Raw genomic sequence first — 81,176 nt, 5'->3', positions numbered from 1 at the left:
GGCTCCCAGTAGACGACTGGGTTGATAGGCCGGATATGGAAGCCCTGTGAGGGGTGGAGTTGACCGGTACTAATAGGCCGAGGGCTTGTCCTCAGACGCTCGCGTTCACTGTGTGGTTCCCGGGTAGCGAACAGCTATCGCCGGCAGGGAGTCGATTCTTTCGACTCTGCCACAAGAAGCAACACCATTTTTCAACTGAAAAGTGTGTTCGCTGAATACCCGATAGGGTTTCGGTGGTCATAGCGTGAGGGAAACGCCCGGTTACATTTCGAACCCGGAAGCTAAGCCTCACAGCGCCGATGGTACTGCAGGGGGGACCCTGTGGGAGAGTAGGACGCCGCCGAACAATTCTTCAATAGGCCGAGGCCCCAGCGATTCGCTGGGGCCTCGGCCTTTTTTGTTGGGCATCGGCCGGACACGTGGACGGCCGGTGGACGGTGGTCGGGCACCCGGACGCGGTGTTCCGCCGGATGCCGGACAATGGACAAGGCGGACGTTCCGGACCCTGGTGGGGTGCGGAGGGCGTCCGGATCTCGCGCTGGTGTCGGTGGATCGGCAGTGGCGCCTCTCGAACTCGCAGTGTGCAGACAGGAGTCACCAGCATGTCGAACCCGCCCCAGGACCGGCCCGAGCGCCGTAACGACGGCGGCCGGGGGTACGAGCCCAGGTCGCGAGGGGGCTGGTCGAACGACCGCGGCCCGCGTCGTGACGACCGTGGCGAAGGCGGTGGCTACCGGGGTCGTGACGACCGCGGTGACCGCGGCGGCGACCGTGGGGGCTTCCGCTCGCGTGACGACCGGCCTTCGTACGGCGGTGGTGGCGGCGGTGGCGGTTACCGCTCCCGTGACGACCGTCCGCAGGGCGGTGGCGCCGGCGGTGGCTTCCGCTCGCGTGACGACCGGCCTTCGTACGGCGGTGGCGGCGGCGGTGGCGGTTACCGCTCCCGCGACGACCGCCCGCAGCAGGGTGGCGGTGACCGTGGCGGCTTCCGTGGCCGGGACGACCGTCCGCAGGGCGGTGGCGCCGGCGGTGGCTACCGGGGTCGTGACGACCGTCCCCAGGGTGGTGACCGTGGCGGCTTCCGTCCGCGTGAGGACCGTCCCTCGTACGGGCGTGACCGCGATGACCGTCCGCAGCGCAGTGGCGGCTACGACCGTCCGCAGGGCGGCGGTGACCGTGGCGGCTTCCGCGGCCGTGACGACCGTCCCCAGCGCAGCGGTGGCTACGACCGTCCCCAGGGTGGCGGGTTCCGTCCGCGTGAGGAGCGTTCGTTCGACGACCGCCCGCAGCGCAGTGGCGGCTACGAGCGCCGGGACGAGCGTCCGCAGGGCGGCGGTGACCGTGGCGGCTTCCGTGGCCGCGACGACCGTCCGCAGCGCAGCGGCGGGTACGACCGTCCCCAGGGCGGCGGTGACCGTGGCGGCTTCCGTCCGCGTGAGGACCGTCCCTCGTACGGGCGTGACCGTGACGACCGTCCCCAGCGCAGCGGTGGCTACGACCGTCCGCAGGGCGGCGGGTTCCGTCCGCGTGAGGAGCGTTCGTTCAACGACCGCCCGCAGCGCAGCGGTGGCTACGAGCGCCGGGACGACCGTCCGCAGGGCGGCGGCACCGGCGGTGGCTACCGGGGTCGTGACGACCGTCCCCAGGGCGGTGGCGACCGTGGTGGGTTCCGTCCGCGTGAGGACCGTCCCTCGTACGGGCGTGACCGCGATGACCGTCCGCAGCGCAGTGGCGGCTACGACCGTCCGCAGGGCGGCGGTGACCGTGGCGGCTTCCGCGGCCGGGACGACCGTCCGCAGCGCAGCGGTGGCTACGACCGTCCGCAGGGCGGCGACCGTGGCGGCTTCCGTGGCCGCGACGACCGTCCGCAGCGCAGCGGCGGGTACGAGCGCCGGGACGACCGGGGCGGGTACCGGGGCGGGCGGGACGACCGTGGTGGGTACCGCGGCGGGCGGGACGAGCGGGGCGGGTACGACGAGCGGCGTCAGGAGCCGGTGAAGCGGCTGCCGATCCCGGACGACGTGACCGGGTACGAGATCGACGCGGACGTCAAGCAGGACCTGAAGAGCCTGCCGAAGACGTTGGCCGAGGACGTGGCGCGCAACCTGGTGATGGTGGCGCGGCTGCTCGACAGCGAGCCGGAGGAGGCCTACAACTACTCGCGGGTCGCGCTGCGGCTGGCTTCGCGGGTGGCGAGCGTGCGCGAGGCGGCCGGGTTCGCCTCGTACATGACGCAGCGGTACGCGGAGGCGCTGACCGAGTTCCGGGCGGCGAAGCGGATGACCGGGCGGGTCGACCTGTGGCCGGTGATGGCGGACTGCGAGCGCGGTCTGGGCCGGCCGGAGCGGGCGCTGGCGATGGCCGGTGAGCCCGAGGTGAAGCAGCTGGACAAGGCCGGTCAGGTCGAGATGCGGCTGGTCGCGGCGGGTGCCCGGGCGGACCTGGAGCAGTTCGACGCGGCCGTCGTGACGCTGCAGAGCCCGGAGCTGGCGTCCTCGGCGATCCACCCGTGGACGGCGCGGCTGCGCTACGGGTACGCGGACGCGCTGATCGCGGCGGGTCGGGCGGACGAGGCCCGGGAGTGGTTCGTGAAGGCCGTGGAGGCGGACACGGACGGGTCGACCAACGCGGCCGAGCGGCTGGCGGAGATCGACGGCGTGGAGTTCACCGACGCGCTGGACGAGGACGCCGAGGGCGAGGACGAGGGCGCGGAGGCCGTGGAGCCGGCGCGCCGTCAGATCGACAAGGACGACGTCGGCGACGACCGGATGATCTTCGAGGACGAGGAGGACGTCGAGGAGTTCTACGACGAGGACGACCTCGAGGTGGACGAGGACTACGACGAGGACTCGTTCGAGGAGCAGCCCAAGCAGGGCTGACCGGCGTGAGGAGAGGCCCCCGTTCCGGGTAGGAGCGGGGGCCTCTTCGCGTTCCGCGCGGAAGGGTCGGCGGCGGGTCGGCACCGGGTCGGCGGCGGATCAGCCGAGTTCGAGGGAGCGCAGGACCAGTCCGGTGGCCGGTTTGGGGCCGAAGGAGGTGGACTTGCGGGGCATGGTGACGCCCTGTTCGGCGAGGCGGCGCACGACGCGTTCCTCGACGGGGTGGAGCAGGACGGCGGTGCCGCCGGTGCGGGCGGCCTCGCGGACGGCGGCCTCGGCGGAGTGCAGGTAGCCGATGTGCTCGGGGCTGTCGGGGACGTGCCAGGTGCGGTCGAGCAGGACGGCGTGCAGGACGGTGGCGTCCAGGCGGCGCCACTCCTCGGGGCGGTCGGTGCGGACGGTGGCGGCGAGGGTGGCTTCGTCGGGGCCGGTGAGGAGCTGGAAGCGGCCGTCGCCGGCGGTGAGGACGAAGGAGTTGCCGGGGGAGCGGTGGGCCTCGGCGAGGGCGGTGAGGGCGTCGGGGAGGGCGCCGGGCAGCTCGGTGGTGCGCCAGGCGGCCGGGTCGAGGGCGGCGAGCGCGGCGTCCGGCGGGAGGCGGTGCAGGACGCGGTGGATGGCGCGGACCCGCAGCGGGTAGCGGTCGGTGTCGACGAGCAGGACCAGGCCGCGGTCCCAGGGGCTGCGCGGCAGGTGGCGGTGTTCGCGCTGGAGCCGCAGGTACATCTCCCAGCGGTGGTGGCCGTCGGCGATCAGGGCGCGGCAGCCGGCCAGGTCGCGGGTGACGGCGGCCAGTTCGGCGGGGTCGGTGACGGCCCACAGGCGGTGGTGGGTGCCGTCGCTGGTGGTGGTGGCGAGCAGCGGCTCGGTGGCGGCGGCGCGTTCGATGACGTCGGCGGCGCTGCCGTGGCCGCGGTAGGTGAGCAGCAGCGGTTCGAGGTTGGCGCGGGTGGTGCGCATCAGGCCGACCCGGTCGGCGACGGGCTTGGGCATGACGTCCTCGTGCGGCAGGACGACGCCGGCTTCGGGGCCGCTGACGGCGAGGGCGCCGATCAGGCCGCGCTGGAGGGTGCCGGAGGGGGTGCGCTGCTCGTAGACGTACAGGGCGGGGCTGGGGTCGGCGGTCAGGACGCCCTGGTGGCGCCAGTCGTTGAGCAGGCGGGCGGCGTGCCGGTAGCGGGTGTCGCGGTCGGGGCGGTCGCCGGCGTCCTCGGGTTCGGGGCGGGGCAGGATCAGGCGGACGATGTTGTGCGGGTCCGCGGTCTCCAGGTCCAGGCGCCGTCCGGGGTCGACCACGTCGTACGGCGGTGAGGTGACCGCGGCCAGGTCGCCGACCCGGTGCGGGTCGTAGCGCAGGCCGCGGAACGGGGACAGGGACAGCCCTGCGGTGGCGACGTGCCCGGGGTCTCCGGGGCCGCCCGAGGGCTCGTTGCCGGTTTCGGCACGAGGGGCGCTCATTCTGGGCATGTTAGTCGGGTAGTCCTTGTTGGGAGATCGCGATGCGGGTGGACGTCCAGGTCATCCGGGACGTGGGCGGGCGGACGGGAAGCGGGGTAGGTGCGGATGGGTCACCGGGAGCACGAGGGCGACGGCGGGGCGGCGGTTCCGGGGGCCGGCGGGAACGGGGTGCCCGGCGGCGGGGTGTACGACTGGTTCCGGCGCGGGGTGCGGCTGTTGGAGGAGCGGCACCCGGCGGCGGCGGTGCAGCTGCTGGCGCGGGCGGCGGAGGCGGAGCCGGGGTCGCGGTCGATCCGGGAGGCGCTGGCGCGGGCCCAGTTCGACGCGGGGCAGTACGCGCGGGCGCTGGAGAGTTTCCGGGCGGTGGCGGAGGCCGATCCGTCGGACGACTACGCGCAGTTCGGGTGGGGGGTGTCGGCGGCCCGGCTGGGCGACTTCGAGGTCTCGGCGGAGCACCTGGCGCTGGCGGTGGCGATGCAGCCGGGCAACCGGCACTACCAGGCGGCGCTGCGGCAGACCAGGGCGACGCTGGCGGCCCGGGCGGGGGCGTACGGGCCGCTGCTGCCGGGAGCGCCCGGGTACCTGGCGCCGCTGGAGGGCCCGGACGGCCCGGACGGCCCGGACGGTCCGGAGGGTTCGGGCGGCCCGGGGAGGCCGGAGGGCCCGGACGGTCCGGGTGAGGGCTGACCGGGGTGCGGTGGCGGGCGCGGCCTAGGCTGGCGGGTGTCCGTTCGGTTCGAGGTGACGAGGGTGGAGCAGCGATGACGGAGAACGCCGCGGCGGTGCGGAGCGTACCGGGGTCCAGTGCGGAGGCGCTGACGGAGGCGTACGACACGGCGCTGCTGGACCTGGACGGGGTGGTGTACGCGGGGCCGCACGCGGTCGTCCACGCCGTGGAGTCGCTGGAGCGGGCCCGGGCGGCCGGGATGCGGCTGGCGTACGTCACCAACAACGCGTCGCGGCCGCCGCGGGCGGTGGCGGAGCACCTGACGGAGCTGGGCGTGCCGGCCGAGCCCGCGGACGTGATCAACTCGGCGCAGGCGGCGGCCCGGCTGGTGTCGGAGAAGGTGCCGGCGGGGTCGCGGGTGCTGGTGATCGGCGGGGCGGGGCTGCTGGAGGCGCTGGAGGAGCGCGGGCTGGTGCCGGTGCGCTCGCTGGAGGACGACCCGGCGGCGGTGGTGCAGGGCTACGACCCGTCGGTCGGCTGGAAGGACCTGGCGGAGGCCGCGTACGCGGTGGGCCGGGGCCTGCCGTGGGTGGCCTCGAACACCGACCTGTCGATCCCGACGGCCCGGGGCATCGCGCCGGGCAACGGGACGCTGGTGGCGGCGGTGCAGGCGGCGACCGGCGTGGAGCCGGAGGTGGCGGGCAAGCCGCTGCCGCCGATGCACCGGGAGACGGTGCTGCGGACGGGGGCGAAGCGTCCGCTGGTGGTCGGTGACCGGCTGGACACCGACATCGAGGGCGCGTTCAACGGCGGGGTGGACTCGCTGCTGGTGTTCACCGGCATCGCCACGCCCGAGCAGGTGCTGGCCGCGCCGCCGAAGCACCGCCCGACCTACCTGGCCGAGGACCTGCGGGGCCTGCTGGAGGCGCAGCCGGAGGTGTCGGCGCTGGACGGCGGCCGGTTCGGCTGCGGCGGCTGGACGGCGGGCGCGGACGGCGGCGTGCTGGCGCTGGACGGCACGGGCGGCCGGATCGACGCGGTGCGGGCGCTGTGCGCGGCGGCCTGGACGTGGGCGGACGGGCACGACGGCGCGGCGCCGGAGTCGGCGAAGGCCCTGGCGAGGCTGCCCGCAGCGGACTGACGGGTCCGTGGCCGGGCCGGTTCGGGGTGCGGCCATCCGTTCGGGGGGACGGGTGGCCGGTGCCGGCCGGTCCGTGCCGGTCGGTCGGCGGCGCGGGGGTCAGAGCAGGGTGCGCAGGCGCAGCAGGTCGCGGAGGCTCGCGTCCAGCTTGAGGCGGCCGGTGGCCCAGGCGGTGGGGAAGGGGAGCTTGCCGGCGACCAGGGCGACCAGGTCGTCCCCGGTGGTGGTGAGCTTGATGTCGGCCTTGGTGGCGGGCGGGCCGGGGGCCTCGGTGATGCCGGTGAGCCGCCCGTCGGTGAGGCGGCCGGTGAAGGTCAGGTCGAGGTCGGTGAGGTGGCAGCTGAGGGAGCGGTCGAGGGCGGCAGCCTTGCGGATGTCGCCGCCGGCGGCGGCGAGGTTGTGGCTGAGCTGCTCCAGCGCGGTGCGGCACTCCTCGGTGGTGGCCATGTCTGCGGCTTGCTCCCGTCGGTGGTCGTTCGGCGTTCCACGCTAGCGCAGAGCCGTACGGCGGCGGCCCGGAGAGGGTAGCGTCGGTGGCGGTAGTCGGTGGCGGCGGCGAGGAGGCGGACGGATGCTGCAGGACGCGGTGCGGGGTGTGCGGGGCGTGCTGGTGGTGGCGGCGGAGCTGGCCGATGAGGCGGGCCGCCGGGTGCTGGACACGGCCGGGGAACTGCTCAAGCCCAGGGGTGAACTGCCCCCCGGGGTCGAGCAGTTGCGGGTGCTCGCCGAGGAGGCGGTGACGGCCGGACGGGCCGGGGTCGACCTGGTGGCCGGGGTGGCCCGGGGCGAGGCGGAACGGGTGTTCGAGAAGGTCGGCGACCAGGTGGTGAAGGTCGGCGTGGTGCTGAGCTTCCTGGAGTCGAAGCTGCGGGAGGTCGAGGAGGAGCCGGTCGCGGCGGAGGAGCCGCCGGACGAGGAGCCCGAGCCCGAGGAGCCGGTGGCCCCGGTGGTGCGCCCGGCCGCGCGGGCCCAGGGCCTGTTCGACGCGGGCTGGGACGCGGAGCCGGAGACCCCGGCGGAGGACGCGGCGGCGGCCGGGGACCGGAAGGCGGCGGCGCGCAAGGCGGCGGCCCGCAGGCAGGCGGCGGGTTCGGCGTCGGGCGTCAGGAAGGCCGCGGCGCGCCGGGCCCCCGGGGAGGGTGCCGGGACGGCGGACGGCGCACCGGCGGGACCGCGACGGGCTCCGGCGCGGAAGGCGGCGGCCCGCAAGGGGGCGGCCGCGAAGCAGGCGTCGGCGCAGCGCTCGGTGCCGCGCAAGGCGGCCCCGACGGCCCCGGCGGCTTCGGCGGCTTCGGTGGTCGGGACGCCCGCGGAGGTGGCGGAGAAGGCCGCGGCGAAGAAGGCGGCGGTCAAGCGGACGGTCCCGTCCGTCCCGGCGGCCGACGGCGCGTCGGCGCAGGGGGCGTTCCCGAGCGCGCCGCTGCCCGCGAAGAAGGCCCCGGCGAAGCGCGGCGCGGCGAAGAAGGCCGCCGCGGGCGGGACCGCGGTCAACGTGGGCCCGGCGGAGAAGGCCGCCGTGAAGAAGGCCGTGCCGAACGGGACCACCGTGAACGAAGGCGCGGTGGAGAGGACCGCCGCGAGCGAGCGCGCCGCGAAGAAGGCCGCCGCGAAGCGGACCCCCGCGAAGCGGACGCCCCCCGCTCCCGGGCGACGGGCCGGGACCGGAGCCGGAGCCGGGGGCGAGGGGGCCGGTGGTGAGTGAGGGGGACCGGACGGGGGAGTCCGAGGTGGACGTGGCGCTGGCCCTGCTGGCGGAGTCGGACGGGGCGGGGGCGGAGCGGTGCGTCGAGGTGTACGAAGATGTCCATGCGCGGCTCGCCGCGACCCTCGCGGCGCTGGACCGCGGGTGAGGACCGTCCGATGTGGGAGCTGACGTAGCAGTGGCAGTGGCACGACGCCGTCTGGACGCGGAGCTGGTGCGCCGCAAGCTGGCCCGTTCGCGGGAGCACGCGAGCGAGTTGATCGCGGCGGGCCGGGTGTCGGTGGGCGGCGCGGTGGCGACGAAGCCGGCGACGCAGGTGGAGACCGCGGCGGCGGTGGTGGTCGCGAAGGACGACGCGGACCCGGACTACGTCTCGCGCGGCGGGCACAAGCTGGCGGGCGCCTTCGCGGCGTTCGTGCCGCAGGGCCTGGTGGTGGCGGGCCGGCGGGCGCTGGACGCGGGCGCGTCCACGGGCGGGTTCACGGACGTGCTGCTGCGCGCGGGCGCGGCGCACGTGCTGGCGGTGGACGTCGGCTACGGGCAGCTGGCCTGGTCGTTGCAGAGCGACGGGCGGGTGACGGTGATGGACCGCACCAACGTGCGGGAGCTGACGCCGGAGCTGATCGGCGGGGAACGGGTGGACCTGGTGGTGGGCGACCTGTCGTTCATCTCGCTGGGCCTGGTGCTGCCGGCGCTGGCCCGCTGCGCGGCGCCGGACGCGGACCTGGTGCTGATGGTGAAGCCGCAGTTCGAGATCGGCAAGGAGCGGCTGGGCTCGGGCGGCGTGGTGCGTTCGCCGGAGCTGCGGGCCGAGACGATCCGGCGGGTGGCCGGGCAGGCGTGGGAGTCGGGGCTGGGCGTGCGGGCGGTGGCGGCGTCGCCGCTGCCGGGGCCGTCGGGGAACGTCGAGTACTTCCTGTGGCTGCGCCGGGACGCGGAGCCGCTGGATCCGGCGGCGGCGGACCGGGCCGTGGCCGAGGGGCCCCAGTAGGGTACTTGGCAGGCGTCCGGGCGTTGCGCAGACTGGCAGGTCGTGGCCGGGCCGCAACGGCCCGGCGGGCGTAGGGAGAGGGCAGCGGGGAATGAGCGATCGTCGTACGGTCTTCCTGATCGCGCACACCGGCCGGGAGGCGGCCCTGCGCAGCGTGGAGGGCGTGGTGGACGGCCTGCTGCGGGCGGGGATGCGGATCCGGCTGCTGGAGTCCGAGGCGCCGGACCTGGACCTGCCGGACGGGGTGGAGCTGGTGCCCGGCGGGCACGGCGCGGCGGACGGCTGCGAGCTGATCCTGGTCGCGGGCGGGGACGGCACGCTGCTGCGCGGGGCGGAGCTGGCCCGGGAGTCGGGGCTGCCGATGCTGGGCATCAACCTGGGCCGGGTGGGGTTCCTCGCCGAGGCCGAGCGCGACGACCTGGCGACCGTGGTGGAGCGGGTGGTGGCCGCCGACTACGAGGTCGAGGAGCGGATGACCATCGACGTGCTGGTGCGCACCGACGGGAACGTGCTGCACGAGGACTGGGCGCTGAACGAGGCGTCGGTGGAGAAGGCGTCCCGGGAGCGGATGCTGGAGGTGGTCACCGAGGTGGACGGCCGCCCGGTGTCGAACTTCGGCTGCGACGGGGTGGTGCTGTCCACGCCGACCGGCTCCACGGCGTACGCGTTCTCCGGCGGCGGGCCGGTGGTGTGGCCGGAGGTGGAGGCGCTGCTGATGGTGCCGATCAGCGCGCACGCGCTGTTCGCCCGGCCGCTGGTGACCTCGCCGGACTCGGTGCTGGCGGTGGAGGTGCAGCCGCGGACCCCGCACGGGGTGCTGTGGTGCGACGGCCGCCGTTCGGTCGAACTCCCGGCCGGGGCGCGGGTGGAGGTCCGCCGGGGCAAGGTCCCGGTGCGGCTGGCCCGGCTGCACCGGGCCCCGTTCACGGACCGGCTGGTCGCCAAGTTCGCGCTCCCGGTGACGGGTTGGCGCGGTCGGTCGGACAACTGACCGTCCGGGTCGGTGGGTTGACGGGACGTCGGGGGAGGGCGGGTCAGAGCGCGGCGGGGGCCGGGTCGGCGCCGGAGAGGCGCTCGGTGCGGGCCAGCGCGGCGGCCTCGGCGATCCGCCGCAGCGCGTCGGGGACGTGCGCGGCGGGCAGGGTGAGCGGCAGCCGCAGGTGCTCCTCGAACGCGCCGTCGACGCCGAACCGGGCCCCGGAGGCGATCCGGACGCCGGTCCGCTCGCCGGCCCGGGCCAGCGCGGTGGCCGGCAGCCCGGGGGTGGCGGCCCACAGGGCGAGGCCGCCGGGCGGCAGGGCGAAGCGCCAGGCGGGGAAGTGCCGGGGCAGCTCGCGGGCGAACGCCTCGGCGGTGGCCCGCAGCTGCGCGTGCCGCTCGGCCCGGATCGCCGGCAGGTGCTCGGTCAGCAGCCGGGCCGCGACCAGCTGCTCCAGCACGGGCGTGCCCAGGTCGTACAGCGCCCGGTCGGCGGCCAGCTTGCGGACCAGGGACGGCTGGGCGCGCAGCCAGCCGATCCGCAGGCCGGGCCAGAGGATCTTGCCGGCCGAGCCGACGGTGATCACCTGGGCGTCCCGGTCGAGCGCGGCCAGCGGGCGGGGCAGGTCGGAGTCGGCGACGCCCCAGCCGAGTTCGGCGCAGGTCTCGTCGGCGATCACGGCGGTGCCGGCGGCCCGGGCGTGGGCCAGCAGGGCGCGGCGCCGCTCCTCGTCGACCAGCGCGCCGGTGGGGTTCTGGAAGTCGGGGATGACGGAGGCCAGCCGGGGCGCGGCGCCGCGCAGCACCCGCTGCCACTGCGCGAGGTCCCAGTCGGCGGGCCCGGCCCCGTCGCCGGTCAGCGGGACGGGCACCAGGCGGGCCCCGGCCCGTTCCAGGGCGCGCAGCGTGTTGGCGTAGCTGGGGGCCTCGACGGCGACCCGGTCGCCGCGCGACAGCAGCGCCTGGTGGGCCAGGTGCAGGGCGCTCATCGCGCCGGTGGTGACCAGCACCTGCTCGGGGCCGGTGGGCAGGCCGCGCTCGGTGTAGCGGCGGGCGACGGCCTCGCGCAGCACCGGCAGCCCGGTCGGGTAGTTGCCGTGCCCGGCGGTGTACGCGGGCAGCCGGGCGACGGCGTGCGCGGCGGCCTCGGCGAGCTGCGGCGGGGCGGTGGGCGCGGCCAGGCCCAGGTCGAGGACGCCGCCCTGGTCGGGGGAGACGGGGTGCAGCGCGTCGGCGGGCGGCGCGGTGCCCGCCGGCAGGGCCGTCCAGGAGCCGGCGCCGCGCCGCGAGCGCAGGTAGCCGTCGGCGCGCAGCGCCTCGTACGCGGCGGCCACGGTGGTGCGGGACAGGTGCAGCTCGGCGGCGAGCTCGCGTTCGGCGGGCAGCCGGGTGCCGACCGGGAGGCGGCCGTCGGCGACCAGCCGGGAGACCTGCGCGGCCAGCGCCCGGTAGGCGGGGCGGCGGCCGTCCGGGGCGGGCAGTTGGCGGGCGAGGGCGTGCGGGGTGAGCGTGCTGTGCCACTCGGCCATCGTCGATCAGTCCACTCGGTTCGGATTGGCCCTGTCGGGTCGGGTTTTGGACTGCCCATAGTGGCGTGCAGCGCCGGAGAACGGCAAGCACCGCACCGAGAAGAGGTCCACCGATGGCGGTCTCCCTGACCCTGCCCCCGTCCCGCACCGAATCGTCGCCACCCGCCGACCCGCCCGGCACCGCCCCGACCCGCGGCCCGTCCCGCCGCCTGCCCCGCCGGCTCGCCCAGCTCGCCGTCGGCCTGGTGCTGTACGGCGTCTCGATGGGCCTGGTGCTGCGCTCCGCGCTCGGCGGCAACCCGTGGGACGTCTTCCACCAGGGCCTGGCCCGGCACGTCGGGTTGAGCGTGGGCACCTGGGTGACGGTGGTGGGCGCGCTGGTGCTGCTGCTGTGGATACCGCTGCGGCAGAGGCCCGGCATCGGCACCCTCGGCAACGTCGCCGTCCTCGGCGTGGCCATGGACGCCACCCTCTCCCTCGTCCCGCACCCGCAGGCCCTCGCCGTGCGCGTCCCGCTGCTGGCCGCCGGCATCGTCCTCAACGGCCTCGCCTCCGGCCTGTACATCGGCGCCCGGCTCGGCCCCGGCCCCCGCGACGGCCTGATGACCGGCCTGCACCGGCGCACCGGCCGCTCCGTCCGGCTGATCCGCACCGGCATCGAGCTGACCGTGCTGGCCGCCGGCGTCCTCCTCGGCGGCACCTTCGGCCTCGGGACCCTCGCCTACGCCCTGGCGATCGGCCCGCTGGTGCAGTTCTTCCTGCCTCGGCTGACCGTCCCCGAGCAGGGCCGGACGGCGCCCGCCGGTGCCGCCACTCAGGGGTGAACCGGGGGCGGTCGTCGCAAAGCGACGGTGGAACCTCGTAAGGTCGTCTCCGTGTTGGACGAGATGCGGATACGGGATCTGGGTGTCATCGACGACGCCGTGGTCGAACTCGCCCCCGGCTTCACCGCCGTCACGGGCGAGACCGGCGCGGGCAAGACCATGGTGGTGACCAGCCTCGGTCTGCTGCTCGGCGGCCGGGCCGATCCGGCGTTGGTGCGCAACGGCTCCGAACGGGCGGTGGTGGAGGGGCGGTTGACGCTCGACCCGGAATCGCCGGTGGTGGCCCGCGCCCTGGAGGCCGGGGCCGAGCTGGACGACGGCGAGCTGCTGGTCAGCCGCACCGTCTCCGCCGAGGGCCGCTCCCGGGCGCACGTCGGCGGCCGCTCGGTGCCCGTCGGGCTGCTCGCCGAGCTCGGCGAGGACCTGATCGCGGTGCACGGCCAGACCGACCAGCAGCGGCTGCTGCGCCCCTCCCGGCAGCGCGGCGCGCTGGACCGGTACGCGGGCGAGGCGGTCGCCGAGCCGCTGGCCCGCTACCGCGAGGTGTACCGGGAGCTGCGCCAGGTCTCCGCGACCCTGGAGGAGCTGACCACCCGGGCCCGGGAGCGCGCCCAGGAGGCCGACCTGCTGCGCTTCGGGCTGGAGGAGATCGCCGCCGCCGAACCGGTCGCCGGGGAGGACGCCGAGCTGGCCGTGGAGGCCGAGCGGCTGGGCCACGCCGACGCGCTCTCCTCCGCCGCCACGCTCGCGCACGCCGCCCTCGCGGGCGACCCGGCCGACCCGGAGGCCGTCGACGCGGGCACCCTGCTGGCCCAGGCCCGCCGCGCCGTCGACGCGGTGCGCCACCACGACGAGCGGCTGGCCGCGCTGGCCGAGCGGCTCGGCGAGTGCGGCTACCTGCTCGCCGACGTGGCCGGCGACCTCGCCGGGTACGCCGACGACCTGGACGCCGACCCGGTCCGGCTGGCCGCCGTCGAGGACCGCCGGGCCGTGCTGACCCACCTGGTGCGCAAGTACGCGGGCACCGAGGGCACCCTGGCCGAGGTGATCGCCTGGGCCGAGACCGGCTCGGTGCGGCTGCTCGAACTCGACGGCGACGACGAGCGGATCGACGAACTCGGCGCGCGGGAGACCGAGTTGCGCACCCGGCTGGCCGACCTGGCGGCCGAGGTCTCGCGGGCCCGGCACGCCGCCGCCGACAAGTTCGCCGCCGCGGTCTCCGACGAGCTCGCCGAACTCGCCATGCCGCACGCCCGGGTGACCTTCGCGATCAGCCAGCTGGACGACCTGGCCGGGATCGAGCTGGAGGGCCGCAGCGTCGCCTACGGCCCGCACGGTGTCGACGAGGTCGAGGTGCTGCTCGCCCCGCACCCCGGGGCCCAGCCCCGCCCGATCGCCAAGGGCGCCTCCGGCGGCGAGCTGTCGCGCGTCATGCTGGCCGTCGAGGTGGTCTTCGCGGGCGCCGACCCCGTCCCCACCTATCTGTTCGACGAGGTCGACGCGGGCGTCGGCGGCAAGGCCGCCGTCGAGATCGGCCGCCGGCTGGCCAAACTCGCCCGCAGCGCGCAGGTCGTGGTGGTCACCCACCTCCCGCAGGTCGCCGCGTTCGCCGACCGGCACCTGGTGGTGGAGAAGACCAACGACGGCGTCGTCACCCGCAGCGGCGTCAAGACGCTCAACGACGAGGAGCGGGTGCGCGAACTCTCCCGGATGCTGGCCGGATTGGAGGACTCCGAACTCGGCCGGGCGCACGCCGAGGAGCTGCTGGAGGCGGCCCGCACGGCCCGCGCCCGCTGACCCGGGGCCGGCCGGCACCGCCGCGGGCGACGCGCCAGCGGCGGTGCCGACTGTCCAAGAGGCGGACCGACCTGGCATGGTGGCGAGCGGACACCAGCTGACAACGAGTCGGAGCGAGACAGACGTGGACCATTCCGCCGCGCGGGCCGCCGCGGCCCCCCAGCTGCACGTGGTGCTCGTCCTCGCCGCCGCGACCGGCGGCATCGGCGCCCACGTGCGCTCCCTCACCCGGGGCCTGGTCGCCCACGGCGTCACCGTCACGGTCTGCGCGCCCGAGGGCACCGACCGGCTGTTCGGGTTCTCGGCGGCCGGCGCCCGGCCGCACACCGTCGACATCACCCCGACCTCCGGGGCCCGCAGCGACGCCACCGCGATCGGCGAACTGCGCCGCGCCTTCACCGGCGCCGACATCGTGCACGCCCACGGCCTGCGGGCCGGCCTGCTGTCCGACCTGGCGCTGCGCACCGCCGGCCGCTTCCCCGGCATCCGCCCGGAGACCCCGCTGGTGGTCACCTCGCACCACGCGCTGCTCACCACCGGACTCGACCGCCGCCTCCAGCGCCTGATGGAGCGCCGGGTGGTGCGGGCCGCCGACCTGGTCCTCGGCGCCTCCTCCGACCTGGTCGCCCGGGCCCGCGAACTCGGCGCCACCGACGCCCGGCTGGGCCCGGTCGCCGCCCCGCCGATGCCGCCCGGCACCCTGGACCGGGACGCCGCCCGCAAGGCGCTGCCCGGCGGCGACGACGGCCGCCCCGTGGTGCTGGCGATCGGCCGGCTCGTCCCGCAGAAGTGCTTCGGGCTGCTGCTCGACGCCGCCGGGCACTTCGCCGCGCCCGGCGCCCCCGCCCCGCGCGTCCTGCTGGCCGGGGACGGCCCCGAGCGGCAGGACCTGCGCGAGCGGATCGCCGCCGAGCAGCTGCCCGTCGAGCTGCTCGGCTACCGCACCGACATCCCCGACCTGCTGGCCGCCGCCGACCTGGTGGTGCTCTCCTCCCGCTGGGAGGCCCGCTCGCTGGTCGCCCAGGAGGCCATGCGGGCCGGCGTCCCGGTGGTCGCCACCGCCGTCGGCGGCGTCCCCGAACTGGTCGGCGACGCCGCCGCCCTGGTCCCGTTCGCCGACCCCCGGACCCTCGCCGCCGCCGTCCGCGACCTGCTCGCCGACCCCGGCCGCCGCGCCGCGCTCTCCGCCGCCGGCCGGGCCCAGGCCGCCACCTGGCCGGACGAGGCGGCCACCGTCGCCCAGGTGCTGTCCATCTACGACGAGCTGGCGCAGCGCCGTCCCTGACCGGCCGTCACCGGCCCGGCCGGCGGGCGGTCAGCCGTTGGACAGGTTGAGCCCGCCCGCCGCGGTCAGCCGCAGGGCGGTGTCGATCAGCGGGACGTGGCTGAACGCCTGCGGGAAGTTGCCGACCTGGCGGCGGGCCCGCGGGTCCCACTCCTCGGCGAGCAGGCCCAGGTCGTTGCGGAGCGCCAGCAGCCGTTCGAACAGCTCGCGGGCCTCGCCGACCCGGCCGATCATCGCCAGGTCGTCGGCCAGCCAGAACGAGCAGGCCAGGAACGCGCCCTCGTGCCCGGACAGCCCGTCGACGTTGTTGCCGTCGTCGTCGTGGGTCGGGTAGCGCAGCACGAAGCCGTCCTCGGTGGACAGTTCGCGCTGGATCGCCTCGATGGTGCCGATGACCCGCTTGTCGTCCGGCGGCAGGAAGCCGACCTGCGGGATCAGCAGCAGCGAGGCGTCCAGCTCCTTGCCGCCGTAGTACTGGGTGAAGGTGTTGCGCTGCGGGTCGTAGCCGCGGGCGCACACGTCGGCGTGGATCTCGGCGCGCAGGGCCGTCCAGCGCTCGGTCAGGCCGGGCGGCTGCTCGTCGGCCTGGGCCAGCAGCTTGAGGGTGCGGTCGACGGCGACCCAGGCCATCACCTTGGAGTGCACGAAGTGCCGGCGCGGGCCGCGGACCTCCCAGATGCCCTCGTCCGGGTTGCGCCAGTGGTCCTCCAGGTACTCGATCAGGCGCAGTTGCAGCTGGTGGGCGTGGTCGTGCCGGGACAGGCCGGACATGGTGGCCAGGTGCAGGGCCTCGACCACCTCGCCGTACACGTCGAGCTGGAGTTGCCCGGCGGCGCCGTTGCCGACCCGGACCGGGCGGGAGTCCTCGTAGCCGGGCAGCCAGTCGAGTTCGGACTCGGTGAGCTCGCGCTCCCCGGCGATGCCGTACATGATCTGCAGGTTCTCCGGGTCGCCGGCCACCGCCCGCAGCAGCCACTCGCGCCAGGCCCGGGCCTCCTCGCGGTAGCCGGTGCGCAGCAGCGAGGAGAGGGTGATCGCGGCGTCGCGCAGCCAGGTGTAGCGGTAGTCCCAGTTGCGCTCGCCGCCGAGGTCCTCGGGCAGCGAGGTGGTGGGGGCGGCGACGATGCCGCCGGTGGGGGCGTAGGTGAGCGCCTTGAGGGTGATCAGCGAGCGGACCACGGCCTCCCGGTAGGGGCCCTGGTAGGTGCACTGGTCGACCCAGTCGCGCCAGAACCGCTCGGTGGAGGCCAGCGCGCCCTCGGCGTCCGGCGGGGCGGGGGCCGGCTCGTGCGAGGCCTTCCAGGTCAGGCCGAAGGCGATCCGCTCGCCCGCGGTGACGGTGAAGTCTGCGTACGTGGTCAGGTCGCGCCCGTAGGTCTCGGCCCGGCCGTCCAGCCACACCGAGTCGGGCCCGGCGACGGCGACGGTGCGCTGCCCGACCTCGGGGTGCTCGACCCGGTGCACCCAGGGCACGATCCGGCCGTAGCTGAAGCGCATCCGCACCGCCGAGCGCATCCGGACGGTGCCGGCCAGGCCCTCGACGATCCGGATCATCTGCGGCACGTCGGGCGTGCCGAGCAGGTGGCGGGGCGGCATCAGGTCGATCACCCGGACGGTGCCGTCCTCGGTGTCCCACTCCTGCTCCAGGATCAGCGAGTCGCCCCGGTAGCGGCGCCGGTCGCACGGCACCGCGGGGGCGGCGGCGGTGACCGGCGGGACGCGCAGCTCACCGGAGTCCAGCAGGGCCGAGCGGGGCTCGGGCGCGGCGGGCGGCGGCTCGACCGGGGTGGCCGGGCCGATCCGCCAGAAGCCGTGCTCGTCGGTGCCCAGCAGCCCGGCGAACACCGCGGGGGAGTCGAACCGGGGCAGGCACAGCCAGTCGACCGCGCCGTCCCGGCTGACCAGCGCCGCGGTCTGCATGTCCCCGATCAGCGCGTAGTCCTCGATGCGACCGGCCATGGTTCTCCGTTCCGTGCGGGCCCCGCGGCGGACGGTGCGCACAGGGTCGGGCGAGGATGTCGACGTTTGAGCAGAATACGTGGATTCGGGTGGTTCGGCCGCCCCCACGCGCCCCCACCGCCTGCCCGCGCGCGCCGGGGCCCATGCCGGGGGACCCCGTCCGAGCTGCGCCGATGCGCCGTCCGGACGATCCGCGCCGGGCCGCCGCGCCCGGACGCGGACGACCACTCGCCGGGGCACTGATACGCTGGTATCCCGTGGAACTGGTGGGAACGAGGGCCGGGAGCCCCTCCACCGGCGTCACCCTCCGACACGCGACCCACGGGAGCCCCCTCTTGGCACAGCCCCATTCCGGCAAGTCGGCCAACGGCCGCGCCGTGACGACCAAGCACCTCTTCGTCACCGGGGGTGTCGCCTCTTCGCTCGGCAAGGGCCTCACCGCCTCGAGCCTCGGCGCCCTGCTCAAGGCCCGCGGCCTGCGGGTGACGATGCAGAAGCTCGACCCGTACCTCAACGTGGACCCGGGCACCATGAACCCGTTCCAGCACGGTGAGGTCTTCGTCACCGACGACGGCGCCGAGACCGACCTCGACATCGGCCACTACGAGCGCTTCCTCGACACCAACCTGCACGGCTCGGCGAACGTCACCACCGGCCAGGTCTACTCCACCGTGATCGCCAAGGAGCGGCGCGGCGAGTACCTCGGCGACACCGTCCAGGTCATCCCGCACATCACCAACGAGATCAAGTCCCGGATCCGCCGGATGGCGACCGAGGACGTCGACGTGGTGATCACCGAGGTCGGCGGCACCGTCGGCGACATCGAGTCGCTGCCGTTCCTGGAGGCCGTCCGCCAGGTCCGCCACGAGGTCGGCCGGGACAACGTCTTCTTCGTGCACGTCTCGCTGCTGCCGTACATCGGCCCGTCCGGCGAGCTGAAGACCAAGCCCACCCAGCACTCGGTGGCCGCGCTGCGCAACATCGGCATCCAGCCCGACGCGATCGTGCTGCGCGCCGACCGCGAGGTGCCGCAGGCCATCAAGCGCAAGATCTCGCTGATGTGCGACGTCGACGAGGAGGCCGTGGTCGCCGCGATCGACGCCAAGTCGATCTACGACATCCCCAAGGTGCTGCACGGCGAGGGCCTGGACGCGTACGTGGTGCGCCGCCTGGACCTGGCCTTCCGCGACGTGGACTGGACGGTCTGGGACGACCTGCTGCGCCGCGTCCACGAGCCGCAGCACGAGGTCAAGGTCGCGCTGGTCGGCAAGTACGTCGACCTGCCGGACGCCTACCTGTCGGTGACCGAGGCGCTGCGGGCCGGCGGCTTCGCCAACAACGCCCGGGTGCAGATCAAGTGGGTCGCCTCGGACGACTGCGAGACCCCCGAGGGCGCGCAGGAGCAGCTCGGCGACGTGGACGCGGTCTGCATCCCCGGCGGCTTCGGCGACCGCGGTGTGGACGGCAAGGTCGCCGCGATCACCTACGCCCGCGAGCACAAGGTGCCGCTGCTGGGCCTGTGCCTGGGCCTGCAGTGCGTGGTCATCGAGGCCGCCCGCAACCTGGCCGGCCTGCCGGAGGCCAACTCCACCGAGTTCGACGCCGCCGCGAAGTACCCGGTGATCTCGACCATGGCCGAGCAGCTGGCCATCGTCGACGGCAAGGGCGACCTGGGCGGCACCATGCGCCTGGGCCTGTACCCGGCGAAGCTCGCCGAGGGCTCGATCGTGCGCGAGGTGTACGGCGGCGAGCAGTACGTCGAGGAGCGCCACCGCCACCGCTACGAGGTCAACAACGCCTACCGCGCCGACCTGGAGAAGACCGGCCTGCAGTTCTCCGGCCTCTCCCCGAAGGGCGACCTGGTCGAGTACGTCGAGTACCCGCGCGAGGTGCACCCCTACCTGGTCGCCACCCAGGCCCACCCCGAGCTGAAGTCCCGTCCGACCCGCCCGCACCCGCTGTTCGCGGGGCTGGTCGCGGCGGCGATCGACCGCAAGATCGGCTGAGCGCCCCTTGGCGCGCGGAGCGCCCGTCGGGATCTTCCCGGCGGGCGCTCCGGCGTGTCGCGGGGCGGCGTCCGGTAGATTGTGTCTATCTGACGAGAAGGGGTGGTGCCCGGTGGCCGGGATTCACGACGTGGCCGAGGAGTGGGACGTCCGGGACGGGAGCACGCCCTTCCGGGGCAAGGTGACCGGCGTGCGCAGCGAGCAGGTCCGGATGCCCGACGGGACGTGGGCGCAGCGCGACTACCAGCTGCACCCCGGGTCGGTCGCGGTGCTCGCGCTCGACGGGGACGGACGGGTGCTGACCCTGCGCCAGTACCGGCACCCCGTCCGGCACCGGCTGTGGGAACTCCCGGCGGGGCTGCTCGACGTCCCCGGCGAGAACCCGCTGCACGCGGCGCAGCGGGAACTCTTCGAGGAGGCCCACACCAAGGCCGGGCACTGGCGCGTCCTGGTCGACTTCTTCACCTCGCCCGGCGGCAGCGACGAGGCGGTCCGGCTCTTCCTCGCGACCGACCTGTCGGACGCGGACGGCGAGCGCTACGAGGCGCACGGCGAGGAGCTGGAACTGGAGGCGGCCCGGGTGCCGCGGGAGGAACTCGTCCGCCTGGTCCTGGCGGGCGAACTCCACAACCCGACCCTGGTCACCGGCGTCCTGGCGCTCAGCGCGGCCCTGGCGGGCGAGGGCCTCGACGCGCTGCGGCCCGCCGACGCGGAGTGGCCGGCCCGGCCGTACTGAGCCTGAACAAACGGGGCGCGGGGAACTGCGCGACCGGCCGTGTGAACGTCGGCGGGGATCGCGGGACAGTGCGACTCGTCGTCCTGCGTCGCGATCCGGCGGTGGGTGCGCGGTGGGCCGCGCAGTTCCCCGCGCCCCTGGTTTCGCCTCGTCGCGCAGGTCTCCCCGCGCCCCCGGTTTCGTCTTCGCTTTGCTCCAGCGAGGTGATTCGGCCGTTGGTCATACCGGGGCGTCTCGGCGGGGCGGGGTGATCGAACTACGCTTCGCGGACAGGGCCCGGTGCGCGGGTCGGGTTCGCTGGGCGACGGGTCGGGAGTGGCGCGGGTGGCGAGGAAGACGGCGGCGGTGGCCGAGGCGGCCGGGATCTTCGACGCGTTGCCCGCGGGGGCCCGGCCGTTCGCCGGGCGGGGGGCGGAGCTGGCGGCGCTGACGCTCGCCGCGGGGCGGCCCGCGCAGGGGCGCGGGCGGCTGCTGGTGCTGGCGGGGCGGCCCGGTTCGGGGCGCAGCGCGCTCGCGGTGCGGTGGGCGAGGTCGGTGGCCGGCGACCACCCGGACGGGCTGCTGTACGCGCGGCTGTCCGCGCCGGACGGCAGCCGGGTGGGGGCCGGGCGGGCCGCCCGGATGCTGCTGGACCAGCTGGGCGAGCGGCCCGGCGCGGCGCTGCTGCCCGGCGCGGCCGAGGAGGACCCGGCCTGCGAGGCGCTGCGCGAGGCGCTCGGGCAGCGCCGGGCGCTGGTGCTGCTGGACGACGTCCGGGACGCCGGGCAGGTGTGGCCGCTGCTGGCGGAGAAGACCGAGTCGCTGCTGCTGGCCACCACCTCGGGGCCGCTGATGGGCATCGACGGCATCGACCCGGTGATCCTCGGCGGGCTGGACCACCGGGCCGCGGTGGACCTGCTGGGCGAGCTGGTCGGCGGGACCAGGATCTCCTGCGACCCGGTGGGCGCCGCCGACCTGGCCGAGGCGTGCGCCAACCGCCCGGCCGCGCTGCGCCTGGCGGCGGGCTGGCTGCGCACCGAGCCCCGGCTGGCGGTCACCGACGCCGCCGCCCGGCTGCGCACCGTCCCGGGGCCCGCCCCGGCGGCGGTGGAGGGGCCGCAGCGGCCCGCGGACCCGGAGCGGGAGACGGTGCCGGTGGTGGAGGGCGACCCGCTGCGCGGGGCGTTCGAGCTGGCGTACCGGCGGCTGCCCGCGGCCCGGGCCCGGCTGCTGCGGCTGTGCACGCTGGCGCCCGGCCAGCGGGTCGACCTGCGCACGGCGTCCGCGCTGGTGGGCTGCCCGGCGCCGGAGGCGGGGGCGGCGCTGGCCGAGCTGGCGCAGCTGGAGCTGCTGGAGGGCGAGCCGGACGCGGCGGACGGCACCGCGCGCTACCGGGTGCCGGGCCGGCTGTACGGGCGGCTGGTGGAGCTGCGCGGGGAGGCCGACCGCCCGTCCGAGGTGGAGCTGGCCCGGGCCCGGCTGCTGGAACGGCTGGTGCGGCTGGTGGACTCGGCCCGCCTGCTGCTGGACCCGGCGGCCGGCCCCAACCCGGACCCGCTGCCCGGCCCGCTGCGGCTGCGCACCGCCGCGCACGCCGAGGGCTGGCTGCTGGGGGAGCGCGAGCTCCTGCTGACGGCCGTCGCCGACGCGGTCGGCCAGGGCGACCTGGACGGCTCCGCGGGCCGCCTGGTCACCGCCCTGCTGCGGGCCCTGCCGCTGACCGGCGAGGCGGCCCCCGCCGACCTGCACGCCCTGCACGAGTCGGTGCTGAAGGTCGCCGAGCGGCAGGGCAACCCGCGCCGGGCCGCCGCCGCGCTGCTGAACCTGGGCGACCTGCAGGCCGCCGCCGGGCGCTGGGAGCAGGCGGGCGAGCGCTACCGCCGGGCCGTCGAGCTGGCCCGCGGGGCGGGCGACGAGGCGGGCTGCGCCCGCGCGCTGGAGGGCGTGGGCCACGGGCACCGGGCGCTCGGCGACCCGCTGCGCGCCGCCGACGCGTACGGGCGGGCCCTGGTGCTGCGGCAGGCGCTGGGCGACCAGCCGGCCGAGGCCCGGCTGCTGGTGCGCCTGGCGGAGGCGCACGCCGGGCTGCGGCGCTTCGAGGAGGCGCTGCGCGAGTACCGCTCGGCGGCCGCGGTGCTGCGCCGCACCGGCGACGCGCGGGGCGAGCGGGAGGTCGCGGCGCTGGCCGCGCGGCTCCAGCGGCACCTCGGCCAGGAGGGCCGCCACCCGCTTCCGGAGTAATGTCGTAGATGCGGGGTTCGCCCCGCAATGTGGCCCGGGAAGGCGCGCAAGCCTACGAACGTGCCAATGAGTCCGGATGATTTAGTCACTTTGGAAGGCTGACACGCCGACTGGGCTTCATTACACTCGAACTCAGTCGCGCATAGGTCCATGCACCGGCCTGTCCGTTGTGCCCTTCATGTGCGTCGCCCGCCGGGCTTCCCCGGCAGGTATCCCCCATGGCAAGAGGACGTGTTAGCCGTGAAGGTCGGCATCCCCCGCGAGGTCAAGAACCACGAGTACCGCGTGGCCATCACGCCTGCCGGTGTGCATGAGCTGGTCCGCAACGGCCACGAGGTCGTCATCGAGGACAACGCCGGCGTCGGCTCCTCGATCCCCAACGAGGAGTACGTGGCCGCCGGTGCCACGATCCTCCCCACCGCCGACGAGGTGTGGGCCGCGGCCGACATGATCCTCAAGGTGAAGGAGCCCATCGCGCAGGAGTACCACCGCCTGCGCAAGGGCCAGACCCTCTTCACCTACCTCCACCTGGCCGCCGACCGGGCCGGCACCGACGCGCTGGTCGCCTCCGGCACCACCGCGATCGCCTACGAGACGGTGCAGCTGCCCAACGGCGCGCTGCCGCTGCTCGCCCCGATGTCCGAGGTCGCGGGCCGGCTGGCCCCGCAGGTCGGCTCCTACCACCTGATGCGCCCGGCCGGCGGCCGCGGCGTGCTGCCCGGCGGCGTGCCCGGCACCCACCCGGCCAAGGCGGTCGTCATCGGCGGCGGCGTCTCCGGCTGGCACGCGGCCACCATCGCCATCGGCATGGGCTACGAGGTGACTCTGCTCGACCGCGACATCAACAAGCTGCGCGAGGCCGACAAGGTCTTCGGCACCAAGGTCAAGGCGATCGTCTCCAACTCCTTCGAGCTGGAGAAGGCCGTCGTCGAGGCCGACCTGGTGATCGGCGCCGTGCTGATCCCGGGCGCCAAGGCCCCCAAGCTGGTCACCAACGAGCTGGTCGCCAAGATGAAGCCGGGCTCCGTGCTCGTCGACATCGCCATCGACCAGGGCGGCTGCTTCGAGGACTCGCACCCCACCACGCACGCCGAGCCGACCTTCCGGGTCCACGACTCGGTCTTCTACTGCGTGGCCAACATGCCGGGCGCCGTCCCCAACACCTCCACCTACGCGCTCACCAACGCGACCCTGCCGTACGTGGTCGAGCTGGCCAACCGCGGCTGGAAGGAGGCGCTGCGCCGGGACGCCGCGCTCGCCAAGGGCCTGAACGTGCACGAGGGCCAGATCACCTTCCCGGCCGTCGCCGAGGCCTTCGGCCTGGAGTCGGTCTCCCTGGAGAGCGTGCTCGCCTGACGCCCCCTCACCCGCTGTCGCCCCCGGCCGTCCTTCCCCTTCGCGCCGGGGGCTTCGGCATGCCCGGGGAGCGGCCGGGCGGCCCGGTGGTGACCGCCGGCGGTCAATTCCGGTGCGGTTTGTCACCCGCTCTGTCGACAAGGACACCTGACGGGCCCTCACGGCCCGCCGCGGGGGCGGAAACGTTAGGCTCGTGTCTTGACACGGGGTGGGTGAACGGCCGACACACACGGCCCACTACCGTGGATTGTGTTGCTGCGAATGCCCGAAACGGCCTAGAGTCGCAAACCGTTGGCATGCTGCCACGCTGACGAATCGACATAGAGTCCTGGACGTCCAAGGAGGTAAGACGACTTGTGAATGAGTCGACATTTGCTCCCGGGGGTGGTCAGCCAGGACTGGCGGAGCTCTCCGCCGGGCAGCCGAACGAGGAAGCCCGGCAGGCCACGGTGGGCGCGCAGGAGGTCGGCTCGGTCGCGGTCCGCACCTTCGAGGCCCGCCAGAGCGCGGCGGCAGCCGCCACCGACTACGACGCCGACTTCGCCGCGTACGGCCTGGCCTACAGCGAACTCGGCTACGGGCCCTACGACGACCCGGACGCCGAGTACGAGCCCGACCCCGAGTACGCCGCCACCCTGGCCCCCGACGCGGCCCGCCAGCGCCGCGAGCGGGTCGGCCCGACCGGCCGCCCGCTGCCGTACTTCCCGATCCCCGCGCCGCTCGCCGAGCACGGCCCCGCGCAGATCATCGCGATGTGCAACCAGAAGGGCGGCGTCGGCAAGACCACCTCCACCATCAACCTGGGCGCGGCGCTCGCCGAGTACGGCCGCCGGGTCCTGCTGGTGGACTTCGACCCGCAGGGCGCGCTCTCGGTCGGCCTCGGCGTCAACCCGATGGAACTCGACGTCACCGTCTACAACCTGCTCATGGAGCGGGGCCTGACGGCCGACGAGGTCCTGCTGAAGACCGCCATCCCCGGCATGGACCTGCTGCCGTCCAACATCGACCTGTCGGCCGCCGAGGTGCAGCTGGTCAGCGAGGTGGCCCGGGAGTCGGCGCTGGCCCGCGCGCTCAAGCCGCTGCTGCCCGACTACGACTACGTCATCATCGACTGCCAGCCCTCGCTGGGCCTGCTCACCGTCAACGCCCTGACCGCCGCGCACAGCGTCATCGTCCCGCTGGAGTGCGAGTTCTTCGCGCTGCGCGGTGTCGCGCTGCTCACCGAGACCATCGAGAAGGTCTGCGAGCGGCTCAACCCCGAGCTGCGGCTGGACGGCATCCTGGCCACCATGTACGACTCGCGCACCGTGCACTCGCGCGAGGTGCTGGCCCGGGTCGTCGAGGCGTTCGGCGAGCACGTCTTCCACACCGTCATCGGGCGGACCGTGAGGTTCCCGGAGACCACCGTGGCCGGCGAGCCGATCACCACCTACGCCACCAACTCGGTCGGCGCGGCCGCCTACCGCCAGCTCGCCAGGGAGGTGCTCGACCGGTGCCGCCCCGCCGAGTGAGCCTCCCGGGGGCCGACGAACTGTTCCGGGCAACCGGCGGAATGGCCCTGTCGCCCTCGCTCGCGCGCAACAACGGCAACGGCTCCGGCCCCGCGAACGGCACCGTTCCGGTGAACGGCGCGGCCCCCGCCGGGCAGGAACCCCCCGGGAGCGGCGAGGGCGCCGCTCCCGCACCGCGCACCGCCGAGGTGCCGGCCGCCAGACCGGAGGCCGCCCCGGCGGCCCCTGCGGGGCGCGCGGAGGACCCCGCAGAGGCCCGCCGGACGGCCCCGGCCACGGTGCGCGGACGCGGGCGGGCCCGGCGGCCCTCCGGGCGGGAGCGGCACGACGAGAAGATCACGGTGTACGTGTCCGCCGAGGAACTGATGGACCTGGAGCACGCCCGCCTGGTGCTGCGCGGCGAGCACGGCCTGGCCGTGGACCGCGGCCGGGTCGTCCGCGAGGCCGTCGCGGTGGTCCTGGCGGACCTGGAGCAGCGCGGCGAGGCGTCGATCCTGGTGCGCAGGCTGCGCGGCCGCTGAGGGCCGCCGCGGGGCGCTGCGGGGGCGCCGCGCGGCCTCTGAGGGCCGCCCGGCCGGGCGCGCGGTTTCCCCGCGCCCCGGTGCCGCGTCCGCCGTCGCGCCCCGGGGCGTCTGCCAGAATGTTCCGTTATGGCGTTCCAGGTCCGATTGGAGAACTTCGAGGGGCCGTTCGACCTGCTGCTCGGACTGATCGCCAAGCACCGGCTGGACGTCACCGAGGTGGCGCTGTCGAAGGTCACCGACGAGTTCGTCGCGCACATCAGGGCGATGGGCCCGGAGTGGGACCTGGACGCGGCGACCGAGTTCCTGGTGGTCGCGGCGACCCTGCTGGACCTCAAGGCGGCCCGGCTGCTGCCCGCCGCCGAGGTCGAGGACGAGGAGGACCTGGCGCTGCTGGAGGCGCGCGACCTGCTGTTCGCGCGGCTGCTGCAGTACCGGGCGTACAAGAAGGTCGCGGCGCTGTTCGCGGAGCGCTGGGAGGGCGAGGCGCTGCGCCGGCCGCGGACGGTCGCGCTGGAGCCGCAGTACGCGCTGCTGCTGCCCGAGGTGGTGCTGTCGATCGGCCCGGAGCGCTTCGCCCGGCTGGCGGCGAAGGCGTTCGCGCCCAGGCCGCGGCCGGTGGTGTACGTCGACCACATCCACGTGCCGCCGGTGAGCGTGCGCGAGCAGGCCGCGCTGGTGGTGGAGCGGCTGCGCGCGCTCGGCACGGCCACCTTCGGGCAGCTGGCGGCCGACGCGGACGGCACCCTGGTGGTGGTGGCCCGGTTCCTGGCGCTGCTGGAGCTGTACCGGGAGAAGGCGCTGGCCTTCGAGCAGCCGCGGGCCCTGGAGGAACTGGTGGTGCGCTGGGTCGCCGCGGACGACCGGGCGGTCGAGGTCACCGACGAGTTCGACCGCCCCGCGGGCGGCGGCGAGGAAGGCGGTACGGCATGACGGAGCGGCCCGCGCGCCGGTCCCTGGGACTGCCGGGCGCGCACCGGCCCGGGGAGTGGCAGGAGTCGGCGTACCCGGACGGCGCCCGGATCGAACCGGTGGAGCGCGTCCTGGCGCTGCCGGAACCGGGAACGGGATCGGAGCCGGAACCGGGGTCGGAGCCGGCACCCGAAGCGGTGGCGGCGCCGGAGCCGGGGGGCGTCCCGCTGCGGGCGGCGCTGGAGGCGGTGCTGATGGTCGCCGACGAGCCGGTGGCGGAGGGCAGACTGGCCGCCGTACTGGACGCGCCGAAGGCCGAAGTGGCCGCTGTGCTGGGGGAGTTGGCCGCCGAGTACACGGCGCAGGGGCGCGGTTTCGAGCTGCGGCAGGTGGCCGGCGGGTGGCGGTTCTACAGCCGCGCGGAGTGCGCCGAGGCGGTCGAGCGGTTCGTGCTGGACGGGCAGCAGGCCCGGCTGACGCAGGCCGCGCTGGAGACGCTGGCGGTGGTCGCGTACCGGCAGCCGGTGTCGCGCGGGAGGGTTTCCGCGGTCCGTGGTGTGAACTGCGACGGCGTGATGCGTACCCTGGTACAGCGAGGACTGGTCGAAGAAGCCGGCACCGAGCCCGAGACCGGAGCGATCCTGTATCGGACGACGAACTACTTCCTGGAACGGATGGGGCTGCGCGGCCTGGACGAGCTGCCGGAGCTCGCGCCCTTCCTGCCCGAGGTCGACGACGTGGAAGCGGAGTCCCTGGAGGGCACGATGATCGCGCAGGCGGTCGCCGCCGCACAGGAAGGGCCGAGGCCGAACCAGGCCGACCAGACGGATATCGACGTACGGACATTTTGATGCGTAGCAGTGGCAACGGTGGCAACGGCAGGAACAGCGGCGGCCAGGGCCGGGGCGGGCAGGGCGGCCGCGGCGGCCAGCAGGGCGGGGGCCGGGGCGGATCGTCGTCCTACGGCGGCGGCAGCGGTGGCGGCCAGGGCCGCGGCGGGCAGTCCGCGCGCGGCGGTTCGGGCTCCGGCTCGTACGGCGGCGGCAGCGGCACCCGTGGCGGCTCGGGCTCGTACGGCGGCGGGCAGTCCGCGCGCGGCGGCTCGGGCGCGGGCTCGTACGGCGGCGGCGGTGCCCGTGGCGGTTCGGGCTCCGGCTCGTACGGCGCGGGCTCGCGCGGCGGCAGTGGCGGCGGGCGGGGCGAGGAGCGGCGCTACCCGGACCGCCCGCTGCGCCCGGAGGAGCGCCGGTACGACCGGCCCGAGTACGGCGGCGGGCCGAACGCGACGCCCGGGCGCGGCGCGTACGACTCCCGCAAGCCCGGGGCGGCGCCCCGGCCGCGCCGGGAGGGGCAGGGCGCGCCCGGCGACCCGCGGCGCCAGCCGCAGCGCTCCCGGGAGCTCCAGGGCCGGATCGAGGACCGGGTGCTGGCCCGGCACGAGGGCCCCGGCAAGGAGGTCGGCGAGGAGGGCGAGCGCCTGCAGAAGGTGCTGGCGCGGGCCGGCATGGGCAGCCGCCGGGCCTGCGAGGAGCTGATCTCGCAGGGCCGGGTCGAGGTCAACGGCGAGCCGGTGCTGGAGCAGGGCCGCCGGGTCGACCCGGTGAAGGACGAGATCAAGGTGGACGGCCTGACCGTCGCCACCCAGTCCTACCTGTTCTTCGCGCTCAACAAGCCGGCCGGCGTGGTCTCCACCATGGAGGACCCCGAGGGCCGGCAGTGCCTGGGCGACTACGTGACCAACCGGGAGACCCGGCTGTTCCACGTCGGCCGCCTGGACACCGAGACCGAGGGCATCATCCTGCTCACCAACCACGGCGAGCTGGCCCACCGCCTCACCCACCCCCGGTACGGCGTCACCAAGACCTACCTGGCGGCGATCCAGGGCCCGCTGCCGCGCGACCTGGGCAAGACGCTCGCCAAGGGCGTCGAGCTGGAGGACGGCTGGGCCCGCGCCGACAGCTTCAAGGTGGTCTCCAACCTCGGCAAGAACTACCTGGTCGAGGTGACCCTGCACGAGGGCCGCAAGCACATCGTGCGCCGGCTGATGGCCGAGGTCGGCTTCCCGGTCGAGAAGCTGGTGCGCACCGCGTTCGGCCCGATCTCGCTGGGCGACCAGAAGTCCGGCTGGCTGCGCCGTCTGACCAACCCCGAGGTCGGCACCCTGATGCGCGAGGTCGGCCTGTAGCCGAGACCGCCACCGGAGCCCGTCCGCCGTGCCACGGCGGACGGGCTCCGGCGCGTGCGCGGACCGGCTTTGCCGGGTCTTGACATGTGAGGCGCACCGCACGGCCTTGCCATCGTTCCGCCCGGTGGCAGAAGATTGCCACCGAAGTTCGCCCCGGCGCGTGGCGGAAGTGCGCCACCGCGTCAGGCCACCAGGGCGGCGGGGGAAGGAAGCACCACCATGCTGGACGCATTCACCGTGCTGGGCCTCGGCCTGACCGACGGCCAGGTGTACGCCGCGCTGGTCGTCGCGCCGCAGTCCACCGCCCAGGAGCTGGCGGAGCACTGCGGCCTGACCCTGGAGCAGTGCCGGGCGGCCCTGGACCGGCTCGCCGAGCAGGGCATGGCCACCCGCGCCCCGGTCGACCGGGAGCGCTACCTGTCGGTCGCCCCCGACGTCGCCATCGGCACCCTGATCGGCCACCGCGAGGCCGAGCTGCGCTCCGCCCGGGCCGAGATGCACCGGCTGATGGACGCCTTCCGGGAGGCCTCCCGGTACACCGACCCGGCGCACTCGGTGGAGGTGCTCACCGGCGGCGAGGCGATCGCCCAGCGGCTGGAGCACCTGATCGAGTCCAGCCAGTACCAGATCCGCGGCTTCGACTGCCCGCCGTACGTGCAGGACCCGACGGTCGAGCAGCCCCGGCAGCGGGCCAAGCTCAAGTCCGGGGTGCGGATCCGCACCGTCTTCGACAAGGAGGCGATCGCCTGGCCCGGGCGCCTGGAGCAGGAGATCCTCACCGGCGTCGAGGACGGCGAGGAGGCGAGGGTCCGGCCGGTGCTGCCGATGAAGATGATGATGGCCGACGACAAGATGGCGATCATCCCGATCAGCGTCGGCGACAGCGTGCTGGACGCCGCGTACGTGATCCACCCCTCCGCGCTGCTCCAGGCCCTGGACGCGCTGTTCGAGGCCGAGTGGGAGCGCGCGGTGCCGCTGCAGACCGTGCTCGGCGACGGCGAGGGCCCCGGGCCGGAGGCCGACCACCTCAAGCTGCTGGGCCTGCTCGCGGCCGGCCTCACCGACGAGTCGATCGCCCGCTCGCTGGGCTGGAGCGCCCGCACCACCCAGCGCCGCCTCCAGGGCCTGATGCGGGAGCTGGGCGCCACCACCCGCTTCCAGGCGGGCATGGCGGCCCGGGAGCGCGGCTGGCTCTGAGCGCCGGGCCCGCCGGCGGCCGGTGACGGGCCGTCAACGCCCGCCGACGGCCCCGTGCGGGCCCCGGGCGGCGCCCCGGGCCCCGGGGGTCAGCTCCAGGGCCGCAGCGCCGCCCAGCGCCCGTCCGGGCCGCGCTCCAGCTTCTCCAGGCCCAGCACCGCCGTCCGGTTCAGCCGCCCGTACACGTGCGGGAACAGCACCCCCTCGGCGGTGCCCGGAGGCGGCCCGCCGGTGGCCGCCTCCCACTTCACCATCGGCTCGACCAGCGACTCCTCGATCAGCAGCGCCATCAGCGGCTCCGGGGCGTCCCGGAAGAACGCGTTGGCCACCGCCAGCACCGTGGGCTCGTCCGGCGAGCAGTGCAGGAAGCCCTCGGTCAGCAGCGACGCGGCGGTGTACGGCCGGCCCGGGTCGCGCAGCCAGTCGTCCAGCGGGGCGAGGTGGTAGATCATGCCTCTGTTGTACCCCTCCCGGGCCGGGCCGCCGGGCCGGGGGCGCGGCTCACAGCCCCGCCACCTTCGCCGTCGCCGCGATCTCGTACACCAGCGTCACCGTGCGCCGCCCGCCCGGCGGCAGCGGCACCTCCCAGCGGACGATGCCCTCGGCGTCCAGCTCGTCCGGCGGCGGCGAGCAGTGCTCCTTGCGCAGCCGCACCTGCACCGCCGACACCTCCGAGACCGGGATGCGCTCGCGCAGCACCACCACCCGCTCGCCGTGCTCGTCCGGGCCGGAGAAGCGCGACAGGTGCAGCCGCACCGTGCGGGTCACCAGGGTGCGCTGGCCGCCCAGGCCCGCGCCCTCCCGGCGCTCGTCCGCCTCCCGGACCACCCGCAGGCCGTCCGAGGAGCCGAACGCCAGCCGCACCGGCGCGCCCGGCGCGGTGAACTCCAGCGCGCCCCGGCCGGTGTAGCCCGAGCCGCGCACCAGGTCCACCGGTCCGGCCAGCAGCGCGTGCCCCGCCGCGTTGCGGAACGACACCACCTCCGTCACCGCGTCCGACAGCTCCGGCGCCGCCGCGTACTCGCTGCGCGCCGCCGCCTCGAACACGCTCACCGGCACCCGGTGCGCCCGCCCGTCCGCGGGCACCGACACCGGGCCGTCCACCCGCAGCACCCACACCTCGCCGCCGTCGTCCACCCCCGGCAGGCCCGGCTCCAGCGGACCGGCGTCCGCGACGGCCTGCTCGCGCAGCTCCACCTCGACGGTCTTCTTCTCCTGCGCCGAGCGCTCCCGCAGCACCAGCCGGTCCTCGGCCAGCGCCGGCGGCTCGCCCGCCGACGCCGACCGCGCCGTCGACAGCGTCAGCCGCACCTCCGACCAGTCCTCGCCGGTGCGCTGCCACACCACCGCGTCGCTCTCCAGCCGCAGCTGGCCGTCCACCAGCTCCGCCCGGTACGCCGGGCGCCACAGCGCGCACGCCACCAGGTGCCCCACCCGGGCCAGGAACCGGCCCGGCGCGGCGCACTCCACCGACAGCTCCACGAACGCCAGCAGCTCGGCCGGCTCCCGCTCGGCGAGGTCCAGCGCCTCCTCGGCCCGGGCCAGCTCGGTCGCCAGCTCCACCGAGCGCAGCCGCGAGGCCCGCAGCCGCTCGCCGTACGACTCCCGCTCCGCGTCCACCCGGTCCAGCTCGCGCGACCAGCGGGCCTGCTCCAGCTCGCCGCTGCCCGCGCCCTCGCCGATCTCCCGCAGCAGGTCCGCCGCCAGCTGGCCGAGCAGCGCCAGCCGGGCCTGCAACCGCTCCTGGCGGCGCGACTCGGCCAGGTGCTCGCGCTCCAGGTCGTGCACCCGGCGGCGCAGCGCCGAGTCCTCCGGCCCCGGCGGCAGCGGCACCGGCGGCTGCCAGGACCGCACCAGCCGCACGTCCAGCACCTTCGCCCCGCCGCCGGGCGCGCCGTCCGCGTCCAGCAGCGCCGCGTGCAGCGAGCGGTCCACCGCCAGCGCCGTCACCGGGCCCAGCCGCAGCCGGTGCACGCCCGGCGACAGCTCCAGTTCCGCCGTCCGCTCCAGCTGCGCCCGGTCCTCCAGACAGGTCACGGCCGTCACCGGAAGGGCGATCGTCTCCTCGGCCACGTTCCACTCCTCCGGCACGTTCAACTCCTCCGGTTCCCGCCGACCACGGCCTTGCCGGCCGGGATGCGGACCACATAACCGCCCGTCAGCTCCACCGAACCGCCGGGCGGCACCACCACCCGGCGGATCCGCGCCGAGGCGGGCACCTCGGCGGACGGCTCGGCCGGCGGCGACCAGCCCGGCCGCTCCTCGATCCGCACCTCCGGGTCGCCCGGGACCGGGACCCGCTCGCGGACCTCCACCGACGCCTCGTGCGGCAGCCGGTTCACCAGCTCGATCCGCACCCCGTGGTCGAGCACCGTCGTCGAGTTCAGCACCCCCGACGTCGACTCCCGCACCTCGGTGTGCCGGGCCACCCGCAGCTCCTCCGCCCGGCCCAGGCCCACCTCCCGCACCCCGCCCGGCGCCAGCGTCGGCAGCGCCGCCGTCAGCAGGAAGTCGCCGTCCACCGACACCTCCACCGGACCGGCCAGCAGCGCGTGCGCCGTCGCGTTCGACAGCTCCAGCACCGCGTACACCGCCTCCTCCACCGAGGGCACCGTCACGTAGCTGGTGCGCACCCCCACCGGCAGCTCCGCCACCGCCACCGTGTGCCACACCCCGTCCGAGGGGACGTGCGCCGGGGCCTGCGCGTCGAAGCGGTGGTCGAAGGCGCCCGCCGACTCGCGCGGCGGCGCCCCGAAGCGCGGCAGCGGCAGCCGCCCCACCGCCTCCGCCTCGTGCAGCGCGCCCCCGCCCGCCCCGGGCCGCGCGGGCTCCGGGAACAGTCGGCCCCGGCGGTACGACTCCTCCTCCGGGCCCGCCAGCACCATCGCCGGGTAGTCCAGCTGGTCGGCGGACGGGCGCGGGTCGGGCGCGGCGGCCGGCGCGAAGTCCGCGAACGGCTCGGGGGCCGCCCCGCCGTAGCCCTGCGGCGCCCCGCCGAACGCTTGCGGCGCCCCGCCGTACGCCTGGCCGGGCGGCGCCGCGCCCGCCGGGGCCGGGGGCGGCGGGGGAGCGGACGCGGCCACCGGCGCCACCGGTGCCATCGGCACCGGCGGGGCCGTCGGGACGAACCCCGGCGCCCCCGCGGCGCCCGCCGGACCCCAGGCCCGGGCCGACGCCCGCCGGGCCGACGGTCGGGGCGCGGGCTTCGGCGCGGGCACCGGGCCACCGCCCGCCACCGCCACCGCCACCGGCGCCGACGCCGCGTACGGCTCCGGCTTCGCGCGCTGCGCGTCCTGCCAGCCCGCGAACAGGTCGTCCAGGCCGGCCGGCTGGGCCCGCCACCCCGAGGGCGCGGGCGCCGCCTGCCGGCGGCCGATCCGCAGCGAGGCCAGCTCCGGCAGCGCGCCCGAGCGCACCAGGCTCGCCGTCGACAGCGCCAGCCGCACCCCCGACCAGTCCTCGCCGGTGCGCTGCGCCACCGACGCCCGCAGCACCAGCCGCGCGGTGCGCTCGCCCCGGCGGTGCGCCAGCCGGTACGTCGGCACCCACACCGCGCCCGGCACCGCGTACTCCACCTCCAGCTCCACCGGGCCCGCGCCGCGCACCGTCAGCTCGGCGCACGCCCCCGCCTCCACGCCGCCCGGCCGCTCGGCGCTCGAACGGGCGTCCGCGCGCTCCTCGGCCACCAGCAGGGCGTGCTCGGCCAGCCGGACCTCCTGGGCCAGCTCCACCGCCCGCTCCTGCAGCACCTCCAGCCGGGTGTCCACGAACTCCGCCAGCGCCAGCACCGCGTCCGCCGGAGCCCGCCGGTGCCCCTCGTCCCGGCGCCGCTGCGGCGGCACCGCGCGCAGCGCCGCGACCTCGGCGATCCGCTCCTCCAGCCGCGCGCGGCGCTCCTCCACCAGCTCGACCCGGGCCCGGAGCTCCTTCAACTCCTGCTCCCAGGCGGGCCGTTCGTCATCGGAGCGGACCCGGGCCGGGTACTCCAGCCGGGCCTCGGCGACCCGCCCGTCACCCGACAGCACCCGCACCCGCAGCGACCCCGCCGCGGCCAGCCGGGGCAGCCCCGCCACCCGCACCCGGCCGTCCGCCGGCACCACCCCCGACGCCCGGCGCCGGCACACCGCGCCCGCCGCGTGCACCACCACCGACTCCAACCCGGACTCCCACACCGCCCGTTTCCCCGCCACCTGTCCCCCTTCGCCCGTCGGCCCGCACCCCGGACCCGGGCGCCCAGTCTGCACCCAACCCCCGCCACCACACCCGGATTTCCCCTGCGCGTCGGCCCACGGGCCCCGCCGGGGCGGTATGCGCGGCCACCGGGGCGTACGAGAGGATGGGGCCCGACACCCCTTGACCGCACCCGGGAGACGAGAAGCCGCCATGCGCACAGCCGCCGTCATCGGCACCGGACTGATCGGCACCTCCGCCGCGCTCGCCCTCACCCGCCGGGGGATAAGCGTCCACCTGGAGGACGCCGACCAGGACGCCGCCCGCACGGCCGCCTCGCTCGGCGCGGGCACCACCGAGCTCCCCGACGGGCCCGTCGACCTGGCCGTCATCGCCGTCCCGCCCGCCCTGGTCGGCAAGGTCCTCGCGGACTGCCAGCGGCGCGGCCTGGCCCGCTGCTACACCGACGTCGCCAGCGTCAAGGCCGGGCCGCGCGGCGAGATCGCCGCGCTCGGACTCGACACCGTCCACTACATCGGCTCGCACCCGATGGCCGGCCGCGAACGCTCCGGGCCGCTCGCCGCCACCGCCGACCTGTTCGAGGGCCGCCCCTGGGTGCTCACGCCCACCGCCGACACCGACACCGAGACGCTCAACGCCGCGCTCGAACTCGTCGCCCTCTGCGGGGCCATGCCGATCGTGATGGACGCCGCCGACCACGACCGGGCCGTCGCCCTCGTCTCGCACGCCCCGCAACTGCTCTCCTCGCTGGTCGCCGCCCGGCTCGAACACGCCGACGAGACCGCCGTCCGGCTCTCCGGCCAAGGCGTGCGCGACGTCACCCGGATCGCCGCCTCCAACCCCGCGATGTGGATCGACATCCTCTCCGCCAACGCGGGCGTGGTCGCCGACGTCCTCGACGACCTCGCCGCCGACCTCGCGGACACCGTCACCGCGCTGCGGGCCCTCCAGGCCGCCGACGAGGGCGAGCGGCGCGCGGGCGCGGCCGGCATCGAGGCCGTCATGCGCCGCGGCAACACCGGCCAGGCCCGCATCCCGGGCAAGCACGGGGCGCCGCCCACCCGCTACGAGACAGTCACCGTCGTCCTCGGCGACCAGCCCGGCGAACTCGGCCGCCTCTTCGGCGAGGTCGGCGCGCTGGGGGTGAACATCGAGGACGTGACGATCGAGCACTCGACGGGCCAGCAGGTCGGCCACGTGCAGTTGGCCGTCGCGCCGGCGATGGTGCGGGTGCTGGCGGCGGGGTTGCGCGAGCGGGGGTGGGGGGTGCGGGACTAGGGGGTCCGCTGCGCGGGGCTCTGGGGACGTGGGAGAGGGAGCCGCTGCGCGGGGCTCTGGGGGGTGGGGGAGAAGAGGACCAGCAAGGTCGGTCACGTGCGGTTGGCTGTTGCGCCGGTGATGGTGCGGGTGCCGACGGCGGGGCTGCGCGAGCGGAGGGGGTGGTCGGCCTGTGGGGGAGGGGGCTGGCGGGGGGTTTCGCCGGGCGGGTCGGGGGTGGGCGGGTGTCCATTAACCTTGAGGGTGAGTTCTTGTGTCGTGAGAGAGAGGTTCGCCCCGTGGACAGTGTCGACCGAGCGTCGAGCGGCCCGGTCGTCGTCGCCATCGACGGACCTTCGGGGTCCGGGAAGTCGACCGTGTCGCGGGCGGTGGCCGCGCGGCTGGGGCTGAGCTTCCTGGACACCGGCGCGATGTACCGGGCGATGACCTGGTGGATGCTCGCCAACGAGGTGGACGTCGAGGACGCGGAGGCGGTGGCGATCGCCTGCGGGAAGCCGGTGATCGTGTCCGGGACGGACGCCGCCGGGCCGACCATAACCGTGGACGGGCAGGACGTGTCCGGGCCGATCCGCGGCCCCGAGGTGACCGCCAAGGTGAGCGCCGTGGCGGCCGTCCCGGCGGTCCGCGCCCGGCTGGTGGAGCTGCAGCGCGGCTGCGCCTCGCACGCCGAGCGCGGGATCGTCGCCGAGGGCCGGGACATGGGCTCGGTGGTGTTCCCGGGAGCCACCGTGAAGGTGTTCCTGACCGCGTCCGAGCGGGCCCGGTCCGAGCGCCGGGCCGCGGAGCTGCGGGCGAAGGGCGTGGACGAGGCGACCATCGCCGCGATGGCCGCCGACCTGGCCCGCCGGGACGCCGCGGACTCCTCCCGGGAGACCGCCCCGCTGACCCAGGCCGCCGACGCGGTGCTGGTGGACACCAGCGAACTCACCCTCGACCAGGTGATCGACACGATCGCCGACCTGGTCGAGCAGAAGGCCGGCCTGACCGCTGCCTAGCGGCACCGGGACCGGAACAGCACCATCCCGACCGCGCGAGATCCGCGCGGTCCGCGCTGCCCGCGGGGCAGGTACGCACGGCACGCCCCTGGGAAGGGCCGGGCCGGGAAACGGAAAACGGAACATGAGCAACGACACCACCGCCCAGCACGGCGGCCTCGGTGACGCCGAGTACGCCGAGTTCATGGCGCTGGCCGCCGAGGAGGGCTTCGACGGCGAGGAGGTCGAGGCCGACCTGGACGGCACCGGCCCGCTGCCGGTGCTGGCCATCGTCGGCCGGCCGAACGTCGGCAAGTCCACCCTGGTCAACCGCATCATCGGCCGCCGCGAGGCGGTCGTCGAGGACCGCCCCGGCGTCACCCGCGACCGGGTCAGCTACGAGGCCATGTGGGCCGGGCGCCGGTTCAAGGTCCTGGACACCGGCGGCTGGGAGATCGACGTCCTCGGCCTGGACGCGATGGTCGCCGCGCAGGCCGAGCTGGGCATCGAGCAGGCCGACGCGGTGCTCTTCGTGGTGGACGCCAAGGTCGGCGCCACCGACACCGACGACGCCCTGGTCCGGCTGATCCGCCGCTCCGGCAAGCCCGTGGTGCTGTGCGCCAACAAGGTCGACGGCCCGTCCACCGAGGCCGAGGCCGCCTACCTGTGGTCGCTCGGCCTGGGCGAGCCCTACCCCGTCTCCGCGCTGCACGGCCGCGGCTCCGGCGACCTGCTGGACGCCGTCCTGGCCGTCCTCCCGGAGGCCCCGCCGCAGCTGTTCGGCGACGGGTACGCGCCCGGCGGCCCGCGCCGGGTCGCGCTGATCGGCCGGCCGAACGTCGGCAAGTCCAGCCTGCTCAACAAGGTGGCCGGCGAGGACCGGGTGGTGGTCAACGAGCTGGCCGGCACCACCCGCGACCCGGTCGACGAGCTGATCGAACTCGGCGGCAAGACCTGGAAGTTCATCGACACCGCCGGTATCCGCCGCCGGGTCCACCAGACCGCCGGCGCCGACTTCTACGCCTCGCTGCGCACCTCCGCCGCGCTGGACAAGGCCGAGGTCGCGGTCGTCCTGGTCGACGCCAGCGAGACGCTCGCCGAGCAGGACACCCGGATCATCTCGATGGCCGTCGAGGCCGGGCGCGCCGTGGTCATCGCCTACAACAAGTGGGACCAGCTGGACGAGGAGCGCCGCTTCTACCTGGAGCGCGAGATCGAGCGCGACCTGGTGCAGGTGCAGTGGGCGCCCCGGGTGAACGTCTCGGCCAAGACCGGCCGCCACATGGAGAAGCTCGTCCCGGCGATCGAGACCGCGCTGGCCGGCTGGGAGACCCGCATCCCGACCGCCAGGCTGAACGCCTTCCTCGGCGAGCTGGTCGCCGCGCACCCGCACCCGATCCGCGGCGGCAAGCAGCCGCGCATCCTGTTCGGCACCCAGGCGGGCACCCGCCCGCCGCGGTTCGTGCTGTTCGCGTCCGGTTTCCTGGAGGCGGGCTACCGCCGGTTCGTCGAGCGCCGGCTGCGCGAGGAGTTCGGCTTCGAGGGCACCCCGATCTCGATCTCGGTCCGGGTCCGGGAGAAGCGCAAGAAGAAGTAGCAGGAGCGAAGGCGCAGAAGTAGGGGCGGGAGAAGGGGAGAGGGGGGGGGGCCCCCGCCGCGGGCCCCCCCCCCCCGGGGGGGGGGGGGGCGGGCGGGGGGGGGGGGGGGGGGCCCGGCCCCGGGGGGGGCCCCCCCCCCCTGGGGGCGCCCCCCCCTTAGGCCGGGGGGGGGGGGGCGGGGCCCCGCCCCGGCCCCCGGCCCCGGGCCCCGGGCCCCGGGGGGGGGGGGGGCCGCGGGGGCCGGCCCCCCCCCCCCCCCCCCCCCCCCTCTCCCCTTCTCGTGGTGCTCTCCGGCGCGGTGCCGGGTCAGGCGTCCCGGCCCGGGGGCAGGGACAGCACCGAGCGGTGCCGCCCGCCCGGGGTGCCGCCGGGGGCGGGGGAGCCGCCCGGGGCGCCCAGGTAGCCGGAGGCCACCCAGCCCTGGCCGTTGGCCTGCGCGGCGGAGGTCTGCGCGGGCATGAACTGCGGGGCGCCCGGGGCCTGCCCGGCATACGTGTCGAACGACTGGTGCTGCTGCGCGTACGCCAGGGCGCCCGGCCGGTCGGGGGCCTCGCGCGGGTGCGCGGCGGACGGGGACGCCGGCTGGGGCTGCGGTTCGCGGACCGCGAAGCCGGTGAACCGCATCCCCTCCTCGCCGGAGCGGTCGCCGGGCAGCGCCCGGAACATCCGCCGGTACTCGGAGTACAGCGTGTCGTAGATCGGGGTGGCCGACACCGGGTGCTCGGCGTCGTACGACGGGCGCATGTTCGGGATCGCCCGGCCGGCGCCGCCGGGGCCGGACTGGGCGGAGGGACGGCCGGGGGACGCGAGGTCGTAGCTGTACACGTAGGAGCCAACGAGCGAGACCGGCTTGGGATGCGGGGGCGCCGCCCCCAGTCCTCGCCCGGTCGGGGTGCCCGTGCCCTGGTCAACGCCGCTGCGGGCGGCCGGGACCGCCGGGGCGTCGGGGCCGTCCGGGGCGGTGGCCGGGTCGTTCACGGGGTCGGTCATCGGCGCGCCCCCGCTCTCAGGTGCCGGCCAGCGGGAGCATGCCGGCGGCGAGCAGGCCGCGGGCGGCGGCCCGGTCCATGGCGATCCGCAGCAGGTCCTCGCGGGGCTGGCGGCCGATGGTGCCGGCCGGCACCGCGTACATGATCACCTCGGACTTGCGGGCCGCCGCGGCCCGCCACCCCGGGGTGACCTGGAGCGGCTGGTGGGCCTGCCACCAGGCGGCCGAGCCGCCGTTCGCCGAGGGCTGGAGGATCGCGTGCAGCTGCCCCATCGCCATCAGCACCGACCAGCCGGCCCGCGGCCGGGCCGGCGCCTGGTTGACGTCCTGGACGATCTGGAAGCCGTGCTCGGTGAGCAGCGAGAGGAACTCGTCCTCGCCGTGCACGCTGCCCGGGCGGCCCACCGGCCCGGTCGGCTCGACCACCAGCGCGGCGTGCTGGGTGTCGCCGCACAGCACGATGCCGCAGGTCACGCCGAGCACCGCGGGCTGCGGCTGGCCGGGCGGCGCGGTCGGCGGGGCGGTGATCGGCTCCGGGATGTCCACCCGGAGCGCGGGCTGCGGCGCGGCGGGCCCGGCGGGCGGGGCCACCGGGTCGACGGCGGCGCCGCCGCCCTGGCCGATCGACTCGACCGCGCCGCGCAGCTGCTGCTCGTCCACCGGCACCACCTGGGACGGGACGCAGCGGGCGTGCGCGAAGGCCAGCACCGCGGTCTCCTCGCCGACGAACAGGACGGTGCTGGTGGGCTCGTACAGCGAGTCGCCCGGTTGTCGGCAGGAGGTGCAGTCGTACGCGTCGGGGGCGTGGGCACCCGCGAGCAGGCTCTCGGCCTCGTCGTCGCCGATCTCGGCGCGTACGTCCTCGCTCACCTCAAGCATGCGCGGCACTAGCAGACTCCTCGTTCGCCCTGACGTTCCAGGTGCTCGTTCGGGTGCCCCGGGCGGGACCTCCCGGGCGCGCGGCGCGGGGAGCGCCGACCGCCATTACCAACGGGAGGTTGTGGCTGGGGTCACGGGTGGACGGCCGGGCGACGGAATTTGCGCGGCTTCTGATCGCTCCGTGTGTGCGGAGGATCACCTTCCGTCGACACTGTGCTCGACCTCACACGGGTTTCGGTGTGACCGGGGCCATATCCACATATGGTTTGATCTTGGAAAAAGCGGATGAAACGGATATTTACTTGCGATGGCCATGATCGATACCGCCGGTAACACTGCTTTGACCTGGGGTGTCCCGAAACTGTTTGGCGCCTCGGAGTCCGAATCGTAGGTTTTTGCCCGGTGCAACGAGCACCTCCCGGGTTCACCCCCGACGCACGGCCCCCCTCCGGCTCACCCCGGAACCCGGGCCCTGCGCCCACCGGCGCGACGGCAGCCAGCCGCCGCCGGGGATGCGGACAGGTGGCCGGGGCGGCAACGGCACGTCCGACACGTGACCGGTCGCCCAACGGACTTGGCGAGCGAGCACGGCCCCGCCGGGGCCTGGTTCCGCCTGCCCTATCCCGGGGTTGTTGAGAGGAATCTCATGGCTTTCCGTAACGAGACCGCCGCTGCCACCACCGCCCCCAAGCGCAACCGCGTCCGCGCGGCTGTCGTGGGCGGCGCCCTGCTCGCCGTCCCGGTGGCCGGCCTCGTCACGGCCACCTCGGCCTCCGCCGCGGACGTCTCGACCTGGGACAAGGTCGCCCAGTGCGAGTCGACCGGCAACTGGTCGATCAACACCGGCAACGGCTTCTACGGTGGCCTGCAGTTCACCTCCTCCACCTGGGCCGCCTTCGGCGGCACCGCCTACGCCCCGCAGGCCAACCAGGCCACCAAGGCGCAGCAGATCGCCGTCGCCGAGAAGGTCCTGGCCTCGCAGGGCCCGGGCGCCTGGCCCGTCTGCTCCGTGAAGGCCGGTCTGACCAAGGGCGGCGCGCCGGCCCAGGTCGACACCTCGTCCGGTAGCTCCTCCTCGTCCGCTTCGTCCTCGAAGTCGACCTCCTCCTCGAAGTCGACCTCGTCCTCCGCGAAGTCGAACAGCGCCGCCTCGGGCGACTCCGCCAAGGCCTCCCGCTCCGAGTCCCGCACCCAGGCCCCCAAGGCCGCCGCGCAGGAGACCCCGAAGCAGACCTGGAAGAACAAGCCCGCCGCGGCGACCACCGACACCAACACCGCCAAGTCCGGCAACAGCTACACCGTGAAGTCCGGCGACACCCTGTCCAAGATCGCGGACAGCCTGGGCGTCGACTGGCACACCCTGTACACCAGCAACTCCGGTGTCGTGGGCGGCAACCCGGACCTGATCTACCCGGGCCAGGTCCTCTCCGTCTGACCCACCCCCGCGGAAGCACCGCTTCCCCCGGGGCCGCCCGTCGGCCCCACCCCGTCGGCGTGAAGCCGCCACCCCGTACCCCGGGGGTGGCGGCTTCCGCCGTTCCCGGGGCGCGCGGCGGCGCAAGGGGGCGGGGGCGGGGGGCCACCCGCTCGGCGGTGTCCGGAGGGTGGTGCGGCGGGTGCGGTGCGTAGCGTCGGGGGATGCGAATACCTCTGCGGATACCCCTCTCGTCCGGCCGGGCGCTGATCGCGCTCGGCCTGCTGCTCCCCGCCGCCGCCGTCACGACGGCCGGTACGCCCGCCGCCGCCCGCCAGGCGGTGTCCGACGCGGTGTGGGACCGGCTCGCCGACTGCGAGAGCGACGGCGACTGGCAGGCCGACACCGGCAACGGCTACTACGGCGGCCTGCAGATCTGGCCGCCCACCTGGCGGGAGACGGGCGGCCTGCGCTACGCCGACCGCCCCGACCGCGCGAGCCGGCGGCAGCAGATCACGGTGGGCGAGGAGATCCTGCGCCGCCAGGGCTGGAACGCCTGGGGCTGGTGCGCGCGGAAGATCGGGGTGCTGGAGTAGGCGGGGCGGGGGTGTGCCGCCGTGGCCGGGGCACTACCAGACGCGGCCCTCGGGGAAGGCGGACAGCTCCGGGGCGGACAGGTGGGGGAGCCGGAAGAGCGTCGTCGCCGGGTCGGCCGTGGGGTCGGCGGACGGGACGTCGGCGGGTTCGTCCGAGCGGAGGACGAAGCGCAGCAGCTCCCAGCCGGACGGGTCGAGGGCCAGCACGGCGGTGTGCACGCCGGGGTCGCGGGCCAGTTCGCGCAGCTGCTCCACCTCCTGCCCGACGTGCGCGGCGAGCGCCAGCGGGTCCGGGCCGGCCGGGACGGTGGTCAGCCGGCGGGTGGCGGTGCCGGGCTCGGGGGCGGCGGTGCGGGCCGGGCCGGAGAAGTGCGCGAGGACGGTCCAGTGGCGGACGGTCGGGCGCCCGAAGTCCCGGACGATGTTCTCGAAGCCCCCGCCGCCGACCAGGAACCGGGCCGCCTCCCCGTCCGAGCGCCACACGTACAGCGGCGCGTACTGGTTGACCGGCGAGCCGTCCGTCCCGCGCTCGCGGATCAGCCACGCCTTGAAGCCGAGCCCCGGCCGGTCGTCCAGCAGCGGGGCGCCGGCCTTGATCCGGCGGCGGATGACGTCGAGGTCGTAGTCGGCGGGCAGGGTGATCTCGTACTGCTTGGCGAGCACGGCGGTGTTCCTGTCGTCGGTCGAGCGGTGGTTCGGTGGCGCGGGGCGGTGCGAAGTGGTGCGAAGTGGTTCGGTGGTGCGGCGGTGCGAGGCGCCGGGTGTCCAATATGTCGCGGTTGCGGGGTGGGGTCGCGGGAACGCGCCCGGGGCCGGGGGTGAGCGTGGGCGGCGGTCGGTTGACGGCGCGGTGCGGGGCGGCCCGGTTCAGGCGGCGGCGCTGCGCTCCCGGGCGGTCCGGACGGCCGGGCCGACGGAGGCGGGCAGCGCGGCGGACGGGTAGCGGTGCAGCAGGGCGGCCACGACGGCGTCCGCGGCGACGGGCTTGCCGAGTTCGGTGGCGAACGCGCGCAGGTAGTCGCCGGTCCAGCCGATCGGGTCGGCGGCGGGAGCGGCGGGGTCGGGGGTGGTCAGGCGGCGGTGGCCCGGGACGGTGCGCAGCGGTTCCAGCGTCGCCATCTCGTCCAGCAGGTCGATCCACGCCTCGCGCTGCGCGGCGTCCGGGGTGTCGGCCAGCCAGGGGTGCACGTTCAGCCAGAGCAGCGGACCGCCGAGCAGCGTCCGGCTCCGGTGCTCCCACAGGTAGTGGTGCTCGGGCAGCCCCAACGACGCCCCGCGCAGCTCCAGCCGGTGGTCCTCCAGTTCGACGGCGTCGCCCTCCAGCGGCTCCAACGCGACCAGGCGGGACGGGAGTTCGTCCCCCAGCCCGGCCCACGCGGCACGCACCGCGGGGTAGTCGCGCTCGATCCGGGCGCGGACCGGGTCGGGGGCGAGCATCCGCGCCTCGGGGAAGGCGTCGCGCAGCACCTCCGCCGCCAGCCAGCAGTCCGGCGCGTGGTGCGGCACCAGGACGGCGCTCAGCCGCCGCCCCGAGTCCTCGACCTCCCGGGCCAGCCGCCGCCCGTCCGAGAGCCGCAGCCCCGTACCGACCAGCACCGCCCGGTGCTGCCCGAGCACCAGCACTGCGGTCTTGTGCAGCGAGGACTCGGGAAGATCCACCACGCGGAACTCCAACGGATGCATCGCGCCACCTCCTCCGGGGGGGAAGCCCCCACACCAGGGTCCGACGGGACGGCGGCGGGCGCATGTGGGGCGGTGGGGCGGGGTGCCTGCGGCGGGTTGGGAGAGGTGTGCGGCGGGGGCGTTCGGGGGCGGGGGTGTCGGGGGCGGGTGGGAGCATGGGGGGATGCGTGGTGGTGGGGTGTTCGCCGGGGAGCTGTTCGGGCGTGGGCGGGAGGAGCCGGCGGACGGGGTGGTGCTGGTGCCGGGGTGGTTGGGGGTGGCGGAGCAGCGGGAGCTGGTGGCGGCGTGCCGGGAGTGGGCGCGGCCGCCGGCGGGGATGCGGTCGGTGGTGCTGCCCGGGGGCGGGGCGATGTCGGTGCGGACGGTGTCGCTGGGATGGCACTGGTACCCGTACGGCTACGCGCGGACGGTGGCGGACGGGGACGGGGCGCCGGTGAAGCCGTTCCCGGAGGTGCTGGGCGGGCTGGCCCGGCGGGCGGTGGCGCAGGCGTACGGGGAGCGGGTCGGGGAGGTGGCGGGGGCGGCGGGCTTCGCGCCGGACATCGCGGTGGTGAACCACTACCCGCACGGGGCGCGGATGGGACTGCACCAGGACCGGGAGGAGCGGGTGAACGCGCCGGTGGTGTCGCTGTCGCTGGGGGACGAGTGCGTGTTCCGGCTGGGGAACACCGAGACCAGGACCAGGCCGTGGACGGACCTGCGGCTGTGCGGCGGCGACCTGCTGGTGTTCGGCGGGGAGAGCCGTTTCGCGTACCACGGGGTGGTGCGGACGCTGCCGGGCACGGCCGACCCGGAGCTGGGCCTGACGGGGCGGCTGAACATCACGGTGCGGCAGTCCGGCCTGGCGTGACGGGGGTGACCGCGCCGGGAGGCGGGAATTCCCGGTGGGCGCGGAGACTTGTGCTGGACGGACGAGGCGTTCGGCGGCACACCCCTGCCCACCGGGCGTCCGGAGAGGGAGCGATACATGGGAAACCCCGTCGACCAGCTCGTCGACCTGCTGGACCTGGAGCGGATCGAGCTGAACATCTTCCGCGGCCGCAGCCCGGAGGAGTCGCTGCAACGGACCTTCGGCGGGCAGGTGGCCGGGCAGGCGCTGGTCGCGGCGGGCCGGACGGTGGACGAGGACCGGCCGGTGCACTCGCTGCACGCCTACTTCCTGCGCCCCGGCATCCCCGGCGTGCCGATCGTCTACCAGGTCGACCGGATCCGGGACGGGCGCTCGTTCACCACCCGGCGGGTGCTCGGCATCCAGGGCGGGCGGTCGATCTTCGCGCTCACCGCGGACTTCCACAAGCCCGAGCCCGGCGGCATCGAGCACCAGTTCCCGATGCCGGACGTCCCCGCGCCGGAGACGCTGCCGAGCGCGCTGGACGAGGTCGGCGCCCGGCTCGGCGAGCTCCCGCCGTTCATCAGCCGCCGCCAGCCCTTCGACATCCGGTACGTGGACCGGCTGAAGTGGACGCGCGAGGAGCTGGAGGGCGTGGAGGCCCGCAGCGGCGTGTGGCTGCGCACCAACGGCGCGCTGCCGGACGACCCGCTGATCCACGTCTGCGCGCTCACCTACGCCAGCGACATGACGCTGCTGGATGCCGTCCGCGCCCCGGTCGAACCGCTGTGGGGCGAACGGAACTTCGACATGGCCTCGCTGGACCACGCGATGTGGTTCCACCGCCCGTTCCGGGCCGACGACTGGCTGCTGTACCGGCAGGAGTCGCCGATCGCGCACGGCGCGCGCGGACTGGCCCGCGGCGACATCTACGACCGCGAGGGGCGGCTGGTGGTCTCGGTGATGCAGGAGGGGCTGTTCCGCCCGCTGACCCGGACCTGACCGCGCCCGGCCCGGGCGGGAACCGACGCCCACCGGGAGCGACCTCGGAAGTGACCTGAGGACGAAGCGACTTGAGAACGAAGCGACCTGAGAACGAAGTGACCTGAGGAACGAACCGACCCGAGAACGAAGTGGCCTGAGAACAGAGCGACTTGGGAGGCAGTCCGATGACCGACACCGCAGCCGAAGCCTGGCAGCGCTGGACGGAGGCCCGGAGCGCCGCGGCCGGCGCACCGCACGGCCCGCTGGCCCTGACCGGCACCCACTGGCTGGAGCCCGTACCCGCGGAGGTCCCCGGCCTGCCCGGCCGCTGGTGGGCCGAGGGCGGCGCGGTCTGCGCCGAGCTGCGCGCCGGGGACGGCGTCCGGGTCGAGGGCGAGGAACGCGAGTCGACCGGCCGGGTCGCGCTGCGGCCGGACACCGACCGGCACCCGCAGACCGCCGTCCTGGACGAGCTGCGGCTGGTCCCGATCGAGCGGGAGGGCGAACTCGCCCTGCGGGTCTTCGACCCCGCCGCCCCCGCCCGGGCCGGGTTCGCCGGCATCGCGATCTACCCGTACGCCCCCGACTGGGCGGTGCCCGCCGTGTTCACGCCGTTCGAGGACGGCGCGCAGGCCCTGCTGGTGGAGAACGCGGACGGCCGGGCCCGGCCGCTCACCGTCACCGGGCGGGTCGCGTTCACGCTGGCCGGGCGGCCGCACACGCTGACCGTCAGCGGCTCCGAGGGCGCGGGCGGGCGGCTCAGCGGGGTGATCGCGGACCGGACCAGCGGGCGGGAGACGTACCGGTTCCGGTTCGTCTCGCTGCCCGCGCCGGACGCGCAGGGGCGCACCGTGCTGGACTTCAACCGGGCGTTCCTGCCGCCGTGCGCGTTCGCCGACCACTTCATCTGCCCGTTCCCGCCGCCCGGCAACCGGCTGGCCGTCGCCGTCGAGGCGGGCGAGCGGCAGGTGGTCACGGTCTGAGGCGGGACGGCCGCCCGGCCGGTCGGACGGCCGCTCCGGGCCCCGCCCCGGTTTCTGAGAGCGCTCTCGGGCCGGGGTGGCGGGCGCTAGGCTGCTCGCAGCAAGAACGCGATCACGTGCGTGCGGAGGTCCGCGAGGGTGGCGGACGTGGCGGACGCTGGAGAGGAGCCCACGGTGGCGGAAGCCGACACGGGAGCGGGCGGGCGCCCCACCCTGGAATCGGTGGCCGAGCGGGCCGGCGTGTCCCGGGCCACCGCCTCCCGGGTGGTCAACGGCGGCGCGGGGGTGCGCGCCGCGCTGCGCGAGAAGGTCGAACGGGCGGTCGCCGAACTCGGCTACGTCCCCAACCTGGCCGCCCGCACCCTGGTCACCCGGCGCAACCGGGCGATCGGCGTGGTCGTCGCCGAACCCGAGGCCCGGTTCTTCTCCGACCCGTTCTTCGCCCAGCACCTGCGCGGCATCAGCCGCGAACTGGCCGCCGCCGACAACCAGATGGTGCTGCTGCTCGCCGAGGACGAACGGGACCACGAGCGGATCGGCCGCTACCTGGCCGGCGGCCACGTCGACGGCGTCCTGCTGTTCTCCCTGCACCGCACCGACCCCACCCCGGTGACCGCCCAGCGCCTCGGCCTGCCCTTCGTGATCGGCGGACGCCCCGGCTGGCCCGGCGCCGAGTCCGACCGGGACCTGGTCTACGTCGACAACGACAACCGCGGCGGCGCCCGGCTCGCCGTCCAGCACCTGCGCTCCATCGGGCGGCGGCGGATCGCCACCATCACCGGCCCGCTCGACCAGACCTCCTCCATCGACCGCCTCGACGGCTACCGCGACCTGTTCCCCGACGGCGACGAGGAGCTGATCGCGGTCGGCGACTTCACCGCGGACGGCGGCATCCGGGCGATGACCGAACTCCTCGCCCGGCGGCCGGACCTGGACGCGGTCTTCGCGGCCTCCGACGCGATGGCCTCCGGTGCGATCCGGGTCCTGCGGGCGGCCGGGCGGCGCGTCCCGGAGGACGTCGCGGTGGTCGGCTTCGACGACGTCGAGTCGATCGCGGCCTGGACCGAGCCGACGCTCACCACCGTCCGCCAGGAGATCGAGGAGATGGGGCGGCTGATGACCCGGCTGCTGCTGCGGCGGCTCAACGACCCGGCCTCGTCGGCGCCGACGTCGGTGATCATCCCGACCGCGCTGGTGGTGCGGGGGTCGGCCTGAGGCAGGGCGGGGGCGTCAGGGGGTGAGGGCGGTGGCGAGCAGGGCGGCCGTCCTGGCGATCAGCGGCTCGTCCGGGGCGGCGTCCGGGCTGGTGGGCTTGGTGGTGAGGACGGTCAGGACGATCGGGGCGCGGTGCGGGGGCCGGGCGAGGCCGGCGTCGTTGGCGGTGCCGTAGGAGCCGGTGCCGGTCTTGTCGGCCAGCGCCCAGGCGGCCGGGAGGCCGGCCCGCAGGCGGTTCGCGCCGGTGGTGTTGGCCCCCAGCCAGGCGGTGAGGCGGGCGCGGTGGGCCGGGGCGAGGGTGTCGCCCAGGGTGAGGCGGGCGTAGCTGCGGGCCAGGGCGCGGGGGCTGGTGGTGTCGGTGCCGCGGCCGGGTTCGGCGGAGTTGAGGGCGGGCTCCCAGCGGTCCAGGCGGGTGACGCGGTCGCCGATCGAGCGGCAGAACCGGGTGACTGCGGTCGGGCCGCCGAGCCGGCGCAGCAGCAGGTTGGCGGCCGTGTTGTCGCTGAACTCGATGGCGGCGGCGCAGAGTTCGGCGACGGTCAGGACGCGGGTGCGGCCGGTGACCGGGGCGTGGCCGGAGTCGGCGACGTCCTGGTCGGTGTAGTGCACGCGGGCGGAGAGGTCGTCACCGGCGTGCAGCAGGGCGGCGACGGCGAGCGGCTTGAACGTCGAGCAGAGCGGGAACAGCTCGTCCGCGCGGTGGCGGACCGTCGCGCCGCTGCCGGTGTCGTGGGCGAACACGCCGAGCCTGGCACCGTGTTCGCGTTCCAGGGCGGCCAGCGCGTCGCCGAGGTCGGGGCCGGTGGCGGTGGCGATGCCGGTGGTGGCCGGGCCGGTGGCGGTGCCGGGACCGGTGGCGGCGGCCGGGGCCGTCGTGGGCAGGGCGAGGGCCAGGGCGGCTGCGGCGGAGCCGCCGAGCAGGAGGCGGCGGCCGGGGAGCTGCCGGTCGGGGGAGTGCGGGTCGGGGAGGCGGCGGCGGTCGGGGTGGCCGGGGCGCGGTTCCATCCGGGCGTCCTCTCGTCGGGGTGCTCTTCCGACCAGCCTCCCCCGGGCCGGGGCGCGGGTCGGGGCGGCGCGCGAGGATGCGTGCGGGGCGTGCCCGAAGTCCACACGCCGGTGCCACATCAGCGGCCGTCCGCCCCGCCCCCGTCTGCGCCCCCGCCCCCGCCCTCGTCCGCCCCGTCCGCGTCCTCCAGCGCCCGCAGGCTCCGCTCCCAGCGGCGCCGGCGCTCCGGGAGGGACTGCTCCCACCAGGGGGTGCCCCGTTCGCCCAGGCCGACCTTGGCGAGCTGGACCCGGGCCCGGGCGGCCCGTTCCGCGTCCCGGTCCGCGCCGGTGCGGGCGAGGGCCCGGCGGGCCGCCATCAGGTGGTGCGTCAGCCGGGACTCGGCCTCGGCCGGGAGCTCCGGGTCGGTCGCCCGCCAGCGCCGGCCGCGGATCACGACGAAGTGCCCGTCGGGGGTGTGTTCGACCTGCTCGTCCGCCGCCATCCCGCCATGGTCGCGCACCCGGTGGCCGATCACGCGTCACCTCGCCCTTCCGGGGTATCCGCACGCCGTTCCCGGGCGGCCCAGCGTGCCGCCCGGAACCCGACACGAGGAGAAGCATGGCCACTTCGGCGGCGCGGCGGCTGCGGCAGAGCGCGCGTGAGGTCTTCGGCTGGGAGCGGTTGCGACCGGAGCAGCTGCTGGCGATGGAGGCGGTGATGGAGCGCCGCGACACCCTGGTGGTGATGCCCACCGGAGCCGGGAAGTCGGCGGTGTACCAGGTGCCCGGCCTGCTGATCCCGGGCCCGACCGTGGTGGTCTCCCCGCTGATCGCCCTCCAGCGCGACCAGGTGCAGGCCCTGCTGCGCCGGGAGGGGACGGACGCCGCGGCGGTCAACTCGACGCAGAGCGGCCGGGAGAACGCGGCGGTGTGGGACCGGATCAGCGAGGGCGACGTCGACTTCCTCTTCCTGGCCCCGGAACAGCTGGCCAAGGACGAGGTGGTCGAGCAGCTCGCCGCCGCGAAGCCGGCGCTGTTCGTCGTCGACGAGGCCCAGTGCGTCTCCTCCTGGGGGCACGACTTCCGGCCCGACTACCTGCGGCTCGGCCAGGTCGTCGACCGGATCGGCCGGCCGCCGGTGCTGGCCCTGACGGCGAGCGCCGCCGCGCCGGTGCGGGCCGACATCGTCGCCCAACTGGGCATGCGGGACGTGCGCGAGGTGGTCACCGGCTTCGACCGGCCCAACATCCACCTGGAGGTGCTGCCGTTCCGGGACGCGGCGGCGAAGCGGCGCGCCGTGGTCGAGCGGGCCGCCGGCGAGCCCAAGCCGGGCTTGGTGTACGCGGCCACCCGGCGGGAGGCGGAGGAGTACGCGGCGGAGCTCGGCCGGCTGGGCTTCGACGCGGCGGCCTACCACGCGGGGCTGCCCGCGGCGGCCCGCGGTGACGTCCACGACCGTTTCCTGAGCGGCGAGTTGGACGTGGTGGTGGCGACGTCCGCGTTCGGGATGGGCATCGACAAGCCGGACGTGCGCTTCGTGCTGCACGCCTCCGTCCCCGGCTCGCTGGACGCCTACTACCAGGAGATCGGCCGGGCCGGCCGGGACGGGGAGCCCGCCCGGGCGATCCTCGCCTACCGGCCGCAGGACCTCGGCCTGCAGCGGTTCTTCGCGGCGGGCCGCCCCGACCCGGACACCGTCACGCAGGTGGCGGGCGCGCTGGCCGAGCACGACGGGCCGGTCCGCCCCAGCGAGCTGCGGGCCGGGACCGGGCTGACGGCGAGCCGGCTGACCGCCGTCGTCAACCTGCTGGAGCAGGTCGGCGCGGTGGCCACGGACGGGGGCGGCGACCTGCTGCCGACCGGTGCCGCCGATCCGGCGGAGGCCGCCCGGCAGGCGGTGGAACTCGCGGACGCGCACCAGCAGTTGGAGCGCTCCCGGGTGGACATGATGCGTGGCTACGCGGAGACCGGCGGCTGCCGGCGGCGCTTCCTGCTCGGCTACTTCGGCCAGCCCCAGGAGGCGGCCGGGGAGGGCGGCTGCGGCTCCTGCGACCGCTGCGAGGCGGCCGCGCTCGCCGAACGGGGTCCGGCGGGCGGCCCGGCCGTGCTGGCCGGCACCGGCGGCCTGATCCCCGGCCCCGCGGCCCCGGCCGACCCGGAGGGGGAGCCGCACCCGTTCGGGCCGGGGGCGCTGGTCCGGCACCCGCAGTGGGGCGAGGGCTCGGTGATGAGCGAGGAGGAGCGCCACTTGACGGTGCTCTTCGAGTCCGTCGGCTACCGCACCCTGTCGCTGGACGTGGTGCGGGAGAACGGCCTGCTCACCGTCTGCTGACCGGCCCGCCGCCGGGCCCGGGTGCGGGTGCGGGTGCGGGACGGCGGGGGTCAGCCGGTGACGCGGTAGCTGAGGGCCGGGTACGGGAAGTCGGCCCAGTGCAGGCTGCCGAGGCCGTAGGCCAGGTCGCCGGGCTCGCCGGGCCGGCCGGGGGTGCAGCCGGGGTTGAAGTAGACCGTGAGGGCGGCGGCGGTGAAGTCGACGGCGGAGCGCGCGGCGGCCGGGAGGTCGTGGCAGCCGGTGTCGGTGGGGTCGACGGCGAACCGCGCGCCCGTCAGGCCGCTGCCGGTGGCGAAGTAGGCGACGGCGGCGTGCGGGAGTTCGACGGCGGCCGCGGGCTGGGCGAGGGCGGCGCCGAGCAGCAGGGCCGCTCCGGTGGCGGCGGCCGCGGTGAGGCGCTTCGGGCGGAGGACGGCCATGCTGGTCTCCTTGCGAGGGCAGGCGGGACCGGCGCGGGCGGTGGTGCGTCCCGTGGCGCGCGATCATGTCAGTTACATGTTCAACAATCTCCGGTGATCTGCCAAGACCCCGGTGGGAACCGGTTCGGGGCGGGGGAGGGGTCCTCCGGGACGGGCGGGCGGGGCGAGGGCCGTTCCGCGATCGGGACCGCGCCGGACCGGGGCGGGGCGGGCGGCGCTCGCCGGTCGGGCCCGCGGCCGGTCGGGGGCGGGGCCGGCCGGAGACGGGGCCTCCCGGGGCCGGTCGGGGGCGGGGCGCGCCGGAGACGGGGCCTCCCGGGGCCGGGGCGGGCCTGTCGGGCTCCGCTCCGGCCCCGGGAGGCGTCGGGGCGGACCGGTCAGTCGAAGGGGAGGCGCAGCACGGAGGCGCTGCCCTGGGACTGGGTGGCGCCGGTGCGCAGTTGGGCGGGGGCGTTGCCGAGGGCGGGCCAGACCTCGACCTTGACGGTGCCGTTGCTCAGGTTGGCGAGCGGGGCGCCGGTGGTGGCCTGGACGCCCGCGGTGGCGCCGTAGCGCTCCCAGCCGGGGACGGGGTCGGTGGCGAAGTACCGGTAGGTCTCGGTCCGGTCGACGGTGCCGTTGCCGTCGAAGTCGTAGGAGACGCGGGCCTGTTGGGCGAGCGCGACGGAGGAGCCGGCGTCGACGTACAGGTCGAAGTCGGTGCTGCCGCCGGGGCGCAGGGTGCCGGTGAGGTGGGTGAGGGTGTACGTCAGCGGCTGGTAGGGCGTGCCGTCGTGGTTGGCGCCGCCGCCGGAGGCGATGGTGCCGGCGGTCGCGCCGGTGCCGTAGGCGGTGGTGAGGGTGCCGTTCGGCTGGAGGTACAGCGTGCCCGGGCGGGTCTGCGGGCCGCTGGGGGACGTCGACGGGGACGGCGAGGACGAGGGCGACGGCGAGGACGAGGGCGACGGGGACGGACTGGCCGACGGGGAGGGGGAGTTGGCGGCGCCGCCGGTGCCGCCGTCGGGCTTGGTGCCGCGTTCGGAGGCGGTGGAGCGGGCCGGGACGGTCAGGGCGTAGCCGTCGGAGAAGCGGACGGTGCGGGCGGCGGTGGTGTAGTTGTGCGCCACGTGGGTGCGGGTGGTGCCGTTGACGAAGACCGCGGCGGTGGGGGTGTCGGCGGTGGTGGCCGGGTCCAGGGTGCCGAGCGCGGCCAGGTCGTAGATCCAGTGGTAGGTGTGGGCCCTGGACTCGCCCTCCTCCGGGGTGTAGCCGGCCTTCCCGGCGTCCCAGTCGGCCTTCGCGGCGGCCGGGTCGGTGAGTGCCTCGGCCTCCCAGAGCAGGTCGCGCCAGTCGGTGAAGGCGCCGCCGTTGCCGGCCTTCAGCTCGGCCAGGTTGGCGGCCAGGTCGTCCTTGCGGCGCGCCAGGTAGAGCGAACCGGAGGTGACGGGGAGGAAGTTGATGCCGTGGATCATGCCGGGCGCGGCCGTCCACCAGGTGGAGTAGGCGGCGCCGGAGCCCCAGACCATGCCGACGGTGGAGTGCTGGAAGCCGGCCGGGAAGACCTGGTGGTCGGCGTCGAACCAGTACTGCTGCACGGCGTTGGCCTCGGTGGTGTACAGGTAGACGCCGAGGTCGCGCAGCGCGGTGTCGCCGGTGGCGGCGCCGAACAGCAGCAGGCCGGCGCTGAAGTTCAGCGACTCGGAGGAGGACTCCTCGTTGTTGCCGGCCGCGAACCCGGCGTGGCCGGACGCCCAGCCGTGGCCCTCGTACGGGTCGAAGTTGCGCAGCCAGGGGAAGCGGGCGTCGGCGCGGTCGGTGTTGGCGGCGTCCTTGGCCAGCAGCTTGACCATGCCGCCCCACTGCGCGTCGGCGGCCCAGGCGCTGTCGTAGCGGGCGACGGTGGCGGCGGCCTGCACGAAGTAGCCGTAGTGGAAGTGGTGGTCGTTGAGTTCGGCGTCGGTGCCGTAGGAGGCCGGGTAGCCGATCAGGGTCTTCCAGGTGGAGTCGTAGGCGAAGCCGGGCGAGCCGGTGCCGGCGAACCAGGTCTGGAGCTTGCCCTTGATCAGGCCGAGCAGCTTGTCGCGGGCCGCGGTGTCGCCCAACTGGTCGGCGATCGGCACCAGTTGGGAGAGCTGTCCGAGCGCCTTGCCGACCCAGTAGGTGTCGGTGGCGCCGTTGAACGGGTCGCTCGCGTCGGAGACCTGGTGCAGGTAGCCGTCCAGCGCGGCGCGGTCGTAGGAGCCGACGTCGGGCAGCGAGGGCAGCACGCCGGTGACGCTCTGCACGGTGGAGAAGGACGAGCCCTGGCGGATCTTCATGGGGCCGCGCGGGGAGGTGTACGTCAGCGGGGTGAGCGCGTCCGGGGTGGCCTGCCACTGCTGCGGGTAGAGCGCGAGCAGGGTGCCGGTGCCGGAGCCCTCCTGGGCGGCGGTGGTGGCGGTGAAGGTGGTGGTGAGCCTGCCCGCGGCCTGGTCGTAGCTCCAGCCGACCTTGGTGTCGGTGACGAAGTTGTACGCGTAGCTGCGGAACTGCGCGAGGTCGGCGGTGGAGGGCAGCAGCGCGACCGAGTAGTAGTCCTTGCTGCCGAGGTTCGCCGTCAGGGTGGTGCCGTTGACGCTCCAGCTGCTGCCGGTGGGCGCGAACAGGCCGTAGTGGTGGCCGCCGACGGTGATGCCGAGCACGCTGCCCTGGTTGCTGAAGACGGTGGGCGCCGAGGCGGTGGTGACCTGCGCGGCGCCGCCGGTGGCGTGCGCGTACACGTAGGGCAGGCCGTGGCCGACGGTGGCGCTGAAGGTGTGCGCGCCGTCCGCCCAGTACGGGGTGACCGTCCAGTCCGACCAGCCGTCGACCTTGGTGTCGGGGGAGTTCAGCCCGGCCACGCCCAGGGTGAGGTCCCGGGTGTGGGTGTAGTCGTACTGGCGGCCGTCGGAGGTGACGGTCGGCGTGGTCGGGTAGCCGACCTCCAGGCCCGCGGCCTGCGCCTTGAAGGTCATCGGGTGGGCGTACAGGTTCTCCGAGTACGGGTTGCCCGCGTAGCGCTGGTAGATCAGCGAGGACCACCAGTCGTTGGTGGGGGCGGCCTGTCCGGCCATCCGTGCGGTGACCTTGGGGGTGACGGGCGCGCCGTCGGAGTTGCTCGGGCCGACGGTGCCGGCCGGGCGGGCGTCGGAGTAGCCGCCGAGGCCGACCCGGACGGTGGTGGCGGCGGAGGCGCTGCCGGCGCCCAGGGCCGCCGCGAGGGTGGCCGCCGCGGCCAGGGCCAGCGTGGTCAGGGCGGCCGTGGGGCCGCGCAGGGAGCGGAGCTTCATGATGGTGTCCACCTTGAGTGGGGGCGGGCGGTTCAGTATGAGAGCGCTCTCAGCCAGCGGACCGTAAAGGCGGCACTGAAGGGGTGTCAACCTGCGTGACACAGACTGTTGCGTTCAGAATCCGAAAGCGCCGGTCGGGGCCGCTCGGAGATTACGTTCAGGTTTCGGGGTCTTGACGAGCGAACTTCCGCCCCGGCAGTCTCTCGGCATCGGTTGAGAGCGCTCTCAGAGAGTTGGGCGCCTTCCGATCGGCACCAGCTTCCTCTTTTCGCACTCCACCCACGCTCCCGCCCCGCCTGGAGGCACTCGCATGGCTACCCCGAGAGTCCGCCGCTCCACCGCTGCCCTGGGCAGCACCGTCCTCGCCACCGCCCTGCTGCTCACCGCGTGCAGCTCCGGCGGCTCCGGGTCCAAGGACGCCGCCGACGGCAAGGTGACCATCACGGTGGACCTGTTCGGCACCTTCGGGTTCAAGGAGGCCGGCCTGTACGACGAGTACACGAAGCTCCACCCGAACGTCACCATCAAGCAGACCGACACCCAGGACGAGGGCCAGTACTGGCAGGCGCTGCAGACCAAGCTCGCGGGCGGCGGCGGCCTCGCCGACATCCAGGGCCTGGAGGTCGGCCGGGTGGCCAGCGTGGTGCAGAAGCAGGCCGACAAGTTCACCGACCTCAAGACGCTCGGCATCGGCGACGTCAACGACGGCCTGGTGGAGTGGAAGGGCGCCGCGATCAAGACCGCGGACGGCAAGGTCCTCGGCGCGGGCACCGACGTCGGCCCGGAGGCGATCTGCTACCGCACCGACCTGTTCCAGGCCGCCGGACTGCCCACCGACCGCACCGAGCTGGCCGCCAAGTGGTCCACCTGGCAGGGCTACCTCGACCTCGGCAAGCAGTACGCCGCCAAGGCCGAGGCGGGCAACGCCTGGACCGACAGCGCCGCGGGCATGTTCACCGCCGAGGTCGGCCAGCAGAAGGTCCGCTACTCCGACGAGTCCGGCAAGCCCGTCTACGACAGCAGCCCGGCCGTGAAGACCGCCTGGAACGACGCCACCGCGCTGGTCGCCGACGGCCTGTCCGCCAAGCTCGCCCAGTGGACGCCCGAGTGGAACAAGGCGTTCACCACCGGCAAGTTCGCCACCCTCTCCTGCCCCGCCTGGATGATCGGCTACATCAAGGGCCAGGCCGGCGACGCGGGCTCCGGCAAGTGGGACATCGCCCCCGGCCCCGGCAAGACCGGCAACTGGGGCGGCTCCTACCTGACCGTCCCGCGCACCGCCAAGCACCCCAAGGAGGCGGCCGAGCTGATCAAGTGGCTGACCGCCAAGGAGCAGCAGGCCACCCTCTTCACCAAGCAGGGCTCCTTCCCGTCCTCGACCGGCGCCCAGGACGCCATCAAGGACGTCACCGACCCGTACTTCAACAACGCCCCGATCGGCCAGATCTTCAGCGAGTCGGCCAAGGCGATGCTCGCCCAGGTGCTCGGCACCGACGACGGCGTGATCGGCAAGGCGTTCACCGACGCCCTCGGCGAGGTCGAGCGGACCGGCACCGCGCCGGACACCGCCTGGAAGCACGCCCTGGACAACGTCAAGAAGGCCAACGGCAACTGACGGACCGTCACCCCCGGTAGCCAACCCCGCCGCCCCGCCCCGCCGCTCCCGCCAGCGGCGGGCCGGGCGGCCCCCGTCGAAGGACCCCGCCCATGGCCCTCAGCTCCACCACCCGGCTGCCCGCCGCGCAGCCCGCCGCGCCCGCGAGGCGGATCGGCCGCAGACTCGCCCCGTACGGCTTCCTGGCCCCGTTCTTCGGGCTGTTCGCCGCGTTCGGCCTGTTCCCGCTGCTGTACACCGCCTACGTCTCGCTGCATCGGGTCGAGCTCCAGACCTCGGACCGGATGGACTGGCTCGGCTTCCAGAACTACACCCGGCTGCTGTCCGACCCGTTCTTCTGGAACGCGCTGCGCAACACCTTCACCATCGGCGTGCTCTCCACCGTGCCGCAGCTGCTGATGGCCCTGGGCCTGGCCCACCTGCTCAACTACCGGCTCCGCGGCCGCACCTTCTTCCGGGTCGCGATGCTGATGCCGTACGCCACCTCGGTGGCCGCCGCCACCCTGGTGTTCGCCCAACTCTTCGGCCGCGACTACGGGTTGATCAACTGGGTGCTGAGCAGCGTCGGCCTCCACCCGGTCGACTGGCAGGCGGACACCTGGGCCTCCCAGTTCGGCGTCTCGGCCATCGTCACCTGGCGCTGGACCGGCTACAACGCGCTGATCTACCTGGCCGGCATGCAGTCCATCCCCGGCGAGCTGTACGAGTCCGCGGCCGTCGACGGCGCCTCGCGCTGGCAGCAGTTCCGGCACGTCACGATCCCCGGGCTGCGCCCCACCATCGTCTTCACCGTGGTCGTCTCCACCATCGGCGCGACCCAGCTGTTCGGCGAACCGCTGCTGTACGAGGGCAACTCCGGCGGCGGCATCTCGCACCAGTACCAGACCCTCGGCCTGTACCTGTACGAGCAGGGCTGGACGTTCTTCCACCTCGGCCGGGCCGCCGCCGTCGCCTGGGTGATGTTCCTGCTGATCGTGCTGCTCGCCCTGCTCAACGCGGCGATCGCCGCCCGCCGCAACCGCACGGACCGGTGACCCGATGACCCACGTACTCGACCAGCCCGCCGCCCCCGCCCCGGCGCGCCCGCTCGTCCGCAAGTCGCGCTCGCCGCTCAAGGGCGGACCGCTCGCCTACGCGGTGCTGATCGGCGCCACCCTGCTCGCGGTGTTCCCGTTCTACTGGACGCTGGTCGCCGCCAGCCGCTCCAACTCCGAACTCAGCTCCACCACACCCGCGTTGACGCCCGGGCCGAACCTGTTCCACAACATCGGCGAGGCGCTCCAGCAGGCCGAGATCGGCAAGGCGCTGCTCAACTCGCTGATCGTCTCCGGCGTGGTCACCGCCGGCGTGGTGCTCTCCTCCACGCTCGCCGGGTTCGCCTTCGCCAAGCTGCGCTTCCGCGGCCGGGGCGCGCTGCTCGCGCTGACCGTCGGCACCATGATGATCCCGCCGCAGCTCGGCGTGATCCCGCTGTTCATGGTGATCGTCAAGCTCGACCTGCAGAACAAGCTGCCCTCGGTGATCCTGCCCTCGCTGGTCTCCGCGTTCGGGGTGTTCTTCATGCGCCAGTACCTGGTGCAGGCCCTGCCGGACGAACTGGTCGAGGCCGGCCGGATGGACGGCGCCTCGCTGCTGCGGATCTTCCGCTCCATCGTGCTGCCGGTCGCCCGCCCCGGCATGGCCGTGCTCGGCATGCTCACCTTCATGGCCACCTGGAACGACTTCTTCTGGCCGATCGTCGCACTCAGCTCCCAGAACCCCACCGTGCAGGTCGCGTTGAAGTCGCTCGGCCAGGGCTACGTCCCCGACCAGTCCGTGGTGATGGCCGGCACCCTGATCGGCACCCTGCCCGTCCTGGTGGTGTTCGCCCTGCTCGGCCGGCAGATCGTCGGCGGCATCATGCAGGGCGCCGTCAAGGGCTGACCCCGCCCGGCGCCCGATGAGCCGACACACCCTCAACTTGTTTGGATGGAACGCGACATGACCGTCGAGACTCTTCCCATGACCACTGCCTCCCCCGCCCCCGCGCCCGCCCGATTCCCGGCCGGATTCGTCTGGGGCGCCGCCACCGCCGCGTACCAGATCGAGGGCGCCGCCGACCAGGACGGCCGCACCCCGTCGATCTGGGACACCTTCGCCCGCCGCCCGGGCGCCGTCCGCAACGGCGACACCGGCGACATCGCCGCCGACCACTACCACCGCTACCGCGACGACGTCGCCCTGATGTCCGAACTCGGCCTGGGAGCCTACCGGTTCTCGCTCGCCTGGCCGCGCGTGCAGCCCGGCGGCCGGGGCCCCGCCAACGAGGCCGGACTCGACTTCTACGACCGCCTGGTCGACGAACTCCTCACCGCCGGCATCACCCCCGTCGCCACCCTCTACCACTGGGACCTGCCCCAGGAACTGGAGGACGAGGGCGGCTGGGCCCACCGCGAGACCGCCCACCGGTTCGCCGAGTACGCGGGCATCGCCGCGCGCCGCCTCGGCGACCGCATCCCCACCTGGACCACCCTCAACGAGCCCTGGTGCAGCGCCTTCCTCGGCTACGGCAACGGCGTCCACGCCCCCGGCCGCACCGACCACACCGCCGCCCTCACCGCCCACCACCACCTGCTGCTCGCCCACGGCCTCGGCACCGCCGCGCTGCGCGCCGAACTCCCCGCCACCGCGCAGGTCTCGCTCACCCTCAACCTGGCCGCCGTCCGCCCGCTCTCCACCGACCCCGCCGACCTCGACGCCGCCCGCCGGATCGACGGCCTCGCCAACCGGATCTTCCTCGACCCGGTCTTCCGCGGCAGCTACCCCGAGGACGTCCTCGCCGACACCGCGCACGTCACCGACTGGTCCTTCGTCCGCGACGGCGACCTCGCCGAGATCTCCCGCCCGATCGACTCGCTGGGCATCAACTACTACACGCCCACCGTCGTGGCCGCCGAGGACCCCGCCGAGACCGCCGCGGACGCCCCGCGCGGCGACGGCCACCAGGGCGGCAGCCCCTGGCCCGCCGACCGGGGCATCCGCTTCCTGCCCGCCCCCGGCACCCGCACCGCCATGGACTGGCCGGTCGACGCCGACGGCCTGTACGAACTCCTCACCCGGCTGCGCGACGACCTGCCCGGCGTCCCGCTGCTGGTCACCGAGAACGGCGCCGCCTACGAGGACTACAGCGACCCCAGCGGCGCCGTCCACGACCCCGAGCGGATCGACTACCTGCACGCCCACCTCGCCGCCGTCCACCGCGCGATCGCCGACGGCGCGCCCGTCCGGGGCTACTTCCTCTGGTCGCTGCTCGACAACTACGAATGGGCGTACGGCTACAGCAAGCGCTTCGGCATCGTGCACGTCGACTTCGCCAGCCAGCGGCGCACGCCCAAGGACAGCGCGTACTGGTACGCCCGGGTGATCCGGGACGGCGCCCTGCCGGAGTGAGCGCGGGCGCGCCGCCGGGCCGGGTCGGGCCGGGGCGGTCTGTGCCGGGCTGGGTCGGGCCGGGTCGGGCCGGGCTGGTCGGGCCGGGTCGCTGGAGGAGGCGGCCCGGTCCGGCGCGCGGCGTGCGCGCCCGGAAACGCGGTGGCGGCCGGGGGCGGGGCGCGCCTAGGCTCTGCTCGCCGGACGACGCCCGGGCCGATCGGCCGACGGGCGCACCGTGACGTCGAGAGGGAGGGGCAGGCCGTGCGTGGCACCGCTGCTGTCGTTCCCCCGTCGCGGTTCGAGGTGATCCTGGTGTCCTCGGCGGGCCGGTGCCCGCTGCGCGGCCGGCACCGGTAGGAACCGCGAGCCCTCGTCCGATCCCTTCCGCCGCTCCGTCCCGCCCGTTCCGCCCGTCCCGGGGGGCGGGCGCTCCGCGGGGGCCGGCGGTCGTGGACGTCCCTCGTGGTGCCGTGAATCGCGCTGCCGATTCCAGGAGCGAACCCCGAAGGGCCACCGGCCATGCGCACCGACCTCACCACCTCCACCTCCGCCCCCACCTCCGCGGCTGCCGCCGTCGCCGCCGTCGCCGCGGTCCGCAACCTCGGCATCCTCGCCCACGTGGACGCCGGGAAGACCACCGTCACCGAGCGGGTCCTGTTCCTGACCGGGGCGGTCCACAAGCGCGGCGAGGTGCACGAGGGCACCACCGTCACCGACTTCGACCCGCAGGAGCGCGACCGCGGCATCACCATCTTCGCCGCCGCCGTCAGCTGCCGGTGGGACGGCCACCTGCTCAACCTGATCGACACCCCCGGCCACGTCGACTTCGCGGACGAGGTCGAGCGCTCGCTGCGCGTGCTGGACGGCGCGGTGGCGGTGTTCGACGCGGTCGCGGGCGTCGAGCCGCAGAGCGAGTCGGTGTGGCGGCAGGCGGACCGGCACGGCGTGCCGCGGATCGCGTTCGTCAACAAGATGGACCGGCCCGGCGCCGACCTGGACGCCGCCGTCGCCTCGATCCGGGAGAAGCTCCACCCGGCGCCGCTGGCCGTGCAGTTGCCGATCGGCCGGGAGGGCGCCTTCACCGGCGTGGTCGACCTGGTCGGGATGCGCGCACTGACCTGGCCGGACGGCGCCGCACCCGGCGAAGGCTGCCAAGTCGGCGACGTACCCGAGGAGTTGGCGCAGGAGGCGGGACGGCGGCGGCAGGCCCTCGCGGAGGCGGTGGCCGAACTGCACCCGGCGGCGCTGGAGGAGTACTGCGCCACCGGCACCCTCACTCCCGGCGCGCTCACCGACGCGCTGCGCCGGCTCACCGGCAGCGGACAGGCGGTGGTGGTGCTGTGCGGCGCCGCGTACCGCGACCGAGGGGTCGAACCGCTGCTGGACGCGGTGACCGCGTACCTGCCGTCGCCGCTGGACGTCCCGCCGGTGCGCGGGGAGTTCGACGGCGCACCGCAGGAACGCGCCGCCGATCCCGAACAGCCCTTCTCCGCACTGGTGTTCAAGGTCACCGCGAGCACCACCGGACGGCTCGTCGGCCTGCGGATCTACTCCGGCACGCTCCGGAAGGGGGACACCGTGCTCGACGCGCGCACCGGACGCACCGAGCGGATCGGCCGGATCCTGCGGGTGCAGGCCGACCGGCACACCGAGACCGACACCGCGACGGCCGGCGACATCGTCGCCGTGGTCGGGCCGAAGGGCCCCCGGGCCGGCGCCACGCTGTGCGACCCGCGGGCCCCGCTGGTGCTCGAACCGGCCGTCGCCGCCGACCCGGTGGTGACCGTCGCGGTCGAGGCCCGCCGCTCGGCGGACACCGACCGGCTGGCCGCCGCGCTGGCCCGGCTCACCGAGGAGGACCCGTCCCTGGTGGCCGGCACCGATCCGGAGGGCGGGCGGCGGACGCTGTCCGGCCTGGGCGAACTGCACCTGGAGGTCGCGGTGGAGAAGCTGCGCCGCGCCGGGCTGGAGGTCGCCGTCGGCCGGCCGCGGGTCGCGTACCGGGAGACCCTCGCCGCGGCGGTCACCGGCCTCGTCCTGCGGCACGTCAAACAGGACGGCGGCTCCGGGCAGTTCGCGCACATCGTGGTCGACGTCGCCCCGCTCGGCGAACCCGGCACGGACGGCTTCGAGTTCCGCTCCACCGTCACCGGCGGCCGGGTGCCGCCGGAGTTCGTGCAGGCCGTCGAGGCGGGCTGCCGGGACGCCCTCGCGGACGGCCCGCTCGGCCACCCGGTCACCGGGGTCCGGGTCACCCTCACCGACGGGGCGACCCACGTCAAGGACTCCTCCGACCTGGCGTTCCGCACCGCCGGACGGCTCGCCCTGCGCGAGGCGCTGCGGCGCGGCGGTCCGCTGCTGCTGGAGCCCGTCGCGGAGGTCACCGCGACGGTGCCGCCGGAGAGCGTCGGCGGCGTCCTCGGCGACCTGTCCGCCCGTCGCGGCCGGGTGCACGGCTCCGCGCCGCGCGGCGGCGGCGCGGTGCTGACGGCGACCGTCCCGCTGGCTGAACTCTTCGGCTACGCGGGCGCGTTGCGCGGACGCACGCAGGGCCGGGGCACCTTCACCACCCGGCCGGCCGGGTACGCCCCGGCACCGCGGGCGCAGCAGCGGTAGCGGTCGCGCCCCGCCCTGTCCCGCCCTGTCCCGTCCCGTCCTGCCGTTGCGGTGGGGCGGGGTGGGGCGGGGCAGAGGGGCGGTGCCCGTTTCGCCGGTCTCAGCGCAGCCAGCCGCGTTCGGCGGCGCGGGCCCCGGCCTGGAAGCGGCTGCGGGCACCGAGCACCTCCAGCGCCTCGGCGGCCAGCCGCCGGACGGTCCGCTCGGAGACGCCGAGCTTCCGGGCCGCCACCATGTCGGTGTCACCCCGCTGGAGGATCCGCAGCAGCGTGTAGTGCTGCGCGGTCAGGCCGTTGCGGTCGCGGCCCCGGGGGTGGCACAGCGGCGCGGCGCCGTGCCACAGCCCGTCGAACAGCACGCCCAGCGCGGCGACCGGCCCGGGCCCGTGCAGCACGGCGGCGGTGTCCGCCCGTCCCGGATCGAGCGGCAGCACCGCGGTCTCCCGGTCCAGCACCACCATCCGCAGCGGCAGCGCGGACACCGTCCGCACCTGCCCGCCGAGCCCGACCAGCCGCCGCGCGTACGCCACGGCGGACGGATCGCCGCGCACCGCGTCCACCACCAGTACGCGCAACTCGACTCCCCGGCCCAGCAGTTCCTCGTCCCAGCGCTGCTCCGCCACCCCGGTCGGCCGCCCGCTGCCCGGACGGAACGCCAGCACCTGGGAGACGGCCCCCGCGCCGAGTTCGGCCAGCCGGCCGCGGACGGCGTCCGCTCCGACCAGCTCCTCGGCCAGCTCCCCGGCCCGTTCCTCGGCCCGTTCCTCGGCCCGTTCCTCGGCCCGTTCTCCGGCCCGTTCTCCGGCTTGGGTCGGCCGGCCGGTCGCCTCGACCGCGGCGGACATCTCAGGACGCGCCGGGGGTGCGACGGGCGCGTCCGGGACGGGCCACCGTGTGCATCGCGCTCCTCCGCTCCTCCGTCCGCCGACCGTCCGGGGTAGGTCTAGACCACTAGGGCGTCCGGTGTCAAAGGTCGCGGGCTGCGGCCGGTGGCTCCGGCCGCAGCCGACGGCGCAGGGTTCGGACACCGTCCGATCCGGGCCGTGCGTGCCGGTCAGTAGGTGAGCAGGCCGGGGTCGGAGAGGGACGGGGCGCCGGTCTCGACGTGGCCGGCGAGGCGGCGGACGAAGTCGGTGGTGAGGTTGGAGGTGATGGTGACGTCGTACCAGCGGCGGCAGGCGGAGAGGTCGAGGGTGAGGGTGGCGGTGGCGCCGCGGCGGACGGTGACGGTCCGCGGGGAGCCGGCGTAGGCGTTGGTGACGGTGAGGACGGCGTCGGCGCCGGCGGGGTTGGTGAAGGTCAGGGCGAGGTTGCCGGTGGCGGCGTCGTGGCGGGCGGTGACCTCGGGTCCGGCGGTCTTGCCGGGGTTGCGGAAGCGGCGCAGGAAGCCGTTCGGGCCGAACACGGTCAGGTCGGTGACGCCGCCGGAGTACGCGGTGTTCCAGGCGTCCGAGATCGACTTGCCGGCCTCGGTGGTGTACGTCCACGGGCCGTCGGTGCGGTTCGCCGAGGTGATCAGGAACTGGGCGCCGGCGGCCGGGCCGCCGCTGAACGCGAGGGCGTACTTGCCGGTCGAGATGTCGGCCGAACCGTCCACGTACGGCGCGTACTTGAGCGGGCGGGTCGGCTTGGACCCGGCCTCCTGCCTGGGCATGGTGCCGGTCGCGGGCGGGGTGGGCACGTAGTCGGGGTGCCGGTTGTGGTCGGCGGGCAGGTAGGCGGCGGTGGACGGCAGCGCGGGCCGGGCGGCGGTGCTCGCGGTGAAGTCGAAGGCGGAGGTCAGGTCGCCGCAGACGGCGCGCCGCCAGGGGGAGATGTGCGGCTCGGTGACGCCGAAGCGCTTCTCGATGAAGCGGATGACCGAGGTGTGGTCGAAGGTCTCCGAGCAGGTGTAGCCGCCGGTGCTCCACGGCGAGACCACCAGCATCGGCACCCGCTGCCCGAGGCCGTACGGGCCGGCCGGGTAACTCGCGTTCCCCGCGAACCAGTCGGCGCCGGTGGCGACCGTGGAGAGCCCCTGGTCGGCGGAGGCGGGCGGGAACGGCGGCACCACGTGGTCGAAGAAGCCGTCGTTCTCGTCGTAGGTGATGAACAGCGCGGTGCGGGCCCACACGTCCGGGTTCGAGGTGAGCGCGTCCAGCACCTGCGAGACGTACCAGGCGCCGTAGTTCGCGGGCCAGTTGGGGTGCTCGGTGTACGCCTCGGGCGCGACGATCCAGGAGACCTGCGGCAGCGTCCCGGCCCCGACGTCGTGGCGCAGCCGGTCGAACAGGCCGTCGCCGGCCTTGGCGTTCGTCCCGGTGCGGGCCTTCTCGTACAGCGCGTCGCCTGGCTTGGCGTTGCGGTAACTGTTGAAGTAGAGCAGCGAGTTGTCGCCGTAGGTGCCGCGGTGGGCGTCGTTGATCCAGCCCCAGGAGCCGGCCGCGTCCAGGCCGTCGCCGATGTCCTGGTAGATCCGCCAGGAGACGCCGGCCGCCTCCAGCCGCTCCGGGTAGGTGGTCCAGGAGTAGCCCGCCTCCTGGTTGCCCAGCACCGGACCGCCGCCGGTCCCGTCGTTGCCGGTGTAGCCCGTCCACAGGTAGTAGCGGTTCGGGTCGGTGGAGCCGATGAACGAGCAGTGGTACGCGTCGCACAGCGTGAACGCGTCGGCGAGCGCGTAGTGGAACGGGATGTCCTGCCGGGTCAGGTACGCCATGGTGGTGGCGGTCTTCGCGGGCACCCACTGGTCGTACTTGCCGCCGTTGAACGCCTTGTGGCCGCCCGCCCAGTCGTGGTTGAGGTCCTGGACGAACTGCATCCCGAGGTCGTTCACCTGCGGCCGGAACGGCAGGATCTCCTTCTTCGCGCTGTTCGTCTGGTACCAGACCGGCTTCCCGCTCGGCAGGGTCACCGGCCGCGGGTCGCCGAAGCCGCGCACGCCCTTCATCGCGCCGAAGTAGTGGTCGAAGGACCGGTTCTCCTGCATCAGCACCACGATGTGCTGCACGTCCTGGATGGTGCCCGTGCTGCCCTGCGGGGCGATCGCGGCGGCCCGCGCGATGCTGGGCGCCAGCGCCGGCAACGCCAGGCTCGCGCCGGCCAGTTGGAGGAAACGACGCCGATTCGGTTCAGTCATGGGGGACACGACCTCTGCGGGTGAGGGGCGGGTGGAGGGCGCCCGTCACGGTAGCGCGCCCGGGGTACCGCCCGCAGTACCGCCTGTGACCGGTCGGCGTACGTCCGGCGAACGCCTCCAGTTGTTCGGACAAGTGCACGCGGTTCGGTCCCAAGTTGTGCAGACAAGGTCAATCCACCGGCAGGGGAGGCGCGTTGGCGGTGGGAGACCGCTGGACCGGTCCGGTGCGGCCCCGGTCCGGTCCGGCCTTGTCACCAGTGGCGGGCGGCGGCCAGCAGGCGCTCCCGGACGGCGGCCAGGTGCGGGTTCGCGGCGGCCTCCGGACGGTGCACCAGGTACACGGTGTTGATCGGCGGGTCGGCCGGCCGGAGCAGCGGGACGAGCGCGCCGGACGCCAGCGCGTCCCGGCACAGGTACTCGGGCAGCACGCTCCACCCCGCCCCGGCCGCCACCGCGGCCCGCACCGCCCGCAGGTCGGGCACCGTGACGGCGGCCAGGGCGTGCAGTCGGCGGCCGAAGACGTGCCGCCAGTAGCGGCGGACGATCGGCAGGTCCTCGGCGTAGCTGACCAGCGGCAGCCGGGGGAGCGCGTCGGCGAGGTCGGTGGGGTCCGCGAGGTCCGCCGGGCCGGCCGGGTCCTTTGCGCGCGCTCGGTGCGCCGGGTGCGCGAGGGCCCGGTGGGGCGCCCAGCCGGGGGCGGCGACCAGGACGAACTCCTCGTCGGCGAGCGGTACGGCGGTCAGCGCCCGGCCGGTCGGGCGGCGGGTGGAGACCACCACGTCGTGCCGCCCGGAACGGAGTTCGGCCAGCAGCGGGTCGGTCAGCCCGGTGGACACCCGCAGCCGCACCCCGTCCGCGACCAGCGGGGCGAGCGCGGGCAGCAGCAGCGCGCCGAGCAGTTCCGCCGGACCGGCCAGGTGCACCGGCTCCGCCGACGGCCGCCGCTCCGCCGCACCGGCCAGCCGGTCCAGCGGCTCGGCGACCCGGGCGGCCAGCTCGTCCGCCGCGGGCAGTGCCGCCGCGCCGCGGGCCCGCCGCTCGAACAGCTCCCGGCCGTGACGCCGCTCCAGCGCGCGGACCTGCGCGGTCACCGTCGACTGCGACAGCCCCAGCCGGCGGGCGGCGGCGGTGAACGAACCCAGGCGGTACACCGCGAGGAAGGTGCGCAACTGGTTGAGGTCCGGCGGCCCGGCCGTGGCCGTGGCCGTGGTGGCGGTGGTGTGCGGCGCGGGTCCGGCGGCGGCACGTGACCGGGGCCCGGCACCGGCGGCGCGCGGCAGGTGGTCGTCCATCGGGTGAGCGTACTGCCGGGCGGTGGCCGACGACGGCCGACGACGGCCGACCGAGCCATCGGAGAACCGATGGCTGCCATCGGCGCGCTCATTGGATACCGATCGCCCGGCCGGTCTACGGTCGGAGCACAACCGCGAAGCAGCCCGCCCCTCGGAGGAACGCGACATGTCGAAGATCCTGTTCGTGATGACCGGCGCCGACCACTGGACCCTCAACGACGGCACCGAACACCCCACCGGCTACTGGGCCGAGGAGGCCGCCACCCCCTACCGCGCCCTGCGCGAGGCCGGCCACGAGATCACCGTCGCCACCCCCGGCGGCACCGTCCCGCCCGTCGACCGGGCCAGCCTCGGGCCCGACGCCAACGGCGGCGCCGAGCAGGCCCGCGAACTCGCCGACACCCTGGCCGCGATGACCGAACTCGACCACCCGCTGGCCATCGCCGACGTCGACCTCGACGACTACGACGCCGTCTTCTACCCCGGCGGCCACGGCCCGATGGAGGACCTCGCCCGGGACGCCGACTCCGGCCGCCTGCTCGTCCGGGCCCTCGCCTCCGGCAAGCCCCTCGCCGTGGTCTGCCACGGCCCCGCCGCGCTGCTCGCCGCCACCGACCCCGCCACCGGCCGCAACGCCTTCGCCGGCCGCCGGGTCGCCGCCTTCACCGACGCCGAGGAGACCCTGGCCGGCCTCGCCGACCGCGCCCCCTGGCTCCTCCAGACCCGCCTCACCGAGGCCGGCCTCACCGTCGACCCCGCCGCCCCCTGGACCCCGCACGTCGTCGTCGACGGCAATCTGATCACCGGCCAGAACCCGTCCTCCTCGGCCCCGCTGGCGGAGGAACTCCTGAAGCGGCTGGGCTGAGCGGCCGGGCCCGGGCCCGGGTGGGGTGTGGCGGGCCCGGGCCGTCCGGGCGGTTCAGGCGGCGGCGTGTTCGAGCGGTGCTGCTCAGGCGGCCGTGATCGGGCGGACGGTGGTGCCCGCGGCGTTGGTGGCGGCGGTGCGGGTGGTGTGGGTGGTGACGAGGTGGCGGAGGGCGCGGTCGGTGGCGGGGTCGGCGGGGGTGAGGGTGAAGAGGCGGTGGTGGCCGGTGGTGAGGATGTCGTAGTGGAGGCGGAGGTCGCCGACTTCGGCGTGGCGGACGCGTTTGGTGCCGGCGGCGCGGTCGAGGACGGTGTGGTCGTCCCACCAGAGAGTGAACTCGGCGCTGTGGAAGCGCAGTTCGGCGAGGAGGGCGGCGAGGCGGGGGTCGTCGGGGTGGCGGGCGGTGGCGGTGCGGAGGTGGCCGACTGTCTCGCGGGCGACCCGGGCCCAGTCGAGCTGGGTGGCGCGGGTGGCCGGGTCGAGGAAGAGCATGCGGGCGGTGTTGTCGGTCGCTCCGGTGCCGAACGCGGAGCCGAACAGGGCCCGGGCGGCCGCGTTGTGGGCCAGTACGTCGAGCCGGTGGTCGGTCACATAGGCGGGGAACAGCGGTATCCCGTCCAGGAGTTGGTGCAGCGAGTCGCGGACGGGTTCCTGCGGGGCGCGGGGCGCGGGCAGGACGGGGGTCTCCCGGCGGGCGATCAGGTGCAGGTGGCGGTGCTCGTCCGGGGTGAGGCGCAGGGCCTCGGCGAGGGCGTCCAGGACGGCGCCGCCCGGGGTGCCGACCCGGCCCTGCTCCAGGCGGACGTACCACTCGACGCTGACGGCGGCGAGTTGGGCGACCTCCTGGCGGCGCAGCCCCGGGGTGCGGCGGCGCGGCCCGCGCGGCAGGCCGACGTCCTCGGGTTGCCGGCGGGCGCGCTTGGCCCGGAGGAAGGCGGCCAGTTCGGCCTGCGGGGACGGGGCGTGCTCGGTCATGTCCCCGATCATCGGCGCGGGCCGGGCGGGCCGTCCAGTGCCGAGGCTGGTACGCCGGATGCCACCATCCGGCGGGCCTCCTCGAGATCCTTCCGGCGGGGGAGGGTTGGGGCATCCGAAGCCAGATCCGACGATCGACGGGGAGCCTCGCGCCATGTCACGTCCGTTCCGTACCCGGGTGGCCACCACCGCCACCGCCACCACCGCCACCACTGCCACCGCTGGCGCCACCGCCGTTCGGCGCTCGCGTCCGTACCGCGGTGCCGCCGCCGTCACGCTGTCCGCCGCCGCGGTGCTGACGCTGCTGGGGGTCGGCGACTCGAGCGCCCAGGTGGGGAAGGGGGTGAAGGAGTTCGGCCGGGTGTCGGTCCGTTCCGGCGTCCCGGCCGGGGCGCAGCGGTTCGCCGTCAGCAGCCCCGATCTGGTCAACGGCCGCTTCCCGCAGTCACATTGGGCGAACGCGTTCGGCTGCGACGGCGGTAACCAGCCGCTGCGACTGGAGTGGCGCGGCGCCCCGACCGGCACCCGGAGCTTCGCCGTCACCATGTTCGACCCGGACGCGCCGACCGGCTCCGGTTTCTGGCACTGGCTGGTCTGGGACGTCCCGGCCACCGCCACCGGGCTGGGGGCGACTCCGCCGGCCGGCGCGGTGACGGGCGCCGACGACGCGGGCGTGCAGGGCTACCTGGGCCCCTGCCCGCCGGTCGGCGACCGCCCGCACCACTACCAGATCAACGTCTACGCCCTGGACACCCCGAGCCTGGCGCTGCCGGCCGCCACGCCCGCCGCCGTCACCGCGTTCAGCATGAGCGGCCACGTGATCGGCCACGCGCAGACCACGGTGCTGGCCGCGAGGTGAACGCCCTTTCGGTGGGCTGTTGTTGAGGGGTAAGCGGCCAACCGTGCGGCCGGGAGCGGTGGCTGAGGCGCACGGGCCGAACCGGCTTGCTTCGGGCGTCAGTTGAGGGGCGCGAGGTGGAGGCCGCCGTCGCTCTCCAGGACGGTGCCGGTGAGGTTGCGGTTGGTCGCGGCCAGCACGACCGCCTCGGCGACGTCCGCCGGGGAGGCGATCCGGCGGGTCGGCAGCTGGGCGGCGGCCTGGGCGAAGTAGGCGTCGCGTGCCTCCTGCGGCAGACCGTTCCACCACGGGGTGTCGACCAGCCCGGGGGAGACGGCGTTGATCCGGCGCGGGGCCAACTCCCGGGCCAGCGGCCGGATCATCGCCTCCAGCGCCCCGTTCACCGCGGCCAGTCCGGCGGTGCCCGGCATGCCGGTGCGGGCCGAGATCGCGGTGACCAGGGTGATCGAGCCGTCCTCGGACAGGTGCGGCAGCGCGGCCTGCACGGTGGTCAACTGCCCCCAGAACTTGGCCTCGAAGGCGCCGCGCAGGGCGTCCAGGTCGAGTTCGGCGAACGGGCCCGCGCCCTCGGCGCCGCTCAGCGAGACCACCAGCCAGTCCAACCTGCCGATGGTGGACAGGACTTCGGCGATCTGCCCGCGGTCGCCGCCGTCCGCCCGGTGCCCGACCAGCTCCGGGTCGCTGACCGCCAGCGCCTCCAGCCGCTCCTTGGCGCGGCCCACCACGTGCACCGTGGCGCCCCGGTCGCGCAGTTGGCGGGCGGTCTCCAGCCCGATGCCCGAAGTACCGCCGACCACCAGTGCGGTGCGCTCGCTCATGTGTGCCCTCCCCAGTGCGTGTCCCGGTCCGCAATTTCGAACCGAGACGTCTCGTCTCGAATTAAGGTAGCGTGGCCGCCGTGATCGAGCAAGCGCACCAGGACCCGCAGGAACCCGCCGACGGGGCACCGCCCCCCGCCCGCCCGGGCCGCCGCCGCAGCGAGGAGAGCCGCCGCGCGATCCTCGCCGCCGCGTACGAACTGCTCGGCGAGGCCGGGTACGCGCGCCTCACCGTCGAGGGCATCGCCGCCCGGGCCGGCACCGGCAAGCAGACCCTCTACCGGTGGTGGCCCGGCCGGGCGGACGTCCTGCTCGAAGCCGTCACCGCCCACGCCCGGCAGCACATCCCGCTGCCCGACACCGGCGACCACGCCGCCGACCTGCACGCCTTCCTCGCCGCCACGTTCGCCGCCGCCACCCCGCCCACCACCGACGCCCTGCGCGCCCTGATGGCCGAGGCCCAGATCGACCCGGCCTTCGGCACCCGCTTCCACGACACCCTGCTGCGCCCCCGCCGCGAAGCCCTCGGCACCCTGCTCACCCGCGCCCACGCGGCCGGCGCGCTCGCCCCCCAGCTCACCCCCGCCACCGCCGCCGAACTCGCCTTCGGCATGCTCTGGTACCGGCTGCTCGCCACCCGCGAACCGCTCGACGAGCGGCTCGCCGCGCTGCTCACCCGTACCCTGCTGCGCTGACCGGCGGGCGGCGGGCGGCGGGCGGCGGGCGGCGGGTGGCAGGTGGCAGGTGGCAGGTAGCGGGTGGCTGACCGGCTGACCGGCGGGCGGCTGGCGGGCTGCGGTCGCGGGGAGCCCGGGGAGTCCGTTTGTTTCCCGCGGATGTCCAGCCGCACCCCGCCCGCACGGCCGCCGAACGGCTGAACGAGCATGGCGGGGTGCCCACCGAAACGCCCCCCCGGCCGTCCCCGCCGCCCGGCCCCGCCCGGACCGGACTGCGCCGCCTCACCCGCGGCGCCTTCGCCGACCTCACCCCGCTGCGCCACAGCCCCGACTACCGGCGGCTCTGGTTCGGGCAGACGGTCTCCTCGATCGGCCAGCAGATGACCACCCTCGCGGTCGGCATCCAGGTCTACGCCCGTACCGGCTCCACCTTCCTCACCGGCCTGGTCGGCATCTGCTCCCTGGTCCCGCTGGTCGTCTTCGGCCTGTACGGCGGCGCCATCGCCGACCGCGTCGACCGCCGCCGCCTCGGCCTGATCGGCTCCGGCGGCCTCGCCGCGGTCTCCGCGCTGCTCGCCGCCCAGGCCCTGCTGGACCTGCGCTCCATCGTCCCGCTCTACGCCGCCGTCGCGCTCCAGGGCGGATTCTTCGCCGTCAGCTCGCCCGCCCGGTCCTCGATGATCCCGCGCCTCGTCCCGCGCGAGCAGCTGCCCGCCGCCAACGCCCTCAACACCATCGGCATGAACCTCGGCCAGACCGTCGGCCCGCTGCTCGGCGGCGTCGCCGTCGCCACGTACGGGGCGCAGAGCGCGTACCTGGCCGACACCCTCGCCTTCACCGCCACCCTCTACGCGATGTGGCGCCTGCCCTCGATGCGCCCGCAGTCCACCACCGGCAAGCGCGCCACCGTCCTGGACGGCCTGCGCTTCCTGCGCACCCAGCCGAACCTGCGGACCTCCTTCGCCGCCGACCTCGCCGCGATGATCTTCGGCCTCCCGCGCGCCCTCTTCCCCGCGATCGTCCTCCCCTTCTACGGCGGCGACGCCGGCACCGTCGGCCTGCTCGCCGCCGCCCCCGCCGTCGGGGCCCTGGCCGGCGGCCTCTTCTCCGGCTGGATCGGCCGCATCCACCGCCACGGCGTCGCCGTCCTCGCCTCCGTCGCCGCCTGGGGCCTGGCCATCGCCGCCTTCGGACTGGTCCGCAACCTCCCGCTCGCCCTGCTCCTGCTCGCCGCGGCCGGCTGCGCCGACACCGTCTCGATGATCTTCCGCAACACGATGATGCAGGTCGCCGCCCCCGACGAGATGCGCGGCCGCCTCCAGGGCGTCTTCATCGTCGTGGTCGCCGGCGGCCCCCGCCTCGGCGACTTCGAATCCGGCACCGTCTCCTCCCTGACCACCCCCACCCTCTCCATCCTCACCGGCGGCCTCGCCTGCGTCGCCATCGTCCTCTACCTCGCCCTCCGCCGCCCCGCCTTCCTCCGCTACGACTCCCGCCACCCCACCCCCTGACCCCTCCCCGACCACCCACCCGCCACACCCCCGAAACCTGGCAGCGAGCACCCCCCGACGTGCTGTATTGTTTTCCACGTCGCCGGGAGACCGGGGGCGCGGTCAGAAAGCCGAGAGACCCGCGAGGGCCACGGCGGACGACCACGGGACGTGGCGCAGCTTGGTAGCGCACTTGACTGGGGGTCAAGGGGTCGCAGGTTCAAATCCTGTCGTCCCGACAGAGATGTCGGTGGTGAGAGCCGGTGCTTGGGAGACCAGGTGCCGGCTCTTTCTGTTGCCGCGTCAGGTGGTGGTCGCATGATGGTCTCCGCGCCGCACGGTCCAGTCCTCGGTGGGGTCGTCGAGGCGGTGGGGCCGTGGGTGCTGGCGTGCGAAGCGGCGGGCGCGGCAGACGGGGGCGGCAGATGGGGGCGCCGGATTCTTCGCGGTCGGCGTTGTCGAGGATCCAGGCGATGCCGTCCGCGCCTGCGCGGGCGGCGCGGGGGATGAGTTCGGCGTAGATGTTGGCGCTGGTGGACAGGACCTGGTGGCGCAGGGTCTTGGACATGATGGGCAGCGGGACGCCGGCGGCGAGGCCGAAGCTCATCGCGAGGTGGCGCAGGTCGTGCAGGGCGATGCGGGGGATGCCGGCTTTGTCGCAGAGCAGGTGGAAGTGGTCGAGGACGTACTTGGGGTGCAGGGGGCGGCCGTGGCGGTGGAAGACGTAGCCGGCGGGGTCGGTGTTGCCGAAGGGGCCGGGGCCGGCGCGGCTGTCGAGGCGGAGAAGCAGGCGGGTCACAACGTCAAGCGCGCGTGTGAACTGCTGGAGGTCTCCTGTGCCGCCTCCTACGCCCGCCGCACCACCGCCCCGGCCCCGCGCGGTCCGCGACGCCGAGCTGACCGAGAAGATCACCGAGGTCCATGCGGCCTCCCGCGGGAGCTACGGCGCCCCACGTGTCCACGCCCCGCTCCAGCGCGGCGGTGAGCGGTGCGGCCGCCGAAGGGTCGCCCGGCTGATGCGCCAGGCCGGCCTTCAAGGCCGGCACCGCCGACGGCGCCACCGTACGACGATCCCCGATCCCCGATCCCCGATCCCCGATCCCCGATCCGCGTGCGGCCCTGCGGCCCGACCCGGTCCAGCGGGGCTTCCGGCCCGACCCGGCCGCTCTCGACACGCTCTGGTGCGGCGACATCACCTACATCCCGACACAGGAGGGCCGGCTCCACCTGGCCACCGTCATCGACATCGCCTCCCGCCGCGTCGTCGGCCGGGCCACCGCCGACCACCTGCGGACCGAACTCGTCGCCGACGCGCTGCGGGCCGCCTGCCGAACCCGCCGCCCGACCGGACCGGTGACCTTCCACCCCGACCGCGACTGCCAGTACACCAGCCGCGAATTTGCTTTCCTTGCAGCCGAGTTCAGAGTTCGACTGTCGGTCGGCCGCACCGGACAGTGCTGGGACAACGCGCTCGCGGAGTCCTTCTTCGCCACGCTGGAACGGGAGTGGATCGGCGACCGGCCGTGGCCGAGCCGCGCAGCGGTCAGAACGGCGACCTTCGAGTGGATCGAAGGCTGGTACAACATGCGCGGGCTGCACAGCAGCCTCGGCTACCGCAGTCCCGCTCAGGACGAGAGCGCCTTGGCGGCCTGACCACCACACCGAGGGTGTCCGTCAAAGCGGAGCAAGCTCATGGTGGTGCGATACACGCAGGCGGGCGGTGAGCTGCCCCGAGTTTCGTGGAGTCTGTGATCGTGTGTTCAGGCGGACTGCAGGGTGGCTTCCTGGCTTCGCCGGTAGTCGCGTTCGTATTGGGCCGGCGGCAGGTAGTCGAGGGCGGAGTGGAGCCGCTCCTCGTTGTACCACGTGATCCACTGGAAGATCGCCGGCTCGACCTGGTCGAACCCGGTCCACGGGCCCTGCATCTCGATCAGTTCGGCCTTGAAGGTGCCGTTCAGGGCCTCGGCCATCGCGGTTTCGTACGAGTTGGCGACGGATCCGACCGATGCGGCGGCACCGATCTCGGCGAGCCGGTCGGTGTGGCGAACGGACACGTGTTGCGCCCCCTGTCGCTGTGGTGCATCAGCCCGGAGCCCTCCTTGATCCTCCGCCACCACAGCGCCATCTCCGGCGCGTCCGAGGTGAGTTCGGTACGCATGTGGTCGGCGACCTGACAGTCGACGATCGTGCGCGAGAACACGTCCAGGACGAACGCGACGTAGACCCACCCGGACCAGGTCCGCACATGCGTCACGTCCGCCACCCACAGCCGGCCGGGCCGCTCGGCGCTGAAGTCCCGGCCGACCAGGTCCGGCGGCCTGGGCGCGGCCCGCTCCGGGACCGTCGTGCGGCGCCGGCGGCCGCGGATGACGCCCTCGATGCCGAGCTCGGCCACCAGGCGCCCGGCCGTGCACCGGGCGACCCCGACACCCTTGCGGTGGAGCGCGCGGGTGATCCGCCGGGCGCCGTAAGTGGCTCCGGACTCGTCGTGGACCTGGACGATCAGCGGCATGAGCTGTCCGCCGCGCAGCCGGCGGGCGGACTTCGGACGCTGCTCGCGGGCGAAGCAGGTCGACGGCGACAGGTCCGGCACCCGGCAGACGGGATCGACCCCGAAGCCGTCACGCAGGTGGTCGATCGCCTGCTCGGCCTTGTCCGGGGACGGTCGATCTCCCGGGCGAAAAACACGCCGGCGGCCTTGAGGATCTCGTTCGCCCGCCGCAACTCCACGTTCTCCCAATGAAGTTGTCTGAGTTCCTCGAGCTCGTCACTGGCCGGTCGGTCGTCGCGTTCTCCGGCGTCCGCCTCGATCCGGCTGACCCGGTTGCGCAGGGCCTCCTGGTGGATGCCGAGGTCCCGCGCGACGTGCACGATCGGGCGGCCCGTCGTGCGGACCTCACGGATCGCGCGCTCACGGAACTCGTCGGGGTATCTGCGCGGTGCCGGCACAGCAGGTGGTTCTCACGCCAGGATCGCAACCCTGACTTCCGGGACTCCACCAAACTCGATGCAGCCCACCCCGCCGGGATCGTCACCACCAGCAAGGTCATTGGCAACCTCGCCCTGGCCGACCACGAACCGGCCCCTGCGGGGACCGACACCGTCCACCGGCGCATCGCTACTGTTTTCAACGAGCACCCCGGCCGGATCTTCCTGGTTCGCGAGTTGCACGGACTGCTCGGCCTGCCCACCGATGGGCCCTCGATCAACGTCACCTCCTCCCGCCCGGGACGACTCGTTCTTCAGGGACTCCTCGACCAACCCGGACACGGCCGCTACCGGAAACGGACTCAACGTCCTCTCAGAATGCAGGTAGCGCTGGGTCGTGGTGATGTGCCCGTGCCCGGCGATCTTCTGCAGGACGTGGAAGGGGGACGCCGGCGTCGATGAGCCGGGTGAGGCCGGTGTGTTGGAGGTCTCTGCAGGTCACCCCGGGGTGGAAGCCGAGTCTTGGTGTCGGCCGCGATGCGCACTGCGAATGGCGTCCTTGACCGATGGGGCGCGACCGGGCTGCCCTGGCAACACCTCGGAGTGTCTTGGAAGTGACGGCAGGCGAGGAGCGTCGGACACGCTCTGCGACTAATGTAAGGGCCACTGCCCGGTGGGCACCCTACGTCCTGCTGCGGTTAACTCAAGAGCTGCTGACACAGGGCCACTGCCGTTCCCGGGCTCGGCGATATCGGATGCGAAAACAGGCGTGGACTCGCAGACCGGCCGGTGCACGTCGACGGGCATCGGGTGTCCGGTATCGTGGCAAGGCCTGAGAAGGGGGATAGAGGTGAAGGCAGGACCCATCGGCGGACAGGGAGGAACCGATCAGCCAGTTGGTCGTGCCTCGGAGATCGCCCGCCGATTGGATCGGCTCATTGCTCGGGAGGCAGCCAGATCCGGTGGGAGACCACCGGCCTACCGGGAGCTCGCCGACCGGATCAACGGCCTGGCAGGACGGGACGTCATTTCGCGGGACACCGTCCGCAACCTGCACCTCGGTCTGAACCAGAAGGGCCAGGCATCGAACCCCACGGTGGAGACGCTCGACTGGCTGGGCCGAGGATTCGGCATCAGTGCCGGTGCGAGCTACTTCCTGGACGATGCCAGGGCCGCCGTGGTGGACGAGCAGCTGGACCAGTTGGAGCAGATCGGTGGGCTGCGGCAGGCGCTTGGTAACGACGGGGTCGTCAACCTGCTCCAGCGGGCCTCCGCGCTCTCGGACGGCAGCCTGAAGGTGCTACTCGCCCTCGCGGACAATCTGCAGCAGGTGGAGGAGCGGGCCGCGGACCGCGATACGGGCCAGGCTGACGGGAAGTGAACGGGTGCGCTCGCTCCCTGAGCTCCGGCCATGATCCGGACTTGTCTGCACCCGCCTCCATGTACTCGAAAGAACCCCTCGTCCCATGACGTTCCCCCGTGGCCTGCGCCGACGTTGTGAGCGGATTCTCGCCGACCTGAGCCTGCCCGACCCCTTCACTGTCGACGGGTTCCGTGTCCTGCTGGAGAGCCGCCGAGGTCGGCCGATCGTCCTGGAGCCTTTGCCGGTCCTCGGCACTGACATGCCGTGTGGCCTGTGGATCGCCCTGCCCAGCATCGACGTCGTCTACTACGAGGAGCTCACCAGTCCCGCCCACCGGGACCTGATCAAGCTCCATGAACTCGGTCATGTGCTGTGTGACCACAGCGGGACCCTCGATCTGTCCCGGCTGACCACACTGTTGCCGGACCTGACCCCTGAAGTGATCTCCGATGTCATGGGTGCCGGGCGGACGAGTTACGAGACCGCCGAGGAGCAGGAGGCCGAGATGATCGCCTTGCTGCTGGCCGGGCTGGTCGGTACGGGCTCCGACCCGAGGCCGGCCTCCGGCCAGCTGGCCAGCAGTCTTGCACACCCGGTACGTCCGCACCGGTGGAGGAAACCCTGATGCGTCCGCTGTTCACCTGGCTGATGCCCGCCTTCGCCTGGGGCATCGTGTTCTGGCGCGCGCCGGCGGCGTTTGCGACCCGGGCCGGCCGTTCGCTGTGGGGCATGTTCGCCGCGGTCGCCGTGGGCGTCACCGTCCGGTTGGCGGCCGTCGACACGGCGCTCGCGAGCCTGACCGGGGTTCGGGATGTGACGCTGCTGGTCAAGCATCTCGCCGGGGTGATGGCGGCCCACTTCCTGCTGGAGTACGTCCGGGCTGTCCGTGGCCGTCCGGAGCAGGCTGCTGCCCTACGAGCACGACTGGTCTTCACCGGCACCGCCGCGGTCACGCTCACCTTGCTGTTCTTCCTCGTGCTACCGCATGACCACGACGGCGCGTTCGGCATTGACGCACACTACGGCGACCCGGGGGTGGAGCTGTACCTGGGGGTGTTCAACACGGCCCTCGCGGTCGCGAGTACGCGTGCGGCGGTGCTGTTCTGGTCCAACCGTTCGCGCGTCCCGCGCGGAGCGCTGAGGGCGGGGGTGACCTGCCTGGCGATGGCGAGCGTCATCGGCGTGACCTACACGCTCTACCGGGTCTACTTCGTCCTGAGCAGTGGGGACGCCACGCGGCTCGATGCCGACGGGAAACCGGTGCCGCTCACCGACTCGGTCTGCGAGCTGCTGCCCGCTGTCATGATCGTCCTGTTCGTCCTCGGCGTTTCCATTCCGCCCGTCCGGGCCGTGGCCGGTTACCTGCGCGATCAGGTTGCACTGTGGCGGCTCCATCCGCTGTGGTCGGATGTCACCGCGGCGGTGCCGCAGGTGGTACTCGGGACTGCGGGTGGTCGGCTGCGGGGCTTGCTGGCGGTCGGGGACCGGTCGGTCGAGCTCGTGCACCGGGCCTTCGCGATTCGGGACGCGGTGCTGATCCTGCGAGAGGACACGCCAGCCGGTGACGGAGCGGTGGCCCCCGAGTCGGACGAGGACCTGGTGCGTGTCGAAGCCGGCTGGCTGCGTGTCGCGCTGCGGAATCGAGCCTGCGGCTTGCCCGCCCCGGCGCCGCCGCAGATTCTCGCCGACACCGGTGGCCGTACTCCTCGCGAGGAGATCGCCTGGATGCTCGCCGTCGCCGCCGCCTACCGCAGCATCGACGCGACCCCGGCGGACGACCGGCCTCGGCCTCACCCGAACGCCGGGGAGGCACCGGCCGTGGTCGGGTGAGGCCCTGTCACAGCCAGCCTCGATGGGCGGCCTTCAGTCCGGCCTCGAACCTGCTGGTCGCCTGCAGGCGTTCCATCAGCGCTGCCATCTGCCGACGTACGGTGCGCATCGAGACTCCCAGGCGTTTTCCGGCGGCTTCGTCGGTCATACCTGATGCCAGGAGGCTCAGCAGTTCTCGCTCACCCTGGCTGATGCCGTCCTCGGGTGTTCGGCCTCGACTCGCGCCCAGCGGAACGGCTGACTTCCAGGTCTGCTCGAACAGGGCGACGAGCGTGGCCACGATGCCGGAGGAGGTGGTGCACAGAGCACCCAGCCGAGAGTTGTCCGGGTCGATCGGGACGAGAGCGGTGGTCCGGTCGAAGATCAGGACACGGGCGGGCGGCATCGGGGTCGTGCGGACCTCTCCACCGCGCTCTGTGGTCCACTGCGCGTAAGCGAGCGTGGCAGGGTCGTTGCGGACGCTCTCCTGGTAGACGGCGCGCATCCGCACGCCCCGGCCCAGCGCCAGCTCGTCCAGCGGACGCGACGATTCCAGGCTCGCCTCGGACTGGGCGCCGCCAGGGATGATCGACAGGCACTCCTCCCTGAGCCCTTGCGTGAGGATCTCCAGTCGGGCCTGTATCGCGTCGAGGCCCAGGAGACGCTCGTTGCCGTCCCTCTCGGTGTGGGGGCGCAGCGAGGTGTACGCGGCGATGGCCCGTGCCGCAGCTGCCTTCCCGGCCGCGAGCTCGTGCTGACGCCGGGCCAGCTCCTCCTCCTGGCGGTGCAGCAGATGCGACAGCCCCGCTTCCGGACTGACGGCGCGCAGGCCCCCGACGGACTCCCGCGACGGGGTCAGCAGGCCCAGGTCGATGAGCCGGTCGAGGGCCTCCCTTACCTGTGACTCCGCCGCTCCCACCCGTACGGCGAGCTCGGCGAGGCCACCGGAGGCCCCGTCGAGCATCTCCCGATAGACGCCTTCCGTATGCCTGTCCAACCCCAAAACATCCAGCACTGTCTGGCTCCCCCACTCGCGCTCTCTGTCTACGAACACGCTGCGATGACGATCATAATCGCGATTGTTGGTTCGGTGTCACCAACCGGCCCGTCCCATTGGTGACACCCCGAACCCGTTCCCCGGAGCCTGCCCGACCAGCAGGATGGTGATCACCGGGGTGGACGGGAGTACAGCTCCCCAGGCCGCGGGACGGCAAGGGCCGGGTCGGCCCGACCGCCGATTGCGACCATCGAGGGGACACCATGCTCCGCATCGCCTTGACCATCACCGCCGCCATCGCCTCCGCGCTCCCGCTCGCCGCTGCGTCGACCGCCTCCGCCGTGGCCGACACGGCCCCGCTGGCGATGTCCACACAGGTCATCGGCTGGGACTAGCCGTCATGCTGGTCGTCTTTGCCCACTTGTGCGCAACGACCGCCTCTGCCCCGTCGGAATCGGCAGGCCCGCTCGTCGAAGACCTGATCTGGGCTCACGCCAGGCCGTCCGAAGGTATCGAGCACCTTGCTGTCCGCCTCGCAGCCCACGGTCTGGAGCTCTACTTCTTCATGCGGCCCGACCCCGAACGGGCCGCGCGGGAACGGGTGCAAGCCCTGTTGGACCGGGTCCACGGGACGTTCTCCCACCACGGCTTCGCCTTGGACCAGCGCTGATCCCCGCAGCCCCGCCGCCACCTACGTGGCGATCGTAGTCGTCGGAGCTGGAGCCGTCGATCCGCCACTGTCCGATCGGCGCCGTGCCATGTCGGCGGGAGCCATGTGCACGCAACACCTGTCCCCCCGGCAGACCGGGTCACGCGTCCACCACTTCAGGCCTCTCCTACCGGACAGCCGTCCGCCAACGCCCGCCCAGTCGTCCCCGCAGTCCCGGCACGGCATTCCACCATCCGAACCCGCGGAGAGAGTTTGCCGCCGTGCCCTCTCCGCGCGACTCCGAACTCGTCCGCGCCGCCCAGGTCGCTGCCGCCGCTCCGACAACCGCCACCGCCACGTTGTCGTCGGCTTCGTCCACGGCAGCGCGGGCGCCACCCCCGTCACCAGCCACCAGTGATCCGTCCACGCCCCTGACAGAAACGAGAGGAAGCCAACAGAGCATGTCCACCAGTCGGCAGCCCCGCCGCAGTGCCCGCTCCATCACTGCCCTCGTCATCGGAACAACCCTCCTTGCGGCTCTTCCCCAGAGTTCCGCCCACGCCGCCTCCGTGCGTACCTGGGACAAGGTCGCCCAGTGCGAAAGCGGCGGCAACTGGTCGATCAACACCGACAACGCCCTTTACGGCGGCCTGCAGATCACCATGCAGAACTGGCGGTACTACGGCGGTACCGCCTACGCGGCCCGCCCCGACCTCGCCACCAAGCAGCAGCAGATCCTGATAGCCGAGAAGATCCTTGCCGACCAGGGTGCCGGCGCCTGGACCTGCGCACCCGGCACAGGCCTCGACACCGACCACGCCGACCCGTACCCGTCGGCACCTTCGACCTCCGGCAGTGGTGGGCTGGCGGCTGCGGCCACCGGGAACACCGTCCACGTGCAGCTGATCGGCTCGAACGGCTCGCAGTACAACAACGACGGCAACTACACGACCGGCACGTGGTCCACCTGGACCCGTATGGACACCTCCAACCTCCAGTCCATCAGCGCCGTCGCGGTCGGCAATGTCAACCACGTCTTCGCTGTCGCAGCGGACGGTGGCGTCTACACCCGTGACGCCGACTACAACGCGGGCACCTGGACCAACTGGGTCTCCGTCCCCGGCGGAGCCGGCGGTGCCAAGGCCGTTACCGCTGCGGCCACCGGGAGCACCGTGCGTCTGGAGATCATCGGCTCGGACGGTTCCCTGTG

At 74.7% G+C, this 81,176-nt stretch carries 71 protein-coding genes, 1 tRNA gene, 2 rRNA genes and 2 pseudogenes; 50 read left to right on the top strand and 26 right to left on the bottom strand.

Features of this window, described 5'->3' with window-relative positions; all coding sequences use genetic code 11:
* The 3 genes from ACIQVD_RS29200 to ACIQVD_RS29190 all read left to right on the top strand — a co-directional run.
* Window positions 1–93: ribosomal RNA gene (locus ACIQVD_RS29200) — 23S ribosomal RNA — on the top strand; the annotation flags it as partial.
* 136 nt (window positions 94–229) lie between these two features.
* Window positions 230–346, top strand: a 5S ribosomal RNA gene (rrf, locus tag ACIQVD_RS29195).
* Window positions 347–1,994: 1,648 nt separating this feature from the next.
* Complete coding sequence (locus tag ACIQVD_RS29190) at window positions 1,995–2,879, top strand: tetratricopeptide repeat protein (protein ID WP_400693016.1); 885 nt, start codon at window positions 1,995–1,997, stop codon at window positions 2,877–2,879.
* Window positions 2,880–2,978: 99 nt separating this feature from the next.
* Here the strand turns inward: ACIQVD_RS29190 and ACIQVD_RS29185 are convergent, their stop codons facing one another.
* Entirely contained in the window at window positions 2,979–4,334 is a 1,356-nt protein-coding gene (locus tag ACIQVD_RS29185; RefSeq protein ID WP_402292202.1) for a DUF1015 family protein, read from the bottom strand.
* A 105-nt stretch (window positions 4,335–4,439) separates the two neighbouring features.
* On the opposite strand from ACIQVD_RS29185, the gene ACIQVD_RS29180 reads away from it, so the two are divergent.
* The gene (locus ACIQVD_RS29180; protein WP_402292201.1) at window positions 4,440–5,021 is read left to right on the top strand and encodes a tetratricopeptide repeat protein; all 582 of its coding nucleotides are present in this window, start codon (window positions 4,440–4,442) and stop codon (window positions 5,019–5,021) included.
* 74 nt (window positions 5,022–5,095) lie between these two features.
* Window positions 5,096–6,142 carry an HAD-IIA family hydrolase gene (locus ACIQVD_RS29175; protein ID WP_402292200.1) on the top strand — a complete coding sequence of 349 codons (1,047 nt, stop codon included), beginning with the start codon at window positions 5,096–5,098 and terminating at the stop codon, window positions 6,140–6,142.
* A 99-nt stretch (window positions 6,143–6,241) separates the two neighbouring features.
* On the opposite strand, the gene ACIQVD_RS29170 is transcribed toward ACIQVD_RS29175, so the two are convergent.
* Window positions 6,242–6,589: an alkyl sulfatase C-terminal domain-containing protein gene (locus ACIQVD_RS29170; protein ID WP_400693027.1), complete on the bottom strand. Its 348-nt coding sequence runs from the start codon at window positions 6,587–6,589 to the stop codon at window positions 6,242–6,244.
* A gap of 124 nt (window positions 6,590–6,713) precedes the next feature.
* On the opposite strand from ACIQVD_RS29170, the gene ACIQVD_RS29165 reads away from it, so the two are divergent.
* The 4 genes from ACIQVD_RS29165 to ACIQVD_RS29150 all read left to right on the top strand — a co-directional run bounded on the left by ACIQVD_RS29165 (window position 6,714) and on the right by ACIQVD_RS29150 (window position 9,826).
* Window positions 6,714–7,844, top strand: a complete 1,131-nt coding sequence (locus ACIQVD_RS29165; protein WP_402292199.1) for a hypothetical protein — start codon at window positions 6,714–6,716, stop codon at window positions 7,842–7,844.
* Window positions 7,837–7,992 carry a hypothetical protein gene (locus ACIQVD_RS29160; RefSeq protein ID WP_400693033.1) on the top strand — a complete coding sequence of 52 codons (156 nt, stop codon included), beginning with the start codon at window positions 7,837–7,839 and terminating at the stop codon, window positions 7,990–7,992. Before ACIQVD_RS29165 ends, ACIQVD_RS29160 begins: the two co-directional genes overlap by 8 nt.
* A gap of 36 nt (window positions 7,993–8,028) precedes the next feature.
* Window positions 8,029–8,835, top strand: coding sequence for a TlyA family RNA methyltransferase (locus tag ACIQVD_RS29155; protein WP_400693036.1), 807 nt, complete (start codon window positions 8,029–8,031; stop codon window positions 8,833–8,835).
* Window positions 8,836–8,926: 91 nt separating this feature from the next.
* Complete coding sequence (locus ACIQVD_RS29150) at window positions 8,927–9,826, top strand: NAD kinase (protein WP_400693038.1); 900 nt, start codon at window positions 8,927–8,929, stop codon at window positions 9,824–9,826.
* 43 nt (window positions 9,827–9,869) lie between these two features.
* Here the strand turns inward: ACIQVD_RS29150 and ACIQVD_RS29145 are convergent, their stop codons facing one another.
* Entirely contained in the window at window positions 9,870–11,342 is a 1,473-nt protein-coding gene (locus ACIQVD_RS29145) for a PLP-dependent aminotransferase family protein (RefSeq protein WP_402292198.1), read from the bottom strand.
* Window positions 11,343–11,455: 113 nt separating this feature from the next.
* Here ACIQVD_RS29145 and ACIQVD_RS29140 point away from each other — a divergent pair, with 113 nt between their 5' ends.
* The 3 genes from ACIQVD_RS29140 (at window position 11,456) to ACIQVD_RS29130 (ending at window position 15,248) form a co-directional block, all read left to right on the top strand.
* Window positions 11,456–12,166 (top strand): YitT family protein, encoded by a 711-nt coding sequence (locus ACIQVD_RS29140; RefSeq protein WP_402292197.1) that lies wholly within the window; start codon window positions 11,456–11,458, stop codon window positions 12,164–12,166.
* A 63-nt stretch (window positions 12,167–12,229) separates the two neighbouring features.
* A complete protein-coding gene (gene recN / locus ACIQVD_RS29135; protein WP_402292209.1) occupies window positions 12,230–13,963 on the top strand; it encodes a DNA repair protein RecN in 1,734 nt (577 codons plus the stop codon).
* Window positions 13,964–14,087: 124 nt separating this feature from the next.
* Entirely contained in the window at window positions 14,088–15,248 is a 1,161-nt protein-coding gene (locus tag ACIQVD_RS29130; protein ID WP_402292196.1) for a glycosyltransferase family 4 protein, read from the top strand.
* A 30-nt stretch (window positions 15,249–15,278) separates the two neighbouring features.
* Here the strand turns inward: ACIQVD_RS29130 and ACIQVD_RS29125 are convergent, their stop codons facing one another.
* Window positions 15,279–17,207: a glycoside hydrolase family 15 protein gene (locus ACIQVD_RS29125; protein WP_400693048.1), complete on the bottom strand. Its 1,929-nt coding sequence runs from the start codon at window positions 17,205–17,207 to the stop codon at window positions 15,279–15,281.
* Between the two features lie 335 nt (window positions 17,208–17,542).
* Between ACIQVD_RS29125 and ACIQVD_RS29120 the strand changes: the two genes are divergently transcribed.
* From ACIQVD_RS29120 to ACIQVD_RS29075, 10 genes are all read left to right on the top strand, one after another.
* Window positions 17,543–19,213: a CTP synthase gene (locus ACIQVD_RS29120; RefSeq protein ID WP_402292195.1), complete on the top strand. Its 1,671-nt coding sequence runs from the start codon at window positions 17,543–17,545 to the stop codon at window positions 19,211–19,213.
* A gap of 112 nt (window positions 19,214–19,325) precedes the next feature.
* Entirely contained in the window at window positions 19,326–19,949 is a 624-nt protein-coding gene (locus tag ACIQVD_RS29115; RefSeq protein ID WP_400693052.1) for an NUDIX domain-containing protein, read from the top strand.
* A gap of 324 nt (window positions 19,950–20,273) precedes the next feature.
* Window positions 20,274–22,169 carry a tetratricopeptide repeat protein gene (locus ACIQVD_RS29110; protein WP_402292194.1) on the top strand — a complete coding sequence of 632 codons (1,896 nt, stop codon included), beginning with the start codon at window positions 20,274–20,276 and terminating at the stop codon, window positions 22,167–22,169.
* Between the two features lie 240 nt (window positions 22,170–22,409).
* Window positions 22,410–23,525 carry an alanine dehydrogenase gene (gene ald / locus ACIQVD_RS29105; protein ID WP_400693181.1) on the top strand — a complete coding sequence of 372 codons (1,116 nt, stop codon included), beginning with the start codon at window positions 22,410–22,412 and terminating at the stop codon, window positions 23,523–23,525.
* 449 nt (window positions 23,526–23,974) lie between these two features.
* Window positions 23,975–25,036 carry a ParA family protein gene (locus ACIQVD_RS29100; protein ID WP_199528312.1) on the top strand — a complete coding sequence of 354 codons (1,062 nt, stop codon included), beginning with the start codon at window positions 23,975–23,977 and terminating at the stop codon, window positions 25,034–25,036.
* Between the two features lie 41 nt (window positions 25,037–25,077).
* On the top strand, window positions 25,078–25,557 hold the full coding sequence (locus tag ACIQVD_RS29095; RefSeq protein ID WP_100840683.1) for a hypothetical protein: 480 nt from the start codon (window positions 25,078–25,080) through the stop codon (window positions 25,555–25,557).
* Between the two features lie 129 nt (window positions 25,558–25,686).
* Complete coding sequence (locus ACIQVD_RS29090; protein WP_400693059.1) at window positions 25,687–26,490, top strand: segregation and condensation protein A; 804 nt, start codon at window positions 25,687–25,689, stop codon at window positions 26,488–26,490.
* Window positions 26,487–27,320 (top strand): SMC-Scp complex subunit ScpB, encoded by an 834-nt coding sequence (gene scpB / locus ACIQVD_RS29085; RefSeq protein ID WP_402292193.1) that lies wholly within the window; start codon window positions 26,487–26,489, stop codon window positions 27,318–27,320. Before ACIQVD_RS29090 ends, scpB begins: the two co-directional genes overlap by 4 nt.
* Entirely contained in the window at window positions 27,320–28,654 is a 1,335-nt protein-coding gene (locus ACIQVD_RS29080; protein WP_400693064.1) for a pseudouridine synthase, read from the top strand. Before scpB ends, ACIQVD_RS29080 begins: the two co-directional genes overlap by 1 nt.
* Before the next feature lie 219 nt (window positions 28,655–28,873).
* A complete protein-coding gene (locus tag ACIQVD_RS29075; protein ID WP_100840101.1) occupies window positions 28,874–29,851 on the top strand; it encodes a helix-turn-helix domain-containing protein in 978 nt (325 codons plus the stop codon).
* Between the two features lie 89 nt (window positions 29,852–29,940).
* Here the strand turns inward: ACIQVD_RS29075 and ACIQVD_RS29070 are convergent, their stop codons facing one another.
* From ACIQVD_RS29070 to ACIQVD_RS29060, 3 genes are read right to left on the bottom strand one after another with little or no spacing between them, the layout of a single operon-like run.
* Window positions 29,941–30,303 carry a DUF952 domain-containing protein gene (locus tag ACIQVD_RS29070; protein WP_400693068.1) on the bottom strand — a complete coding sequence of 121 codons (363 nt, stop codon included), beginning with the start codon at window positions 30,301–30,303 and terminating at the stop codon, window positions 29,941–29,943.
* A 49-nt stretch (window positions 30,304–30,352) separates the two neighbouring features.
* Entirely contained in the window at window positions 30,353–31,942 is a 1,590-nt protein-coding gene (locus tag ACIQVD_RS29065) for a mucoidy inhibitor MuiA family protein (RefSeq protein WP_402292192.1), read from the bottom strand.
* Between the two features lie 2 nt (window positions 31,943–31,944).
* The gene (locus ACIQVD_RS29060) at window positions 31,945–34,041 is read right to left on the bottom strand and encodes a DUF4139 domain-containing protein (RefSeq protein ID WP_402292191.1); all 2,097 of its coding nucleotides are present in this window, start codon (window positions 34,039–34,041) and stop codon (window positions 31,945–31,947) included.
* 193 nt (window positions 34,042–34,234) lie between these two features.
* Here ACIQVD_RS29060 and ACIQVD_RS29055 point away from each other — a divergent pair, with 193 nt between their 5' ends.
* The 3 genes from ACIQVD_RS29055 (at window position 34,235) to der (ending at window position 37,891) form a co-directional block, all read left to right on the top strand.
* The gene (locus ACIQVD_RS29055; protein ID WP_400693077.1) at window positions 34,235–35,320 is read left to right on the top strand and encodes a prephenate dehydrogenase; all 1,086 of its coding nucleotides are present in this window, start codon (window positions 34,235–34,237) and stop codon (window positions 35,318–35,320) included.
* Window positions 35,321–35,598: 278 nt separating this feature from the next.
* The gene (gene cmk / locus ACIQVD_RS29050) at window positions 35,599–36,315 is read left to right on the top strand and encodes a (d)CMP kinase (RefSeq protein WP_402292190.1); all 717 of its coding nucleotides are present in this window, start codon (window positions 35,599–35,601) and stop codon (window positions 36,313–36,315) included.
* A gap of 124 nt (window positions 36,316–36,439) precedes the next feature.
* The gene (der, locus tag ACIQVD_RS29045) at window positions 36,440–37,891 is read left to right on the top strand and encodes a ribosome biogenesis GTPase Der (protein WP_400693080.1); all 1,452 of its coding nucleotides are present in this window, start codon (window positions 36,440–36,442) and stop codon (window positions 37,889–37,891) included.
* Window positions 37,892–38,198: 307 nt separating this feature from the next.
* Here der and ACIQVD_RS29040 read toward each other — a convergent pair whose 3' ends face one another.
* Complete coding sequence (locus ACIQVD_RS29040) at window positions 38,199–38,882, bottom strand: hypothetical protein (RefSeq protein WP_400693083.1); 684 nt, start codon at window positions 38,880–38,882, stop codon at window positions 38,199–38,201.
* 16 nt (window positions 38,883–38,898) lie between these two features.
* Window positions 38,899–39,768, bottom strand: a complete 870-nt coding sequence (locus ACIQVD_RS29035) for a hypothetical protein (RefSeq protein ID WP_400693086.1) — start codon at window positions 39,766–39,768, stop codon at window positions 38,899–38,901.
* 637 nt (window positions 39,769–40,405) lie between these two features.
* Here ACIQVD_RS29035 and ACIQVD_RS29030 point away from each other — a divergent pair.
* Together ACIQVD_RS29030 and ACIQVD_RS29025 are read left to right on the top strand one after the other, a co-directional pair.
* Window positions 40,406–41,194, top strand: coding sequence for a transglycosylase family protein (locus ACIQVD_RS29030; protein WP_400693089.1), 789 nt, complete (start codon window positions 40,406–40,408; stop codon window positions 41,192–41,194).
* A gap of 203 nt (window positions 41,195–41,397) precedes the next feature.
* Window positions 41,398–41,769 (top strand): transglycosylase family protein, encoded by a 372-nt coding sequence (locus ACIQVD_RS29025; RefSeq protein ID WP_402292189.1) that lies wholly within the window; start codon window positions 41,398–41,400, stop codon window positions 41,767–41,769.
* A gap of 33 nt (window positions 41,770–41,802) precedes the next feature.
* Here the strand turns inward: ACIQVD_RS29025 and ACIQVD_RS29020 are convergent, their stop codons facing one another.
* Window positions 41,803–42,432 (bottom strand): DUF4865 family protein, encoded by a 630-nt coding sequence (locus ACIQVD_RS29020; RefSeq protein ID WP_402292188.1) that lies wholly within the window; start codon window positions 42,430–42,432, stop codon window positions 41,803–41,805.
* Between the two features lie 204 nt (window positions 42,433–42,636).
* Window positions 42,637–43,452, bottom strand: coding sequence for an MBL fold metallo-hydrolase (locus tag ACIQVD_RS29015; protein WP_400693099.1), 816 nt, complete (start codon window positions 43,450–43,452; stop codon window positions 42,637–42,639).
* Window positions 43,453–43,615: 163 nt separating this feature from the next.
* Here ACIQVD_RS29015 and ACIQVD_RS29010 point away from each other — a divergent pair, with 163 nt between their 5' ends.
* The 4 genes from ACIQVD_RS29010 to ACIQVD_RS28995 all read left to right on the top strand — a co-directional run bounded on the left by ACIQVD_RS29010 (window position 43,616) and on the right by ACIQVD_RS28995 (window position 47,463).
* Window positions 43,616–44,302, top strand: a complete 687-nt coding sequence (locus ACIQVD_RS29010) for an alpha-ketoglutarate-dependent dioxygenase AlkB family protein (RefSeq protein ID WP_402292187.1) — start codon at window positions 43,616–43,618, stop codon at window positions 44,300–44,302.
* A 117-nt stretch (window positions 44,303–44,419) separates the two neighbouring features.
* Window positions 44,420–45,283, top strand: a complete 864-nt coding sequence (locus ACIQVD_RS29005; protein WP_402292186.1) for an acyl-CoA thioesterase — start codon at window positions 44,420–44,422, stop codon at window positions 45,281–45,283.
* 167 nt (window positions 45,284–45,450) lie between these two features.
* Window positions 45,451–46,248, top strand: coding sequence for a DUF1684 domain-containing protein (locus ACIQVD_RS29000; protein ID WP_402292185.1), 798 nt, complete (start codon window positions 45,451–45,453; stop codon window positions 46,246–46,248).
* A 174-nt stretch (window positions 46,249–46,422) separates the two neighbouring features.
* Window positions 46,423–47,463, top strand: a complete 1,041-nt coding sequence (locus tag ACIQVD_RS28995; RefSeq protein WP_400693108.1) for a LacI family DNA-binding transcriptional regulator — start codon at window positions 46,423–46,425, stop codon at window positions 47,461–47,463.
* A gap of 15 nt (window positions 47,464–47,478) precedes the next feature.
* Here the strand turns inward: ACIQVD_RS28995 and bla are convergent, their stop codons facing one another.
* The gene (gene bla / locus ACIQVD_RS28990; RefSeq protein WP_402292184.1) at window positions 47,479–48,468 is read right to left on the bottom strand and encodes a class A beta-lactamase; all 990 of its coding nucleotides are present in this window, start codon (window positions 48,466–48,468) and stop codon (window positions 47,479–47,481) included.
* A 119-nt stretch (window positions 48,469–48,587) separates the two neighbouring features.
* Window positions 48,588–48,953 (bottom strand): hypothetical protein, encoded by a 366-nt coding sequence (locus tag ACIQVD_RS28985; RefSeq protein ID WP_402292183.1) that lies wholly within the window; start codon window positions 48,951–48,953, stop codon window positions 48,588–48,590.
* A gap of 116 nt (window positions 48,954–49,069) precedes the next feature.
* On the opposite strand from ACIQVD_RS28985, the gene ACIQVD_RS28980 reads away from it, so the two are divergent.
* Entirely contained in the window at window positions 49,070–50,782 is a 1,713-nt protein-coding gene (locus tag ACIQVD_RS28980) for a RecQ family ATP-dependent DNA helicase (protein WP_400693115.1), read from the top strand.
* A gap of 50 nt (window positions 50,783–50,832) precedes the next feature.
* Here the strand turns inward: ACIQVD_RS28980 and ACIQVD_RS28975 are convergent, their stop codons facing one another.
* Both ACIQVD_RS28975 and ACIQVD_RS28970 read right to left on the bottom strand, forming a co-directional pair.
* Window positions 50,833–51,201 (bottom strand): hypothetical protein, encoded by a 369-nt coding sequence (locus tag ACIQVD_RS28975; RefSeq protein ID WP_402292182.1) that lies wholly within the window; start codon window positions 51,199–51,201, stop codon window positions 50,833–50,835.
* Between the two features lie 377 nt (window positions 51,202–51,578).
* Entirely contained in the window at window positions 51,579–54,488 is a 2,910-nt protein-coding gene (locus ACIQVD_RS28970) for a glycosyl hydrolase (protein ID WP_402292181.1), read from the bottom strand.
* Between the two features lie 310 nt (window positions 54,489–54,798).
* Here ACIQVD_RS28970 and ACIQVD_RS28965 point away from each other — a divergent pair, with 310 nt between their 5' ends.
* The 5 genes from ACIQVD_RS28965 to fusA all read left to right on the top strand — a co-directional run bounded on the left by ACIQVD_RS28965 (window position 54,799) and on the right by fusA (window position 62,130).
* Window positions 54,799–56,103 (top strand): extracellular solute-binding protein, encoded by a 1,305-nt coding sequence (locus ACIQVD_RS28965; RefSeq protein ID WP_402292180.1) that lies wholly within the window; start codon window positions 54,799–54,801, stop codon window positions 56,101–56,103.
* 92 nt (window positions 56,104–56,195) lie between these two features.
* The gene (locus ACIQVD_RS28960; protein WP_111556620.1) at window positions 56,196–57,137 is read left to right on the top strand and encodes a carbohydrate ABC transporter permease; all 942 of its coding nucleotides are present in this window, start codon (window positions 56,196–56,198) and stop codon (window positions 57,135–57,137) included.
* Window positions 57,138–57,141: 4 nt separating this feature from the next.
* Window positions 57,142–58,026 (top strand): carbohydrate ABC transporter permease, encoded by an 885-nt coding sequence (locus ACIQVD_RS28955; RefSeq protein ID WP_400693126.1) that lies wholly within the window; start codon window positions 57,142–57,144, stop codon window positions 58,024–58,026.
* 78 nt (window positions 58,027–58,104) lie between these two features.
* Window positions 58,105–59,532, top strand: a complete 1,428-nt coding sequence (locus ACIQVD_RS28950) for a GH1 family beta-glucosidase (RefSeq protein ID WP_400693129.1) — start codon at window positions 58,105–58,107, stop codon at window positions 59,530–59,532.
* 501 nt (window positions 59,533–60,033) lie between these two features.
* On the top strand, window positions 60,034–62,130 hold the full coding sequence (fusA, locus tag ACIQVD_RS28945) for an elongation factor G (protein WP_402292179.1): 2,097 nt from the start codon (window positions 60,034–60,036) through the stop codon (window positions 62,128–62,130).
* 100 nt (window positions 62,131–62,230) lie between these two features.
* Here fusA and ACIQVD_RS28940 read toward each other — a convergent pair whose 3' ends face one another.
* From ACIQVD_RS28940 to ACIQVD_RS28930, 3 genes are all read right to left on the bottom strand, one after another.
* Complete coding sequence (locus tag ACIQVD_RS28940) at window positions 62,231–62,974, bottom strand: helix-turn-helix transcriptional regulator (RefSeq protein WP_402292178.1); 744 nt, start codon at window positions 62,972–62,974, stop codon at window positions 62,231–62,233.
* 209 nt (window positions 62,975–63,183) lie between these two features.
* Complete coding sequence (locus tag ACIQVD_RS28935; RefSeq protein ID WP_402292177.1) at window positions 63,184–65,244, bottom strand: phosphocholine-specific phospholipase C; 2,061 nt, start codon at window positions 65,242–65,244, stop codon at window positions 63,184–63,186.
* Between the two features lie 251 nt (window positions 65,245–65,495).
* Window positions 65,496–66,536, bottom strand: coding sequence for a LysR family transcriptional regulator (locus ACIQVD_RS28930; RefSeq protein WP_402292176.1), 1,041 nt, complete (start codon window positions 66,534–66,536; stop codon window positions 65,496–65,498).
* Window positions 66,537–66,702: 166 nt separating this feature from the next.
* Here ACIQVD_RS28930 and ACIQVD_RS28925 point away from each other — a divergent pair, with 166 nt between their 5' ends.
* A complete protein-coding gene (locus tag ACIQVD_RS28925; RefSeq protein ID WP_402292175.1) occupies window positions 66,703–67,401 on the top strand; it encodes a type 1 glutamine amidotransferase domain-containing protein in 699 nt (232 codons plus the stop codon).
* A gap of 84 nt (window positions 67,402–67,485) precedes the next feature.
* Here ACIQVD_RS28925 and ACIQVD_RS28920 read toward each other — a convergent pair whose 3' ends face one another.
* The gene (locus ACIQVD_RS28920; protein ID WP_402292174.1) at window positions 67,486–68,376 is read right to left on the bottom strand and encodes a helix-turn-helix transcriptional regulator; all 891 of its coding nucleotides are present in this window, start codon (window positions 68,374–68,376) and stop codon (window positions 67,486–67,488) included.
* Window positions 68,377–68,530: 154 nt separating this feature from the next.
* Between ACIQVD_RS28920 and ACIQVD_RS28915 the strand changes: the two genes are divergently transcribed.
* Complete coding sequence (locus tag ACIQVD_RS28915) at window positions 68,531–69,235, top strand: YbhB/YbcL family Raf kinase inhibitor-like protein (protein ID WP_402292173.1); 705 nt, start codon at window positions 68,531–68,533, stop codon at window positions 69,233–69,235.
* Between the two features lie 98 nt (window positions 69,236–69,333).
* On the opposite strand, the gene ACIQVD_RS28910 is transcribed toward ACIQVD_RS28915, so the two are convergent.
* Window positions 69,334–70,053 (bottom strand): SDR family oxidoreductase, encoded by a 720-nt coding sequence (locus ACIQVD_RS28910; protein ID WP_400693150.1) that lies wholly within the window; start codon window positions 70,051–70,053, stop codon window positions 69,334–69,336.
* Window positions 70,054–70,133: 80 nt separating this feature from the next.
* On the opposite strand from ACIQVD_RS28910, the gene ACIQVD_RS28905 reads away from it, so the two are divergent.
* The 3 genes from ACIQVD_RS28905 (at window position 70,134) to ACIQVD_RS28895 (ending at window position 72,459) form a co-directional block, all read left to right on the top strand.
* Window positions 70,134–70,748, top strand: a complete 615-nt coding sequence (locus tag ACIQVD_RS28905) for a TetR/AcrR family transcriptional regulator (protein ID WP_400693153.1) — start codon at window positions 70,134–70,136, stop codon at window positions 70,746–70,748.
* Window positions 70,749–70,945: 197 nt separating this feature from the next.
* Window positions 70,946–72,241, top strand: coding sequence for an MFS transporter (locus ACIQVD_RS28900; RefSeq protein ID WP_402292172.1), 1,296 nt, complete (start codon window positions 70,946–70,948; stop codon window positions 72,239–72,241).
* 144 nt (window positions 72,242–72,385) lie between these two features.
* Window positions 72,386–72,459 (top strand) — tRNA-Pro (locus tag ACIQVD_RS28895).
* Here the strand turns inward: ACIQVD_RS28895 and ACIQVD_RS28890 are convergent.
* Window positions 72,441–73,019, bottom strand: a complete 579-nt coding sequence (locus ACIQVD_RS28890) for a hypothetical protein (RefSeq protein ID WP_402292171.1) — start codon at window positions 73,017–73,019, stop codon at window positions 72,441–72,443. The genes ACIQVD_RS28895 and ACIQVD_RS28890 overlap by 19 nt on opposite strands.
* Here ACIQVD_RS28890 and ACIQVD_RS28885 point away from each other — a divergent pair.
* Window positions 72,961–73,266 (top strand): annotated as a pseudogene (locus tag ACIQVD_RS28885) (IS3 family transposase); the annotation flags it as partial. The gene ACIQVD_RS28890 and the pseudogene ACIQVD_RS28885 sit on opposite strands and share 59 nt — an antisense overlap.
* A gap of 31 nt (window positions 73,267–73,297) precedes the next feature.
* Complete coding sequence (locus tag ACIQVD_RS28880) at window positions 73,298–73,873, top strand: IS3 family transposase (protein WP_402292208.1); 576 nt, start codon at window positions 73,298–73,300, stop codon at window positions 73,871–73,873.
* 107 nt (window positions 73,874–73,980) lie between these two features.
* Here the strand turns inward: ACIQVD_RS28880 and ACIQVD_RS28875 are convergent, their stop codons facing one another.
* From ACIQVD_RS28875 to ACIQVD_RS28860, 4 genes and pseudogenes are all read right to left on the bottom strand, one after another.
* The gene (locus ACIQVD_RS28875; protein WP_402292170.1) at window positions 73,981–74,190 is read right to left on the bottom strand and encodes an integrase core domain-containing protein; all 210 of its coding nucleotides are present in this window, start codon (window positions 74,188–74,190) and stop codon (window positions 73,981–73,983) included.
* The gene (locus ACIQVD_RS28870; RefSeq protein WP_402292169.1) at window positions 74,175–74,960 is read right to left on the bottom strand and encodes an IS3 family transposase; all 786 of its coding nucleotides are present in this window, start codon (window positions 74,958–74,960) and stop codon (window positions 74,175–74,177) included. Before ACIQVD_RS28870 ends, ACIQVD_RS28875 begins: the two co-directional genes overlap by 16 nt.
* A gap of 35 nt (window positions 74,961–74,995) precedes the next feature.
* Window positions 74,996–75,169, bottom strand: a pseudogene (locus ACIQVD_RS28865) (transposase); the annotation flags it as partial.
* Between the two features lie 12 nt (window positions 75,170–75,181).
* Complete coding sequence (locus ACIQVD_RS28860) at window positions 75,182–75,490, bottom strand: hypothetical protein (RefSeq protein ID WP_402292168.1); 309 nt, start codon at window positions 75,488–75,490, stop codon at window positions 75,182–75,184.
* A 508-nt stretch (window positions 75,491–75,998) separates the two neighbouring features.
* Between ACIQVD_RS28860 and ACIQVD_RS28855 the strand changes: the two genes are divergently transcribed.
* The 3 genes from ACIQVD_RS28855 (at window position 75,999) to ACIQVD_RS28845 (ending at window position 78,341) form a co-directional block, all read left to right on the top strand.
* On the top strand, window positions 75,999–76,529 hold the full coding sequence (locus ACIQVD_RS28855; protein ID WP_402292167.1) for a hypothetical protein: 531 nt from the start codon (window positions 75,999–76,001) through the stop codon (window positions 76,527–76,529).
* A gap of 85 nt (window positions 76,530–76,614) precedes the next feature.
* Window positions 76,615–77,136, top strand: a complete 522-nt coding sequence (locus ACIQVD_RS28850; RefSeq protein WP_402292166.1) for a hypothetical protein — start codon at window positions 76,615–76,617, stop codon at window positions 77,134–77,136.
* A complete protein-coding gene (locus ACIQVD_RS28845) occupies window positions 77,121–78,341 on the top strand; it encodes an MAB_1171c family putative transporter (protein WP_402292165.1) in 1,221 nt (406 codons plus the stop codon). The genes ACIQVD_RS28850 and ACIQVD_RS28845 overlap by 16 nt, the downstream gene beginning before the upstream one ends.
* Before the next feature lie 7 nt (window positions 78,342–78,348).
* Here the strand turns inward: ACIQVD_RS28845 and ACIQVD_RS28840 are convergent, their stop codons facing one another.
* A complete protein-coding gene (locus ACIQVD_RS28840; protein ID WP_402292164.1) occupies window positions 78,349–79,335 on the bottom strand; it encodes a LuxR C-terminal-related transcriptional regulator in 987 nt (328 codons plus the stop codon).
* 245 nt (window positions 79,336–79,580) lie between these two features.
* Here ACIQVD_RS28840 and ACIQVD_RS28835 point away from each other — a divergent pair, with 245 nt between their 5' ends.
* The 3 genes from ACIQVD_RS28835 to ACIQVD_RS28825 form a co-directional block, all read left to right on the top strand.
* Window positions 79,581–79,712, top strand: coding sequence for a hypothetical protein (locus tag ACIQVD_RS28835; RefSeq protein WP_402292163.1), 132 nt, complete (start codon window positions 79,581–79,583; stop codon window positions 79,710–79,712).
* 5 nt (window positions 79,713–79,717) lie between these two features.
* On the top strand, window positions 79,718–79,987 hold the full coding sequence (locus tag ACIQVD_RS28830) for a hypothetical protein (RefSeq protein ID WP_402292162.1): 270 nt from the start codon (window positions 79,718–79,720) through the stop codon (window positions 79,985–79,987).
* 440 nt (window positions 79,988–80,427) lie between these two features.
* Window positions 80,428–81,176: transglycosylase family protein (locus tag ACIQVD_RS28825; protein WP_402292161.1), on the top strand; the 749-nt coding region annotated here is incomplete at its 3' end.

Source organism: Kitasatospora sp. NPDC090308, assembly GCF_044769485.1.
GTDB classification, from domain to species: Bacteria; Actinomycetota; Actinomycetes; order Streptomycetales; family Streptomycetaceae; genus Kitasatospora; species Kitasatospora fiedleri.
The sequence above is the reverse complement of the archived record's forward strand: the minus strand, read 5'-3'. Positions and strand labels throughout refer to the sequence as shown.

What these genes read in the sequence shown, in the direction of transcription:
- ACIQVD_RS29185 (WP_402292202.1), bottom strand. Translation starts at nt 4,334, where the DNA reads ATGAGCGCCCCTCGTGCCGAAACCGGCAACGAGCCCTCGGGCGGCCCC.
- ACIQVD_RS29180 (WP_402292201.1), top strand. Translation starts at nt 4,440, where the DNA reads ATGGGTCACCGGGAGCACGAGGGCGACGGCGGGGCGGCGGTTCCGGGG.
- ACIQVD_RS29175 (WP_402292200.1), top strand. Translation starts at nt 5,096, where the DNA reads ATGACGGAGAACGCCGCGGCGGTGCGGAGCGTACCGGGGTCCAGTGCG.
- ACIQVD_RS29170 (WP_400693027.1), bottom strand. Translation starts at nt 6,589, where the DNA reads ATGGCCACCACCGAGGAGTGCCGCACCGCGCTGGAGCAGCTCAGCCAC.
- ACIQVD_RS29165 (WP_402292199.1), top strand. Translation starts at nt 6,714, where the DNA reads ATGCTGCAGGACGCGGTGCGGGGTGTGCGGGGCGTGCTGGTGGTGGCG.
- ACIQVD_RS29150 (WP_400693038.1), top strand. Translation starts at nt 8,927, where the DNA reads ATGAGCGATCGTCGTACGGTCTTCCTGATCGCGCACACCGGCCGGGAG.
- ACIQVD_RS29145 (WP_402292198.1), bottom strand. Translation starts at nt 11,342, where the DNA reads ATGGCCGAGTGGCACAGCACGCTCACCCCGCACGCCCTCGCCCGCCAA.
- ACIQVD_RS29140 (WP_402292197.1), top strand. Translation starts at nt 11,456, where the DNA reads ATGGCGGTCTCCCTGACCCTGCCCCCGTCCCGCACCGAATCGTCGCCA.
- recN (WP_402292209.1), top strand. Translation starts at nt 12,230, where the DNA reads ATGCGGATACGGGATCTGGGTGTCATCGACGACGCCGTGGTCGAACTC.
- ACIQVD_RS29125 (WP_400693048.1), bottom strand. Translation starts at nt 17,207, where the DNA reads ATGGCCGGTCGCATCGAGGACTACGCGCTGATCGGGGACATGCAGACC.
- ACIQVD_RS29095 (WP_100840683.1), top strand. Translation starts at nt 25,078, where the DNA reads ATGGCCCTGTCGCCCTCGCTCGCGCGCAACAACGGCAACGGCTCCGGC.
- ACIQVD_RS29090 (WP_400693059.1), top strand. Translation starts at nt 25,687, where the DNA reads ATGGCGTTCCAGGTCCGATTGGAGAACTTCGAGGGGCCGTTCGACCTG.
- scpB (WP_402292193.1), top strand. Translation starts at nt 26,487, where the DNA reads ATGACGGAGCGGCCCGCGCGCCGGTCCCTGGGACTGCCGGGCGCGCAC.
- ACIQVD_RS29080 (WP_400693064.1), top strand. Translation starts at nt 27,320, where the DNA reads ATGCGTAGCAGTGGCAACGGTGGCAACGGCAGGAACAGCGGCGGCCAG.
- ACIQVD_RS29075 (WP_100840101.1), top strand. Translation starts at nt 28,874, where the DNA reads ATGCTGGACGCATTCACCGTGCTGGGCCTCGGCCTGACCGACGGCCAG.
- ACIQVD_RS29070 (WP_400693068.1), bottom strand. Translation starts at nt 30,303, where the DNA reads ATGATCTACCACCTCGCCCCGCTGGACGACTGGCTGCGCGACCCGGGC.
- ACIQVD_RS29055 (WP_400693077.1), top strand. Translation starts at nt 34,235, where the DNA reads ATGCGCACAGCCGCCGTCATCGGCACCGGACTGATCGGCACCTCCGCC.
- der (WP_400693080.1), top strand. Translation starts at nt 36,440, where the DNA reads ATGAGCAACGACACCACCGCCCAGCACGGCGGCCTCGGTGACGCCGAG.
- ACIQVD_RS29040 (WP_400693083.1), bottom strand. Translation starts at nt 38,882, where the DNA reads ATGACCGACCCCGTGAACGACCCGGCCACCGCCCCGGACGGCCCCGAC.
- ACIQVD_RS29030 (WP_400693089.1), top strand. Translation starts at nt 40,406, where the DNA reads ATGGCTTTCCGTAACGAGACCGCCGCTGCCACCACCGCCCCCAAGCGC.
- ACIQVD_RS29025 (WP_402292189.1), top strand. Translation starts at nt 41,398, where the DNA reads ATGCGAATACCTCTGCGGATACCCCTCTCGTCCGGCCGGGCGCTGATC.
- ACIQVD_RS29015 (WP_400693099.1), bottom strand. Translation starts at nt 43,452, where the DNA reads ATGCATCCGTTGGAGTTCCGCGTGGTGGATCTTCCCGAGTCCTCGCTG.
- ACIQVD_RS29010 (WP_402292187.1), top strand. Translation starts at nt 43,616, where the DNA reads ATGCGTGGTGGTGGGGTGTTCGCCGGGGAGCTGTTCGGGCGTGGGCGG.
- ACIQVD_RS29005 (WP_402292186.1), top strand. Translation starts at nt 44,420, where the DNA reads ATGGGAAACCCCGTCGACCAGCTCGTCGACCTGCTGGACCTGGAGCGG.
- ACIQVD_RS29000 (WP_402292185.1), top strand. Translation starts at nt 45,451, where the DNA reads ATGACCGACACCGCAGCCGAAGCCTGGCAGCGCTGGACGGAGGCCCGG.
- bla (WP_402292184.1), bottom strand. Translation starts at nt 48,468, where the DNA reads ATGGAACCGCGCCCCGGCCACCCCGACCGCCGCCGCCTCCCCGACCCG.
- ACIQVD_RS28985 (WP_402292183.1), bottom strand. Translation starts at nt 48,953, where the DNA reads ATGGCGGCGGACGAGCAGGTCGAACACACCCCCGACGGGCACTTCGTC.
- ACIQVD_RS28980 (WP_400693115.1), top strand. Translation starts at nt 49,070, where the DNA reads ATGGCCACTTCGGCGGCGCGGCGGCTGCGGCAGAGCGCGCGTGAGGTC.
- ACIQVD_RS28975 (WP_402292182.1), bottom strand. Translation starts at nt 51,201, where the DNA reads ATGGCCGTCCTCCGCCCGAAGCGCCTCACCGCGGCCGCCGCCACCGGA.
- ACIQVD_RS28970 (WP_402292181.1), bottom strand. Translation starts at nt 54,488, where the DNA reads ATGAAGCTCCGCTCCCTGCGCGGCCCCACGGCCGCCCTGACCACGCTG.
- ACIQVD_RS28965 (WP_402292180.1), top strand. Translation starts at nt 54,799, where the DNA reads ATGGCTACCCCGAGAGTCCGCCGCTCCACCGCTGCCCTGGGCAGCACC.
- ACIQVD_RS28960 (WP_111556620.1), top strand. Translation starts at nt 56,196, where the DNA reads ATGGCCCTCAGCTCCACCACCCGGCTGCCCGCCGCGCAGCCCGCCGCG.
- ACIQVD_RS28955 (WP_400693126.1), top strand. Translation starts at nt 57,142, where the DNA reads ATGACCCACGTACTCGACCAGCCCGCCGCCCCCGCCCCGGCGCGCCCG.
- ACIQVD_RS28950 (WP_400693129.1), top strand. Translation starts at nt 58,105, where the DNA reads ATGACCACTGCCTCCCCCGCCCCCGCGCCCGCCCGATTCCCGGCCGGA.
- fusA (WP_402292179.1), top strand. Translation starts at nt 60,034, where the DNA reads ATGCGCACCGACCTCACCACCTCCACCTCCGCCCCCACCTCCGCGGCT.
- ACIQVD_RS28940 (WP_402292178.1), bottom strand. Translation starts at nt 62,974, where the DNA reads ATGTCCGCCGCGGTCGAGGCGACCGGCCGGCCGACCCAAGCCGGAGAA.
- ACIQVD_RS28935 (WP_402292177.1), bottom strand. Translation starts at nt 65,244, where the DNA reads ATGACTGAACCGAATCGGCGTCGTTTCCTCCAACTGGCCGGCGCGAGC.
- ACIQVD_RS28930 (WP_402292176.1), bottom strand. Translation starts at nt 66,536, where the DNA reads ATGGACGACCACCTGCCGCGCGCCGCCGGTGCCGGGCCCCGGTCACGT.
- ACIQVD_RS28925 (WP_402292175.1), top strand. Translation starts at nt 66,703, where the DNA reads ATGTCGAAGATCCTGTTCGTGATGACCGGCGCCGACCACTGGACCCTC.
- ACIQVD_RS28920 (WP_402292174.1), bottom strand. Translation starts at nt 68,376, where the DNA reads ATGACCGAGCACGCCCCGTCCCCGCAGGCCGAACTGGCCGCCTTCCTC.
- ACIQVD_RS28915 (WP_402292173.1), top strand. Translation starts at nt 68,531, where the DNA reads ATGTCACGTCCGTTCCGTACCCGGGTGGCCACCACCGCCACCGCCACC.
- ACIQVD_RS28910 (WP_400693150.1), bottom strand. Translation starts at nt 70,053, where the DNA reads ATGAGCGAGCGCACCGCACTGGTGGTCGGCGGTACTTCGGGCATCGGG.
- ACIQVD_RS28875 (WP_402292170.1), bottom strand. Translation starts at nt 74,190, where the DNA reads ATGGCCGAGGCCCTGAACGGCACCTTCAAGGCCGAACTGATCGAGATG.
- ACIQVD_RS28850 (WP_402292166.1), top strand. Translation starts at nt 76,615, where the DNA reads ATGACGTTCCCCCGTGGCCTGCGCCGACGTTGTGAGCGGATTCTCGCC.
- ACIQVD_RS28835 (WP_402292163.1), top strand. Translation starts at nt 79,581, where the DNA reads ATGCTCCGCATCGCCTTGACCATCACCGCCGCCATCGCCTCCGCGCTC.
- ACIQVD_RS28830 (WP_402292162.1), top strand. Translation starts at nt 79,718, where the DNA reads ATGCTGGTCGTCTTTGCCCACTTGTGCGCAACGACCGCCTCTGCCCCG.